Consider the following 113,718-nt stretch of genomic DNA (forward strand, 5'->3'; position numbering starts at 1 on the left):
CCCCCAGCCTATCGCGCCGCGCCGTGCTGATGACCGGCGGCGCATTGTTCGCCTGGGCCCACCTGCCGCGCTTTGCCCGCGCGGCCGACAATCGCGACCCGCGCCTGATCGTCATCGTCCTGCGCGGCGCGCTCGACGGGCTGTCCACGGTCGGGCCGGTCGGCGATCCGGACTATGCCGGACTGCATGGCGACATCGCGCTTTCGCTCTCGGGCGCCAACCCGGCATTTCCGCTCGACGGTTTCTTCGCCGTCAACCCGGCAATGCCGGTGTTTGCCCGCCTGTTCAAGGCGGGCCAGGCTGCGGTCGTGCATGCGGCGGCCACCGGCTATCGCGACCGCTCGCATTTCGACGGCCAGGACGTGCTGGAAAGCGGCCTGCCGGGACCCGGCAACGCCACCACCGGCTGGCTGAACCGGGCGCTTGCAAGCTTGCCGGCAGGCGACAGGATTGCCAAGGCGGGCGGCCTGGCGGTCGGGCCGTCGACGCCGCTGGTGATCCGAGGTGCTGCCCCCGTGCTCGGCTGGGCGCCGCAATTCCTGCCGACACCTGGCGACGTTTTGGCCGAGCGCGTGCTCGATCTCTACAACCATCGCGACCCGGTGCTGGCGGCGGCGCTTCAAAAAGGCCTCGATGCCGACCGGATGGCAATGAGCGACCAGATCGGCGGCAAGACGATGAAGCCGAAAGGCGGCCTCGACGCCGGCATGCGCCAGTCGGCGCAAGGTGCTGCCAAGCTGATGGCGGCGGACGACGGACCGCGCATCGCCGCGCTTGCCTTCGACGGCTGGGACACGCATGTCAATGAAGGCGGCGCCACAGGGCGGCTCGCCAATCTGCTCGGCGGCCTCGACGGCGCCTTCGAGGCGTTCGAGACGGGTCTCGGCGCGCGTTGGAAAGACACCGCGATCGTCGCCATTACCGAATTCGGACGCACCGCCCGCATCAACGGCACGGTCGGCACCGACCACGGCACCGGCACTGTGGTGCTGCTTGCCGGCGGCGCGATCAAGGGCGGCCGCGTCATCGCCGACTGGCCGGGGCTGAAGCCCGCGCAACTCTACGAACAGCGTGACCTCGCGCCAACAAGCGATGTGCGCGCCGTGCTGAAGGGATTGCTCGCCAACCAGTTCGGTTTGTCGGCCGCTGTGCTCGGCGACAAGGTGTTTCCGGAGTCGGCGGCGGTCAGGCCGATGCGGGATTTGGTGGTGTGAAATGAAAACGCCCGCGCCGTTTCCGGGGCGGGCGTCGGCGGCGATCCGAAAGCGATCACCAGCTCCAAAAACCGGCATGCCAGCGGCCGTGATACCAGAAGCCGGGATGCCAATGACGTGCATGGATCGGGCGGATGATCACCCGACCATTCGGCACGCATCGGCGCCAGCGGTTCATGTGCCAGCCGGGACCGCAGCGCCAGCCGACGGTTTCGATGGGCGAGGTCGCGCTGGGCTTGGCCATCGGCATGGCCTGCGAGCCGGCGCCGGACAGCACCAATGTGCCGGCGGCCAAAGCGAAAGGCAGCAAGTATTTTGCAAACATGCGTTGTCTCCGAGATTTATCCCTACCCGATTGAAACGGAGGAGAGGGGCGAATTCCGTCGGAGCGGAACGGATCACATGTTCGTTATCGCGTGACGTCGTCGAGCGTCGCCACGGTCTTCAGCGCCCCATCCAGCATGTCGCCCTTTTCGTCCTTCAGCGCTGCTTCGCGCAGCCGGCGGATCCAGTCGGCGGCGTCTTCTCGGCCCTTAAGCATCGGCAGCGCCGAGAGCACGCGGTCGAATTTCGACTGGGCGCGGACATGGGTGTCGCTGTAGCCCTTGATCAGGCGGCGGCAGTTGAGAATTTCGGTGGCCAGAGCGTAGTCTTCGCGCGCATGGCCGAGCGCCAGGTCGTACCAGCGCTCCAGATGTGCGACCTCGACCTTGTGGCGCAGCAGGCCACGGCGCCAGCGGCGCAGGCCGCCGATGAACCACAGCATGGCGAAGCCGGTGAAACTGTCGGTGCGGATGTGACGGCCGCGATTGATGCGGCGGTCTAGGAAGGCGGCAAGCTTGGGGCGGCTCTCGATGTAGCTGCCGAGGCCGGCCGGCAGCGTGCCGCAGAATTCCTCGATGCGCGGATGGAAATATTCGGTGACCTGCAGGACCGAGCCTTGCTTGACGCCGACCTCCTTGCGTACGCGCCTGTCGCGGGTCGAACGCGCCTTCAGGTCCGCGACGCGGATCATGTCGTCATAGCACATGGCGTTGGCGAGATGTTTCGCCGCCGCGATCGACAGCGTATGGCCGCGCTCCGAACTGTCCAGCGCGACCGCCTTGTCCAGCCGGTCGAGATAGTCGCCGCCATAGGCGATGTCCTGGTAGTCGACGACTTTTTTCAGCCCGCGTTCGGCCATGTCGCGCAGCGGTTCGGGCAGTGACGCGACGCGCGCCGCGAGACCTTGCCAGCCCTTCAACAGTGTCTCCGGTCCGCTGACCGTCGGGCGGGGTTCAGGAGCCGTTGGCTTCGTCGCAACAGCCTCAGCCGACGGAGCCGCCGCGATGCCCCGCGTCCGATCAAAGGCGGCGCCGAAGGCGGCAAGGCTGGCCTTGACGCCGCGACCGCCGGCGCTGATCGCCTGCTCGTAGTTTTCGCGCGCGAACGGCAGCGCGTCGGAGCCGGCCAGCGCGCCAAGCAGGCTGGCCGAAATCATGGTGCCGTTGTCGGCGGCGATCTTTTCCATATCGAAAGCGATGAAGCGCTTGGCCGCGGCCTGTGCCGTCGCATGCACCTTCTCGGACGAGGCGCGACCGTCGCCCGGCTCGATCTTTTCCGAGACGGCGGCGATGCGGTGCGAGGAGGTGATCAGCGTCGTGCGCTCGGGCGTGACGAAACCACGGATGATGGCGCGACCGGCTTCCATCAGTTCGGCGGCGATCAATACGTCGACATCACCCTGCGAGGGCGACAGCGCAAAGACCGGCAGCCGGCCGGTGTCGCGCGCCATCTCGATATAGTAGATCGTGGCGCCGGTGCGCTGGGCGACGCCGGCGACCGACGTCGACTGGGCGATGTAGCCGCTGCGCTCGGCGACGTCGGTGATCCAGTCGGCAAGCACACCGCCGCCCTGGCCGCCGACGGCAAGCACGGCGAGTTTGATCACCTGCTCATCGTCATGGGCGCCCGCCTTCGGGCGCAGCGCTGAATTGTGGTCAAGCATCGGCGAACATCAAGCGGCGGCTTTCGCGGCGGCGCTGCAAGAGGCTGATTGTGGCGCGGCGCGCCGATTCCAGGAAACGGTCCCAGCGGCTCGGATTGTGCACCACGTCGGCGCGGTAGAAGGATGGGCAGAGCACGGCGGCGTCCGCCACCTCGCCGCAATTGCCGCAGCCGACACAGCTCTGGTCGATCGATGCCACCGGATCGTCGCGCAGCGGATCGTCGAGCGACTTCACCGACAGCGACGGACAACCCGACAGCCGCATGCAGGCATGGTCGCCGGTGCAGATGTCCTCATCGACGCCGAATTTCGGCTTGACGACACGCGTCCCGCCCTTGATCGCCTTGTCGACCAGCGGTTTCTCGCGACGCTGTCGGTTGAGCATGCATTCCGACGAGGCGACGATGACTTTCGGACCCTTCTCCTCCGTCGTCAGCGCCTCGCGCAGCGTGTCCTGCATCTTGCCGACGTCATAGGTGCGGTCGATATGGCGCAGCCATTTGACGCCCATGCCCTTCACCGCCTCGGTGATCGGATGCTTGGTCGACTTGGTGCGGTTCGACGCGCGCGAGGACAGGATGTCCTGGCCGCCGGTGGCGGCCGAATAGAAATTGTCGACGATGACGATGACGCCATCGTTCTTGTTGAACACCGCGTTGCCGATCGAGGAGGTCAGGCCGTTGTGCCAAAAACCGCCATCGCCGACGAAGGAGATGGAACGGCGCTTGGCATCGGGCGAATTGAACGCCGAGGCCGAGGCCGGCCCCAGCCCATAGCCCATGGTGGTGGCGCCGAGTTCGAAGGGCGGCATGATCGAGAACAGATGGCAGCCGATGTCGGAGGCGATGTGGTGCTTGCCAAGTTCCTGCTCGACAAGCTTGGTCGCGGCGAAGATCGGTCGCTCCGGGCAGCCGATGCAGAAGCCCGGCGGACGTCCAGGAACGACGTTGATGAGATCGGCCGTATCGACGCCCTCGCCCAGCTTGTTCGGCGCGCGCACCTCGCCCGGCAGGAGATGCGGGGCATGGGCGCGCAGGAAGGAGCCGATGCCGTCGAGCATTACCTGCCCGGTGTATTCGCCGGCCATCGGCAGATGCTCCTTGCCGACCAGCTTGGTGCCGCGACTGGCCTTGTGCAGCATGGCGGCAAAAGCCTGCTCGATGTAGTTGGGCTGGCCTTCCTCGACGACCAGCACCGCCTGCTTGCCTTCGCAGAAGGCGAGGAACTCGTCGTCGACCAGCGGATAGACGGCGTTCAACACATAAAGCGGCACATCGGTGTCGCCATAGGTATCGGCGAGGCCAAGCCGCTGCAGCGCGCGAATGACGGAATTGTACATGCCGCCCTGCATGACGACGCCGACAGAGCCGTGGTCCGGCCCGAACATCTCGTTGATCTTGCGGCTCCGGATGAAGTCCACCGCCGCCGGCCAGCGTTTGGCGACCTTCTCCTTCTCATGCAGGAAGGAGGCCGGTGGCAGCACGATGCGGCCGGTGTCGCGGCGTGGCGCCGACAGCGCGTCGGCCACCGTCATCGGCGGCCGCTTGTTGTCCTTGGCGATGAAATGGCCGTGGACATGGCAGCAGCGGATGCGCACCTGCAGCATGACCGGCGTGTTGGAGACCTCGGACAATTCGAAGCCGTCCTCGACCGCCTTGACGATCGAGGGCAGGTTCGGGCGCGGATCGAGCAGCCAGACCTGGCTCTTCATGGCAAAGGCATGGCTGCGCTCCTGCATGATGGAAGAGCCTTCGCCATAGTCCTCGCCGACGATGATCAGCGCACCGCCGGTGACACCACCCGAGGCAAGGTTGGCGAGCGCGTCGGACGCGACATTGGTGCCGACCGTCGACTTGAAGGTGGCGGCACCCCGGATCGGATAATGCACGGAAGCGGCGAGCATGGCGGTGGCGGTCGCTTCCGAGGCGCTGGCCTCGAAATGCACGCCGAGCTCGCCCAGAATGTCCTGCGCGTCGGCCAGCACGTCCATCAGATGGCTGATCGGCGCACCTTGGTAGCCGCCGACATAGCCGACACCGCATTGCAGAAGCGCCTTGGTGATGGCGAGGATGCCCTCGCCGGCGAATTCCTCGCCGGCACCCAGTCTCAGCTTTTCGACTTCCTTGGCAAAAGACCGTTCGGCCATGTCTGCCTCCTTCCGTTGCCGCCAAGAAGCGGCGCGTACATCTAGATCTCGTGCTTGCGGATGTTCTTCAGCATCTTCTGCAACGTTGCGATGAGCGCCGCGTATTCGGCATCGTCGACATCATCGAACATCGCCTCGAAAGCATCATGCATGGCCGGCCAGGCGCGGGTGAACAGCGCGCGGCCATCATCGGTCAGGAAGACGTGGCGGATGCGACTGTCGGTAACGCCCTGCTCGCGCCGCACCAGGCCTTGGCCCTCTAGCGTGTCGAGGGTGCGGCTCAAGGTCGACTGTTCTATGACGGTGTAGACCGAAAGGTCGTTGACGGTGACGCCGTCGGTGACCGACAGCACCGCCAGCGTGCGCACCTGCGGGATGGTCAAACCCTGCTTGCGGAAATCCTCGCGCAGCGTGGCGTTGTAGCGGCCCATGATGCGGTTCATCAGATAGGGCGCGAATTGCTGCAGGCCGATCTGGCCGAGGGTCGAGATGCGGTGGCGTTTTTCGGGGGCCTTCTGATCCATCAGAGCCTCTCCGCCAGCAGGAAGCCGGAGCCGCCGCCAAGGCCGGCGCCCGGATGGGTGGAAGCGCCGATATGGTAGAGGCCCTTGATGCCGGTCTGGTGGTTGCGGCTCGTCTTGAACGGCCGCCACAGGAAGGACTGATCGATTGTCGAGGAGCCGCCGTAGGGGTCGCCGCCGACCAGGTTTATGTTCATCGCTTCGAGATCGGCCGGCGAATAGGCGCGGCGCGCGATCACGGTGTCGCGGAAGCCGTCGATGTGCTGGGCCAGGATCGCTTCCGCGCGATCGGCATAGGCTTCGCGCAGCGGCTCGCTCCAGCGCCCGTCGGCCGGGGCTTCCAGCTTGCCGGCGGCATCGCCTTTGATATGGCGTGGCGCTTCCGGCAGTTGCAGCCACAGGATCGCCTTGCCGTCCGGACAGCGCGACGGGTCGAGCGCATGCGGCTGGCCGACGCAGATGGTCGGCACCTCAGGCAGCAGGCCGCGCGCCGCCTCGTTGCAGGCCTTCGAGACACCGTCGAGGCCCGGCGTCAGATGCAACAGTGCGACCTTGTCCAGCCCCTCGCCGCGCCATGCCGGCGGCTTGTCGAGGGCGTAGTGGATCTGGAAATTGCCCTTGCCATAGCGATAGGCCTTTGTGGCTTTCTCGGCCGCTTCCGGTGCGTCCTTGCCGAGTAATCGGCCGTAAAGCTGCGTCGGCGTGACCGAACAGATGACGCTCTTCGTCGGGTTCAACGTCTCGCCCGACGCCAGCCGAACGCCGGTGGCGCGGCCGCCGCTCTGGACGATCGAGGCGACATCGGTATTGACGCGGATTTCGCCGCCGCGTTCCTTGATCAGCGCCTCGAAAGCGGCGAGCAGGTTCTTCGCGCCGCCCTTGACGATCGGCGCGCCGGCCGCCTCGAGCGCAAAGGCGATGACCTTGGCGATCTGGCCGGAGAAGGCGTCTTCGGGTCCGAGCCCGGCATGAAGGACCCAGGGCGCCCAGAGCGCGCGGACAACGTCCGAGCTGTAAGTGGTTTCCAGCCAACCCCGCGCCGGCACCAGCGCTTCGCCGAGAAAGGCGGCAAGGCCGCGCGGACCACGCCGCCAGGCATCGCCGGCCAACAGTTTCGCCGTTGGATAGGACCACAGGCTGCCACCGAGCAGGCCGAACAGCAGGCCGGCATTGCGCTCGATGCCGCCGACATCGTCCGCATGCCGGTCGCCGTCGCCAGCGGCGATCGCGTTGATTGCCGCGACATTGGCGGCGCGATCGGTGCTGAGCACGGCATGGCTGCCGTCCGGGCGCAGCACGCCGGTCGGCGTGCCGGTGTGGCAGAACTCGAGCCCGTGCCGGGCGAGGTCGCCGCCCAATGCCGCAAAGGCCGGTGAGGTGATGAACAGCACGAAGGTCGTCGCCATCACGTCATGGATGAAACCAGGCGCGGTGATTTCCTCGGTGCGCATGCAGCCGCCGATGCGATCGTTGCGCTCGAGCACGAGCACTTTTGCGCCCTTGGCGCCAAGCATCGCCGCGCAGACCAGCGCGTTGATGCCGCTGCCGACGATGATGTGATCCGGCTGGCTCACTTCAGCGTGCTTTCGCTCAGCCTTTCGCCACCAGCGCCAGAGCGCGAATCGGGCTGCCGGTGCCGTGCTCGATCTTGAGCGGGGCGGCGATCAGGATGGCGCCTTTCGGCGGCAGCTGGTCGAGGTTGCAGAGGCTGGCCAGGCCATAGCGGTTGGCCTTGTGCATCAGCGTGTGCGCCGGGAACGGCGGCTCCATGCCGCCGGCCTTGCCGGCATCGGTGCCGATCGTCTCGGAACCCCAGCCTTTGATGTCCTTGGCGATCAGGAACTGGATGGCTTCGGCCGTCGGTCCAGGCGTATGCGGGCCGGTCTCGTTGGCGTTGAGGAACTCGGCCTCGGAGCCGTTGCGCTTGTACCAGTCGGTGCGCATCACCACCCACTCGCCCGCGTTGATCGCGCCATGCTTGGCTTCCCAGGCCTTGATGTGGTCGACGGTGAGCAGGAAATCGTGGTCGGCGGCTGCCTCTTTCGAGCAGTCGATGACATTGACCGGACCGACGAAATTCTGCGCCGGAATGGTGTCGGTGGCGCCGTCCGGATAGTCCTTGCCGGTGATCCAATGCTGCGGCGCGTCGAAATGCGTGCCCGAATGCTCGCCGAGCTTCAGCCAGTTCCAGGCCCACCACGGACCGTTCTTGTCGTATTTGGAGATCTGATGGATCTCGACCTTCGGCGTGTCGACGGCAAGCTCCGGCGGCAGCTTGATCAGCGGGGTGTCCGGCCCGAGCGGCGCCGACAGGTCGACCACCTTGATGCCGCCCGAGAGCAGCTGGCCGGCGACCTCGCCGAGGAGTTTTTGCGTGTCCATGGTCTCAGTTCCCTCTTTTCGCGTGATGATCAAGGCTCGTTGCGGCCCTTAATATCCTACTAGACGAAAACATATGCATCTGCAATTATCTTTAAGCATAAAGGAAATGGGTTGGGGCGGCGTGAGCGAGTTTGACGCCATATTCGTCGGGGCGGGCCACAACAGTCTGGCATGCGCCGCGCATCTGGCGCTCAAGGGTTGGAAAACCGGGATTTTCGAACGCAGCGCGACAATCGGCGGCGCCGTCCAGACCCGCGAGTTCACGCTTCCCGGCTTCCGGCACGATTTCGGCGCGATGAATCTGAGCCTGTTTGCCGGCTCGGCCTTCCACCGGAAATATGCAAATGAATTGAAAACCCACGGACTGGAGTTCGCTCCGGTGGCGGACTGTTTCGCCAGCGCCTTCCCGGACGGGAAATGGTTCGGCGTCAGCAGTGATATCGAAAGGACGGCAGCGCGGCTGGCCGCCTTCTCATCCGCGGATGCCGCGGCATGGCGGCGGCTGGTCGCCGGCTTCCTGCCCGAGGCCGACCATCTGTTCCGGTTGCTCGGATCGCCGATGAGCGCAAAAGCGCTTGCCGGCACGGCCTGGAACCTCTGGCGCATGAAAGGCCTGTCCGGCGCGCTCGACACTGGACGGCTGCTTTTGTCCTCGCCGCGCGCGTGGCTGGAAGAGACTTTCGAGACGCCGCATGTGCGCACGACGCTCGCCGCCTGGGGCATGCATCTCGACTTCGCGCCCGACATCGCCGGGGGCGCCGTGTTCCCCTATCTGGAATCAATGGCCAACCAGAGCTTCGGCATGGTGCTCGGCAAGGGCGGCGCCGACACCGTCATCCGCGCGCTGGCCGGCATGGTGACCGCTGCCGGCGGCAAGATCACCACCGGGGCGGATGTCGCGGAGATTCTGATTTCAGGCGGCAGGGCCTCGGGCGTTCGCCTGGCATCGGGCGAAACCCATGTCGCGCGCAAGGCCGTCATCGCCGGCGTCGCGCCCAAGGCACTTGCCGGCAAGCTTCTGCCGAACGGCTCCGGCGATGTGGGCTTCGACACGGCGATGAAGAAATTCCGCTATGCGCCGGGCACGATGATGATCCATCTGGCGCTGGACGATTTGCCGGACTGGAGCGCCGGGGCTGAGCTACGGAATTTCGCTTACGTGCATCTGGCGCCTTCGCTCGACGTGATGTCGCGCACCTACCAGCAAGCGATGGCCGGCATGCTGCCCGACCAGCCCGTGCTGGTCGTCGGCCAGCCGACCGCCGTCGACCCCTCGCGTGCGCCTTCGGGCAAGCATGTGCTGTGGGTGCAGGTGCGCATGCTGCCGGCGCAAATCCTCGGCGACGCCGCCGGCAAGATCGCGCCGGCACATTGGGATCAAGTCAAGGACGCCTATGCCGAACGCGTGCTCGACGTCATCGAAACTTACGCGCCCGGCTTGCGGGGGAAGATCCTGGGACGCGCCGTGTTTTCGCCACTCGACCTCGAGCGCGAGGATCCAAACCTCGTCGGTGGCGACCAGATCTGCGGCAGCCACCATTTGGCGCAGAATTTTTTGTTCCGCCCGGCGCGCGGCTATGCCGGCTGGAACACACCGGTCGCCAATCTGCATCTTACGGGTGCCGCGACCTGGCCCGGAGCCGGCACCGGTGCGGCCTCGGGCTTCATGCTCGCGCAACAGCTTGGCGGGAGGTAGGCTCCGACGATTTTATCGAGGCGACGAGAAGGCAAGGCGCTGCTGCCCACGAAGCCTGAACCAATGAACGGATAGTGCCGCGCAAAGACAATAACCAACAAGGGGAACGACCATGACAATCAACAGACGCGAATTGCTCGGATACAGTGCCGCGGCACTCGGTGTGGCCGCCATTGGCCTGCCGCAGATCGCCAAGGCTGCCGACGAACTCACCATCGCCTACAACGTCAATTTGCCATCCTGGGACCCGACCACCGGACCCTCGGCGGTGAACCCGACCATCCAGGGGCTCTACCAGTCGGTGTTCGACCAGATCATCGGCCAGAAGCCGGACCTTTCCTTCACGCCCGGACTGCTCACCGAATGGGGCTGGAACGACGACCGCACCAAGGTGACGATGACCGTGCGCGACGGCGTGAAATGGCATGACGGCTCGCCCTTCACCGCGGAGGACGTGGTGTGGTCGCTGACCCGCGCCGGCGACGAAAAGACCGGCAACCCGATCCAGTTCGTGTGGAAGAATGTCAACAACTTCAAGATCGACGGCAACAAGATCACCGGCGACGTCGTCCAGTTCGACCCGGTCTATTTCAAGTGGATGTCGTTCCTGACCGGCTACTTCCTGCCCAAGGCCTACTACGAGAAGGTCGGCGCCGAAGGCTTCGAGAAAGCGCCGATCGGCACCGGCCCCTATATGGTCGACAAGTTCGAACGCAACGCCTTCCTGCGGCTCAAGGCCAATCCGCACTATTGGGGCACGAAGCCGGCCTTCGAGAATGTGACGATCAAGTTCGTCACCGACGCGGCCAGCCGTGTCGCCGAGATCGAGTCCGGCTCCTCGCAGGTGACGCTTGAAATCCCCTATGAGGAATACGACCGCCTCATCAAGAAGGACGGGCTCGCCGGTTCGGTCAAGAACGTCTCCGACATCGGCATGATCTTCTTCAACGACATCGAGGCGATGCTGGACAAGAACGTCCGGCTGGCGGCCGTGATGGCGGTGGACAAGGAGCTCTTGGTCAAGCGGCTGCTGCGCGGCTACGGCCAGCCGATCGCAACGCTGGAGACGCCGGAATACGCGGCCTTCGATCCGTCGATCAAGGTCGAGCACAATCCGGACAAGGCCAAGGAACTGCTCGCCGCTTCCGGCTATTCGACCAAGAAGCCGGTGAAATTCACTATACAGACCACCAAGGGCTTCAAGCCCAAGGACTATGAGATGATTCAGGCGATCGTCGGCATGTGGCGCAAGGTCGGCATCGAGGCCAATATCGAGGTCTACGAGATCGCCAAGCATTACGAGCTGCGAGCCGCCGACAAGCTGGCGCCGGCCGCCTTCTACAACTGGGGCAACTCCATCGGCGACCCGACTACCTCGACAGGCTTCGCCATGTACGGCCCGAGCCCGCATTCGGTGTGGGACAGCCAGGACCTGATCGACATGATCAACCCGCTATGGGGCGAAAAGGACGAGGCCAAGCGCATCGCCGGCTGGAAGGCCGTCGACAAGTACATCGCCGAGCAGGCCTATGTGCTGCCGCTGATGCAATATGCGCAGCCGATCGTGCACTCGAAGAAGGTCAATGTCGTCCAGCACGTGTCCGGCGCGCTGTTGCCGGCGCTGATGACTCCGGCCGCCTGATCGTCGGCCTTGGGCCTGCCGGTCTTCGCCCGGCAGGCCCCCTCATCCGGCCGCTTCCGGCCACCTTCTCCCCGGTGGGAGAAGAGACCGGCTCAGCCGTCCGCGACCTCTTCTCCCCTCGGGGAGAAGGTGGCCCGAAGGGCCGGATGAGGGGGAGTCCATTCAGAGTGATTAGGCGCTCATGCTGCTGCAGAGATTCTTCGTTCGGCTGTTGACGATGCTGGTGACGCTGTTCGGCGTCGCCATCGTCGTCTTCGTCGTCATCCGCGTCGCGCCCGGCGACCCGATCGCCATGATGCTGCCGCCGGGCGCGACCCAGGAGGACATCGACCGGCTGCGCGCGCTCTACGGACTGGACCGGACCATCGTGCAGCAATTCTTCATATGGCTCGGCGGCGTGCTGCACGGCGATTTCGGCACATCGATCTCGCTGCGCCAGGACGTATTGGGCCTTGTCTTCAATCGGCTGCCGGCGACGCTGGAGTTGGCGACGTTCGCGCTGCTGATGGCGATCGGGATTGGCGTGCCCGCCGCAATCCTCGGCGCCCGCAATCGCGGCACGGCGGTCGAGGCCGGCATCGATATCGCCAGCGGCGCGACGCTCTCCATCCCGGATTTCCTTTGGGGTCTGGTGCTGATCCTGTTGTTCGGCGTGCTGGTGCCGGTCTTCGACATTTCCGGCCGCGTGTCGCCACAGCTCGACCTGCCCTTCGTCACCCAGTTCTATCTCGTCGAGAGCATCCTTCGCCTGCGCTTCGATCTCACCTGGGATCTGCTGAAACACATGCTGATGCCGGCCGTGGCCTTGGCGCTGCCGCTAGCGGCGATCGTCGCGCAATTGCTCAAACAGTCGCTGAGGGAAGTGCTCGACCTCGACTATGTCGTGCTGGCGCGGGTCAAGGGATTTTCCGAAACGCAGGTGATCCTGCGCGAAGCACTGAAGAACGCGGCGCTGCCGACGCTGACGCTGGTCGGCGTGCAGTTCACCTTCCTCATCGGCGGCACGGTCATCGTCGAGCGGCTGTTTTCCTACGAAGGCCTCGGCAACATGGCGATCGATGCCGTCATCAACCGCGACCTGCCGCTGATCCAGGGCATCGTGCTGGTCTTCGCGCTGCTCTTCGTGCTGATCAATCTCGTCGTCGACATGATGTATGCGCTGCTCAATCCGAGGCTGCGCCATGGATGACGCGCGGACCTCCCGCCGCGGCCTGAGCCCGCGGCTGTGGCTCGCCGGCGGCTGGCTGCTGATTGCGCTCGCCGCCGCCATCTTCGCGCCGCTGGTGGCGCCGCAAGATCCGCTGGCGCAGGATTTGATGCTGGAGCGCCTGCCGCCCTTCTGGCTCGACGGCACTGAGCCCGGCTATTGGCTGGGCACCGACAGCCTCGGACGGGACTTGCTGTCACGGCTGATCTTCGGTGGCCGCATCGCCTTTATCGTCGCCTTCGTGGCAGCAATATCCGCCTGCCTCATCGGGTCGACACTCGGCCTGATTGCCGGCTATTTCGGCGGCTGGGCCGACCGCATCATCTCGCGCATCGTCGACATCTGGATGGCGTTCCCGCCGGTGCTGTTCGCCATCCTTCTCGTCGCCGTGCTCGGCACGGGCTTGAGCTCCGTGATCCTGGCGATTGCGATCATCGACTGGACGCGTTTCTGCCGGGTGATCCGCGCCGAGGCGATGGGCCAGTCGCGCATGGACTATGTCGAGAATGCCCGCATCGCCGGCTATGGCCGCATTGGCATCATGTTGCGCGAGGTGCTGCCCAACGTGTTGCCTTCGGTGGTAGCGCTTCTGTCACTGGAAATGGGCATCGCCGTCATCGTCGAAGCCATCCTCTCCTTCGTCAATCTGTCGATCTCGACCGACGATCCGACCTGGGGAAGCATCATCGCCGAGGGCCGGCTGTCGGTCCATCAGGCCTGGTGGGTGCTGGTGTTCCCGCTGATCACGCTGATCCTCACCGTGCTCTCCTTCAGCCAGTTCGGCGAGGCGCTGAAGGCGCGCTTCGATCCGGTGCTGCGATGAGCGCCTGCCTCGACATTCGCTCCTTGAGCGCGGTGCTGGCCAACGGCCACCGCGTGCTGCGCTCGGTCTCGCTTACCGTTGAGCCCGGCGAAGTGCGCGCGCTGGTCGGCGAAAGCGGCGCCGGCAAGACGATGATCGGCAAGGCGGTGCTCGGCGTTTTGCCGAAGAGCGTGCGCATCGTCGAAGGCGAGATGCTGATCGAGGGCGAAGACCTTGGCCGGCTCGATGCCAAGGAGCGGCGGACCTTGATCGGCGCCCGCACGGCGCTGATCCCGCAGGATCCGCTGACCGCGCTCAACCCGTCGCGCCGCATCGGCCCGCAAATGACCGACCGGCTGGTGCGCATCCTTGGCTGGAGCAGCGAGAAGGCCGACAGGCGCATCCGGCAATTGCTCGACGAGGTGCAGATCCGCGACCCGGGGCGTGTGCTGAAATGCTATCCGCATGAGCTCAGCGGTGGCATGCGCCAGCGCGTGCTGATCGCCGCCGCTTTTGCCGCGGAGCCCAGGCTGATCGTCGCCGACGAGCCGACGACGGCACTCGATGTCACCGTGCAGAAGCAGATCCTGCGGCTTATCGCGCAGTTGCAGCGCGACCACGGCACGGCGATCCTGTTCGTCACCCACGACCTCGGCGTCGTCGCCAAGATCAGCCAGAAGGTGTCGGTGCTCTATGCCGGCAAGGTGGTCGAGGAAGCCGAGACCGCGGCGTTGTTTGCAGCACCGCAGCATCCTTATACGCGGGCGTTGATGGCGGCGACGCCGCGTTACACCGACCCATACGCCTCGCTGAAGCCGGTGGACGACACCGTGCTCGCCGGGCTTGCGGCGGAAATCGCGGCGACCGACCAGGCGTGGAGGCCCGGCCATGGCTGAACCGCTGTTTTCCGTGCGCGGGCTGAAGGTGGCGCTGCCCGACATGACGCGCAAGCCGCTGATAGGCCGCGCGCCGCTGGCCGAGATCCTGAAGGGATTGGACTTCGACCTGCCGAAAGGATCGGTGACCGGCATCGTCGGCGAATCCGGCTCGGGCAAGTCGACGCTTGGACGCACGCTGGTGCGATTGATCGAGCCAAGCGCCGGCGCGATCCATTTCGAGGGCCGCGACATCGGCCATCTTTCGGAAGCAGGGCTGCGGCCGCTGCGCCGCGACCTGCAGATGATCTTCCAGGATCCGATGTCGTCGCTCAATCCGCGGCATACGATCTTCACCATCATCGCTGCACCGCTCAAGCAGAACGGCCTCGGCGACCGGCTGAAGGAACGCGTCGCGGAGGCCTTGCAGCGCGTCGGCCTGCCGCAGAATTTCGCCAGCCGCTACCGGCATGAATTGTCGGGCGGCCAGCGCCAGCGCGTCGGCATAGCTCGCGCATTGGCGCTATCGCCGAAATTCGTGCTGGCCGACGAGATCGTCTCCGGCCTCGATGTCTCGACACAGGCGCAGATCCTGACGCTGCTTGAAAAGCTTGCGGCCGAGATGGGTCTGACGGTCGCCTTCATCAGCCACGATCTGTCGGTGATCCGAAGACTCTGCCAGCAGGTGATCGTCATGCGCGAAGGCCGGATCGTCGAGATGAGCGCGACCGATGCGCTCTTCGAAAACCCGAAGGAAGCCTACACGCGCGACCTGCTCGCAGCGATCCCGCTTCCGGAGATCGACGCGGACTGGCTGCGGCCGGCGGCCAGCGCGCCGGCGTGAGGAGAGCTTGACCATCCGCACGCCGAACAGCGGGCTTCGGACGTGCGCGATCGCAAATCAGCCTGCCAATGGAGGGTGACATGACATACGCAGTTCGGACCGCGATTCTCGCGGGCGCTTTGTTCGGCGCAATGGGAGCAGCTTCAGCGGACTCGATCCCCGGCATGCGCGGGCATGACCACACCGGCATCACGGTGCCCGACATGAAGCAGGCCATCGACTTCTTCATCAATGTCGTCGGCTGCAAGAAGGCGATGTCGTTCGGGCCGTTCGCCGACGACAAGGGCACCTTCATGCAGGACCTGCTCGGCGTCGATCCGAAAGCGGTGATCGAGGAGATCACCCTGGTCCGCTGCGGCTATGGATCGAACATCGAGCTGTTCAAATACACCGCGCCCGACCAGAAGGACCTGACGCCGAAGAACAGCGACATCGGCGGCTTTCACATCGCGCTTTATGTCGACGACGTTGCCGCCGCGAAAACCTATCTTGACGCCAAGGGCGTGAAGACCAGGATGGGGCCGCTGCCGGTCAAGGAAGGGCCAGCCGCGGGCCAAACGATCCTCTATTTCCAGGCGCCCTGGGGACTGCAGCTCGAAGCCATCAGCTACCCTCAAGGCATGGCATACGAAAAGGGCGCGGAGACCGTGCTGTGGAGCCCGAAGGATCCGGCCAAGTGAGCGGATCGATTGGGTTCAACCAACCGCGCCCAGCCAACATTCAATCCTAAAACTTTAAGCTTGAAATAATTGCCTTCAGGCGCAATACTGACGAATGGGATCGCCGGCCTTGCCGGCGACTCCTGACGCGAAGAGGAGATCGCAAGACATGAAGGTTGCGGTTCTCGGCGGCGGACCGGCCGGACTCTACTTTGCCATCTCGCTGAAGCTGCGCGACGCCGCGCATGAGGTGACGGTCTATGAGCGCAACCGCGCGGACGACACGTTCGGCTGGGGCGTCGTGCTGTCGGCCGAAACGCTTGAGAACCTGACCAAAAACGATCCAGTGAGCGCCGTCTGGATCAAGAAGCACTTTGCCTATTGGGACGATATCGCCGTGATCCATGACGGCGTGCGCACCGTCTCTTCCGGTCACGGCTTCTGCGGCATCGGCCGCAAGCGGCTACTGACCCTGTTGCAGCGCCGCGCCCGCGAGCTCGGCATCAAGCTGAGCTTCGAGACCGACATCGCCGATCCCCGGCCGTTCATGGAAACGCATGATCTGGTGGTGGCATCGGATGGATTGAACTCGAAATCCCGCGCCACCTTCGCCGATGTCTTCAAGCCCGACATCGACACGCGCAAATGCAAGTTCGTCTGGCTGGGCACGACGCAGAAATTCGACGACGCCTTCACCTTCGTCTTCGAAAAGACCGAACATGGCTGGGTGTGGGCGCATGCCTACCAGTTCGACAGCGAGACGGCGACCTTCATCGTCGAATGCAGCGAAGAGACCTGGGCCGCTTTCGGCTTCGGCGCCATGACGCAGCAGGAGTCCATCGCGGTCTGCGAGCGCATTTTCGCAAAGCATCTCGGCGGCCATGCGCTGATGACCAATGCCAACCACATCAGGGGTTCGGCGTGGATCAACTTCCCGCGCGTGCTATGCGAGCGTTGGTCGTACAAGAATTTGGCGCTGATGGGCGATGCGGCGGCATCGGCGCATTTCTCGATCGGCTCCGGCACCAAGCTGGCGCTCGAAAGCGCCGTGGCGCTGGCCGAGTATGTCGAAACCGAGCCGGATCTCGACGCCGCCTTCCGCAAATATGAGGATGCGCGGCGCACCGAGGTGCTGAAGCTGCAATCGGCGGCGCGCAATTCGCTCGAATGGTTCGAAGAAGTTGAACGATATCTCGGTTTAGATCCAGTTCAGTTCAACTATTCGCTGCTCACCCGCTCGCAGCGCATCAGCCATGAGAACCTTCGCCTGCGCGATGCCGAATGGCTCGCAGGCGCCGAGGAATGGTTCCAGCGCAAGGCCGGCGCCGGCGGCAACAGCTTGCGCCGCGCACCGATGTTCGCGCCGTTCAAGCTGCGCGACATGGCGCTCAGCAACCGCATCGTCGTTTCGCCGATGGCGCAATACAAAGCCGTCGACGGCTGCCCGACCGATTGGCATTTTTCCCACTATGCCGAGCGCGCCAAGGGCGGCGCGGGGCTCCTCTATATCGAGATGACCTGCGTCAGCCCGGAAGGGCGCATCACACCCGGGTGCCCCGGCTTCTACAAGGCCGAACACGAGGTGGCGTGGAAGCGGCTGGTCGATTTCGTCCATGCCGAGACGGAAGCGAAAATCTGCGCGCAAATCGGCCATTCCGGCGCCAAGGGTTCGACCCGTGTCGGCTGGGAAGGAACGGACGTTCCGCTGTCGGACGGCAACTGGCCGGTGATGGCGCCTTCAGCTGTCGCGTGGTCGCCGAAGAACCAGGTGCCGAAGGCGATGGACCGCGCCGACATGGACGCTGTACGCGATCAGTTCGTCGCCTCGGCCGAAATGGCCGAGCGCTGCGGCTTCGACATGCTGGAGATCCATGCAGCACACGGCTATCTGCTGTCGGCCTTCATCACGCCGCTGACCAACCGGCGCACCGACGACTATGGCGGCTCGCTGGAAAACCGCATGCGCTATCCGTTGGAGATCTTCCGCGCGGTGCGCGCCGTGTGGCCGGCGCACAAGCCGATCTCGATGCGCATCTCGGCCAATGACTGGGTCGGCATCGAAGGCGTCACACCTTCGGATGCCGTCGAGATCGCCAGGATGCTACATGCCGCGGGCATCGATCTTTGCGATGTCTCGGCAGGCCAGACGTCGATTGCCGCCAAGCCGGTTTATGGGCGCATGTTCCAGACGCCGTTTTCCGACCGCATCCGCAACGAGGTCGGCATGGCGACGATGGCGGTCGGCAACATCTATGAACCCGACCATGCCAATTCGATCCTGATGGCCGGACGCGCCGATCTGGTGGCGTTGGCGCGACCGCATCTTTCCGATCCCTACTGGACGCTGCATGCCGCGGTGACGCTCGGCGATCGCGGCGTCAGATGGCCCGATCCCTATCTGCCCGGACGCGACCAGCTCTATCGCCTGGCCGAGCGCGATGCAGCGGCGGGGCTCAAAGTATGAGCGCCACACAAGCAATTGCCGGCAAGCATGCGCTGGTGACCGGCGGTGGCTCCGGTGTCGGCCGGGCGATCGCGCTGGCGCTGGCAGAGGCCGGCGTCGACGTCACCATCTGCGGGCGGCGTGAGGCGGAACTCGCCAAGGTGGCCGGCGAAAGCGATCGCGTCTTCGGCATCGTCGCGGACGTCACCGATGAAGCCTCGATGGCGGCTCTCTATCAGAAAGCAGAGACAGCGCGTGGGCCGTTCGACATCGTCATTGCCAATGCCGGCATGGCCGGCAGCGCCCCGACGCACAAGACGACGCTCGCCGACTGGCAGAAGACGCTCGACGTCAACCTGACCGGCGCCTTCCTGACGGTGCAGCCGGCGCTGGCGGGCATGCTCGAGCGGAAGACAGGCCGCATCATATTTGTCGCCTCGACCGCCGGACTGAAAGGCTATGCCTATGTCGCGCCCTATGTGGCGGCCAAGCACGGCGTCGTCGGGCTGATGCGGGCGCTGGCCGCGGAGACGGCAAAGTCGGGCGTCACGGTCAATGCTGTCTGCCCGGGCTTCGTCGAGACCGACATGCTGGAAGCGTCCATCCAGCGCATCGTCGAGAAGACCGGCCGCTCCGTGACGGACGCCCGACAGAGCCTGTCGGCGACAAATCCGCAAGGACGTTTCATCCAGCCGGGAGAAGTCGCCGATGCAGTGTTGTGGCTGTGCGGCGATGCCGCGCGATCGATTACCGGGCAAGCAATCTCTATCTCCGGAGGCGAGACATGGTAGCGGGACCGACATCCGCCGGACCGGGCAAGGACAGGCTGCGGCTTTGGATACGCCTGCTGCGCGCCTCGCGCACCATCGAGGCCGAACTGCGCGAGCGGTTGAAGAAGGAGTTCGACACGACGCTGCCGCGCTTCGATGTGATGGCCGCGCTCTACCGGTCGCCAGAAGGCATGCTGATGAGCGACCTGTCGCGCTTCCTGCTGGTGTCGAACGGCAACGTCACCGGCATCGTCGACCGGCTGGTTTCGGAAGGACTGGTCGCGCGCGCACGCCGCAATGGCGACCGTCGCACCTCGATGGTGCGGCTGACCGAGGAAGGCTCGACATCGTTCGCGGCCATCGCAGCCGCGCATGAAAGCTGGGTCGGCGAATTGCTCGGCAATGTCAGCGAGGACGAGGCGCGGCGGCTGACCGGCATGCTGAAATCGTTCCGCAGCAATTGGGAGGGACGCGAATGAGCGCGATGTCCAAGCTGAAGCCAAAACACTTTCTCTGGCAGGTCGAAGGCCGGGTCGCGAAAATCCGCCTCGACCGTCCCGAGCGCAAGAACCCGCTGACCTTCGACAGCTATACGGAGCTGCGCGACACATTTCGCGACCTCGTCTATGCCGACGATGTCGACGCTGTCGTGTTCCTGCCCAATGGCGGTAATTTCTGCTCGGGCGGCGATGTCCACGACATCATCGGGCCGCTGGTCAAGATGGACATGAAGCAGCTCTTGGCCTTCACCCGCATGACCGGCGATTTCGTCAAGGCGATGCTCAACTGCGGCAAGCCGATCATTGCCGCCGTCGACGGAGTCGCGGTCGGCGCCGGCGCGATCATCGCGATGAGCTCCGATATCCGCATCGCCACGCCGGAAGCCAAGACCGCCTTCCTGTTCACCCGCGTCGGCCTTGCCGGCTGCGACATGGGCGCCTGCGCGATCCTGCCGCGCATCATCGGCCAGGGCCGCGCCGCCGAATTGCTCTACACCGGCCGCACCATGACGGCGGCGGAGGGTGAGCGCTGGGGGTTCTACAACCGGCTGGTCGATGCGGCCGCGTTGGAAGCCGACGCGCTCGATCTGGCGGCGCGCATCGTTTCGGGACCGACCTTCGCGCACGGCATCACCAAGACGCAGCTCAACCAGGAATGGTCGATGGGGCTGGATCAGGCGATCGAGGCGGAGGCCCAGGCGCAGGCGATCTGCATGCAGACCGGCGATTTCGAGCGGGCGTACAAGGCGTTCGCGGCGAAGGAGAAGCCGGTGTTCGAGGGGAATTGAGGATGGGTGGATCGTTGGAGACGTTGGCTGGACAGCGCCCCCCTCTGTCCTGCCGGACATCTCCCCCACAAGGGGGGAGATCAGCCGTCATCTCTGCTTTCGCTAATCGCCAAAGTCGCAAAGACGAGCGGGGCGCGGAAACAGCCAATCTCCCCCCTCGTGGGGGAGATGTCCGGCAGGACAGAGGGGGGCGCCGTAGAGCGCAACGCCTCGAGAGCGGAGGTAGTCATGCCTGACCGTTCCTTCCTCAACTGGCCGTTCTTCGAAGACCGCCACCGCGAGCTGGCCGACCGCCTCGAAACCTGGTGCGCGAAAAACCTTCCCGTCGATCACCACGACGTCGATGCCGCCTGTCGCGAGCTCGTGCAAAAACTCGGCCGCGATGGCTGGCTGAAGCCAACGGCGCTCGATCCCGACAATCCCGCACCGCTCGACGTCCGCACTTTGTGCATCACGCGCGAGACGCTGGCGCGCCATGACGGGCTCGCTGATTTCGCCTTCGCCATGCAGGGGCTCGGCACCGGCGCGCTCAGCCTGTTCGGCACGCCGGAGCAGCAGCAATGGCTGGCGAAGACACGGGCCGGTCAGGCGATCTCGGCCTTCGCGCTGTCGGAGCCACGCTCGGGATCCGATGTCGCCAACATGGAAATGACGGCCACGCGCGACGGCGACGCCTATGTCTTGTCGGGCGAAAAAACCTGGATCTCCAATGGCGGCATCGCCGACCTCTACATCGTCTTTACCCGCACCGGCGAAGCGCCCGGCGCCAAAGGGCTATCCGCCTTCATCGTGCCGGCCGATGTAAAAGGCCTCGGCATCGCCGAACGGCTCGAAGTGATTGCCCCGCATCCGCTGGCGCGGCTTTCCTTCGACAAGGCGCGCGTTCCAGCCGCGTCCCTGATCGGCAAACCCGGGGACGGTTTTCGCATCGCCATGTCGGTGCTCGACGTGTTCCGCTCGACGGTGGGCGCGGCGGCGCTCGGCTTCGCGCGGCGCGCGCTGGATGAAAGCATCAAACGGGTGGCCGAGCGCAAACTGTTCGGCGCGCCGATGGGCGACCTGCAGATGGTGCAAGGTCACATCGCCGACATGGCGCTCGATGTCGACGCGGCCGCTCTCCTCGTCTATCGCGCCGCCTGGACCAAGGACATGGGTGCTGCCCGCGTCACCCGCGAGGCGGCGATGGCGAAGCTCTTCGCCACCGACAAGGCGCAGGAGGTGATCGACAAGGCGGTGCAGCTGCATGGCGGCGACGGCGTGCGCAAGGGCCACATCGTCGAAAGCCTTTACCGCGAGATTCGCGCGCTGCGCATCTATGAGGGCGCGTCCGACGTGCAGAAGGTGGTGATCGCCCGACAAATGATGGGGGCGGCGTGAGCCGGACGATCTCGTGAATTTTTCGAGCGGCGTTATTGCAGGCAGTATCTGATTTGGGGAGGCTAGACATGCACACCATTCTGCAGCCGGAGGGCTGGGCCAAACCCATCGGTTACGCCAACGGTGTCGCGGCGCGCGGACGGCTGGTGTTCGTTGGCGGGCAGGTCGGCTGGAACGGGCAGTGCCAGTTCGAGACCGACGATTTCGTCGGCCAAGTGCGGCAGACGCTCGCCAACATCGTCGCGGTGCTGGCCGAAGCCGGGGGCGAACCGCAGCACATCACCTCGATGACCTGGTACTTCACCGACAAGGCCGAATATCTCGGCAACCTCAAAGGCATCGGCGAGGCCTATCGCGACGTGATCGGCCGGCATTTCCCGGCGATGGCGGCGATGCAGGTGGTGGCGCTGGTCGAGGACCGCGCCAAGATCGAGATCCAGGCGACCGCCGTCATTCCGGAGTGATTACTGGCGAAGCCCGGCCTGCCTGAGCAGCGGCAGAACATGGTCGCAGAAATAGGGCAGTTCCTGCGTGTAGTTGACGAAGGACAGCGCGATGCCCTGGTAGCCATGCCCGGCAATCGCGGCCATGTCTGCGGCAATCGTTTCCGGCGTGCCGATCAACGGGTAGGTGCCGGCGCCGCCGGCGAAGCGCTGCCGGTAGCGGTCATAGGCATGCGGGTCGTGCGACTGCGAGAATTCCTTCTTGCCGGCCATATGCGCGTCGACCGCTTCGTGGTCGGCCAGATCGACGGCATAGCGCGCGTAGTAGGCCTGCGCCTCTTCCATGGTCGGACGGCAGACGACATGCGCGACGGTATAGACGCCGACATCGCGGCCGACCTTCGCGGCCCGCTCGCCGATGTCGGCGACATGCTTGCCGGCGTCGCTCATTTCCGAGAATGTCGTGAACAGGTAATCGCATCGGGAGGCGGCGAAATCACGGCCGGGGCCGCCAAAGGCCGCGTTCATGGTCACCGGTCGCGGAACCTGCAGGCTGGCCGGCCGGCTCACCGCCTCCTTCAGCCGATAATAGGCGCCCTCATAGTCCAGCGGCTCGCTCGAGGCATAAAGCCGCTCGAGTATCTCGATCCACTCGGCTGCCTGGTCATAGCCCTTCTCGACCAGCGGCGTGCCGAACATGCCGAATTCCTTCGGGTTCCAGCCGCAGACGATGTTGAGCCCCGCCCTGCCCTGGCTGATGTGGTCGACCGTCGCCAGCGCCTTGGCGGCGTAGAGCGGGTGCACCAGCGGCACATGCACCGTCATGAACAGGCCGATCTGCTCGGTGGCCGCGGCAAGTGCCGCCGCCCATGTGAAGGTCTCGAACGACCATTCGCGCACCTTGTTGCGGCCGCCGAAGCCGCGCCAGCGGGCGATCGGCAGCATGAATTCGAGACCGGCGCGGTCGGCGATCTGCGCCGCCGTCAGATTGTCCCGCCAGCTCGCCATCCAGCGCTCCGGCACATCGGTGATGGCAAGCCCGCCATCGGCGTTGGTCGAAAAGACGCCTAGCTTCAATCTGTTCGGGCCGTGCAGGGGATGGGCGTTGATCATGCTGGAAACTCGCGGCGAAAGAGCCACACGCTAGGCCCGCGCAAAAATATTTCAAGCCTGAAATAGCTTCGCCTCGCCGCCGTTTGCGGGTATGAAATGAGCAGCCTGAAAAAGGGGATGCAGATGAACGAATTCCGCAAGAAATGCATCGGCAAGGCCGGACTCATCGGTTCCTTTGCCGCCATCCCGCATCCCGTCGCGGTCGAGGTGATGGCGTCGTCCGGTCTCGATTTCCTCTGCATCGACTGGGAGCACGCGCAGATCGCGCGCGACATGATCGAGACCATGATACGCGCTGCCGACGTGCATCGCGTGCCGGCCATGGTGCGCGTTCCGGGCCATGCTCCCGAAGCGATCCAGGCAGCACTGGACAGCGGCGCGGAAGGCGTGCTGATCCCGCGTGTTTCGACCGCCGCCCAGGCTGAGGCAGCGGTGAAGGCCTCGCGCTATCCGCCGCTCGGCGAACGCGGCGTCGGCCCCGGGCGGGCCGCCGGCTATGGCTATCGCATCCCCGAATATCTGGCCTCCGCCAATGAGCGGATCGTCGTCGCGGTCCAGGTCGAGACGGCGGAGGGGCTGGCCAATATCGGCGCGATCGCCGCCGTCGACGGTGTCGACGTGATCTTTGTCGGCCCTGGCGATCTTTCAGTGTCGATCGATGCGATCGGACCGAAAGGCGCCGACAGGCTCAACGACGCGATCCGGACCATCATTATGGCTACGATCAAACACAACAAAACCGCCGGCATATTTTGCGCCAGCCCGCAGGCCATCAGCCGCTGGGCGATGATGGGCGCGAGCTTCTTCGTGCTGGCCAGCGACACGATGTTTCTCGGCGCCGGCGCCGCCGCCAATTGCGCCGCCGCGCGGGACGAATTGGCCTAGGCGGGTGCGGCTGAAAAGGCGTACCGGCTGAGCAACAGGCCGACCAAACTTTTTAAGCTTAAAACTTTTGCCTTGAAAAGCGCGGCACTTTGGATAGCATCCGAAGTCGATAGCGACTGCCGTGCCGGAGGGGGCTTTTCGGGCAGTCCACCATTGTGCTCCGGGTGGGAGGGGTTCAGTCCTTGTCGTTCATACCGTCCCAGTCATCGTCCAGCGCGCGCTATGCCTTCGATGGCGTGCGCGCCCAGATCCGCGATCTGCATACAGAAAACATCGCCAACCTCGCCGTTCGCGCGCGCGAATTGGGCGACGTCATCGCGCTCTGGTACGGCGAGGGCGATATGGTGACGCCCGCCTTCATCCGCGACGCGGCAAAGGCCGCCTTCGATGAAGGCCAGACTTTCTACGTTCCCAACATGCGCGGGCTCGGGGCGCTCAACGAAGCGCTGTCGGACTACCAGACGCGCATCCATGGCCGTTCCATCCCCATCGCGCGCACCACGGTCACGCCGGGCGGCATGCAGGCGTTGTACCTGGCGCTGGAGCTGCTGGTCGATACCGGCACCAATGTCGTCTATGTCGCGCCGCAATGGCCGAACATCCACAATGCCATCCATCTGATCGGTGGCGAGCCGCGGCCGTTTTCGCTCGACTTCAAGGGCGACTGGCAGCTCGATCTCGACCGGCTGTTTGGGACCTGCGACGCGCGCACCCGTGCCATCTTCCTGTCGACGCCGTCCAACCCGACCGGCTGGACCGCGTCGCGCGCGGAAATGCAGGCGCTGCTCGACTTCAGCCGCCGCACCGGCATCTGGATCATCTCCGACGAGGTCTATGGTCGGCTCTATTTCGACGGCGATGTCGCCCCTTCCATCCTGCAGATCGCCGAGGACGGCGACCGGGTGCTGTCGGTCAACAGTTTCTCCAAAGCCTGGGCGATGACCGGATGGCGCATCGGCTGGCTGACGCATCCGTCAGGCGTGGCCGACCAGCTCGGCGCGATGACGCAATATGTCAACAGTGGCACCGCGGCCCCGATCCAGGCCGGCGCGGTCGCCGCGATCCGCCAGGGCGAGCCCCTGGTGGCAGAAATCAGGCAACGGATCAGGACCGGCCTCGACCTTGCCTATGACCGGCTGGCGCGGATTCCGGGCGTGATCCTGCCGACCAAACCGCGCGGCGGCATGTACGCCTTCTTCGCCCTGGAGGGCGAGGACGACGCCAGGAAGGCCTGCGCCCGAATCCTGGAGACGGCGCGAGTGGGACTTGCGCCAGGCCATCTGTTTGGACATTCGGCGGCGGCATTCCTGCGCATGTGCGTGTGCCGCGACAGCAGCCAGATTGAAACGGCGCTCGAGCGCATGAGCGCCGCCATGAATTGACGCCTTGCCGGAAGCGAGGCGGCAAAAACCGTGGCGGGCCAACCCGCCCGTTCAACAACAGAGGGAACAAAAATGAGCTTTACGCGTCGCAACCTGCTTCTCCTGGCCGCTGCCATCGGCATCGCCGCCGGTCCTGCCACCGCCTATGCCGCCGATGTGCTCAATGTCGGCGCCTACCCGACCAATCCGCCCTTCGAATACAAGAACGAGAGCGGCACCTTCGAGGGCTTTGAGGTCGATATCATCAACGAGGCGGCCAAGCGCATCGGCATGACCACCGATATCGCGGACCTCGGCTTCCAGGCGCTGTTCGCGGCTGTCAGTTCGAACCGCATCGATGTCGCGATCTCCTCGATCACCATCACACCGGAGCGGCTGAAAACGCTGTCGTTCACCCAGCCCTACTACGATTCCGACATGGGCATCGCGACCAAGACCGACAGCGCCGTCAACACCGAGGCCGATCTCAAGGGCAAGATCGTCGGCGTGCTCTCAGGCTCGACCGGCGAGACCTGGGTCAAGGCGCACCAGGAAGCCGACGGATACAGCGACGTGAAGGGCTACGACACGCAGCAGAACCTGCTGCTCGACCTCAGCGCCGGCCGTGTCGACGCCGCCGTCAGCGACATTCCCGGCATGCAGTATTCCTTTACCAAGATGAAGGATCTGGTCGTCAAGCAGCGCATCAAGACCGGCGAACAGTACGGCCTGATGATGAGCAAGGACCACCCGCTGCTCGGCAAGCTGAACGACGCGCTGACGGCGATGAAGAAGGACGGCACGCTGGCCGCGATCCACAAGAAGTGGTTCGGCTCCGATGCGCCGGCCGACTCCTCGACGGTCAAGGAAATGCCGCTGCCGAAGGGCTGAGCAAACTGACCAGAAGCGAGCCGTGCCGGCTTTCCAGGCCTGCACGGCTCTTTTCCTTTCTCCCGGAACCGCACGCAGACCTGAGTTGATGTTTCGGGCCTCTATCCTTGGTCTTACGCAATTGCGGACGGAAAACCGCTTCACACTTTTCCTGGAATTGCTCTAGCACGGTTCGGGAACGCTCCCATGTCGCTGATCGACACCTTCTTCAATCCCGACGTCATCATGTCCAGCCTGCCGGCGCTGCTGCGCGGCTTCCTGAACACGCTGCTGCTCGGCGTGATGAGCATCGCCATCGGCGTCGCCGCGGGGCTGGCGATCAGCCTGGTCCGGCTCTATGCGCCCAAGCCGTTGCGCTGGCTGGCCATCGGCTACACCGACATCTTCCGCGCCCTGCCCGTGCTGGTGGTGCTGATCCTGATCTACTACGCGCTGCCTTTCCTCGGCATACGGCTTTCGTCCTGGGCTTCGGCCGTGACGGCGTTCGCCATCATCATGTCTGCCTATTCGGCCGAGGTTTTCCGCTCCGGTATCGAGAGCATACCGAAGGGCCAGTTCGAGGCGGCGCAGGCGCTCGGCCTGCCGTTCATGCTCACCCTGCGCAAGGTCGTGCTGCCGCAGGCGATCCGCGTGGTGATCCCACCGATGACCAGCAACTGCGTCTCGATGTTCAAGGACACCTCGCTTGCCTCGACGGTGGCGCTGCCGGAACTCTTGAAGGAAGCGACCAACGCGCAGTCGCTCTACGCCAACCCCTCACCGCTGATCGGCGCAGCGCTGGTCTATCTCATCTTCCTCTGGCCGATGGTCCGCCTGGTCAGCCTGCTCGAGCGCCGCTTCCAGACCGAAAAGACGCGTTGAGCTCACCAACCGATCCCAACTCCCCGCAGGAGCGTACCCCGTGAACAAGCATCAAACCGACAATACGAACGCCGCCGCGTTCCCGGTCGAAAAAATCCGCGCCATGTTTCCCGCGCTACAGCGCGCCGGGGATTTCATCTTCCTGGACAACGCCGCCGGCGCGCAGATCCCGCAGAGTGTGCTCGACGCGGTGACCAACCATCTGGTCAGCCACAATGTGCAGCGCGGCGGCCGCTATGGGCGCAGCGTCACCGTCGACCAGTCGGTTGCCGAAGCACGCGAGAGTGTGGCGCTGCTGATCAACGCCTACAGCCCGTCAGAAATCTGCTTCGGCATGAACGCTACGTCGTTCATCCGTCTGGTCAGCCTCGGCATCGGCCAGATGCTTCAGGAGCGCGACGAGATCGTCATCACCGACATGGACCACGACGCCAACATCGCCACCTGGCTGGCTCTGGAATCAGCCGGCGCCAAGTTCAAATGGTGGCGCATGCGCGAGGACGGCAACCTCCATGTCGACGACCTAAAGCCGCTCGTCTCGGGACGCACCCGGCTCGTCGCCTGCACGGTGACGGCGCATTCGATCGGCTCGATCGTCGATGTCGCTTCGGTGGCAAAGATCGCGCATGCCGCCGGCGCCGAAGTGTTCCTCGACTGCGTGCATTACGGCCCGCACGGGCTGATCGACGTGCAGGCCTGGAGCTGCGATTACCTGGTCTGCTCCGGCTACAAGAATTTCTCGCCGCATATGGGCTTCCTCTGGGGCCGCTTCGACACGCTGAAGCGGTTGCCGACCTTCCGCGAGGACTTCATTCCCGACGAACCGCCCTACAAGGTCGAGGCCGGCACGTTCATCTACGAGAACGTCTCCGGCATGGACGCGGCGGTGCGCTATCTGGAATCGATCGGCCGCAATTTTCTCCCAGAAAACAACCGCTCGCGCCGCGACAACATCGTCGCCGGCATGAACGCCATCCGCGACTACGAGCTGCTGCTGGCGCGCGAAATGATGAAGGTGCTGAAAGATTGCGGCGCGACGATCTACGGCGTTGCTGACGAAGGGCGCATCATTGAGCGCGTGCCGACCTTCTGCTTCAACATCGGCAAGCTCTCGCCGCAACGGATCGTCGAGGAAATGGCCGCCCTGCAGATCGGCATCCGCGACGGCCACATGTACGCGCCGCGGCTGATGAAGCGGCTCAACCTGTCTATGGACAGCGGCGCCATCCGCGCTTCGCTGGTGCACTACAACACGGTGGCGGAAGTGCATCGCTTCGGCGAAGCGCTGCGGGCGATTATCGCCAAGCTGTCGTGAGCTGCTAGTCTAGGAACGCGCCAGTCTGGCCGGCCTCAGCGATCGAGCGGCGCGACTGTCAGATCGATCAGCCGGCCAAGGCCTTTGCTGTCCAGGCTATCGAAGGACAGGGCCATCGCCTCCATCTCGTTGGCCCGGTCCTTGCTGATCAGCCCGTCGGTGAACGCCGCATATTTCTGGTGGAACTCTTCGTCGCTCATCGGGTTGTCGCGATCGCCTTTCGGCGTGCGCGGCTCGGACATGATTTCGCGTCCGTCCTGCAAGTAGAGCGTCACATCGGCCCAGCGCTTGCCGACGCTGATGCGGGTGTAGTGCTCGGTCTCGACCAATTCGGTGGCGTTGGAAATCCGACGGATCTCCTCGTCCTGCAGAACCTGCGGCAGCAGCTCCTGCGGTCCGATCTTGCCCCGCACGATCATCGTCGCGACCGGGAAGGCGATCGAATAACTCATTTCGTCCAGCGTCTTCGGATTGTGGCCGGCAAGCCGCACCGCATAGTGAAAGGTCTGGATGCGCAGGCGCGCGATATCCTTGCTGGAAAGCTTGTTGTCGCGCATCAGGTCGCGTGCTGCATCGATCGATGGATGGGCCCAGCGGCACACGGGATAGGGTTTGTATGACGTGTCTTCGACGACACGCCAGGCCTTTCCAAGATCGCTCCACCACGGCGCGGCGAGTTCGCCTTCGGCGGTGATCGCGGGTGCCCCGGTGAAGCCGAGTTGCGCCATATAGGCGGCCATGACGCCCGACGGCGCGCCCCAGCCGACGCCGTCGCGCAACATGGTCGGAAAATCGATGCAGCGCATCATCTGGCTGCGCGGACCGTGATATTCGGCGATGCCGGCAGCATGACGCGTCTGCTCCTGGCTGAGCCCGAGGAGTCGGGAAACACCGGCCGCCACGCCGACCGCGGTCCACGCCCCGGAGGTGTGATAGTCGGAAACGGTGCCGTGCAGGGTCAGCCCGGCGCGATAGGAAACCTCATAAGCGATGGCCAGCGCGACCATTAGTTCTTCGCCGGAAATGGCGGTCCCCGAGGCCCGAAGCGAATCCGCAACGGCGAGCAGGGCTGGAAACACCGCTGAGCCTGCGTGGCCTTTGCAAGGGCTGGTGGAGTCGTGACCGTCGATCGAGTCGATGGTGAAGGCGCCGGCAAAGGCTGCTCCGGCCGGGGGCTTACGGGACGCCCGTCGAAAATCATCCGCGCTGCGATTTCGGGCGAGGAGCGCCATAGCCGATCGGCAATTGTCCTGGTGATCGACGAGAGCTCCGTTGTCGAGCCCACCGCCGCCACGCCAAGCGTATCGGCAAAACTGCGCCTGAGGATGGCGCGCATCTCTTCGGGAATGGCGTCCATGGTCAGGCTGCCGGCAAACTCGGAAAAGCTGGTCACGTCAAATCCTCCACGCATTCAAGTCGACAGGCACAGCCTCACGGTGCGCCGGCTGTTCAAGACCGACACGCCAAGGTGATCAGGGCTTAAATAGATGACCGCGCCGCCCCGGTGACAATCGAAGTTTGCTAGTAAGTCGCGAGGGTCGCCTCGGCAGATGCAGGCCGCCCTTAATAAAACTCGGTCCTTTAGGGTACCCGGGTTTTCACTCTAGGCCGCTTTCTTCTTCGCCAGCCTCGCCTTGATCGAGGCCACGTCGGCGCGCGGCGTCGCGGCGAACAGCGTCTTGGTGTAGGCGTGCTTGGGGTCGGAAAAGACCGCCTCGCGCGAGCCGTATTCGACCGCTTCGCCGAAATACATCACCATCACGTCGTCGGCAATGTAGCGCACCACTGACAGGTCGTGGCTGATGAAAACGTAGGTCAGCTGGAACTCGTCCTGCAGGTCGGCGAGCAGGTTGAGCACCTGCGCCTGCACCGAGAGATCGAGCGCCGAGACCGGCTCGTCGAGCACCAGCAGGCTCGGGTTCAACATCAGCGCGCGGGCAATGGCGATGCGCTGCCGCTGGCCGCCCGAGAACATGTGCGGATAACGGTTGTAGTGCTCCGGTCCGAGGCCGACCTTCTTCAACATCTTCATCGCCAGGTCGCGCCGCTCCTCGGCCGACTTGTCGGTGTTGATCAGAAGCGGCTCGCCGAGAACGTCGCCGATCTTCTGGCGCGGGTTCAGCGATCCATAAGGGTTCTGGAAGACGATCTGCACCTTGCGGCGCATCTCCTTGGAGAGCCCGTGTTTGGCGATGTCGACCTTGTTGCCGTCGATGAAGAGTTCACCGGAGGTCGCCGGATCGATCAGCGTGATGATGCGGGCGAGCGTGGACTTGCCGCAGCCCGATTCGCCGACGATGGCGAGCGTCTTGCCCTTCTCGACACTGAAGGATACGCCCTTCACCGCATGCACGGTGCGCGCGCCGCGGAACAGCCCGCCGCCGACATGGTAGTCGCGCTTGATGTTCTTGCCTTCGACAACAATGGTCATGCGCTGGCTCCGGAGGGCGCCGGCTCGAACAGCATGTCGGAGACGGTCGGCAGACGGTCGCCGACGGCATTTTCCGGCAGCGCCGAGAGCAGTGCGCGCGTATAATTGCTTTTCGGCGATTCGAACAGCGACAGCACGTCGGCCTCTTCCATCTTGCGGCCCTTGTACTGGACGATGACGCGGTCAGCGGTTTCAGCCACCACGCCCATATTGTGGGTGATCATGATCAGGCCCATGCCGTATTTGGCCTGCAGCGACACAAGCAGATCGAGGATCTGCTTCTGGATGGTGACATCCAATGCCGTTGTCGGCTCGTCGGCGATCAGGAGCTTTGGATTGCAGGCGATGGCGATGGCGATCATGACGCGCTGGCACTGGCCGCCCGACATCTGATGCGGGAAAGAGTTCAGCCGCTCGGCCGGCTCAGGAATGCCGACCTGCTGCAACAACTCGATGGCGCGAGCCCGGCGCTGGGTCTTGTCCATGCCCATGTGGAAGCGCAGCACTTCCTCGATCTGGAAGCCGACCGCGAAGCACGGATTGAGGCTGGCCATCGGCTCCTGGAAGATCATCGACATGTCCTTGCCGACGATCTTGCGCCGCTCGGCAGGGCCTAGCTTCAGGAGATCGCGTCCGCCAAAGCTCATCTTGTCGGCGGTGACCTTGGCTGTCCACGGCAACAGGCCCATCACGGCCAGCATCGACACCGACTTGCCGGAGCCGGACTCGCCAACGATTGCCAGCACCTCGCGTTCGTCGACATGCAGCGAGACGCCATCGACGGCGCGGAACGGACCGGACGCGGTCTGGAATTCGACGACGAGGTTCTGGATGTCGAGCAACGCCATCACGACCTCCTGAGCTTGGGATCGAGCGCATCGCGCAGGCCGTCGCCGACCAGGTTGATGGCAAGCACGGTGATCAGGATGGCGAGACCCGGGAACGTCACGACCCACCAGGCGCGCAGGATGAATTCGCGCGCCGTAGCAAGCATGGTGCCCCATTCGGGTGTGGGCGGCTGGGCGCCCAGGCCGAGGAAGCCGAGCGCTGCCGCTTCGAGAATGGCGTTGGAGAACGACAAGGTCGCCTGGACGATGAGCGGTGCCAGGCAATTGGGCAGGATGGTGCGCAGCATCAACCTGGTGTGGCCGGCGCCGGCGACCTTGGCGGCGACGACATATTCACGGCTTTTCTCCGCCATGACGGCGGCGCGCACCAGCCGGGCGAAATGCGGCTGCAGGACGAGCGCGATGGCCAGCATCGCATTGAACAGGCCAGGGCCGAGGATAGTGACCATGACCAGCGCCAGCAACAGTGACGGGAAGGCCAGGATGAGGTCCATGACGCGCATGATCGCCACGTCGACCCAGCCGCGGAAATAGCCAGCCAGCAGGCCGAGCGTGATGCCGCCGGTGAGTGCCAGCGTGACCACGACCGCGCCGATCAGCAGCGAGAAGCGCGCGCCATAGAGCAGACGCGAGAGGATGTCGCGGCCGACTGGATCGGTGCCGAGCAGATATTGCGCCGAGCCGCCGTCCTGCCAGGCCGGGGGCCTTAAGAAGGCGGTCTTATCCTGGACGTCGGGTGCATAGGGCGCCAGCAGCGGCGCAAACAGCGCCGCCAGCACCAGCAGGATGAAGACGAACAGGCCGATGACGGCGCCGCGGTTCACCGAGAAATAATACCAGAAGGTCTTGAGACCGGTGAGGCGATCCGGGCTGCCGGCGGCCATCGGGGCGATTTCGGTCGACTGGCTCATCACGCCGCCCTTATGCGTGGGTTGATAACGGCATAGAGCACGTCGACGATCAGGTTCACGGCCATGACGATAAGGGCGATCAACAGCAGGCCGGACTGCACGACGACATAGTCGCGCTTGGATATGGATTCGACCATCCACCTGCCGATGCCCGGCCAGGAGAAGATCGTTTCGGTAAGAATGGCGCCGGCGAGCAGCGTGCTGACCTGCAGGCCGATGGTGGTGACCACCGGAATGAGCGCATTGCGCAGAGCATGCACGCCGATGACTCGCGCCGACGAAAGCCCTTTGGCCCGGGCAGTCCGCACATAGTCTTCGCCCAGCACCTCGAGCATGGCGGAGCGCGTCTGGCGCGCTATCACCGCCAGCGGAATGGTGCCGAGCACGATTGTCGGCAGCACCAGATGGCGCAATACCGAGCGAAAAGCATCCCATTTGCCGTAGAGCAAAGTGTCGATGGTCATGAAGCCGGTGATCGGCTTGAAGAAGTACTGCAGGTCGATGCGGCCGTTGACCGGTGTCCAGCCGAGATAGCCGGAGAAAAAGATGATCAGCAGCAGGCCCCACCAGAAGATCGGCATGGAGTAGCCGACAAGCGCCGTGCCCATCAGCGACTGGTCGAACCATGAGCCGCGCTTGATGGCCGCGAAGATGCCGGCCGGAATGCCGAGCAGCATGGCGAAAATCATGGCGAAGAATGATAGCTCCAGCGTCGCCGGGAACAGCGTCTTGAACTCTTCGAGCACCGGGCGCTTGGACGAAATCGAAACGCCGAAATCGCCGGTCACGACCTCGCCGACATAGCGCGTATATTGCTGCCAGATCGGCAGATTATAGCCGAACTGCTCCTTGAGCTCCTCGTAGCGCGCCGGCGCCACGCCGTGTTCGCCGGCCATGGCCAGGATAGGATCGCCGGGCAGCAGCCTGACAAACGCAAAGGCGCAGATCGTGATGCCGACAAGCGTCGGGATCAAAAGTGCAATTCGGTGGAGGATATATTTTAGCATGATGTAGGGGGGCGGCGCTTCATTGCGCCGCCCCGCTCTATAGTCTTATTCGGCCTTGTCAACGCCGTCGAAGCGGTGAATGCCGAGCGGATCCATCTTGAAACCGCTGACATTGTTGCGCACGACCGCATAGACCTGGCTATGGACCAGCAGGAAGGCGGGCGCTTCCTTGGCGAAGATCACCTGCGCCTGCTCATAGAGCTTGGAACGCTCGGCCTGGTCGCTGGTCTTCTTGGCTTTCTGGATCAGATCCTCGAAGTCCTTGTCGCACCAGCTCGAGTAGTTCGACACGCCGATCGCCGAGCAGGCGAACAGGGTGGCGAAGAAGTTGTCCGGATCGCCATTGTCGCCGGTCCAACCGATCTGGAAGGCGCCGGGACGGTCCTTCTTCTTGCCTTCCGAGCGATACTTGGTCCACTCGTAGTTGACGATCTCCGCCTTGACGCCGACCTTGGCCCAGTCGGCCTGGATCAGTTCGGCGGCGCGCTGGAAGTTCGGATTGTACGGGCGAACGCGGTCGGATGCCCAGAGCTGGATGTCCTTCAGCCCGGCAGCCTCGAGCACCTTCTTGGCCTCGTCCGGATTGTAGGCGTCGGTTTTCACATCCTTGTTCCACGACCACATGGTCGGCGGGATCAGGTTTTCCGCCGGCGTTGCGCCCGCATCCTGGAACAGCGACTTGATCAGCGCCTGCCGGTCGATCGCCTGGTTGAGCGCATGGCGCACCTCAGGCTTGTCGAGCGGCGGGATGGTGGTGTTGTAGCTCATATAGCCGATGTTCAGGCCGGCCTGATCCATCAGGGTCACGTCCTTGTTGGCCTTGATGGTGGCGATGTCGGCCGGGTTCGGATAGGGCGCGATGTCGCATTCGCCGGCAAGCACCTTCTGGATGCGGGCGGTGGCGTCAGGCGTGATGGCGAAGACGAGATCGTCGATCTTCTCCTTGCCCTTGAAGTAGTCGGGGTTGGCCGCATAGCGAATGACCGAATCCAGCTGGTAGTCGACGAACTGGAACGGGCCGGTGCCGATCGGCTTGGTCGAGAAGTCGGCCATCTTGCCGTCCTTCTGGAGCTGGTCGGCATATTCCTTCGACACGATCGAGGCAAAGTCCATGCCGAGGTTAGCCAGCATCGGCGAGTTCGGCTCGGTCAGCGTCAGCTTGACGGTCAGGTCGTCGACCTTCTCCCACTTGGCGACGTATTTCGGCATGTCCATGCCGGTGTAATAGTCCCAGGTCAGGTTCGGCAGATACTTGTCGCCGTTCCACGGATTCTCTTTGTTGAACTGACGATCGAAGGAAAAGACGACGTCATCGGCATTGAGGTCGCGCGTCGGCTTGAAATAATCGGTGGTCTGGAACTTCACGCCCGGATGCAGATGGAAAGTATAGACCAGGCCGTCGTCGGAGATTTCCCACTTGTCGGCGAGGCCGGGCTCGACCTCGGTGCCGCCGTGCTTGAACTCGACCAGACGCGAATAGACGGTACGCGACGAGGCGTCGAAGTCGTTGCCGCCTGTCGTGGTGCCCGGGTCGAAATTGGCCGGCGAGGCCTCCGAGCAATAAACCAGCGTCTTGGCATTGGCCATGCCGCCGAGGACGCTTGCAGCCAGCAACGCGGCTGCAAAAGTCAGTTTCTTTTTCATTGAGCACTCCCTGATTTTTCTCCCAAGCCCCTCTATCAGGCTCGCGAAGGGCGCATATAAGCACCGTTTCTTCGCCTTTGGAACACCCCGTTTGCGTACCCCACGGGAAGCAGGAAAAGAATCTACGTTTTACTCTCGATGCAGAAAAAATTAGCAGTTTTTTCTGCTCACGACATTGTTAACGACTGCATTTTTTTATTGATCGGCCTTCTTTCGAAATGAGCGTTTGAGACGCCAATAGCCGAGCTCCGCCTATGCCCGCGCACGCGCCGCAGGCGGTCGAACAGTGGGATTTCGACGGCAAATCTTTCCCCGCCCTTGCCGCAGGGGCAAGGCTTGCACCGCCGCCGATAGAGGCAATACATAGATGCCGGGCCGGATTTCCTCACGCAATCCGGGACCGGCGTGGAGGACGCTTCTTGGAAGCGAGCGCCCATATCGAAGGCGACAGGGAGAGACAGGTGGCAAAAGCAGCAAAGACGACAGCCTCGGCGAAAGCAAAGGCCAAGCCTGCCGCCGGGAGCGATGCGCCGAAGCCTGCCAAGACCGCCGCGCCGAAGGCGAAAGCTGCCGCCAAGTCAGCCCCGGCAAAGCCGGCTGCCGCCAAACCCGCGGCGCCAAAGGCCAAGGTTGCGGCCGCGAAGGCGGACAAGCCGGCAGTCGGGAAAGCACCTGTCAAATCGGCCAAGGCGGCGCCGGCGAAGGACGCGGCGAAACCGGCCGCCAAACACCTGCCAAAGGCGATCACCGAGCTCACCGCCGGTCTACCGGAAAAGCCGTGGCTGAAAAGCTATCCGAAGAACATGCCGGCCGAGATCGGCGCCCTGCCCTACAATTCGATCGGCGACTTCCTCGTCGGCGCCTGCAAGCAGTTCGCCGGCCAGCCGGCCTTCGTGTGCATGGGCAAGTCGATCACCTATGCCGAGGTCGAACGGCTGTCGGCTGCCTTCGGCGCTTACCTGCAGTCGAAGGGATTGCAGAAAGGCGCGCGCGTGGCGCTGATGATGCCCAACGTGCTGCAATATCCGGTGGCGATGATGGCTGTGCTGCGCGCCGGCTACACAGTGGTCAACATCAACCCGCTGTATACGCCGCGCGAGCTCGAACACCAGCTCAAGGATTGCGGTGCGCAAGCCATCGTCATCCTGGAAAACTTCGCCGGCACGCTACAGGCGGTGATCGCCAGGACACAGGTCAAGCACGTCGTGGTCGCGGCGATGGGCGACATGCTGGGCGGGCTGAAAGGCACGATCGTCAACCTCGTCGTGCGGCGGGTGAAGAAGATGGTGCCGGCCTGGTCGCTGCCCGGTCATGTCAAGTTCAACGCGGCGCTGAAAACCGGCGCCACGATCGCTTTCAAGCCGGCAGCGGTTTCGGGTGACGACATCGCCTTCCTGCAATATACCGGCGGCACGACCGGCATCTCGAAGGGTGCGACGCTGCTGCATCGCAACGTGCTGTCGAACGTCGCGCAGAATTCGCTGTGGGTGGAAGACGCCTACACGATCAAGCCGAAGCCGGCGCATCTCAATTTCATCTGCGCGCTGCCGCTCTATCATATCTTCGCGCTGACGGTGAACGCGCTGATGGGCATGCAGCAGGGCGCGCAGAACGTGCTCATCCCGAACCCGCGCGACATTCCAGGCTTCGTCAAGGAGCTTGCGAAATATCCAGCCCACATCTTCCCCGGCCTCAACACGCTGTTCAATGCGCTGCTCAACAATGAGGAGTTCCGCAAGCTGGACTTCAAGCCGCTGATCCTGACGCTGGGCGGCGGCATGGCGGTGCAGAAGGGCGTGGCCGAACGCTGGAAAGCGCTGACCGGCTGCCCGGTCTCAGAAGGCTACGGGCTGTCGGAAACCTCGCCGGTGGCGACCGCCAACAAATTCAGCTCGCCCGATTTCACCGGCACGATCGGCCTGCCGCTGCCTTCGACCGAGATCGCCATTCGCGATGACGACGGCAACAACGTGCCGCTCGGCGAAGTCGGCGAGATCTGCATCCGCGGCCCGCAGGTGATGGCGGGCTATTGGAACCGGCCGGACGAAACCGCCAAGGTGATGACCAAGGACGGCTTCTTCAAGTCCGGCGACATGGGCTTCATGGACGAACGCGGCTACACCAAGATCGTCGACCGCAAGAAGGACATGATCCTGGTCTCGGGCTTCAACGTCTATCCGAACGAACTGGAAGAAGTGGTGGCGCATCACCCAGGCGTGCTCGAAGTGGCGGCGATCGGCGTGCCGGACGAGCATTCCGGCGAAGTGCCTAAATTGTTCGTGGTGAAGAAGGATCCGGCACTCACCGTCGAGACATTGATGGCGTATTGCCGCGAGAACCTGACCGGCTACAAGCGGCCGAGATACATCGAGTTCCGCACCGAACTGCCGAAAACGCCGGTCGGCAAGATCCTGCGGCGCGCGCTGCGGGACCAGGTTTGAGCGAAGCACGCGAGGCCGCGACGCGGGAGCTGCCCAAAAAACTCGACCCAGCGGCATTCATCCAGGCAAACATGCGGCTTGCGCCCGTGCCCTCGCTGCCGGAAATCCGCCTTTACCTCGCCCATCCCGGGACCGGCCTGAGGCGGTTGCTCGAACGGGATAACGACGGCCCGGATGACAACGGGCCTGAGCCGCAGCCGCCTTACTGGGCCTATGCCTGGGCCGGCGGCGCGGTGCTGGCGCGCTACATTCTCGACAATCCCTCGATCGTTGCCGGAAAGCGGGTACTCGATCTCGGCGCCGGGTCAGGGCTGGTCGGCATCGCCGCGGCGAAAGCCGGCGCGCGGGACGTTTTGGCGGCTGAGATCGATCGCAACGGGGTTGTGGCGCTTCGCCTCAACGCGGCAGCCAACGGCGTGGCCATCGCGATTGTGGGCGATGACATCACCGGCAGTCCGCCGCCGGAGGTCGATCTGGTGCTGGCCGGCGATGTGTTCTACGGGCAAGAGGTGGGGCAGCGAATTATGCCCTTCCTCGACCGCTGCCTGGCAGCCGGCATTGAGGTGCTGGTAGGCGATCCCGGGCGCGCCTGGCTGCCCAGGTCGCGGCTTCGCCAGCTTGCCGAATATCAGGTGCCCGATTTCGGCGGAAACGGCGCCTGCGAACCGAAGCCGAGCGCGGTCTTCGCGTTCATCGCGGATCGCGTGGGTTAACCCGCAGGCACGCTCACCCTTGCCGCGAGAAAATCCGGCAGATCGGCAACCGAATCCAGCACCACATCGGCCATCGGTGCCAGCGAGTCGCGCGTGCCGGTGCCCGACAGCACGCCCACCGCCAGGCCACAGCCGCCGGCGCGCGCCATTTCGAGATCGTGGCGGTTGTCGCCGACCATGGCGATCTCGCTCGGCTTCAGCCCGGTCAGATCGCAGAAAGCCACCACAGTGTCGGGCGCCGGCTTGGAATTGGCCACGGCGTCGTAGCCGAAGGCGGCATCGAAGAGCTGCGCGATGCCGAGCGTGGCAAGTGTCCTTTCGGCGCCGCTGGTCGAATCGTTGGTGGCAACGCCCATGCGAATGGAGCGCTTGTGCAAGGTCCGCAGCGCCGCGATGACGCCCGGCAGTGCTACCGCCATCGCCGAGCCCTGCACCGAGGTGATCTCGTTGAAGCGCGATACGGCATGCATCTGGTCCTCGTCGGACAGGCGCGGGAACCAGAGCTCGACAACGTCCATGTTCGAGCCGGAGGCAAAGATCGAATCCGGCTTGAAGCGTTTGGTGACGAAATCGAAACCGGCGGCGGCAAGCAGGCGATCGGCCTTCCAGCGATCACCTTCGGCGGCGTCCATCGCCATAAAGTCGGCAACGCCGAGCCAGGTTGTATTGAAGTCGACAAGCGTGCCGTCCTTGTCGAACAGAATTCCCTTGATATCCGCCAACCGTTTTACTCCGCGCTGCGCAATTGGTGGATGTGTCCCACCAGTCCGGCAGTCGAGGCGTCGCGTTTTGCGGCAGTCTCCTTGCCCTCAACGACAGGCAGCAGGCCTGTCGCCAATTCCTTGCCGAGTTCGACGCCCCATTGGTCGAACGAATTGATGTTGAACAGCGTGCCTTCGACGAAGACGCGGTGCTCGTAAAGCGCGATCAGCCGGCCGAGCGTGCGCGGATCGAGCTTTCTGTAAAGAATGGTCAGCGAGGGACGGTTGCCCGAAAAGACGCGGTGCGGCGCTATCTTGTCGACCTCGGCCGGCTTCATGCCCTTGGCCAGCATCTGCGCGCGCGCCTCCTCCAGCGTGCGGCCCTTCATAAAAGCCTCCGACTGCGCCAGGCAGTTTGCGAGCAAGAGATCGTGCTGGTGCTTCAGTTCAGGCTCGTGGCCGACAGCGGCGGCGAGAAATTCGACCGGGATGAAATCGGTGCCCTGGTGCAAAAGCTGGAAGAAAGCGTGCTGGCCGTTGGTGCCGGGCTCGCCCCAGACCAGCGGTCCGGTCGGCGTGGTGACGGCGGTGCCGTCGAGCGTCACGCTCTTGCCGTTCGATTCCATGTCGAGCTGCTGCAGATAGGCCGGCAGGCGCGACAGGCGCTGGTCGTAAGGGATGACGGCGCGGGCCGGATATTTGCAGACGACGCGGTGCCACCAGCCGATCAGCCCGAGCAGCACCGGCAGGTTCTTCTGCATCGGCGCCGAGCGGAAATGCTCGTCCATCTCATGGGCGCCGTCGAGGAAAGCGCGGAAGTTGCGCGGGCCGATGGAAATCATCACCGGCAGGCCGATGGCGCTCCAGACCGAATAGCGGCCGCCGACCCAGTCCCAGAAGCCGAAGACGCGGTCCTGTTCGATGCCGAACTTCGCCACCAGATCGAGTGCCGTCGAGACCGCGGCGAAGTGCTTGCCGACCGCCTCCTTGCCGAGCGCCTTCTGCACCCAGTCGCGCGCCGTTTGCGCGTTGGTCATCGTCTCGACCGTGGTGAAGGTTTTCGAGGCGATGATGAAGAGCGTCGTCTCCGGGGAGAGCCCCTTCAGCGTGTCATGGATGTGGGCGCCATCGACATTGGAAACGTAATGTGCGCGCGGCCCGTCGTGATAAGGCGCGAGCGCCAGCGTCACCATCGCTGGGCCGAGGTCAGAACCGCCGATGCCGATGTTGACGATGTCGGTGATCTTCTTGCCGGTGGCGCCTGCCGCCTTGCCCGAGCGGACGGCGTCGGCGAAGGCGCCCATGGCGTCGAGAACGGCAATCACGTCGGCCTTGGTGTCCTGGCCGTCGACCACGACGCTCTTCCCGGTCAGGTTGCGAAGTGCTGTGTGCAGCACGGCGCGGTTTTCGGTGATGTTGATCTTCTTGCCTTCGAACATGGCGGCGCGGCGACCCGCCAGGTCAGCGGCGGCGGCGAGCTTCTCCAGCATCGCCATGGTGTCGGCGTCGACGGCGCATTTTGACCAGTCGAGCAACAGGTCACCATCGGTGGCGGAGAATTTCTCAAAGCGCTTGGGATCGGCGGCGAAAACCTCGCGCATTGTGCCCTTGGCGACCGCGCGGTGCTCGCGCAGGACGGCAAGTTGCTTGTCGAAAGATGACTGGTCCACTGGCGAGCTCCTGGCGGGTTTTTAGACCATTTTAACAGGCCGGATGTTTCCGGCGCGTGTCGGCGCGTCATTCTATTGAGCCGATTTGCATTTCATTCAAGCGCGGCTTTGCCGCACCGCATCACGCTTTGATGAGGCATGGTATTGGGCGGTGAGGATGAGAGAATTCGCCGCGACGATGTTGCGCGGCGTGGTGGACGATGCTGGTGCATCGCGCTTGGAGGGATGCCGCGACGATGCTGCGCATCGCGCTTAAAGCGCTGCGACGATGCTGCGCATCGCGCTTGGGTGGTGCCGCGACGATGCTGCGCATCGCGCCTGATAGATCACTGGCATAAATCCCAGCGATCAGAAAAATTGATTGGCGCAACCCCTTATGCCACCCATACACTCCACTGGTCCAGCCAAGCAAAAAAGGCTGACCATCCGAGGATGATTCCCATGCCACAGCGCAATGACACGGCCATATGGTCCGGCCTGTTCCGTATTTCGGCCGAATCCGGCCAGACCCTCCAGGCGCAGATCCGCCAGGCGATCGTCGCGGCCATTCTCGACCGACAAATCGCCGCTTCGATGCCGTTGCCGTCCTGCCGAATTCTGGCCGAAAAACTTGGCGTTGCCCGCGGCACGGTGGTGCTGGCGTTCCAACAGCTTGTCGACCAGGGGTTCCTGGTGGCGCGCGAGCGGCGCGGCCATTTCGTCAATCCCGACGTTTTGGCCACCCCCGCCAAGCCGCATCAGAAGGCGCCGGACCAGCAGAATGAGATCGACTGGAAGGCACGCCGGCAGATCGCGGCCAGCGATATGCCGCCGCCGGCCAAGCACGACAACTGGATCAAGTCGTCCTACCCGTTCGTCTACGGCCAGTTCGACCCGGCGCTGTTCCCGACCGCCGAATGGCGCGAATGCAACCGCATGGCGCTGGCGGTGCTGGAGATCCGCAACTGGGCGTCGGACATGGTCGACCGCGACGATCCGCTGCTGATCGAACAGATCCAGGCCAGGCTTTTGCCGCGCCGCGGCATCTTCGCCAACCCGGATGAGATCATCGTGACGCTGGGCGCGCAGAACGCGCTTTATATGCTCGCCACGCTCTTGATGACCAAGGGTTCGAAGGTGGCGATGGAGGATCCGGGCTACCCGGATGCCCGCTCGATCTTCCGGTTGGCCGGCGCCGATATCCAGCCGGTTCCGGTGGACCAGTCGGGTATCGTCACCTCCGCAATTCCCAGCGATTCCGGCTTTGTCTTTGTCACGCCGAGTCACCATTGCCCGACAATGGTGCCGCTGTCGGCGGAGCGCAGGCAGGATCTTCTGGCGCGGGCCAACCGCAACAACCAGATCATCATCGAGGACGGCTATGACAGCCAGCTCCTCGACGAGGCGCCGCAACAGGCGCTGAAGAGCCTCGATCGCTCCGGCCGCGTCGTCTATGTCGGCTCGATGTCGAAGACACTGGCTCCCGGCTTGCGGCTCGGCTACATCGTGGCCTCAGCTGGACTGATCGCAGAACTGCGCGCGCTGCGCCGCTTCATGCTGCGGCATCCGCCGGCAAACAACCAGCGTGCGGTGGCGCTGTTCTTGTCGCTCGGCCATCACGAGGCGCTGGTGCGCAGGCTTTCCGCCGCCTTCGATGAACGGCGCAAGCGTCTGGTCCATGCGATTTCCGCGTTCCTGCCAGAATGGCGCTCGACCGACTCGGCCGGCGGCACTTCGCTCTGGCTGGAAGGACCGCGCGGCACTGACTCGCGTGGCCTTGCCGAAGCCGCTGCCTCGCGCAGCGTCATCATCGAACCCGGCGACCGCTTCTTTGATCGCAGCGAAAAGCCCTCGCGTTTCATGCGCTTGGGCATCTCCTCGATCTCGCTGCAGCATATCGAGCCCGGCATCCGCGAACTGGCGACAGCGGCAGGACGCAGACCGGCCGCGGCCTGATCACCAATCGAACTGCCTGAAGGAGCCGGCACGCGCCGGCTCCTTTTGTTTTGGCGTCGCGCTCTCTTTAGCGCTCTGGCATATTCGACGGGAATCCCTGGCCCATAGGCTGTGCCAATGCCGGCGGCATAGTCGAGCCATAAAGGGGATGCGGCAGGCCGATGGTGGACCAATCATCACGCGCCCTGCCCATGAAAAAACCAAAGGTGGAGTGTCTTCCATGTCAGTGGCTCTTGAGAAGCAGGAAGCAGCGGCGGACCAGCGTTCGCGGCGGTCCGGCGGGCGCGAAGCGCGTCGCGCGATGCGGGCGGCGCCTTTAGCCGACGATGTCCGTCCGATCCGGGCAGGCCTCGAGGGCGGCAGCTATGGTCCATTGAGCCAGAACGATCGCGAGCGCATCCACGAAGCTGTGCTGACACTCTTGGAAACGGTCGGCTTCGCCAACGCCATCCCATCCTGCATCGAGGCCATGACGAGAGCCGGCGCCACTTATGGCGATGACGGCCGCATCCGCCTGCCGCAGGCGCTGGTGCTGGACACGATCAAGAAGGCTGCGCGCAATTTCACGCTGCACGGCCAGGACCCCAAGCACGATATGCTGATCCAGGGCAAACGCGTGCATTACGGCACGGCGGGCGCCGCCGTGCATCTGGTCGATGTCGAGAAGCGCGAATATCGCGAATCGCTGCTGCAGGATCTTTATGACGCCGCCCGTCTCGTCGAGGGGCTGGACAACATCCACTTCTTCCAGCGCACCATGGTGCCGCGCGACATCCCCGATCCGCTCGATATGGATTTCAACACGCTCTACGCCTGCGTGATGGGGACGTCCAAGCATGTCGGCACCTCGTTTACCGTGCGCGAGAACGTCAAGCCGGCCCTGGAGATGCTTTACGCAATCGCCGGCGGCGAGGAGAATTTCCGCGCCCGTCCCTTCGTCTCCAACTCGAACTGCTTCGTCGTGCCGCCGATGAAGTTCGCCGAGGATGCCTGCGGCGTGCTCGAGGCCTGCGTCGAAGGCGGCATCCCGATCCTGCTTCTGTCGGCCGGCCAGGCCGGCGCCACGGCGCCCGCGGCAATCGCCGGCGCCGTCGTGCAAGCGGTGGCCGAAGTGCTGATGGGCCTGGTCTATGTCAACGCCATCAAGCCCGGACATCCTGCGATCTTCGGCACCTGGCCGTTCGTCTCCGATCTGAGGACCGGCGCCATGTCCGGCGGCTCTGCCGAGCAGGCTGTGCTGACCGCGGCCTGCGCGCAGATGGCGCAGTATTACGACCTGCCGGGCGGCTCTGCCGCCGGCATGACGGATTCGAAACTGCCCGACATCCAGTCCGGCTATGAAAAGGGCATCACCGACGTGATGGCCGGTCTTGCCGGCCTCAACCTCGTCTATGAATCGGCCGGCATGCATGCCTCGCTGCTCGGCTTCTGCCTGGAAAGCCTGATCATCGACAACGACATGCTCGGACATTGCCTGCGCTGCGTGCGCGGCATCGAGGTGACCGACGAGGCGCTGTCGATCGACACCATCGCCGAAGTCTGCATCAAAGGTCCGGGGCACTACCTCGGCAACGAGCAGACGCTGAGGCTGATGCAGACCGAGTATTTCTACCCGGCCGTCGGCGATCGTTTCTCGCCCAAGGAATGGAACGAGAAAGGCCGGCCCGATATCCTGTCGCGGGCGATCGCGGAGAAGAAGCGCGTGCTGGCCGAGCGCTTCCCGCGCCATGTGCCACGCACGCTCGACGACAAACTGCGAGCCCGCTTCGGCGAGATGATCAAGTTGCCGCGCTCTGGCATGGGCGGCTAGGAGGCGCTGATATTTCGGTGAGGCCGGCCTGCAAATGGCGGCTTCCTGCGCTTCCGGTGCTCACGTACTTAAGTACGCTCCGCTCCGGTTCTCGGAAGTCACCATTTTCGGCTCGGCCTGACCGAAATCTCAACACCTCCTACCCAAGTCACTCTGCGATCAATCCATAGCGCTCGACAACTTCGGTGTTGATAAGCTTGGCATGCAGCGTCATCAGCACGATCTGCGCGTCGAGGCTGTCGCCGGCCTCGAGCGCTGCCTCGACGCGGCGTTCCACGTCCAGCGTCCGCTCCTTGCCATTGGCCTGCTCGAACACTTCCGACCCGGCGACGCAATAGCCGCAAAGCTGCGCCACCGATGAATAGGCGTCGGCCGGCGGCTCGTCCGGCCAGCGGTCGTTCATCAGATTGACGATGGTGAGCTTGACGCCTTCAGGCACCAGCGCCGGATGCAGGTCCGCCTGGCGTAAAGCGTCATCGAGCTGACGCAAATCGCCGGAGCGGCCGAACATGCCGAGGAAGCCTAAGGAAGAGCGCCGTTTCGCCAAGATCATCTCTCTCCTTCGCAACCTGCCGGATCGAGCATATCTGTGGGTTATGCGGGGCCGAAACAAGGGCATGCGAAAGGGCGGCCCGCTCTTCGCAAGCCGCCCTTTTTGATTTAGCCGGGTTCAGTGATTGTCGCGCGGCACGCCGCTCTTATGCGCCACGTCGAGATATTTCACCGCGGGCTTGAGCACCATGCCCTCCGAGAACTGGTCGACCATGGAGCGCTGGATCTCCTGCCACGGCGTCTGGTGCTTCGGGTAGTGGTAGCCGCCATTGGCTTCGAGCTCGGCCCGCCTCTTGGCGATCTCCTCATCGCCGACCAGGATGTTGGCCGTGCCCTTCTTCAAATCGATGCGGACGCGATCGCCGGTCTTGAGCAGCGCCAGCCCGCCGCCGATCGCGGCTTCCGGCGAGGCGTTGAGGATCGAAGGCGAGCCCGATGTGCCGGACTGGCGACCGTCGCCGATACAGGCCAGCGCATGGATGCCCTTCTTGATAAGGTAGGCCGGCGGCTGCATGTTGACGACCTCGGCGCCGCCCGGATAGCCGATCGGGCCGGCGCCGCGCATGAACAGGATGGTGTGCTCGTCGATGCCTTGCGCCGGATCGTCGATACGAGCGTGGTAGTCCTCCGGTCCGTCAAAGACGATGGCCTTGCCTTCGAAGGCGTCGGGATCCTTCGGATTGGACAGATAGCGCTCGCGGAACTCCGGCGAGATGCCGCTCATCTTCATGATGGCGGAATCGAACAGATTGCCCTTGAAGTTGATGAAGCCGGCATTGGCCTTCAGCGGTTCGGCAACGGTGCGGATAACATCGGTGTTCTCGTTGGCGACCCCCTTGCAATTGTCGCCGATCGACTTGCCATTGACGGTCATGGCTTCGGGATAAGGCAGCAGTCCCGCCTTCATGAGCTCGGCGACCACCGCCGGCACGCCGCCGGCATGGTGGTAATCCTCGCCGAGATATTCGCCTGACGGCTGCAAATTGACAATGAGCGGCACGTTGAGGCCAACCGACTGCCAGTCGTCATTGTTGAGCGGCACGCCGAGATGGCGGGCAATCGCATTGAGGTGGATGGGCGCATTGGTCGAGCCGCCGATGGCGGAGTTGACGACGATGGCATTCTCGAAGGCCTGGCGCGTCATGATGTCGGACGGTTTTAGATCCTCATGCACCATGTCGACGATGCGCTTGCCCGTCTCGTAGGCGATCTGGCCGCGCTCGCGGTAGGGCGCGGGAATGGCCGCCGAGCCCGGCAATTGCATGCCGAGCGCCTCGGCCAGCGAATTCATCGTGGTGGCGGTGCCCATGGTGTTGCAGTAGCCGGTCGACGGCGCCGACGAGGCGACGATGTCCATGAACTCGTCATAGTCGATCTCGCCGGCCGACAGGCGCTGGCGCGATTCCCACACGATGGTGCCGGAGCCGGTGCGCTTGCCCTTGTGCCAGCCATTGAGCATCGGCCCGACCGACAGCGCGATGGCCGGAATGTTGACGGTGGCCGCCGCCATCAGCAGCGCCGGCGTGGTCTTGTCGCAGCCGATGGTCAGCACCACGCCGTCGAGCGGATAGCCGTAGAGCACCTCGACGAGGCTGAGATAGGCAAGGTTGCGGTCGAGCGCGGCGGTCGGCCGCTTGCCGGTCTCCTGGATCGGGTGGCAGGGGAACTCGAAGGGAATGCCGCCCATCGAGACGATGCCTTCGCGAACGCGCTTGGCGAGCTCGATGTGATGGCGATTGCAGGGCGAGAGGTCGGAGCCGGTCTGGGCGATGCCGATCAGCGGCTTGCCCGACATCAGCTCGGCGCGGGTCAGGCCGTAGTTCAGGTAGCGTTCGAGATAGAGCGCGGTCATGCCCGGATTGTCGGGATTGTCGAACCACTCCTGCGAGCGAAATTTCTTCTTGCTGGTGGGGGCGCCTGCCATCGTGGTCTCCGTATTTGTATGACAAATCCCTATGACAACGCGCGAATGCAGGCAAGAGGAGGTGCTGCCCAAATCAGGACTTTGGTGCGGATGGACATGCGTGCGACCCCGCGTTACCCCTTTTTCGAATAACGCCTGGGAGGTCTCGATGGCACTGGTGATGGAAGGCGAGGAACGCATCGCGGCCCCTATCCAGAAGGTCTGGGAAGCCCTCAATGATCCGGAGATCCTGAAACAGGCCATTCCAGGATGCCAAGGCCTGGAGATGAAATCGCCGACCGAGATGGCGGCAATAGTCGTGCTCAAAATCGGGCCGATCAAGGCGACCTTCAACGGCGCGGTGACGCTGAAGAACCTCAAGCCGCCGCACGCCTACACGATCCAGGGCGAAGGCAAGGGCGGCATCGCCGGCTTCGCCAAGGGCGGCGCCGACGTGACGCTGACCGCCGACGGCGCGGACGCAACGGTGCTGAAATACGCCGCCAAAGCGGAAGTCGGCGGCAAGATCGCGCAGCTTGGCAGCCGTTTGATCGAATCGACGTCGAAGAAACTCGCCGGGCAGTTTTTCTCGACGTTCGGCGAGAAGGTGGGTGGCTGAGCGGTCCTCAGCCGTCAAGCGGGAGGGATATCCGCGCTATTCGAACACGATGCTCGGCACCGCGGCTTCGGCGGCGCCGCGTTCTTCGTTGACCCGGTCCCAGACTTTTGTCGCGATATCGCGATAGATCTTCGCCTCGGCACTATCGGGCTTCGACACGACCACCGGCGCGCCGGCGTCGGAGCTTTCGCGGATGCCCATTTCCAGCGGCACCTCGCCGAGGAACGTGACGCCGAGACGCTCAGCCTCGCGGCGCGCGCCGCCATGGCCGAAAATGTCGTAGCGCTTGCCGGTGTCGGGCGCCAGGAAGTAGCTCATGTTCTCGATGATGCCGAGCAGCGGCACGTCGACCTTCTTGAACATGTTGAGGCCCTTGCGGGCATCGATCAGCGCCAGGTCCTGGGGTGTCGAGACGATGACCGCGCCGGCGAGCGGCACCTGCTGCGCCATGGTGAGCTGGGCGTCGCCGGTGCCGGGCGGCATGTCGACCACCAGCACGTCGAGCGAACCCCACTCGACCTCGCGCAGCATCTGCGTCAGCGCCGACATGACCATCGGGCCGCGCCAGATCATCGGTGTCTCCTCATCGACGAGGAAGCCCATCGACATCACCTTGAGGCCGTAATTTTCCATCGGCTTCAGGATCTTGCCGTCGACCGTCTGCGGCCGGCCATGAATATCGAGCAGCCTCGGCATCGACGGCCCGTAGATGTCGGCGTCGAGCACGCCGACCTTCAAACCGTTGGCGGCCAGGCCGAGCGCAAGGTTGACGGCGGTGGTGGACTTGCCGACGCCGCCCTTGCCGGAAGCGACCGCGATGATGGCGTCGATGCCGGGCACACCGCGCTTGCCATGGCTTTGCGAGGCCGGCGCCTGCGGTGCGGCGCGCTGCGGCGCCGGCTGCGGTGCAGCGGCGGGCCTGGGCGCGGCCGGGCGCGGTGGCACGGGCGCTTCCATGCCGCCGCCTTTCTTCTCGGCCGTCAGCGCGACCATCGCGCTCGCAACGCCCGGAATGGCCTTGACCACCCGCTCGGCGGCCGCGCGCAGCGGCTCCATCTCCTGTGCCCGCGCCGCGGGGACGGTGATGGAGAAAAACACTTTGGAATCGGCGATGAAGATATCGGAGACCATGCCGAGGTCGACGATGTTGCCGGTGAAATCCGGCCCATTGACCGTCTTCAGCCGCTCGATGACATTTTCCTTGCTGACGGACATGATCTTCTCCTTGGCGTTCGGCGTCTCAGATAGTGCAGTTTCCGGACGGAACCAAGCCGTGGCGCAATCGCTTGACCGATGTGCTCCCGAAAGCGACGGATGGCGTCGGACTTGCCGGAGAAAGACGTCCCAGGGTCCCACGGTCCCCGATGCCATGGCCAAACGGTCCACACGCCCTATTTTCGGATGCCTGAGCGAGGACAATGACAATCCGGGAAGGAAACGGTCATGCTCGAAAACAGCAACGCAACAGCCAATCTCGCGGTCAAGGACCTGGCGAAGGCCAGGACCTTCTATGAAGGCACGCTGGGTCTCAAGCAGGTAGACGAGATGGGCGGCGAACTGGTCGTCTATAAAAGCGGCGACACGGTCATCAACGTCTATCATTCGCAATTCGCCGGCACCAACAAGGCAACGGCAGTGACTTGGATGGTCGGCGATGAGATCGAACCCATCGTCAAGTCGCTGAAGTCGAAGGGCGTCGCCTTCGAGCACTATGAGATGCCGGGCCTGTCGCTCAACGGCGACATCCATGTCGGCGACGGTATGAAAATTGCCTGGTTCAAAGATCCCGACGGCAATATTCTGAGCCTGGTTGGATAGGCCGGCATCCTAGAGCAATTCCAGGAAAAGTGTGAGCGGTTTTCCGTCCGGAATTGCCTAAAAACAAAGAGTTAGAGCGGTTCGCCGTTTCCGTGAAACGGTGAAACGCTCTGGGTTGCCTTCGAGAAAGCTCTGTCGCAACGGCCCCATCTGGCGCAGGCGTGTTGCGCCCGATAGTTTGCGCCGATGATCGACAAGCTCGAATTCTTCATCGCTCTCGCCAAGGAGGAGCATTTCGGCCGCGCGGCGGAAGCCTGCGGGGTCACCCAACCGACCTTGTCGGCCGGCATCAAGCAGCTCGAGGGCCAGCTCGGCGTCATGCTGGTCAATCGCGGCTCACGCTTCCAGGGGCTGACGCCGGAAGGCGTGCAGGTGCTGGGCTGGGCGCGCCGCATCGTCGGCGATACACGCACGATGCGCGAGGAGATGCGCGCGGCGCGCCATGGCCTGTCCGGCCGCATCCGCATTGCCGCCATCCCCACCGCCTTGGCCATGGTGGCGCGGCTGACGACGCCGTTCCGCGAAAAGCACCCGGGCGTGACCTTCTCGATCCTGTCGCGCACCTCGATCGAAGTGCTGACGCTCCTCGGCAATCTCGATGTCGATGCCGGCATCACCTATCTCGACAACGAGCCGCTTGGACGCGTGACCAGCGTGCCGCTTTATGATGAGCGCTACCAGTTGATCACCGCGATCGGGACCCCCTTTTCCGACCGCGACAAAGTGACGTGGGCCGAGATCAGCCAGCTGCCGCTCTGCCTGCTGACGCCGGACATGCAGAACCGGCGCATCATCGACCAGCATCTGTCCGAGGCTGGCGTGCAGGTGCGGCCGACGCTGGAATCCAATTCCATGATCGTCCTGTTCTCGCATATACGGACCGGCAAATGGTCGTCGATCATGCCGCTCAACCTTGCGGAAACATTCGGCTTTTCCGAGCCGATCCGCGCCATTCCGATCGTCGAGCCGGACGCCAGCCACACCGTCGGGCTGGTCGCCGCGCCGCGCGAACCGCATACGCCTCTGGTGCAGGCGCTGCTGGACGAGGCAATGGCGCTGGCGGACGATTTTCGCGCCCACCGCTAGGCTAGACAATGCAGGTCGGTCGAGTTCGATAGAAATTTTCTATCGAACAACGGGACAGCTTTATTGATTTCCGAGGTTTCCTCTGGTTTCGTAAGGACTTAGCGATAATGCGTCCTATGCATGTCGTTGTCCCAAAACCGCTTTTATTTTGGGGTGACATAGATGGGTCGCCACGACAAGGGAGGGCGCTGCTTGACGATGCAGCCCGCAAGTACCGAGATCGCGTCGCGCACGGCGGCGATCATTGACGAGATGAAGGGCCTCGAAGGCCCGCTGCTGCCGATCCTGCACAGCATCCAGGAAGAGTTCGGGCACGTTCCGAAGGACGCGCTGCCGGTCATCGCCGATGGGCTGAACCTCTCGCGGGCCGAGGTGCACGGCGTGGTCAGCTTCTATCACGATTTCCGGGCCAAGCCGGCCGGACGGCACGTGCTGAAGCTCTGCCAGGCGGAAGCCTGCCAGTCGATGGGCTCGGACGCCGTCGCGGCCAAGGTCAAGCAACTGCTCGGCATCGATTTCCATGAGACCACGCGCGACGGATCGGTTACGCTGGAGCCGGTCTACTGCCTCGGGCTTTGCGCCTGCTCGCCATCGGCGATGCTCGACGGCGAAGTGATCGGCCGGCTCGATGACGAGAAGATCGAAGAGATCGTCGTGGAGGTGCGTTCATGATCCCGCGCATCTATGTCCCCTGCGATTCCGGCGCCATAGCGCTGGGCGCCGAAAAGGTCGCCAAGGCAATCGAGGCTGAGCTCAAGGAGCGTGGCGTCGAGGCCAAGATCGTGCGCAACGGATCGCGCGGCGCCTATTTCCTGGAACCGTTGGTGGAAGTCGCGACCGACAAGGGCCGCGTTGCTTACGGGTCGGTCAAGCCGTCCGACGTCAAGAGCCTGTTTGACTCGGGCTTCCTGACCGGCGGCCATCACAAGCGCTGGCTCGGCGCGCCTGATAAAATTCCGTTCTTCGCAAAGCAGACACGGCTGACCTTCGCGCGCTGCGGCATCAACGATCCGCTGTCGCTCGATGCCTACAAGTCGCTGGGCGGCTTGCGCGGCCTGCAGAACGCGGTTGCGATGGCGCCGGCCGACATCGTCAAGCAGGTCACCGAATCCGGCCTGCGCGGCCGCGGCGGCGCCGGCTTCCCGACCGGCATCAAGTGGAAGACGGTGCTCGACACGGCGGACGAGCGCAAATACATCGTCTGCAACGCCGACGAGGGCGACAGCGCTACTTTCGCCGACCGCATGATCATGGAGGGTGACCCCTTCGTGCTGATCGAAGGCATGGCGATCGCCGGCATCGCCACCGGCGCGAGCAAGGGTTTCGTCTATATCCGCTCGGAATATCCGCATGCGGTTGCGACGATGAACAAGGCCGTCGCGATCGCCCGCAAGGCCGGCGTGCTCGGCGTCAATGTGCTTGGATCAGCCAATGGTTTCGACATGGAAATCCGTGTCGGCGCCGGCGCCTATGTCTGCGGCGAGGAGACCTCGCTGTTGAACAGCCTGGAAGGCAAGCGCGGCGTGGTGCGCGCCAAGCCGCCGCTGCCGGCAATCCAGGGCCTGTTCGGCAAGCCGACGGTGATCAACAATGTGATCAGCCTGGCCTCGGTGCCTGTCATCATGGACAAGGGGGCGGCCTTCTACAAGGATTTCGGCATGGGCCGCTCGCGCGGCACGATCCCGATCCAGATCGCCGGCAACGTCAAGCATGGCGGCCTGTTCGAGACGGCCTTCGGCCTGACGCTGGGCGAGATCGTCGACGAGATCGGCGGCGGCACCGCCACTGGACGTCCGGTGAAAGCGGTGCAGGTCGGCGGGCCGCTCGGCGCATATTTCCCTCGCGCGCTGTTCGATACGCCGTTCGACTACGAGGAATTCGCCAAGCGTGACGGCCTGATCGGCCATGCCGGCATCACCGTTTTCGACGACACCGCCGACATGCTGAAGCAGGCACGCTTTGCCATGGAATTCTGCGCCATCGAAAGCTGCGGCAAGTGCACGCCATGCCGCATCGGCTCGACGCGCGGTGTCGAGACGCTCGACAAGCTTGCCGCCGGCATCGAGCCGGAAAAGAGCCTCGCGCTGGTAACCGACCTCTGCAACACGATGAAGTTCGGCTCGCTCTGCGCGCTGGGCGGCTTCACGCCCTATCCGGTGATGAGCTCGATCACGCATTTCCCTGACGATTTCAAGCCCGCGCCGCAGCGCGTGGCGGCTGAATAGGAGCTGGCAGATGAACATCAAGGCCGACTTCCCGGCACTCATCGAAGAGATCGACTTCGGCACGCCGGAGTCGAGGTCTCAGAAGCAGATCACGCTGACCGTCGACGGCCGCAGCATCAGCGTGCCGGAAGGCACCTCGATCATGCGCGCGGCGATGGAAGGCGGGGTCGAGATCCCTAAACTCTGCGCCACCGACATGCTGGACTCGTTCGGTTCCTGCCGCGTCTGCCTGGTCGAGATCGAGGGGCGCGGCGGCACGCCGGCCTCGTGCACGACGCCGGTCGGCGAAGGCATGGTGGTGCGCACGCAGTCCGACCGGCTCGACGCCATCCGCCGCGGTGTCATGGAACTTTATGTTTCCGATCACCCGACCGGCTGGAACGAGAAGGCCGGAACCGGCGCCTCCGAGTTCGACGTTGTGGCGAAGTCGGTCGGCCTGACGGAGAATCGCTACGGTGTCGAAGGACGTAACCACGTCAAGGAAGAGAATGGAGTCGCGCCGGGCCATGGCTCGCTGGCGGTCGACTACATCGCCCGTGACGAATCCAACCCCTATTTCACCTACGATCCGGCGCAGTGCATCGTCTGCTCGCGCTGCGTGCGAGCCTGCGAAGAGGTGCAAGGCACTTTCGCGCTGACCATCGAAGGCCGCGGTTTCGAATCGCGCATGGTCGCCGGCATGCATGAGGACTTCATCGCTTCCGAATGCGTCTCCTGCGGCGCCTGCGTGCAGGCCTGCCCGACCGACGCGCTGCGCGAGAAGACCGTTCTTGAAAAGGGCATGCCGGAGCGCTCGGCCGTCACCACCTGCGCCTATTGCGGCGTCGGCTGCTCGTTCAAGGCCGAGGTCAAGGACGACGAAGTCATCCGCATGATGCCTTACAAGGACGGCAAGGCGAACCACGGCCATTCCTGCGTCAAGGGCCGTTTCGCCTATGGCTACGCCACCCACACGGATCGCATCCTGTCGCCGATGATCCGCGAGAAGATTTCCGATCCGTGGCGCGAAGTGAGCTGGGAAGAGGCGATCGCCCATACGGCGAAGGAATTCCGCCGCATCCAGTATCAGTATGGACGCACCGCGATCGGCGGCATTACCTCGTCCCGCTGCACCAACGAGGAGACCTACCTCGTGCAGAAGCTGGTGCGGCAGGGCTTCCGCAACAACAATGTCGACACCTGCGCCCGCGTCTGCCATTCGCCGACCGGCTACGGGCTCGGCCAGACCTACGGCACCTCGGCCGGCACGCAGGATTTCGATTCGGTCGAATTCACCGACGTTGCCGTCATCATCGGCGCCAATCCGGCTTCCGCTCACCCCGTCTTTGCCTCGCGGCTGAAGAAGCGGCTGCGCCAGGGCGCCAAGCTGATCGTGCTCGATCCGCGCCGCACCGAGATGGTCAAGTCGGCGCATGTCGAGGCCGACTATCACCTGCCGCTGAAGCCCGGCACCAATGTGGCGGTGCTGACGGCGCTGGCGCATGTCATCGTCACCGAGGGCCTGTTCGACGAAGCCTTCATCCGTGAGCGCTGCGACTGGGCCGAGTTCCAGGACTGGGCGTCCTTCGTCGCCCTGCCGGAGAACAGCCCCGAGGTGGTCGGCGAACTGTCCGGCGTCGACCCCGAGCTGATCCGGGGCGCCGCGCGCATGTATGCCAAGGGCGGCAACGGCGCGATCTATTACGGCCTCGGCGTGACCGAGCACAGCCAGGGCTCGACGACGGTGATCGCGATCGCCAACCTCGCCATGGCCACCGGCAATATCGGCCGCCCAGGCGTCGGCGTGAACCCGCTGCGCGGCCAGAACAATGTGCAGGGCTCCTGCGACATGGGCTCGTTCCCGCATGAGCTGCCGGGGTACCGCCACATCTCGGGCGAGGCGGTGCGCGACATCTATGAGAGCCTGTGGGGCGTGAAGCTGGACGACGAGCCGGGTCTGCGCATCCCCAACATGCTCGACGCCGCCGTCGACGGCACCTTCAAGGGCATCTACATCCAGGGCGAGGATATCCTGCAGTCCGATCCCGACACCAAGCATGTCGCCGGCGGCCTCGCCGCGATGGAATGCGTGGTCGTGCACGATCTCTTCCTCAACGAGACGGCGAACTACGCGCATGTCTTCCTGCCGGGCTCGACCTTCCTCGAGAAGGACGGCACCTTCACCAATGCCGAACGCCGCATCAACATGGTGCGCAAGGTAATCGAGCCAAAGGCGCGCTACGCCGACTGGGAAGCGACGCAGGAGCTTGCCCGCGCCATCGGGCTCGACTGGAATTATACGCACCCGTCGCAGATCATGGACGAGATCGCCCAGACGACGCCAAGCTTCGCCAATGTCTCGTTCGAGCTGCTCGACCGTGTCGGCTCGGTGCAGTGGCCCTGCAACGACAAGGCGCCAATGGGCACGCCGATCATGCATGTCGACGGCTTCGTGCGCGGCAAGGGCAAGTTCATCCGTACCGAATATGTGGCGACGGACGAACGGACCGGCCCGCGTTATCCGCTGCTGCTCACCACCGGCCGGATCCTGTCGCAATACAATGTCGGCGCGCAGACCAGGCGCACCGAGAACGTCATGTGGCATGCCGAGGACCGGCTTGAGATCCATCCGCACGACGCCGAAGTACGCGGCGTCCGCGATGGCGACTGGGTGCGGCTGGCAAGCCGCTCCGGCGAAACCACGCTGCGCTCGCTGATCACCGACCGGGTTTCGCCGGGCGTCGTCTATACGACCTTCCACCATCCAGACACCCAGGCCAACGTCATCACCACCGACTTCTCGGACTGGGCGACGAACTGTCCGGAATACAAGGTCACGGCCGTGCAGGTGGCGCCGTCCAACGGCCCGACCGACTGGCAGAAGGACTATAACGAGCAGGCTGAGCGGAGCCGCCGCATCGCCCCGCTGCAGGCGGCAGAGTAGTCTTGGCCGCGCGCCGCAAAGCGACGACGCAGATATCGCGGCTGGCGCATCGCGCCAGCGGCACCGCCGCCGCGAACCGCATGGTGCCGGAAGAGACGCCGGTGGCATTCTCCTTTGCCGGCACCACGCATGCGGTGATGATGGCGAGCCCCGCCGATTTCGAGGATTTCGCGCTCGGCTTCTCGCTGACCGAAGGCATCATTGCCAAGCCCGACGAAATCGAAGCCATCGAGGTCGAAGATCATGGCGCGGGTATCGACATACAAATAAGGCTGAAGGATCAGGCCAATACACGCTTCGAGGCGCGGCGCAGGCGTTTGGCCGGTCCGGTCGGCTGCGGCCTGTGCGGCATCGAATCCATCGAGGAAGCGATGCGCTCGGTCGACGCCGTCGGTGCGTCAAAGCTTACGCTTGGCGCCGACGACATTGCAAGTGCGGTCCGGCTGTTGTCGAAAGTGCAGCCGCTGCATGCCGAAACCGGTGCGGTGCATGCCGCTGGCTTTTACGTTCCCGGCAAGGGTATCGTCATGGCGCGTGAGGATGTCGGCCGCCACAACGCGCTGGACAAGCTGGCAGGCGCGCTGGCCAAGGCCGGCATCGATGGAGCGACCGGCGCGGTGGTCGTGACCTCGCGCGTGTCGGTCGAGATGGTGCAGAAGACGGCCGCCATCGGCGCTGCGATGATCATGGCGGTTTCCGCCCCCACGGCCCTCGCCATCCGTACCGCCGACGCTGCCGGCATGACGCTTGTCGCGCTGGTGCGCGGCGACGATTTCGATGTTTTCACCCACCCGGAGCGGGTGGCTTCCGGAGTTGCCAAGCATGTCGCATGACGAGGACCACATCACCAGCACCAGGGAAAAGCTGGTGCGCATGGCCAACCAGATCGCCACCTTCTTCCATTCGAAGCCACGCGAGGAAGGCATTGCCGGCGTTGCCGAGCACATCAACAAGTTCTGGGAACCTAGGATGCGGCACCAGTTGTTCGAGATGCTGGACGCCGGCACCGAGAATTTCGACGAGCTTCTGGTGGCCGCCTCGGCCAAGATCAAGCGGCCGCCGACGCCGGAGCAGGCTGACAAGAACCTCGGCTACGCCAAATCGGCATAGGACGCGCGTTTCGCAAGGGTAGCGGCCGCCTCTACCCGCCTCAAAGGTCGTATATTTCAACTCTCTAAAGTTTCGCTGCCGCAAGCGGCATGATTCTGCTATGGTCGGACGATAGAAATCGTCTGGCCGGCAGGGTGTTTGCGTGAGGCCGATCGAGACCAGATACGCGCGCAGCGGAGAGGTGCGGATCGCCTATCAGGTGGTCGGCCAGGGTGCGTTCGATCTCGTCTTCGTGCCGGGCTTCATCTCCAATCTCGACCTGCACTGGGAAGACGAAGGCTACAGTCGCCTGTTGAAACGGCTCTCGGCCTTCTCGCGGCTGATCCTGTTCGACAAGCGCGGCACCGGGCTTTCCGACCGCGTCGACAGCCACAATCTGCCGAGCCTGGAAACGCGCATGGACGACGTGCGCGCGGTGATGGACGCCGCCGGAAGCGGCCGCGCGGCGATCCTCGGCGCCTCGGAAGGCGCGCCGATGGCGATGCTGTTCGCCGCCACCTATCCGGAGCGGACGCGGGCGCTGGCGCTTTATGGCGCCTATGCGCATTTCCACAAATGGGTGATGCCGCCCGAACGGCTGGAGGCCTTTATCGAGACGGCGGAGACGTCCTGGGGCACAGGCGCCACTTTGCCCAATTTCGCGCCGGGCCGCGTGGACGACCCGCACTTTGCGCAATGGTGGGCGCGGTTCGAGCGGTTGTCCGCCAGCCCGACGGCAGCGACCGCACTCGCCCGCATGAATGCCGGAATAGACGTGCGCGGCATCCTGGCGATGATCAGCGCGCCGGCTCTGCTCATCCATCGACGCAACGACGCCCGGGTCGATCCCGACGCCAGCCGCTTCCTGGCCAAGAAAATCCCAAATGCGCGGTTGGTGGAGATTCCGGGCCGCGACCATCCGATCTGGACCGGCGATGTCGACCGTGTGGCAGACCTGATCGAGGAGTTCCTGACCGGCGAGCGAGCGTTGGCGGAAGCGGATCGCGTGCTGGCGGCGCTTCTGGTGACGCGTATCTACGATACGACGCGTATGGGCGACCGGATGTGGAGCGAACGCAGCGAGCGTTTCCAAGAAACCTGGCGGTCGCTGGTCGGGCGCCATGGCGGCCGCGCGTTGAGCACCCAGGGCGAAATGATGATTTCGCGCTTCGACGGGCCGGCGCGCGCCATACGTTGTGCGGCGGCGCTGCGCGAGGCGGCGCAAGGGATCGGCGTGGCCAGCGCGCAGGGCGCGCATGTCGGCGAGATCGAACTGCGCGGGCCGCCCGTGGGGCTGACGGCGCGGGTGACAATGCAGCTCGCCGCGCACGCCAGCCGAGGCGATATCCTCGCGTCGCGGCTGGTCGCGGATCTGGCAATCGGCTCGGGCCTGCATTTCGAAGACGCCAGCCGGGTCACGTTGGACGATCTGGACGAGCCGGTGGCGCTGGTGCGGGCAATGTCGGAACAGCATCTGGAGCCCGACTGCCGCGCCAGGACCAAAACAACCGAACAGGCCGCCCTGACGGCAAGGGAAAGCGAGGTGGTGACCCTGATCGCCGACGGCAAGAGCAACGCCGCGATCGCTGCCGAACTCAAGCTGAGCGAGCATACGGTCAAGCGCCACGTCGCCAACATATTGCTCAAGCTCGACCTGCCGTCGCGGGCGGCGGCGGCAGCGTTTTCGGCCAGGCACCCTGGCCCGGACGGGCCATGAGAGCCATGGCGCTTTCGGGCGAAGCGGGCCCGCCGATGTAAGCGCTATCAATTCCCCATGCAGGCCAGGCGGATATTGCCTTTGAAGGCGCTGCGAACGGAGGATGAAATGCTTAAGTCAAAGCGGAATGTCAGATCACTGGTGATCGCGGCAAGCATTGGCGCGCTGTTCACGATCACTCCCGCAAAAGCCGAGGATGCGTCGGCAACGGCCGCCTACAAGGACATCCAGGCAACGCTCGGCTCGGTGCCGGACATGTTCAAGACCTTGCCTGATGTCGCGGTGGCCGGCGCCTGGGCTGAAATCAAGGGCGTCCAGCTCAACCCCAAGACCGCGCTCGACGGCAAGACCAAGGAGCTGATGGGGCTGGCGGTCGCCTCGCAGATCCCCTGCCAGTATTGCATCTATTTCCACACCGAGGCGGCCAAGCTCAACGGCGCATCGGACGAGGAGATCAAGGAGACGATCGCGATGGCGGCGATCGTGCGCCACTGGTCGACGATGCTCAATGGCAGCCAGGTCGATCTCGCCACTTTCAAGAAGCAGACCGACGACGTGTTCGCCGCCGTCAAGGCGAAGTCGCAGTGAACGATACTGCCCGTCGATAGGCGCCGGGCAGACTTTCCGAACGTCAACCGCCCGAAGACGGGCACATGGAGGATAAAATGCTGACCAAGACTCAAGTTGTGGATGGCGCGGCGATCAAGAAGGCGATTGAGAGCCGTGACGGCAAGATGCTGTCGAGCTTCTATGCCGACGACGCGCTGGTGCGGGTGATCGACCGCAACAACCCACCGAGCAAGCCGCGCGAAGTCCGTGGGCGCGCGGCGATTGCCACCTTCTGGGACGACATCTGCAGCCGGGCGATGACCCACAAGGTCGACACCACGATTGCCGATGGCGAGAGCCTCGCCTTCACCCAGGCCTGCGCCTATCCGGACGGCACGAAAGTGTTCGCCGCGGCGATGCTGGAGCTGAAGAACGGGCGCATCGCACGGCAGACCGTGGTGCAGGCCTGGGACGAGTAGGTGACCAGCCGGCCAACTCAACCTTGGGAGGGAATGACATGTTCAGCGCCAGATGGCAGATCGACGCCAAGTTCGGTCACAAGCAGACCGTGCTCGACCTGCTCAAGAAATGGGAGCGCGATATCGGTTCTCAGGTCGGTCTTGCCGAGCTGAAGTTCCAGATCATGACCGGATCGATCGGCGCCCGGGAAGCGACGGTCGAATCGCATCATCAGGTCGAAAGCCTGGCCCAGCTGGAGGCGATGTTCGCCAAGATCGGCAAGATCGACGCGCATGCCAAATGGGGCAAGGAGATGGAGCCCTATGTGGTGTCGGGCTCCAGCCTGTGGAACATCTATCGCATTGTGGAATAGCGCCTGCGCAAGGTCTTACCTCTCCCCTTGTGGGAGAGGTCGGATTGCCCCGATTTGTCCTCACAAATCGGTTGGCAATCCGGGTGAGGGGTAAGCTGGCGTCAAGCTGGAACACCCCTCATCCGGCTCGGCGCTGCGCGCCGATCCACCTTCTCCCACAAGGGGCCTGTTGCGCAGTTGCTGACGAGGTGGCGGCGAGCCTTGAAAGCAGCGATTGCTGTTTCTCCCTTTGGGATTGGCGCCTGGTTTTCTGATTTTGGTGGCGGTTTGGCCCTGAGCGGCCGGATTGCAGGCACACCTATCCCGTGATGGCAGCCCATCGGCGCATGTTGAAGGCGATCGCCGCCATCGTCACCTGGGCAGTTGCCTTTGCCAGTCCGACATAGCGGATCACGGTCAGTCTCATGCGGTTCTTGAGGGTAGCGAAGGTGGTCTCCACTGCCGCCCGCCGTCTGGCGATCAGCTGTTGTAGTGCTTGAGCCTTGGCGATAGCGCATGGTGCTTGTTGGGGCGGCGCGCGATGCGAGGCTTTTTGCCCTCGGCCTTGAGCCGGGCGCGGCGGGCATGGGTGTCATAGGCCGCATCCGCCCATACCGTCTTCTCGTCGCCTCGGATCAAGTCATCGGCCATCACCGTGTCGTTGACGTTGGCCGGTGTGGTGATCACCGTGCGGATCAGGCCAGAACCCTCATCCACGCCGACATGAGCCTTGTAGCCAAAGGTGATGCCCTTCTTGCCCTTGCGTGCGGTGACGCGGGCATCTGTATCTTGCGACGGCCGCTCCGGCGTCGGCGGCGTCGAGACCGCATCTATCAGCGTCGCGTCCAGCATCGTGCCGCGCTTCAGGATCACGCCGGCCTTCTCCAACTGCCGGTCCAACTCACCAAACAGCTTCTCCATCAATCCTTCGCCCACAAGCAGGTTGCGAAAGCGTGACAGCACCGTGTGATCGGGAATGCTCTCTTCAAGGCCAAGCCCGACAAAGCGCCGGAACGACAGCCGGTCGCCCAGCGCTTCCTCCAACTCGCGATCCGACAGCCCGTAGAGCGATTGCAGAAGCAGTGCTTTGAACAGAACCAGCGGCGGCCAGGCCGCGCGTCCCGGCCCGCCATCGCGCAGCGGGTTGAGCAGCTTCTCGAAGCGGTACCATTTCACCAGGCCGGACAGCCGGTCGAGCGGCGAGGATCCGCCAGAAAGCTTCTGGCCCAGAAATGCCTCCGCCAGGCTCAACTGACCCGTCTGCTTCACCGCCATTGCGATTCCCTCCGAGCTTCCGTCTCAGAGAATCACAACCAGCCAATTACGCAACAGTCCCACAAGGGGAGAAGGACAGGCGGCGTCCCGGCCCTTCGCTATGGCTCCGGGCGTTCGTCGCTCGAAAAGCCCATTTGGGGGCTTTTCGTCCGCTACGCGGACCGCTTCTCACCCGTGCGCCACCATCACATGCCGCACGGCGGTATAGTCCTCGAGCGCGTAGAGAGACATGTCCTTGCCGTAGCCGGACTGCTTCAGGCCGCCATGCGGCATCTCGTTGGTCAGCATGAAGTGGGTGTTGATCCAGGTGCAGCCATATTGCAGGCGCGCGGCTGTGGCCATGGCGCGCGAGACGTCTTTCGTCCACACCGATGAGGCCAGACCGTAATCGCTGTCGTTGGCCCAGTTCACCGCTTCGTCGACATCCGAGAAACGCGTGATCGAGACGACCGGGCCGAACACTTCGCGGCGCACGATCTCGTCCTCCTGCAGGGCGCCGGCGACGACGGTGGGCTGGTAGTAGAAGCCGGAGCCCTCGCCCGGCTTGCCGCCGGTGGTGATCTCGATGTGCTTCAGTTCCGAGGCACGCTCGACGAAGCTCGACACGCGGTCGCGCTGGCGGCGCGAGATCAGCGGGCCGATCTCGTTTTCGGTGTCGTCCGGCTGGTTGTACTTGATGGTCGAGACCGCCGAGGAGAGATCGGCGACGAGCTTGTCGTAGATCTTCTTGCCGGCATAGATGCGGCAGGCGGCGGTGCAATCCTGGCCGGCATTGTAATAGCCGAAGGCGCGCAACCCGTTGACGACGGCGGCGAGGTCGGCGTCGTCGAAGACGATGACCGGCGCCTTGCCGCCAAGCTCCAGATGCGTGCGCTTGACCGATTTGGCGGCGGCCTGCAGCACCTTCTTGCCGGTGGCGACGTCACCGGTGATCGAGATCATGTTGACCTTGGGGTGGTTGATCAGCGTGTTGCCGACGCTGTCGCCGCGGCCGAGCACGACATTGACGACGCCCTCGGGCAGCACATCGGCCAGGATCGTCGCCAGCTTGAGCGTCGTCAGCGGCGTCTGTTCGGATGGCTTGAAGACCACGGTGTTGCCGCCGGCAATCCCCGGCGCCAGCTTCCAGGCCATCATCATCAGCGGATAGTTCCAGGGTGCGATCGAGGCGACGATGCCGATCGGGTCGCGCCGCACCATCGAGGTGTGGCCGGGCAGATATTCGCCGGCGACGACGCCTGGCATCGAACGCACCGCGCCGGCGAAGAACCGGTAGCAATCGACGATCGCCGGGATCTCGTCATTGAGCACAGCATTGATCGGCTTGCCGCAGTTCAACGCTTCGAGTGTGGCGAACTCCTTGGCTTCGGCCTCGATGCGGTCGGCAATCTTGAGCAAATAGCCGGAGCGCTGCGCCGGCGTGGTGCGCGACCAACCGACGAACGCCTGTTCGGCGGCAATGACCGCTGCCTCGATCTGTGCTTGGCTGGCCTCGGGCAGGTTGAGAATGGTCGCCCCGGTTTTCGGATTGAGGATCGGCTCCTCGGTTTCGGTGCCGTTCTCGAATTTCGAGCCGATCAGCATCTGGGTGTCCATGGAAATTCTCCTTCGTGAGGAGCGAGTAGCGAATAGCGAGTAGCGAATAGGGTTCGCGGTCAAATTTTCCCTATTTGCTATTCGCTACTCCCTATTCGCTGCTTTCATTTTCCACTGCCGGCGATCTGGTCGCCGTCGCGCGTCAGGTAATAGGCAAACAGGATGGGCAGCAGCGTCACCAGCACGACCACCATGGCCACGACATTGGTGACTGGGCGCTGGCGCGGGCGGATCAGTTCTTCCAGCATCCAGATCGGCACCGTCTGCTGCTGGCCGGCGGTGAAGGTGGTGACGATGACCTCATCGAAGGACAGCGCGAAGGCGAGCATGCCGCCGGCAAGCAGCGCTGTGGCGATGTTGGGCAGCACGACATGGCGGAAGGTCTGAAAGCCGTCGGCGCCGAGGTCCATCGAGGCCTCGATCATCGAACCGGAGGTACGTCGGAAACGGGCGACGGCGTTGTTGTAGACGACGACCACGCAGAAGGTCGCGTGGCCGAGCACGATCGTCCAGAACGAGAACGGGATGTCGGCCAGCGCGAAGGCCGAGCGCAACGCGATGCCGGTGATGATGCCGGGCAGCGCGATCGGCAGGATGACCAGCAGCGAGATAGTCTCGCGGCCGAAGAAGCGCGTTTGCGAGACGGCGGCGGCGCACAGCGTACCGAGCACCAGCGCGATCGTCGTCGAGATGGCGGCGACACGCACCGACAGCGACAGCGCCTGCCAGACATCCGGCCGGTTCCAGGTGACGGCGAACCATTGCAAGGTGAGCCCCGGCGGCGGCCAGACGAAGCTCTTCTCTTCGGTGGTGAAGGCGTAGACGAAGATCAAGAGGATCGGCAGATGCAGGAAGAGCAGGCCGCAGGCAGCGGCAATCTTCAGGCCGAGCGGCGCGGATTGGCCACGGTCAGAGCGCATCGAAAGCTCCCATGCGCTTGGCGCCCCAGAGGTAGAAGCCCATGATGACGATGGGCACCACGGTGAAGGCGGCGGCCAAAGGAATGTTGCCGGCCGTGCCCTGCTGCGAATAGACGGCCTGACCGATGAACAGGCGCGAGGTGCCGATGATCTGCGGGATGATGTAGTCGCCCAATGTCAACGAAAAGGTGAAGATCGAGCCGGCGACGATGCCTGGCAGCGCCAGCGGAAACAGCACGTTGCGAAAGGTCTGACCGGGCGAGGCGCCGAGGTCGGACGAGGCCTCGACCAGATTGCCCGGCACGCGTTCCAGCGCTGCCTGCACCGGCAGTATCATGAAGGGCAGCCAGACATAGACGAAGACGATGAAGGTGCCGGTGAACGACACCGACAGCGAATTGCCGCCGACGACCGGCAACGACAGCCAGGCATCGAGCAGCCAGAGCAAATGCAGCTTGGCGAGCAGCCAGGTGAGGATGCCTTCCTTGGCCAGGATCAGCTTCCAGGCATAGATCTTGACCAGATAGCTCGACCACAGCGGCAGCATGATGCCGAGATAGAACAGCGCCTTCCAGCGGCCGCGCGCATAGCGTGCCGCGTAATAGGCGATGGGGAAGGCGACGACCGCAGAGGCCAGCGTGACAAGTGCTGCCACCGTCACCGTGCGCAGGATGATGTCGAGATTGGCGGCCTGGAAGAGATCGCCATAGGTCTTCAGCGTGAACTCGCGATTGATAAGGCCGGAGAACTCGTCGATGGAGAAAAAGCTTTGCGCGAGCAGCGCGAAAAGCGAGCCGATATAGACGATGCCGAGCCAGAGAACCGGCGGCGCCAGCATAAGGAGCAGAAGCAGCTTTGGCCGACGCCAGAACAGGTCGGAGAGCGCGCCACGCATGCCGCCGCTGCCGGGCAGGATGGCAGGAGCTGTGGCGCTTGGCATGGTGGCGTCGACGCTCATACCGCCTCGTCCATCAGATGCAGGCTGTCGCGGTTGAAGGTGAGCATCACCGCCTCGCCTTCCGCCGGCAGCGCGGTGCCCGCCGGCACCATGGCGTGGAGCCGCAACCCATCGGCGTCGAGCGCCAGCCTTGTCGTGGCGCCGAGATAATTGGTTCCAACGAGCGTCGCCGCAACGCCGTCGCCGCTCGTTGCGTTTGAAACGCGAATGGATTCAGGGCGCAAACTCCCCCAGCGATGCTGGCCCGAATAGCGTTGGACGAAATCCGGCGGCAGCACGTTGGACGAGCCGACGAAATCGGCGACGAAGCGCGTCTTCGGCCGCTGGTAGATATCCTCCGGCGTGCCGATCTGCATGATCCTGCCGTCATTGAAGACGGCGACGCGGTCGGCCATCGACAGCGCTTCGCCCTGGTCGTGGGTGACGAACACGAAGGTGATGCCGAGCGCCTTCTGCAGCGACTTCAATTCTTCCTGCATGTTCTCGCGCAGCTTGAGATCGAGCGCGCCGAGCGGCTCGTCGAGCAACAGCACCTTGGGCTGGTTGACCAGAGCACGGGCAAGCGCGACGCGCTGGCGCTGACCGCCCGAAAGCTGGCCCGGACGGCGCGCGCCGTAGCCAGGCAGGCGCACCAGCGACAACGCTTCTTCCGCTGCCTTCAGGCGCTCGGCCTTGCCGACGCCCTTGACCATCAGGCCGTAAGCGACGTTGTCGAGCACATTGAGATGCGGAAACAGCGCGTAGTCCTGGAACACGGTGTTGACGTTGCGGCGATAGGGCGGAACGCCTTCGGCGCGCTCGCCGAAGATCGAGATCGATCCGGCCGTCGGCTGCTCGAAACCGGCGATCAGGCGCAGGCATGTCGTCTTGCCGGAGCCGGACGGTCCGAGCATGGCGAAAAACTCACCGGGCGCGATGTCGAGATCGACCGCGTCGACGGCGCGCACGCTGCCGAAATGGCGCGAGACTTCTTTGAAGGAGACGGCAGAGGTCATGAGCCTGTCAGTCAGTTGCCGGTTGATGTGTTGATGTCGCGCGAGGCCCTACCTTCCTCGCTGTTGGAAGGTTGCGGCAAAGCATCGAGTGGGTATCCCCACCCGATGCCGCGCGTCGACCCTCCCCGCAAAGAGGAGGGTAATGGCGTTACCGTCCGCCGATGACGCCGATATAGTCCGACACCCAGCGGTAATAGGGCACACACTGGTTGTTCTGGCTGACGCATTTCGACACCGGCGTCTTCCAGAACTTGATCTTGTCGAAATTGTCGTAGCCGTTCGTCTTGCAGCCTTCCTCGCCGAGCAGGTCGTTGCCCTTACAGGCGGCGGGCACGACAGGCAGCGAGCCGAACCAGGCCGAGACATCGCCCTGGACCTTCGACGACAGCGAATGTTCGAGCCACATATAGGCGCAATTCGGATGCGCGGCGTCGGCTTCCATCATGGTGGTGTCGGCCCAGCCGGTGACGCCTTCTTCCGGAACGGTCGAGGCGACCGGCTTCTTGGCGGCGACCAGCGTGTTCACCTGATAGGGCCACGAGCCGGAAGCGACGACGCCTTCGTTCTGGAAATCGTCGACCTGGATGGCGGCATCGTGCCAGTAGCGGCCGACCAGCGTGCGCTGCGTGCGCAGCAATTCAAGCGCGGCCTTGTACTGGTCTTCGTTGAGTTCGTAAGGATCCTTGATGCCGAGTTCCGGCTTGTGGAACATCAGATAGTTGGCGGCATCGGCAATGTGGATCGGGCCGTCATAGGCCTGGACGCGGCCCTTGTTCGACTTGCCGTCAGGCAGTTTCATTTCCTCGAAGACGACGTTCCAGCTCTTGGGCGCCTCCTTGAAGACATCGGTGTTGTACATCAGGATGTTCGGGCCCCACTGATAGGGAACGCCGTAATGCACCTTGTCGACGGTGAACCAAGGCGCATCCTTCAGACGGTCGTCCACGGACTTCCAGCTCGGGATGAGATCGGTGTTGATCGGCTGCACCCGCTTGCCGGCGACGAGGCGCAGCGAAGCATCGCCTGAAGCGGTGACCAGGTCGAAACCGCCCTCATTCATCAGCGAGACCATCTCGTCCGAGGTGTTGGCGGTCTTCACATTGACTTTGCAGCCGCTGTCCTTCTCGAAGGCGGTCACCCAGTCATAACCCTTGTCGGTCTCACCGCGCTCGATATAGCCCGGCCAGGCGACGATATCGACCTCGCCCTCGCTCTTGCCGAGTTCCTTGACCTGGGCCATCGCCTGACAAGAAAAAGTCAGCGCGACCGTCAACGCCGTGCACGACTTCAGGAATGAATTCATCGTCGATCTCTCCCATTTTGGCGAATGACCCCGAAACCGCATCGGTTTCGCCAGGTCACGCGCGGACTGAAAAACGTTCCTTCGATGGACACGATGCCGCTCTGATGGCGGTTTTGGTCCCTGAAACGGAAGGTGCTTTGAAAATCCCGGTTTCGCAAATTCATTTATCAGAAAGCCGATATCGTTTTTTCCGATAACTCGACCCCCGCGGTTAAGCGCGTTGACGGACCGTCCGTTGCGACTGGGCAAGCCCGATGAAATCGCGCGCCGCCTGCGGCAGGCCGGAGCCGCGGCGCCACACCGTGCCGACCTGGACGACGGGAAGCGAGCCGGAGATGTCGCGGGATTCGATGCGGTCGCCTTCCAGCGACCAGGGCCGATAGACCAGATCCGGCAGCAGCGCCACGCCGGCGCCGGTGGCAACCAGGCTGCGCACCGCTTCGACCGAGCGGGTGCGGAAGGCGACGTGCGGCTTCGCGCCGAGCGCAGCCAAAAGCTTGCCGGTGTTCTCCTCGATCTCGTCGACGGTGAGCATGATCAACGGTTCGGACGCGATGTCGCCGATCGAGATGATATCGGCGCTGGCAAGCTTGTGGCTGAGCGGGATCCAGAGCCGGTAGGCAGAGACTTCGAGGATTTCGGACTGCAGCGCGGTGCGATCGCGCAGGTTGGAGGTGACCATCACCGCGATGTCGAGCTTGCCGCCGACCAAGAGGTGCTCGAGATAGTCGCCATTGTCCTCGATGGCCGAGACCTCGACGCCAGGATAGGCGCGACGATAGCGGGCAAGCAGGTCGGACAACACATAGCCCGCGACCAGCGAGGTGACGCCGAGCTGCAGCCGGCCGCCGGTCACGGCCTGCTCGCCGAAGAAGGCACGGCGCGCGTCGGAGACATCGGCCAGGATCTTGGTCGCGTGGCGCAGAAACTGGTGGCCCTTGTGCGTGATGTTGAGGCCGCGCGGATGACGCTCGAACAATTCGACGCCGAGATCGCTTTCGAGCTCCTTGATCGCCTCGGTGACCGAGGATTGCGAGATCGAGAGGTTCTGCGCGGCGCCCGACACCGTGCCCTGCTCGGCGACGGCGACGAAGAACTGCAGTTGGCGGATGGTGAAGGCCATGGCCGGACTAAACACCGGCGCGACCGGGAAAGGAAGCCGTCTGCTCCGGCGCGCCTCTAGCTCTTTGCCGTACCGGCGCGCGGCCACCATAGCCGGCGATAGCGCAGCGCGACGAAGAACGAGATTTCGACAGCCAGCACGATGGCCATGATGCGGAAGGCGACGGACGGCAGATCGTGAACGCCGTCGTGCATCGCATAGCCGGCGACGAGAAAGCCGCCGTTCCACAGCATGGCGCCAAACAGGGTAGCGACAGCAAAGGGCACGACCGGAAGGCGCAAGGCGCCGGCGGCAATCGGCAGATAATTGCGCACGGTGGGCACGAATTGCGCCAGCAGCGAGGCCCGCATGTGGTTGCGGCGATAAGCGCCGGCGAAGCGGAGATAGGTGTCGTGGCGCAGGAAAATATAGCGGCCAAAACGCCGGATCACCGCATCGGCGCGCTCCGGCCCCAGCCGGCCACCCATCGCGTACCAGAACAGGCAGCCGGCGGTCGACGCCAGCGTCGTCACCAACAGCAACATGCCGAGCGTCGCCAGGTCAGGCGCTCTCGCCATGCCGAGGAACAGGAGCACGGCGTGCGAGGGCGGCACGGGCAGGATCTTTTCGGTGAAGGCCAGGCAAGCGGCGCCGAACAGTCCCAATCCCAATATTGCCGAGAGGAAATCGGTCATGAAAAGCGCCAGTCATAAGTTGTGAGCTTCTTTATCCTGGAAACGCGGTAGACGGTAGCCGGCGGGAAATTGCGGAATGTCCGCCCGATTCGCGTCACCTCGAGGTCCAGCCTGTCCAACAAGGTCTGGTCGAACGGGCAGCGATGGCCAAGCGTGAACTGGTAAAGGGGCGCGCCCGGACGCAAATTGTCGAACACGCCTTCCAGAATGGCGAAAGTCTTGCGCGGCGATATCAGCCGGAACGGCAGGCCGGAGACGGCGGCGCCGACGACAGGACCGTCGAACAACGGCAGATGGCGCAGGCTCACCGCATCCATCTCGAAGATGCGCGCGGCCGGAAAGCGGCGGGTGAGCAGAAGCGCGAAGTCGGGATCGGCCTCGATCAACGTCAGGTCCTTCTCGCGCACGCCGCGTTCCAGCAAGGCGCGGGTAAAGGGACCAGTGCCCGGCCCGAGCTCCAGCACAGGCCCCGTCTCGGGACCGATCTCGCGCGTCATCAGTGTCGCAAGACTTGAACTGGAAGGCGTCACGGAGCCGATCCGCAAGGGCGACAGCGTCCAGGCCATGAGGAAAGACAAAGCGTCATTGGCAGGCATAGTGACCTCATTTCTTGCGCGGACGATTCGCGCGTCCGGCATTCGACGAGGCGCTGTTTGCGGGCGCGGCATTGCATGGACATTGCGTGGTTCGGGGCACGCAAAGAAAAACGGCGGCGGCCCGGCGAAATTGGCGCCATGTTTGCGCAATCTTGGCGCGATAGTCGGCCGGCAAAGGACTGTTAAAGGATTGTGGATGCGTATCCTGCTGGTCGAGGACGAACCGGAAATGGTGTCGGCGCTGCGCGCGGCGCTGAAGCGGCACGATATGGTGGTCGACCATGCCGGCTCGCTGCTGGAGGCCGAAGGGTTCGTCGCCGTCGACAGCTATGACGCCATATTGCTCGACCGGCAGTTGCCGGATGGCGACGGGCTGTCGCTGGTGCCGAAGCTTCGCGCCGCCAGGAACACGACACCGGTTATGATGCTGACCGCCAGGGGCGATATCGCCGACAAAGTCGATGGCCTCAACCTCGGCGCCGACGACTATCTGGCGAAGCCCTTTGCCTTCGAGGAGCTGCTGGCGCGGCTCAGGGCCCTCTTGAGACGGCCGGCGCCGATCGAGACGCAGACGATCCGCGCCGGCCATCTTGCGCTCGATGTCGGGCATCGCGAGGCCTCGATCCGCGGCGAGCCGCTCGCCTTGCCGCGCCGTGAGCTGCTGGTGTTGGAAGCCCTGATGCGGCGCACCGGCCGCATGGTGCAGCGCGAGGCCCTGATGGAGGCGGTGTTCGGGCTCGACGACGAGATCCAATCCAACGCGCTCGACACCCATGTCTCGCGCCTGCGCCGCAAGCTGACCGAGGCGGAGAGCGGCGTGGTCATCAACGGCATACGCGGCGTCGGCTACCTTTTGCGCGAGACCACATGAGCCTTCGTCAGCCGCGCTCGCTGAAATGGAGCCTGGTGCTGCGCATCGCGGTGCTGCAATGCGTGATGCTGACGCTGATCATCGCCGGCATCATCGGCGCGCTGATCGCCAGCGGACTGATCCCGCACGACTATGAGGACGGCACGATGGACGTGCTGCTCGAGGCGATCTCGCGCGATGCGAAGGGCGGGCTGGCGCTCAAGAATACGTCCGAGCTTGCCAGGCTACGGTCGGATGTTCCGGATCTGTGGTTCATCATCCGCGACAAGGACGGACACCGGTTGCAGGAGGGCACGGTACCGGCCGTCTACCAGCCGTTTGTCGGCCTCCTGGACACCATCAGCGACGCGCGTATCGATTCCGCCATCGGCGAGGCAGCACCGCCCGGTGGCAAGATCCGCTGGACCGATACGGCGGTGGGCAGCGTGCAGATCATGAGCGGCACCAAGGGCGGGCTCTCCATGTTGCGCCTGCTCGGCCAGTTCCCGCAATTCTTTCTGTGGGGGATATTGCCGCTGGCCGGCCTGATGGGATTGGCGACGCTGTTTGCTACGCCTTGGGTGGTGCGTGGCGCGCTGTCGGGCCTCGGGCGCGCGGCGACAGCCGCCGGCCAGATCGACATCGACAAACGCGGCATGCGATTGCCGCTGGACGGCGTACCGAAGGAAGTGACGCCGCTGGTCACCGCGGTCAACGCGGCAGTGGCGCGGCTCGACACCGGCTATGAACGCCACAAGCGCTTCCTGAGCGATGCCGCCCATGAGCTCCGGACACCGGTTGCGATCCTCAACACGCGGCTCGCCGCGCTGCCGGCGACGCCCGAGCGCGCCCGGCTGCTGCAGGACGCGGCCCGGCTCTCGACGCTTGCCGATCAGTTGCTCGACCTGCAGCGGCTCGACCGTCTGGCCGAACAGTTCGGATCGGTCGATCTGGTGGCCGTGGCGCGCAATGTCGTGGTCGACCTGGCGCCGATCGCCTTCGCGGCCGGTTACGAAATGTCCTTCGAGCCGGCCCGCGAAAAACTTACCGTGCGCGGCGACCGCATGGCGATCGAGCGCGCCCTGATGAATCTCATCCAGAATGCCATCGATCATGGCGGCAAGGCCGGGCGGATCACCATCAGCGTGCGCCCGCCCGCCACGATCGAGGTGCTGGACGAGGGCGACGGCGTGCCGACCCCCGAAAGGGAGCGGATCTTCGAGCCGTTCTATCGCCTGCATCCGCAGGACCATGGCGCCGGGCTCGGCCTCAATCTTGTGCGCGACCTGATGCATCTGCATGGCGGCAAGGTCGAGGTCTCCGACGGCAAGGTCGGCGGCGCCTGCTTCAGGATGACCTTCCCGACCGCATAAGGCACTGGGCCCTTTGCAGTCTCCGTTGCTGCGTGAGGATTTGACATCGCCTGAAATCGTAACTAACTAAGTTACATGAAACGCAACAGCCGACTGTCCTCCACCTTGCACATCCTGGTCCACATGGCCGAGAAGCCCGAACGGGCGCTGACCTCCGAGCAACTCGCCACTTTCATCCACACCAATCCGGTGGTGGTGCGCCGCACCATCGCCGGCCTGCGCGAGGCGGGCATCGTCACCTCTTCACGCGGCCATGGCGGTGGACTGCTGCTCGGCCGGGCGCCGGACAGGATTTCACTAGCCGAGATCAGCACCGCGCTCGGCGAGACATTGCTGCCGTTCAGCACTGAGCCGGAAAGTCCCGGATGCCTTGTCGAGCAAGCGGTGATCGCCGTGCTCGACGATTTCCGCATCGAGGCGGAAAGGCTGCTCACCGAGAAGCTCAGCCATATCACGCTGGCCGACCTGACAGCCGATTTCCGCCGCCGTTATGACCTGATTGGAGTATCCAGCCATGCAGTATGATGTCATCGTCATCGGCGGCAGTTTCGCCGGCCTGTCCGCAGCCATGTATGCGGCGCGAGCGCGGCGCAAGGTGCTGGTGATCGATGCCGGCGAACCGCGCAACCGCTTTGCCGAACATTCGCATGGTTTCTTCGGCCAGGACGGGCGCGAGCCAGCGGCTATACTGGCAGAAGGCAGGCGGCAGCTGCTTGCCTATCCGACCGCCAAGGTGATTGCCGGACGCGCGGATCAGGCCATGGTCGCCAAGGGTGGTTTCGAGATCAGGACGGCCGATGGCGAAGGCTTCGACGCTGCGCGACTGGTGCTCGCAACAGGCGTCCGCGATATCCTGCCTGACGTTCCCGGACTGGCGGCGCAATGGGGCAGAACGGTGCTGCACTGCCCTTACTGCCACGGCTACGAGGTCGCCGGCGGGCCGCTCGGTGTGCTGGCGACCGGGCCGATGTCGCTGCATCAGGCCGAGCTGATTTCCGACTGGGGCGATGTCACGCTGTTCGCCAACGGGTTGTTCGAGCCGGACGCCGAGCAGGCGCAGGCACTGGAGAAGCGCAAGATCCGCTTCGAGCCTGCCGAAGTGGCCGAACTGAAGGATGACGGCGACGGCGGCCTGGTCGTCAGGCTCGATGGCAATCGTAGCGACGGCGTGAGGCCGCTGTTCACCGCGCCGCGCAACGAAATGGTCAGCCCGCTGGCCGAGCAATTGGGCTGCGCTTTCAACGAAGGCCCGCTCGGCCGCGCGATCGTGGTGGACGACAAGCAGCAGACATCGGTGCCGGGCGTCTTTGCGGCCGGGGACGCGGCGCGCATGATGCACAACATCGCCTTTGCGGTGTCCGGCGGCGCCATGGCCGGCGTCGCCGCCCACCAGTCGCTGGTGTTCGGCTAGAGCTAACCTGAGAAGCACTAGAGCGTTTCACCGTTTCACGGAAACGGCGAACCGCTCTATCTCTTTGTTTTGAAGCAATTCCGGGCGGAAAACCGATCACACTTTTCCTGGAATTGCTCTAGGCTGTCGCGATAGTGAGCCGCGCGCCTGCCTGGCTCAGCGCGGCGGCAATGTCGCGCGGCGGCGCCTGGTCGGTAGCAAGTTCGGAAAAACCGTCGAAGCCGCAGACCCGGACCAGCCCCTGGCGGCCGAATTTGGTGTGGTCAGTGATGACCAGCGAGCGCTGGCCACGCGACAGCACCATGCGAGCGAACTCCGCTTCCTCAAGGTCATAGTCGGTAAGGCCGGCGACAACATCGACCGCGCCGATCGAGATCACCGCGTGGCTGACGGAAAAGTGGCTGATGAAATCGATCGCCGAGACGCCGACGGCGGCGCCCAGATCGCTGCGCAATTCGCCGCCGGCCATGTAAACTTTGTTGCCGTTGACCGTCGCCAGGGTGCGGGCGATGTCGGAGGAGTTGGTCACCACCGTCAGCCGGCGGTGGCCAAGCAACTCGCGCGCCAGGAAGGACGTCGTCGTGCCGCTGTCGAGCATGATCGACTCGCCGTCGCGGATGGTGGCGGCAACCATGCGGGCGACCAGGCGCTTGCCCTCGGCATTCTCGCGCATGCGGCGCTCGAACGGCGCCTCGCCGCCCAGCACCGCTAGGCCGACGGCGCCGTGCATCTTGAGCACCGACCCGTCATCGGTAAGCGGCTTGACGTCGCGCCGCACCGTTTCCAGCGACACGCCGAGACGTTCGGCGAGGCTGGCGATGGTGATCGTGCCCTCCTCGTTGAGGAGCCGCAGGATCTCGCCATGCCGTTTCGAATGGATCATCTGAATGTCCGAAGATTTTGACCGAATCTAAGGTATTCCTAACGCTTTTAAAGAAATTGCTTATACATTCGGGCAAAACACCCAAAAAAGGTCACAGCTTTTGATTGACAGTCCTGCCACCCTGGCGCGAAATGGCTGCAGTGATTGGTTTCGGAACCGCCACGGGAGGGTGATGGCAGAGCCGGAACCTAGCGACCAGAGCGTCTGGAATTTGTCAGGCGCACGCTTTTTTCAGATCCGCGGGGGCGGATGCCGGGATTACAAACCTGGCCAAGGGGCTCGTCGGTGCGGTGCGGGATACCGATCCTGGCGTCTCGCACCGACGAGGCTTTTTTGTTTTCTCCCATCGTCATTTTGCCGGGGGGCGGCTGAGGCCGGAGCGAAATCGTGAGCGCCGAAGACCGCATCCGCGCCTTGCCGTGCTGGAACGGCGGCATCGAGATCGAGCCGCTGCCGGGCGGCTTGAGCAACGCCAATTTTGTCGTCACGGACGCCGCCGGGCGGCACGTGGTGCGCTTTGGCCAGGATTTCCCATTCCATCACGTCTTCCGCGAGCGCGAGGTGATGACCGCCCGGGCGGCACAGGCCGCGGGTTTTGCGCCGGCCGTGCATTATTCCGAGCCGGGCATCCTGGTGACGCAATTTCTCGGCGCGAGAACCTTTCTCGCCGAGGACGTGCGCGCCAATTTCGGCCGCGTCGCCGGACTGCTGCGCTCCTTCCATCGCGAGATGCCCAACCACGTCTCCGGCGCCGGTTTCATGTTCTGGGTGTTCCACGTCATCCGCGATTACGCGCGAACGCTCGACGATGGCGGCAGTCGCAAGAAGGCCGAGCTGCCGCGTTATCTTTCTTTGGCCGACGAGCTCGAAAGGGCGCAGAAACTGTTGCCGATCGTCTTTGGCCACAACGATCTTTTGCCGGCCAATATCCTCGACGACGGCAGGCGGTTGTGGCTGATCGATTTCGAATATGCCGGTTTCAACACCGCCATGTTCGACCTTGCGGGCGTGACCTCCAACGCCGGCATGAGCGACGATGAATCCAACGCCTTCCTGACCGCCTATTTCATGAGGGAGCCGGATAGCGAGGTGCGGCGCTCGCATGCCGCCATGCAATGTGCCTCGCTCCTGCGCGAGGCGATGTGGAGCATGGTCTCCGAGCTCTATCTCGACGCGCCCGGCATCGACTACGTCGCCTATACCGAGGAGAACCTCAAGCGGCTCGACGCGGCGCTGGACAACTACCGGACCAAGTACGGAACAAAGCCATGACCCTGCCCAGCCATGCCGCAATCGTCGTCATCGGCGGCGGCATCATCGGCTGCTCGACGGCCTATCATCTGGCGCGCGACCACAAGGCCGACGTGGTGCTGCTCGAACAGGGCAAACTGACGTCAGGCTCGACATGGCACGCGGCCGGACTGGTCGGACAGTTGCGCTCCTCGGCCTCGATCACGCGTGTGCTCAAATATTCGGTCGAGCTCTATAAGGGGCTGGAAGCGGAAACCGGGCTGGCGACCGGCTGGAAGATGACGGGATGCCTGCGACTGGCGACCAATGCCGACCGCTGGACCGAGTTCCAGCGCCTGGCGACGACGGCGAAAAGCTTCGGCATGGACATGCAGCTGCTGTCGCCGGCCGAGGTCAAGCGTATGTGGCCGCTGATGGAAACCGGCGATCTGGTCGGCGCCTCATGGCTGCCGACCGACGGACAGGCCAGCCCCTCCGACATCACGCAGTCGCTCGCCAAGGGCGCGCGAATGCATGGCGCAAAGCTCTACGAGGATGTGCGCGTCACCGGGTTCGAGATGAAGGAAGGCCGCATCACGGCGGTAAAGACCAGCAAGGGCGATATCGCCTGCGACAAGGTGGTGAACTGCGCCGGGCAATGGGCGCGCCAGGTCGGCGCGATGGCCGGCATCAACGTGCCGCTGCAGCCGGTCAAGCATCAGTACATCATCACCGAAAAGATCGACGGTCTGGCGACCGACGCGCCGACGATCCGGGACCCGGACCGCCGCACCTATTTCAAGGAAGAGGTCGGCGGGCTGGTGATGGGCGGCTATGAGCCCAACCCGCAGGCCTGGACGACGGGCGATGTTCCCAACGACTGGGAGTTCCGCCTGTTCGACGACGACTACGACCATTTCGAACAGCATATGACCCAGGCGATCGAGCGTGTGCCGGCGCTCGCGCATGTCGGCGTCAAGCAGATGATCAACGGGCCGGAAAGCTTCACGCCGGACGGCAATTTCATTCTCGGCGTGGCGCCGGAATGTTCTAACTTGTTCGTCGGCGCCGGCTTCAACGCCTTCGGCATCGCATCGGGCGGCGGCGCCGGCTGGGTGCTGGCGCAATGGGTGGTGGACGGCGAGGCGCCGCTCGATCTCTGGGTCGTCGACATCAGGCGCTTTTCCAACCTGCACCGCGACCGCGACTGGGTCCGTGACCGCACGCTCGAAGCCTATGGCAAACACTACACGGTCGGCTTCCCGCATGAGGAATATCTGTCGGGACGGCCGCGCATCGTCTCGCCACTCTACGAGCGGCTGAAGGCCCGGCGTGCCGTGTTCGGTTCCAAGCTCGGCTGGGAGCGTCCGAACTGGTTCGCGCCGGACGGCACCAAGCCCGAGGATGTCTATTCGATGGGCCGCCAGAACTGGTTCGGCCCGGTCGGCGACGAGCATCGCCATGTGCGCGAGAAGGTCGGCATCTTCGACCAGTCCTCCTTCGCCAAATACGAATTGACCGGCGCCGACGCGCTGAAGGCGCTCGACTGGATCTGCGCCAACGACGTCAACAAGCCGGTCGGTCGGCTGACCTACACGCAGCTTCTCAACACGCGCGGCGGCATCGAGGCGGACTTGACGGTCTCACGATTGGGCGAAGACTGGTTCTATATCGTCACCGGCACCGGCTTCCGCATGCATGATCTGTCCTGGATCGGCGACCATATCGGCGCCGGCCTCGACGCCAGGCTGGAGGACGTCACCGAAGCGTTCGGCACGCTGTCGCTGATGGGACCGCGCGCGCGCGACGTGCTGTCGGCGGTGACTGACGCCGACGTTTCCAATGCCGTCTTCCCCTTCGGCCATGTCCGCGAGATCGGGATCGCCGGCCATACGGTGCGGGCGCTGCGTGTCACCTATGTCGGCGAGCTCGGATGGGAACTGCATGTGCCGATCGCCGCCACGGGCGAGGTCTTCGACGCGCTGATGGCGACGGGCAAGCCGCATGACATCCGCCCGGTCGGCTACCGGGCGCTGGAATCGCTCAGGCTGGAGAAGGGCTACCGCGCCTGGGGATCGGACATCACGCCGAACGACACGCCGCTGGAGGCCGGCCTCGGCTGGGCAGTGAAGCTTCGCAAGAACACCGACTTCGTCGGCCGCCGGGCGCTGGAGAAAGCGCCCGGCAAGGCGCTGACAAAACGTTTTGCCGGCTTCACGGTCGACGATCCGGAAATCGTCCTCGTCGGCCGCGAGACGATCTTGCGCAATGGCGAGCCGGTCGGCTATCTCACCAGCGGCGGCTACGGCTACACGCTTGGCAAGAACATCGGCTACGGCTACGTGCGCGACACCGAGGGCGTCAGCGACGATTTCCTCACCTCGGGTGCCTATGAACTGGTCGTGGCGATGCAACGCACGCCGGCAAAAATCCATCTCGAGCCGATGTATGATCCGGCAAACACCAAGACAAAAGCCTGAGATGGCCGTCAGCTGACGCGCAGCACGAGGCCCCGGCTTGGCACGGTGTCGGACTCGCCCGGCATCGAGGCGTAGGGCGGCGTTTCCTCGATCCGCGCCAGCGTGCCTTCGGCTTCTAACGCCGCAACGCGTTCGGCAAAGCCCGCCAGCCACAGCGTGTTCTTGACCGTCAGCACGATGACACCGCCCGGGCGGCAGATGCGGATCAGCTCGTCCAGGCCCTCGACGCCGACATGGCCCGAGGTGAAGACGCCGGCCGAAATGATCCCGGCATAGGCATTGTCGGCGAAGGGCAATGGCCCTCCCATGGCCAGGCGATGCAACGCCTTGTAAACGCCCTTGGCCGCTGCCTTGTCCAGCATGCCTTGCGAGATGTCGAGCGCCTCGACATTCGGATAGCCGGTGATGATGAGCCACTCGCCGATGAGGCCTGTGCCGGCGCCGGCATCGAGCAAGGGTTCGGCGCCACGCGGCAGGTGGCGGGCAAGCAGCGCTAGGCAGATCGTCGGGTGGCGATACCCGGCGGCCGACATGTCGGAATCATAGGTCTCGGACCAGTTGTCATAGATCGCGGCGACGTCTTCGGGCCGCTTCGCGGCATAGGCCGCGCTCAAGGCGCCGCTGTGCTTGTCGTCCGCCATTGCCGCTCCCAAACCCGATTCATGTCCAACCAATCATAGCCAAGCAATAAAAACTGTGGAACCGTCAGAGGCACAATAATGGCGAAAGGGGACACGGGAGTGATCGAGGAGTTACGCACGGCGCTGGCCGCCATTCCGACGCTCGCCGGCTATGACGGACCGCTGGAGCGGCTCGGCGGCCTCACCAACATGGTCTACCGGGCTGGCGAGGTTTGTCTGCGCATTCCCGGAAAGGGCACCGAGGAATACATCAGCCGGGCCAACGAGGTGGTGGCGGCACGCGAAGCGGCCAGGGCCGGCGTCAGCCCCGACGTGCTGTATGCCGATCCAGCATCGGGCTTGATGGCGACGCGTTTTATCGCCGGCGCCGAGACGATGACGCCGGAAAAATTCAAGACACGACCGGGCAGCCCCGCGCGCGCCGGCCAAGCCTTCCGCAAGCTGCATTCGTCGGGTGCTGTCTTCCCCTTCCGTTTCGAATTGTTCGCCATGATCGACGACTATCTCAAGGTGCTGTCGACCAAGGATGTAGCGCTGCCCGCCGGCTACCATGACGTGGTGCGCGAAGCTGGCAGCGTGCGTGGCGCCCTCGCCGCCCACCCTGCCCCGCTCACTGCCTGCCATTGCGACCCGCTATGCGAGAATTTCCTCGATACGGGCGACAAGATGTGGATCGTCGACTGGGAATATTCCGGCATGAACGATCCGCTGTGGGATCTCGGCGACCTTTCCGTCGAGGGCCGGTTCAATGCTGCCCAGGACGAGGAGATGATGCGCGCCTATTTCGGCGGCGAGGCAAAGCCGGCCGACCGCGGCCGCGTCGTCATCTACAAGGCGATGTGCGACCTGCTCTGGACGCTGTGGGGGCTGATCCAGCTTGCCAACAACAATCCGGTCGACGATTTCCGCGCCTATGCTGATGGCCGCTTTGCCCGCTGCAAGGCGCTAATGGAGACGGCCGATTTTTCAAGGCATCTTGCGGCGGTACGCGCTGGTTAGGCACCGGAAATCCCGGGCCCTAATTGACGCCTTTCGGCACGTTCTCCGGCGGCACCACGGTTTCCACTACCTTCTGGCGATGGAAGATGAAGATGCCGGCGAGCACGACGATGGCCGAGCCGATGAGGATGCGCGGGCTCGGCACGTCGCCGAAGAAGACTAGGCCGAAGACAATGCCCCACAAAAGCAGCGTGTAGTGTAGTGGCGCCAGCGTCGAGGCCGGCGCCAGCTTCAAGGCCCTGGTGATCATCAGATGGGCGGCGCAGGAGACGACGCCAAGCAGCAGCATGGCGCCGAAATCGAGCGCCGACGGGGTGCGCCAGGCGCCAATGGTCAGCACGCCGCCGACCAGCAGTGTGCCGATCGTCTGCCAGGTCACCAAAGTCGTGTCGCTCGTGCCGCGCAGGCGACGACCGAGGATGATGGCGAAACCAAAGGCGATGCTACCGATCAGGGCATAGGCCGACGAAAGCGAGAAAGCGGCCGAGGAGGGCTTTAGGATGATCAAGACACCACCAAAGCCGATCAGGATTGCCAGCCAGCGGCGCCAGCCGACTTTCTCGCCGAGCAGCAGATGGGAGAGCGCCGCGACATAGATCGGGCCAGCCATGTAGAAGCTCATAACGTCGGCAAGAGGCAGATAGACAACCGCGGCGTAAAAGAAGCCGGTATCCAAAGTGGTCGCCACCACGCGCAGGACCTGCAGCAGCGGCCGCTCGACGTGGAACAGCTTGGATGTGCCTTGGTTGGCGATCATCGGACCAAGCACGATGAAGGCGCCGATCGAGCGGATCAACACCACCTGACCGACGGAAAAACTGGCGACGAGCCATTTGCCCATGGCGTCGTTGAGCGCAAACATGAAGTCGCCGGCCAGCATCAGGAGGATGCCGGCCAGAAGCACGTTTTTGATCGTAAAGCCGCGGGCGAGGGACTGAGCCATTGCGGGTCCCTAGCCGCAAGCAACCGGTTTGACGAGTGAGATTCAGCCGTTCGGTGGGACCAGTGGCGGGAATCGGCTGGTTCTAGCCTGCTTTATGCCGCCGGTTCACCTGCGCCGGACGGCCCGAGATCGAAAGCCTGGTTTCCTGCTTCGTCCGTTCTGCCACCACCTTACCCCGGGCGATGACGCAAAGGCGCTCGGGGCGCAGGCGGATGGCCTCGACCGGGTCGCCGGCATCGAGCACGACCAGGCTCGCCCGCTTGCCGACGGCGAGACCCAGATGATCGAGGCCCATGATGGCGGCGTTGACGTTGGTGACCATGTCGAAGCAGCGCGCCATGTCGGCCGGGCTCGACATCTGCGCCACATGCAGGCCCATGAAGGCGACGTCGAGCATGTCGGCGGTGCCGAGCGAATACCACGGGTCGAGCACGCAATCCTGGCCCCAGCCGACGCGGATGCCGAGCGCCAGCATCTCCTTGACCCGGGTCAGGCCGCGCCGCTTCGGGAAGGTGTCGTGCCGGCCCTGCAGCATGATGTTGATCAGCGGATTGGGGATCGCCGAGACGCCGGCTTCGGCGATCAGCGGCAGCAACTTGGAGACGTAGTAATTATCCATCGAATGCATCGAGGTGAGGTGCGACCCGGCCACCCTGCCCTGCAGGCCGAGGCGGCGCGTTTCATAAGCGAGCTGCTCGATGTGGCGCGACAACGGATCGTCGGTCTCGTCGCAATGCATGTCGACCATCAGGCCGCGTTTTGCGGCGATCTCGCAAAGCTCGGTCACCGAGCGCGTGCCGTCTGCCATGGTGCGTTCGAAATGCGGAATGCCACCGACGATGTCGACGCCCATGTCGAGCGCGCGGATGGTATTTTCGCGCGCTGTCGGCGAGCGGTAGAACCCGTCCTGCGGAAAGGCGACCAGCTGCAGGTCGAGATAGGGGGCGACGGTCTTCTTCACGTCGAGCAAGGCTTCGACCGCGAGCAGCCGGTCGTCGCAGACATCGACATGGCTGCGGATGGCGAGCAGACCCATCGACACTGCCCAGTCGCAATAGGCGAGCGCGCGGTCGCGCACGGCCTCATGCGTCAGAATCGGCTTCAATTCCCCCCACAGCGCTATGCCCTCGAGCAATGTGCCGGAGGCGTTGATGCGCGGAATGCCGTAGGACAGCGTGGCATCCATATGGAAATGCGGGTCGACGAAGGGCGGCGAGATCAGATTGCCGCTCGCGTCGATAGCCGTGCCGGCTGTGACGGCAAGCTCGGGCTCGATGGCGACAATCGTCTCCCCGACAATGCCGATATCGGCAATCCTGCCGTCGGGCAGCGTGCCGCCGCGCACGATGAGGTCGAAATCCATCTGTCGTCATCCCCTCTGAAGGAAACAATCACAAAGCGCGGCCCAAGGACACCCCGCCACAGCCGTCTTATCGCGCCGGAGCGGCACAGGTTCCATCCGGGGGCAACTCGCTCTATAAGCCGCCTCTCGCCTCCCTGGCGAATCCGAAATTAGCAGGCATGGGATCAGCCGTTGTTTCGCTTCTTCCGCTCAACGGAAAACCAGCAGCTCATCGCGAGATTGGTGAGGGAATCCTTCCGGGAGCACAAGGTCGGATATGCCTTCGCCATATTGTCGATGCTGGTGGTGGCCGGCACGACGGCCGCCAGCGCCTACATGCTGCGCGAAATCACCAACGAATTCGTCGTCTACAAGCGGGTGGACCAGGTCAACTTCATAGCGCTGGCGACCGCGGCGATCTTCATCCTCAAGGGCTTTGCCGGCTTCATCCAGGCTTATTTCATGAGCCGGGTCGGCAATGCCATCATCGCCGACCGGCAGCGCAAGATCTATGACCGGATCCTGGCGCAAGGCATCGAATTCTACCATTCGACATCGTCGTCCGAGCTGATCACGCGCATGACCAACAACGCGCAGGCGGCGCGCAACGTGCTCGACCTCGTCGTCACGTCCTATGTGCGGGACCTGGTGACCCTGGTTTCCCTGCTGGCGCTGATGGTCTGGCAGCAGCCGGGACTGTCCATCATCTGCTTCGCCGTCGGGCCGATCGCGGTCTATGGCGTCAACCGCATCCTGAAGCGCGTGCGCAAGATCGCCAAGCAGGAATTCCGGTCGCTCGGCCAGATCGTGCATGTCATGCAGGAAACGGCGATCGGCGTGCGCGTCGTCAAATCCTTCAATCTCGAAGGCGCGATGCGCAAGCGCATGTACAAGGCGGTCTCCGACGTCGAGAGCCGCGCCAACAACATCGCCACGCTGGAAGCAGCCACCAGTCCGGTGATGGAGACGCTTGCCGGCCTGGCAATCGCCGGCGCCGTCTTCGTCAGCGGTTTCCTGGTCCTGCAGGGCGGCCAGATGCCCGGCAACATCATGGCCTTCATCGCGGCGCTGCTGCTTGCCTATGAGCCGGCCAAGCGTCTGGCGCGGGTGCGCATCTCGCTCGAAACCGGCATTGTCGGCGTGCGCATGATGTTCCAGCTCGCCGACCGGCCACTGACGCTGGCCGAAAAGCCCGATGCCAAGCCGCTGCGGCCGGGACCCGGCGAAATCCGTTTCGAGGATGTGACCTTTGCCTATCCGGAGAGTGCGCCGGTGTTCGAAGGCTTCAACCTGACGCTTCAGGCCGGCAAGATGACGGCGCTGGTCGGGCCCTCCGGCAGCGGCAAGTCGACGATCCTCAACCTGATCATGCGCATGTACGATCCGCAGAGCGGCAAAGTGCTCTTCGACGGCCAGGACATTTCCTTCGCGACGCTCGACTCGGTCCGCAAGAAGATCGCCTATGTCAGCCAGGACACGTTCCTGTTTGCCGGCACCATCATGCACAACATCCGGCTCGGCCGCGAGGACGCGACCGACGCAGAGGTGATCGCCGCCGCCAAGGCCGCCAACGCGCATGACTTCATCAGCGCCACGGCCAAGGGCTACGAGACCGAAGTCGGCGAGAACGGTTCGCTGCTCTCGGGCGGCCAGCGCCAGCGCATCTCGATCGCGCGCGCCATGCTGCGCGACGCCGAGATCCTGCTTCTGGACGAGGCGACCAGCGCGCTCGACGCCGAATCGGAAGCGCTGTTCCGCGACGCGCTGCAGCAGCTCACTGTCGGACGCACGACGATCGTGATCGCGCACCGGCTGTCGACCGTGCACCAGGCCGACACGATCGTTGTGCTGGAAAAAGGCCGGATGGTGGAAAGCGGCGCGCACAGAACGCTGCTCAAGCAGGGCGGGCTTTATCAGAAGCTTTATGAGTACCAGCTGATGCCGTGAGGGCCCTTTCCTTCTCCCCTTGTGGGAGAAGGTGGCCGAGCGAAGCTCGGCCGGATGAGGGGTGCTCCAGCTTGGCGCCGACGGCGTTCCGTCACCCACTCCTCAACCGTCTCGGCGCTGCGCGCCGATCCACCTTCTCCCACAGGGGGAGAAGGTAAGGTCGCGCCTCACTCCGGCACATTCCTAACAGCACCCTTGTCGGCGCTGGTGGCGAAGGCGGCATAAGCGCGCAGCGCCGTCGTCACCTTGCGCTTGCGCTTTTCCTCGGGCTTCCAGGCCAGCGCGCCCTTGGCGTTCATCGCCGCGCGGCGCGCCTCCAGCTCGGCGTCGCTGATGGCGAGGCGGATGGTGCGGTTGGGGATATCGATCTCGATCGTATCGCCTTCCTGGACCAGGCCGATGGCGCCGCCTTCGGCGGCTTCCGGCGAGACGTGGCCGATCGACAGGCCGGACGTGCCGCCGGAGAAGCGGCCGTCGGTGATCAAAGCGCAGGCTTTGCCCAAGCCTTTCGACTTCAGGTAGCTGGTCGGATAGAGCATTTCCTGCATGCCGGGGCCGCCGCGCGGTCCCTCATAGCGGATGACGACGATGTCGCCGGCCTTGACCTCGTTGGCGAGGATCGCCTTGACGGAGGCGTCCTGGCTTTCGAAGACGCGGGCCGGGCCGGTGAACTTCAGGATCGACTCGTCGACGCCGGCGGTCTTCACGATACAGCCATCGAGCGCCAGATTGCCCTTCAGCACGGCCAGGCCGCCATCCTTGGAGAACGGCGTCTTGGCTGAGCGGATGACACCCGTCTCGCGGTTGGTGTCGAGATCGTCCCAACGGCGATCCTGGCTGAAGGCGATCTGCGTCGGCACGCCGCCTGGTGCCGCCAGGAAGAAGTCGCGGACATTCTGGCTGGAGGTGCGCGAAATATCCCAATGATCGAGCGCTTCACCGAGGCTGGCGGTGTGCACCGTCGGCAGGTCGCGGTTGATCAGCCCGGCGTTGTCGAGCTGGCCGAGGATGGCCATGATGCCGCCGGCGCGGTGGACGTCTTCCATATGCACATCGGACTTGGCCGGCGCCACCTTGCACAGCACCGGCACCTTGCGCGACAGCCGGTCGATGTCTTCCATGGTGAAATCGACCTCGCCTTCATGCGCGGCGGCCAGGATGTGGAGCACCGTGTTGGTCGAGCCGCCCATGGCGATGTCGAGCGTCATGGCGTTCTCGAAGGCGCCCTTGGAGGCGATGCTGCGTGGCAGAGCGCTTTCGTCATCCTGCTCATAGTAGCGCTGGGCCAAATCGACGACGAGATGGCCGGCCTCGACGAACAGCCGCTTGCGATCGGCGTGGGTGGCGAGCGTCGAACCGTTGCCCGGCAGAGACAGGCCGAGCGCCTCGGTCAAACAATTCATCGAATTGGCGGTGAACATGCCCGAGCAGGAGCCGCAGGTCGGGCAGGCCGAGCGCTCGATGACCTTGACGTCCTCGTCGGAGATCTTGTCGTCGGCGGCCGCGACCATGGCGTCGACTAGGTCGAGCGCCTGCGTCTTGCCGGCCAGCACCACCTTGCCGGCCTCCATCGGCCCGCCTGAAACGAACACAGTCGGGATGTTGAGGCGCAGCGAGGCCATCAGCATGCCGGGGGTGATCTTGTCGCAATTGGAGATGCAGACCATGGCGTCGGCGCAATGCGCATTGACCATGTATTCGACGGAATCGGCGATCAGCTCGCGCGACGGCAGCGAATAGAGCATGCCGTCATGACCCATGGCGATGCCGTCGTCGACGGCGATGGTGTTGAACTCTTTCGCCACGCCGCCGGCTTTCTCGATCTCGCGCGCGACGAGCTGGCCGAGGTCCTTCAGATGCACGTGACCGGGCACGAACTGGGTGAAGGAGTTGACCACCGCGATGATCGGCTTGCCGAAATCCGAATCCTTCATGCCTGTGGCGCGCCACAGGCCGCGGGCGCCGGCCATGTTGCGGCCATGGGTGGTGGTGCGGGAACGATAGGCAGGCATTGCTATTTCCTTAGCTGGCTGGCTGCGCCCGATGCGGAGCGCAGCAGCGCTGAATTCGGACCGCAGGCGTTATAGACGCGCAAATATGGTCTGGCCACATTTTTGCAATGCGCCAGAGTCTCGCGAAAAACGAGCGTTTTCGAAAAAATAGCATGCGCTGTCGGATCGCGCGGCGCTCGACCGTCCTTAGGCAGACGGCAAGGACCATGGCACCATTCTCGGAGTCAGCCGTTTCATTGTAACCCGTGACAAAGCAACCCGAGGAGCACGACATGCAAAAGATCACCACCTGCCTGTGGTTCGACGGCCAGGCCGAAGAGGCGATGAACCACTATGTCTCCATCTTCAAGAATTCGAAGGTGTTGAGCGTTCTGCGCTGGCCCGAAGGCCACGCCAATGCGGGCACCGTGCTGATGACCACTTTCGAGCTCGACGGCGTGCCGTTCCAGGCGCTCAATGGCGGACCGCAATTCAAATTCAACGAGGCGATGTCGCAGTCGATCGACTGCAAGACGCAGGAAGAGGTCGACTATTTCTGGGAGAAGCTCACCGAGGGCGGCGAGCCTGGCGTGTGCAGCTGGCTGAAAGACAAGTTCGGCGTCTCCTGGCAGGTCGTGCCGGAGCAATTGCCGAGGCTGCTTCTGGATCCGGACCGGGCCAAGGCAGGCCGGGTGATGTCGGCGATGATGCAGATGACCAAGATCGACATCGCCAAGATCGAGGCAGCGGCAAGGGGGTAAACTTAGTGAGTAGTGAGTAGTGAGTAGTGAGTAGTGAGTAGTGAGTAGTGAGTAGTGAGTAGTGAATGGTGAATGGTGAATGGTGAATGGTGAATGGTGAAGATTAGTATCCACCCTTCTCCCGATTGCTACTTACTATTCACTACTTACTACTTACTACTTACTACTTACTACTCACCAGAATCACGCCGCCTTGTCGCGGACCTGGTAGTCCTTGACGGTGGCGAAGCGGATCGCTTTCCAGCGCTCGGCCTCGTAGTTGAGCGAAAACGCGTGCTGGGCGAGGAAGACCGGATCGTTGTCGAGGTCGCGGGCGATGTCGCCGCGATGCGCCTCGATGAAACGCTGCACTTCGGCCTTGTCGTCGGCCGAAATCCAGCGGCAGACGGAGAAGCGCGACATTTCGAAATCCACCGGTAGCGTGTATTCGAAATTCAGCCGCTCCTTCAAAACGTCGAGCTGCAGCGCGCCGACGACGCCGACGATGGCCGGCGAGCCGTCCTCGGGCGAGAACAGCTGCACGACGCCCTCCTCGGCCATCTGGTGCAAGGCTTCCTTGAGCTTCTTTGCCTTCATGGCATCGCCGAGACGCACGCGGCGCAGGATTTCCGGCGCGAAATTCGGCACGCCACGAAACAGGATCTCTTCACCTTCGGTCAGCGTGTCGCCGATGCGCAGCGTGCCGTGATTGGGAATGCCGACGACGTCGCCGGCAAAGGCTTCGTCGGCGGTGACACGGGTGCGGGCAAAGAAGAATTGCGGCGCCGAGAGCGACATCGGCTTGCCGGTGCGCACCAGCTTGGCCTTCATGCCGCGCGCCAGCGTGCCCGAGCAGACGCGCACGAAAGCGATGCGGTCGCGGTGGTTGGGGTCCATGTTGGCCTGTATCTTGAAGACGAAGGAGGTCATCTTCTCCTCCGTCGCCTCCACCGTGCGGGTATCGGCTTCCTGCGCGCGCGGTGGCGGGCCGTAGGCGCCGAGCGCCTCGATCAGGTCGCGCACGCCGTAATTGCGCAGCGCCGAGCCGAAATAGACCGGCGTCAAATGGCCTTCGCGGAAGGCTTCGATATCGAGGGGGCGGCAGGCTTCCCTCGCGAGTTCCAGTTCCTCGATGAAGGCCTCGCGCTCGTTTTCAGGCAAAAGCCCCGCGACGCGGTTGGAATCGGGGCCATTGACCGGCGTGCGTTCCTTCTCAGCGTCGCCCTTGCGCACGGCGTTGAGCGCCAGGTGATAGGTGCCGGCAAAATTCTTGCCGCGGCCGATCGGCCAGGTGATGGGGGCGGTGTCGAGCGCCAGCTTCTGCTCGATCTCATCCAAAATCTCGAATGGATCGCGGCTTTCGCGGTCCATCTTGTTGACGAAGGTGATGATCGGGATGTCACGCAGACGGCAGACCTCGAACAGCTTCAGCGTGCGCGGCTCGATGCCCTTGGCGGCATCTATGACCATGACGGCCGAGTCCACCGCCGACAAAGTGCGGTAGGTGTCGTCGGCGAAGTCCTCGTGTCCGGGCGTGTCGAGCAGATTGAAGACATTGCCTTCATACTCGAAGGTCATCACCGATGTGACGACCGAGATGCCGCGCTCGCGCTCGATCTTCATCCAGTCCGACCGCGTCTGGATGCGGTCCTTCTTGGCCTTGACCTCGCCGGCAAGCTGGATGGCGCCACCGAACAGCAGCAGCTTTTCGGTCAGCGTCGTCTTGCCGGCGTCGGGGTGGGCGATGATCGCGAAGGTGCGGCGGCGCGCAACCTCTTCCGGTATGGTTTCGGGCATATCTCTTAAGGCGTTCCGTGTGACAGGCGGCGCTTCTATCAGTGCGACGCCGGCCTGTCGACATGGGCGGCCAAGCCGCTAACCCACGACTCCCCGGTTCAGGCCGGTTCGGCCAGGCTTTCGGCCCGCGCAATCTCCGGTAGCCAGTCAGCAATCGCCGTTCCGATCGCATCGGGGTGGTCTTCCTGCAGATAATGCGCGCCCGGCCCCAGATTGATGAACCGGCAGTTCTTCAGCTCGGCCGCGAATTCCTTTGCCGCCTGCGCTGAAATCAGGGCGCCTGGATCGCCGGCGAAGAGCAGCTTCGGATAAATGGAGAGCCGCAACGCGCGATGGTCGTGCTCGCTGATCGCGGCGACATCGGCCGGCTGGCCCTCGATCGGCAATTCACGTGGCAAGCGGAGCGCCGGCTTGCGCGATTGCGGCGTCGGGAACGGCGCGCGGTAGGCGGCCATTTCCTCCTCTTTCATCGGCCGCAAGACCGATGCAGGCAGGATTTTCTCGACGAAGACATTGTCCTCCAGCACCAGCTTTTCGCCGGCGCCGGGCGTGCGCAATGCCTTGAAGAGCTCGCGCACCTGCGGGCGCTGGTGGAAGTCGTCCCAGCGCGCGAAGGGCCGGATGAACTCCATAAAGGCAAGGCCGAGGATGCGCCGTGGCCGTCTGGCCGCCAGGTGAAAGGCCAGCGCCGTACCCCAGTCCTGGGCAACGATCACCAGGTCCTTGACGTCGAGCACGTCCAGGAAGGCGTCGAGATAGCGGACGTGGTCGAAGAAGCGGTAGTCGATGTCGGGCTTGCCCGACTGGCCGTAGCCGATGAGGTCTGGCGCGATGCAGCGACTGAGCGGCGCGACATGCGGAATGATGTTGCGCCAGATGTAGGACGAGGTCGGATTGCCATGCAAAAACAGGATCGTGGGACCGGCCTCGCCGGCCTGTAGATAGGACATGGTGGAATCGAGCACAGGCACCTCTGATCGCCGCAACGCGGTGGCGCTTGTTGGTTGTCCGTCGGTTTTCATCGTACTGTCTCCTTCCCAAATACCGTGCTGAAGATGATTTTCTTGAACCGCTCGAGCGGTTCGGGGCTGCGCTCGACCTTCATGCGCAGCATGGCGCCCTGCCAGGACGACAGCAGGAAATCGGCGAGGTCCTCGGCATCGAAAGCCTTGGTGATCTCGCCTGCCGCCTGGCCTTCGGCGATGCAGGCGGCGAAGGGCTGGCGCCAGCGTTCGAAAATGGCGACCAGCCGCAGCCTGAGCGGCTCGCTGTGCACAGCCGTTTCCAAGCTGAGATTGCCGATCATGCAACCGCGCGCCCAGTCATGCGCCTCGAGCTTCGAGGTGATGATTTCGAGATAGCGGCGAAGCCTGCCGATGGGCGGCGTACCGTCATGCAGCAGCGCATTTTCGACCAGCCCGCTGACATAGGCGAAGTAGCGTTCCAGCACCTCGCCGGCGAAGTCTTCCTTGGAAGCAAAGTGATTGGTGAAGGAGCCTGGCCGGGCGCCGGCCGCGGCGACGATGTCGCGGACGCCGGCGGCTGTGTAGCCGGAGTTCCAGATCGTCTGGAAACCGGCTTCGAGAAGGTTTTCGCGGAGTGATTGTCTAGCCATAGCCGTATAATACGTACGTACGTATTAATGTCAAGTTCAATAAATCGAACTCAAATTTGCCTCTCGGTTCATCCCTAAACAAAGGGATTTCGGTTGCAGGACAGACGGCTTGTCGACGGGCCAGCAGTCTGTAAGGTCGGGAGGACAACAGACGAACGGAGTTGCTTAGTCGAATGCGAAACGAAACGGTGGAGATCTATTCGGACCAAACCAACGCGGCCATCATGCGGCACCCGGGCCGTCATTTTCCTGGGCTCCTCATCCAGGGAGACACGCTCTATACCCTCTGCCGAAAAGCCGATGACGCCTGCGGGGCGATCGGAAGAGGACATCCAGGTTTTGAAGAAGCCAATGAATTGCGAAACACTTTGTGGGCCTATTTGAACCACTACAAGATCGTGCTGACGGAACACGATCTTCCCCTCCCTTTCAGTCACTAGGCAAGCTATGAGCAGCGCAAAAAAAGTCATCGTCATCGGCGCCGGCATCATCGGCGCCTCGATCGCTTGGCACCTCGTCAAAGCAGGCGCGAAGGTGACGGTCATCTCCGAGAGTGGCGCGGGTGGCGTCGCTACGCCCAATTCCTTCGCCTGGATCAATGCCAGCTGGGGCAACCCGGAAGTCTATTTCCGGCTGCGCACACGCGCCATGGCCGAATGGAAAAGGCTGGCGAAGGACGTCCCCTCCCTGCCGCTCGCCTGGTGTGGCGGCCTGTGCTTCGACCTGCCGCCGGACAAGCTGGAAGCCTATGCGGCCGAGCACTCGTCGTGGGGCTACGGCATTGAGCGGGTCGACGCCAAGCGGGCGGCGCAGATCGAGCCCAATCTCGTCGCGCCTCCTGACTTTGCCGTCTATGTCGCGGAGGAGGGCGTGGCCGAACCGGTGGCAACCGCCAAGGCGCTGCTGGCCGACACCGAACGGCTTGGCGCGCGGGTGGTGGGCGGGGCCGTGGAGAGGCTGGCGCTTGCCGGCGACAACGTCACGGGCGTTGTCGTTTCGGGCGAGACCATCGACGCCGATGAAATCGTTGTCGCGGCGGGTGCTGGCGGTCCTGCGCTCATCGCCACCGCAGGAATCTCGCTGCCGATGGAGACGCCGCCGGGGCTTATCGTGCACTCGCGCCCCTACAGGAAACTGCTGAACGGCCTGGTCCATGCCGAGAAGCTGCATATGCGCCAGACGGCCGAGGGCCGCATCATCGCCGGTTCCGATTTCGCCGGCGGCGATCCGGGTGAGAACCCTGAAGCCACCGCGCGGAAGCTGTTCGACGTCACCCGGGCAGCGCTGCGCGGCGCCGAGGGATTGGAACTCGACTTCCACACTGTTGGCTACAGGCCGACGCCGGTAGACGGTTTTCCGGTGATCGGTCGCGCAGAGGGTGTCAGCGGCCTCTACATTGCCGTCATGCATTCGGGCATCACGCTGGCGCCCGCGGTTGGGTTGTTTGCTTCCCGTGAGATCCTGAAGGGCGAGCGCGACCCGCTGCTGGCGCCCTATGGATTGGGTCGCTTCGCTCAATAACCGGGTGGACGGCTGAAGCCGCCCGTTAAGGGCGTCATCGCCTCGGCGATGCCGAGCAGCCGCGATTCCGACCAGCGCGAGCCGACCAGTTGCAGGCCGATGGGCAAACCGTCGCCATCCTGTCCGTACGGCATCGAAAGCGCCGGGTGGCCGCTGTAATTGAAGACGGCGCCATAGGCCGGCAGCATCCAGTAGCTCTGGTCCTTGCGGTCGACCTTGAGCGGCGTGCCCGGCTCGCAATGCGCAAAGGCCGTGGTCATGGCGACCGGGCATAGCAGCGCGTCATAGTTTTCAAAGAACTGATCCCAGGCGAGGATGGATCTGTCCCGGCGCGCGAGCGCCTCGAACCAGCGCGAGACGGGGGTCGGCTCTTCCGGCGGTTCGGGTTGCGCGGCCTCCATCATCATGCCGATCAGCGCGCCGCCTTGCGCGAGATCGTCATGCAGATCGAGCTTGGGCAGCTTGACTTCCTCGACGACGGCGCCGGCGGACTGAAGCTGCCTTGCGAGATTCTCGGCCGCGGCGCTGATATCGCCGGCCACCGGAAAGCCCGGGAAGGACGGCGCAAAGGCGATGCGAACCGTCTTGAGGTCAAGCTTCGGCATGGCCTCGACCGGCACCGGCGCAAGATCGGTGTCCGCTCCATCCGGTCCGGCAATGATGCGATAGATCAAGGCCAAATCGTCCACGCTGCGCGCCAGCGGGCCAAGGCAGGACATCAGCCGCACGCTGCGCGCAGTGCCGCCCGGATCCGGGAAGGCGCCGGCCAGCGAGATACGATGCTCGGTCGGCTTCAATCCGTAGACGCCGCAGAAAGCAGCCGGTAGCCGGATCGAATCCTGCAAGTCGGTGCCGACATCGAATGGCGTCATGCCGGCCGCGACCGCCGCTGCCGCGCCGCCGCTCGAGCCGCCCGATGTGCGCGAGAGATCCCACGGATTGCTGGTACGGCCGAACAGCGGATTGTTCGACTGCCAGTCGCCCAGCATGGTCGCCACATTGGTTTTGCCGATCAGAATGGCGCCGGCTGCCTTCAGCCTGGCGACGAGCGGACTGTCGGCTTTCGCAACGTAGTCGGCGAACGGTGGGAAGCCGACCGTGGTCCTCAAGCCTGCCGTCTCGTGCATATCCTTCAGCGTGAAGGGCACGCCATGCAGCGGGCCGCGCGCCTGCGCCGCGTCGGCCTTTGTTGCACGTTCGCGGGCGCCTTCGCGGTCGAGATTGACGACCGCGTTGACGGCTTCGTTGTGCCGGTCGATCTGCGCCAGATGCGCGTCCAACGCTTCAACGGCGGAGATCTTTCGCGCCGCGATTGCGGCGGCGAGATCGACGGTCGAGGAGAAGACGGGGTCCATGGTCAATGCTCCGGCTTGGCGGCGCGCATTCGATCAAGATGGCGGAATGCGGCGCTGCTTCAAGCGGAGTTGAGCATTCGGAGCCTGGTAGTGCTTGATCGAAATTGCGCCGACCGCTGTTGGGGTTGGCGCTCTACGGCGCCCCCTCTGTCCCGCGACGCCAGCAGTTGGCCAAACCTAGCCGACCAGCGCCAGCTTTGTCACGGCCGGAGCAAACGGCCGGATCGTCATGCCATTCCTTGTCATGGTGACAAAGCTGGCGGGCGGGATTGCCTGCCAGTCGCCGCCTTCGCGGTCGAAGGGTTCCGACACGATGCATCGGCCGCCGCCATTGCGGAACACCGCGGTGTAAAGCGTCGGGGCATGCTCGTCGGTGGTGTAGCGCACCGCGCAGAGCGCCTGCCCGTCCGAAAAGGCCGCCGTCAGTTTCAAAGCCGGCTCAATGCCCGCTCGGCGCGAGGCCTCGATGACGCGGGCCGTGGCGCGAGCAACCGCGCCCTGCGGGTCACCGGAAAGACCCTCGTCGATCATGAGGAGAAAAAAGAGTTCGGAATCGGTGGTGCCCTCGCGCTGGTCGAAGACCTCGTCGGAGAGCGAATTTTCCAGCGCGCGGCGAATTTTCTCGAAGCCGCCGATCTGGCCGTTATGCATGAACGACCAGCGGCCGGAGATGAAGGGATGGCAGTTCATGCGGCTGGTGGCGCCACCGGTCGAGGCGCGCACATGGGCCAGGAACAGACCTGATTTGATCTGCCGGCAGAGACTTTTCAGATTGGGATCCGACCAGGCCGGCAGGATGTCGCGATAAAGGCCGGGCTCGGGCCGGTCGCCATACCAGGCAAGGCCGAAGCCGTCGCCATTGGTCGGCGACTTGGCTTCCTGGGCGCAGTGGCTCTGGGCAATCAGCGAGTGGCAGGGCGCGGTGATGATGTCTTCAAGGAAGACCGCTTCACCAAGATAGGCCGCCCACCGGCACATCGCTTTCCACCATCTATCAGGCGCGATCCATCAGAGCCGAGGGCTCCTTGGCCGCGTGTGAGCCTCTGTTGTGCGTGCGCTCATAGAGTTCGCGAACGATTCGGCTGGCCGTAGTCTCAAACAGAAACGGCAAGAAAGCGTGAACGAGCGCGGCGCCGGCGGCCATCGACAGGCGCGAGCAGAACCAGGCGGCAAAAGCCATGTGGCCGAAATAGGTCTCGCCGACCTTCTCCGGGTGCGACGTGAAGAGTGCGCTAAACCTGGTCGTCATGGTGATCCCTCCTGCCGGGATAAGCCCCGATAGTGAGTATCGTGCCACGGCGTTTGGGTTCATTGGTCCCAATTTGTCCTTGCATTTGGCACTTCCATGGGACATTTATCCCAATATGCCGCTTGAGATCGATGGAATCGACCGAAGATTGCTGGCCGAATTGCAACGCGACGGCACACTCTCCGTCGACCAGCTGTCGGAACGGGTGGCGCTGTCGCGCAATGCGTGCTGGCGCCGCGTCAAGCGGCTGGAAGAGGATGGCGTGATCACCGGCCGCGTCGCACTGGTCGATGCCGACAAGCTTGGACTCGGTCTCTCCGTCTTCATCCTGATCCGCACCTCCAACCACGATCCGGACTGGCTGCAGAAATTCCGCGCGGCGGTGACCGGATTTGCCGAGATCACCGGCGTCTATCGGATGTCGGGCGATCTCGACTATGTGCTCCGCGCACGTGTTGCCGACGTCAAAGCCTATGACCGGCTTTACCAGCGGCTGATCGCCAAGGTCGCGCTATCGGATGTCTCGGCCTCCTTCGTTATGGAGGAGATCAAGGAGACGACGGTGGTGCCGGTGGAACTGCGCTGAGGTATGGTGATATTCAGGTGATGCCGGCCTGCAAACGCCGGGTTTCTGCGCTTCCGGTGCTCACGTACGTTAAGTACGCTCCGCTCCGGTTCTCGAAACCCGTCGTTTTCGACTCGGCCTGACCTGAATCTCACCATACCTCGGGTCGTGGTGACGCCACAAAGAAAGGCGTTGATAGCCTTACGCGCGAATTGACCGAATCGCCGTTTGCCCCGATAGGATCGATTTTATGCGCACGGCTGTCCATTCTTCCTCCGTCATCGCTCCCGCTGTCGGCTTTGTCAGGTTGCCGCATGGCGAGGGGTTACCGCTTCCGGCCTATGAGAGCCCCGGCGCCGCCGGCATGGATTTGCGGGCTGCGGTGCCGGAAGATCGGCCGCTGCTGATCCTGCCGGGAAAACGCGCGCTGGTGCCGACCGGGCTGGTCATGGAAATTCCAGAAGGCATGGAAGGCCAGGTCCGGCCGCGTTCCGGCCTCGCCTTCAAGCACGGCCTCACCGTGCTCAACGCCCCCGGCACCGTCGACAGCGACTATCGCGGCGAAGTGAAGGTGCTGCTCGTCAATCTCGGCGACGAGGATTTCGCGGTGACGCGCGGCATGCGCATCGCCCAGATCGTCTTCGCCGCGGTGGCGCAGGTGGCCAGCGAGGAACGCGCGCTCGCCGGCGGCACGACGCGCGGCGCCGGCGGTTTCGGGTCTACCGGCACTGCCTGATGCAAGTCCCAAAGCTGGTCATCTTCGATTGCGACGGGGTTCTGGTCGATACCGAGAACCTTGCCAACAGACGCCTCGCCGAATGGCTGAGCGCGGCCGGCCTCGCGACGACCTTCGAATATTGCCGTAAGCATTTTTCCGGCCGCAGCATGGTCTCGGTGCAGAAAGAAATCGAAGCGGCGACCGACGTCAGGCTGGGTGCCGACTTCGTCGAACGCTGGAACGCCGGATTGCCGGATCTGTTCGCGCATGGCGTCGAAGCGATCCCTTATGTCCGGGATTTCGTCGAAATTGTCCGACGCGCGGGCATCGCCTATTGCGTCGCCTCTTCGGCTCGGGTGTCGAAGATGCACATCACGCTTGGCCAGACCGGGCTGCTGCCGCTGTTCGAGCACGCGATGTTCTCCTCGACCATGGTTTCGCGCGGCAAGCCGTTTCCGGATCTGTTCCTTCACGCTGCAAAGACGATGGGCTTCGCACCGGACCAGTGCATCGTCATCGAGGACAGCGTCGCCGGCACCGAGGCCGGTATCGCCGCCGGCATGCGGGTGTTTTCCTACCATGCCGATCCGCTTTCGGATCGCGATGGCCTGGCGGCGGCCGGCGGCATCCTGTTCGACGATATGCGCGAACTGGCAGCGCTGGTGCCGATCCGCTGATTTTCCGCAACCTGATAGCAGGCTGGACCGCTTAAGGCGCTATGATAGGCTCCGCGAGCGCGTCAGATCGAGCCGCCTCATGCCAACGCCCATCTCTCGTTTCATCCTGGCCTTGATGCTGCTGCCGTTCCTGGCTGGCGTGGCCGGCGCACAAGCCTTGAGCTTTCCCGAAATCGACAGCGCGCTGCCCGGCCGTACCGATGTCACCTATCTCGACCTGGCCAGGATGGTCATCCCCGATCTGGCTGTCGGCAAGGATGGCCTGTACCAGGGCGGATCGCCGATCGAAATGCGCGACATAGGAGGGCCCGACAGCGGCGATGCGCCACCCGAAACGTCGAGCCTTTCCATCGTCGAGGCACTTCCCATAGAGGCCGGCGGCAAAGAGCGGCTGGCGCTCCTGTTCGACCTCGGCTCCTTCGCCGACGGCGCCCAAGGCTATGCGGTGCTAGCGCTCTATGACGTTACGGCAAGGCCCAAGCTGCTCGACGCGGCCAATGTTGCGGTCGACCGTGAGACCTACTTCCAGAAGCCGGGCAAACTTTCGGTCGGTGCCGGCGACGACATACTGATAACAACCAGCTCGCATTCCAATTCGAACCAGAACTATGTGATCGCGTCGCTGATCATGGTCGCCAAGGACAAGTTCAAGCTGATCGACGTGATCTACATGCTGGACGAGCATGTCTGCGCCTATAGCAGGACACAGGAAGTGACCTTGAAAGCCGTCGCCGATGGGCAACGCTACACTGCCATAAAGGCGACCGTAACGGACGCCACGGGGCCGACCGGCGATCCCTGCGACGAGCCGCCGCCAAAAGTCGCGTCGCGCCAGATCTCCGTCACCTATCGCTGGAACAAGACGCAGTCGCGCTACATCAAGGACTCCAAGGCATTCGAGAAATTGTCAGCAGACAACACCAAACGCTTCTGAACCAACCGCATTCGTTTGCCCGACCCGGACGGCCGCGATAGATTTCCCGCACGACCCGCTCATGATTGAGGACCCGCCATGGACAAGGGCAAGATCTTTCGCGACCTGCATCTCTCCACCTTCGTCATGCCGAATCCCTGGGATGTCGGCACGACCAAGCTTCTGGCCTCCTTCGGTTTCAAGGCGCTGGCGACGACCAGCGCCGGCTTCGCTTCCTCGCGCGGCCTGCCGGACGGCGCGGTGACCTTCGACGCCATGATCCATCATTGCCGCGAGGTGACGGCGGCAACCAGCCTGCCGGTCTCGGCCGACCTTGAAAAAGGTAAGGGAGACAGCGCCGAGCAAGCGGCGGAGACCATCTTCGCGGCGCAAGCGGCCGGCCTCGCGGGCTGCTCGATCGAGGACCATACGGGCGATCCTGACAACCCGATCTACGACTTCTCGCATGCGGTCGAGCGGGTCGCCGCGGCGGCTGAAGCGGCACGGGCGCTCAAGCACGATTTCGTCTTCACCGCGCGGGCCGAGAATTTCCTGTGGGGCAAGAAAGATCTCGACGACACGATCAAGCGGCTGCAGGCCTTCGAGAAGGCCGGCGCCGATGTGCTTTACGCGCCGGGGCTGAGCGATGTCGAGACCATCCGCACCGTGTGTTCGTCAGTCGGCAAGCCGGTCAATGTCATGGCGCTGCCCGGCTTCACCATCGCCGATCTCGCCATGGCCGGCATCAAGCGCATCTCGCTCGGGCCGTGGCTGACCAACTTCGCCTATGGCATGCTGGAGACGGCGGCGCGCGAAATCCAGCAGGACGGCACATTCGGCTTCACCCGCGCCGCGATGCCGTTCAGCAAGCTACAGGCGCTGTTTCGTGAATCCTAAGCTTGAGGACCGCGCATGACGAACAAGGTCATGCCCGCTCCCGCGCCGAGACCGCCTTGTGCAGATGCACCATCATGGCCGCGGCAAAGAGCGGCGTGAGCAGGTTGATGAGCGGCACGGCCAGGAAGACGGCGATGACAAGTCCGGCCAGAAAAACCGTGCCGGCATATTTGCGGCGCAGCGCCTTGGCCTCGGCCTCCGAGCGAAAACGCATGGCGGCGAATTCGAAGAACTCGCGCCCAAGCAGATAGCCGTTGACGACGAAGAAGGCGGCGATGTTGACACCGGGCACCAGAAGCAGCAGCAGCGCGACGATGTTGCCGAGGATGACGACGCCGAAGAACTTTATCGCCAGCGCCAGCGAGCGCAGCGCCGGCAAGGGCCGGCCTGGCGGGTCGTTGGGGTAGTCCGTGCGCTCGACGACGGCGGCGACATCGTCGAGAAACAGGCCGGCGATGATCGCGGTGACCGGCGCGACGAGCAAAGCCACGCCGATCGCCAGGATGATGCCGGCGACGATCGCGCCCAGCCATCCGGCCCAGGCGGGCAGTCCCGGCAACAATGCCTCGAGCCAAGGCCAGGCCAGCCATCCGAGCAGGCTCTCAATGCCAAACCAAAGCGCCACCAGGGCCAGCAGCGTCAGGCCCAGGGTCTTGACGAAGACCGAGCGGAACTCAGGCGAAAACAACTGGCTGGCGGCGGCGCGGGCAGCGTCTGGGATCACGTCAGGTCCAAGCTTTCATCGAGAAAAGACGCTTCCGAGATAGGCGCCGTCAGAGACCAGCGCAACTGTTACGCCAGCCTGGAATGGTTCACCGTTCCGACGAAACGGTCAACCATTCCATCTCATCTCTTGACGCAATTCCGGACGGACAACCGTTTCACACTTTTCCTGGAATTGCTCTTGCGCGCCGGGCCGGGATGGTCATCGCCGCCACACCGGCGACGACAAAGCCCATGCCGACCCACACCGCCGGACCCAGGCTTTCGCCAAGCAAGACGGCGCCGATGCCGACGCCGATCGGCACGCGCAGATAGGCCTGCGAGGTTGTGCCGACCGAGCCCAAAGTGTGGATCAGGCGGAAATAGATGACGAACGCCAGCGCGGTGGAGAAGATCGACAGCCCGAGCAGCGCGACGATCGACGCGGTCGAGGGCGCCAGTGTCCAGGGCCGGTCGACGGCCAGGCTGAGCGGAACCAGCGTGACCGCGCCGCACAGCATCGAGCCGGCAGCGGGGATCATCGGGTCGAGACCCTTGAAACCGCGGCCGAAGATCGCCGCGCCGGCGTAGGAGACCGTCGCGATGATGATGGCAAGCTGCGCCCACACTTGCTGACCCAGGCCGCCCAGGGCCTCCATGCCGACGATGAGGCCGATCCCGACGATGCCGGCGCCGACGCCGACGAGCTTGCGCGCGGTGACCGGCTCATGCCGGGTGATCAAAGCCGTCAGCAGGAAGGTGAAGATCGGCGACGTCGAATTGAGGATGGTGGCAAGGCCGGCATCGACCGAGCGCTCGGCGGCGGCAATCAGCGTGAACGGCACGACGCTGTTGAGGCAGGCCTGGAAGGCGAAGCGGCGCCACGTCGCCGCATCCCTGGGCATGGCAAGGCCGCGCCAGCAGATGATGGCGAAGAGGATGCCGCCGGCAATCAAGGTGCGGGCGGCAATGAAGGTCACCGGCGGGATCGTTTCGACACCGATCTTGATGAAGGTGTAGGAGGCGCCCCACAACACCGCCAGCACGCCCAGCAGCGCGAGATCGGTGGTCATTTCGGTCTTTTCGGACATTGGTTGTTGGCGCCTTCAGCCTGTTGCCGGATCGGTCCGCTTCTAGCCCACGATGGGGCGGAAACGTTTCGACCGCGGTGAAACCATAGCCACCGGGCGCGCACCTGATATGGGCCAGTTGGATGCGAACACTGCCGCAGCCGGCGAACAATCGGCACATGAAGTCGGCGTCGTGGAAGACAATGGCGATTTTCGGGGTAGGCAAAGCAACGGCAACTCGCTAGACCGCGCCCGGCCGGCATGCCAGAACACCGGCCAGACAGCCGGATTGGCTCTTGGCGGAGATTTTGATGCCGGAATATGACGTGCTTTGCATCGGCAATGCCATTGTCGACATCATCGCGCAATGCGACGAGGCCTTCCTCGAAACCAACGGCATCATCAAGGGCGCGATGAACCTCATCGACACCCGGCGCGCCGAATTGCTCTACAGCCGCATGGGTCCGGCGATCGAGGCTTCAGGCGGCAGCGCCGGCAACACGGCGGCGGGCGTCGCCAGCCTGGGCGGACGGGCCGCGTTCTTCGGCAAGGTGTCGAACGATGCGCTGGGCGACATCTACGCACACGACATCCATGCCCAAGGCGTTGCCTTCGACACCAAACCGCTCCAGGGCCAGCCGCCGACGGCGCGCTCGATGATCTTCGTCACACCCGACGGCGAGCGGTCGATGAACACTTATCTGGGCGCCTGCGTGGAACTCGGCCCCGAGGACGTCGAGGCCGACAAGGCGGCCGGCGCCAAGGTCACCTATTTCGAAGGCTATCTGTGGGATCCGCCGCGCGCCAAGGAGGCGATACGCCAGACGGCGCGGCTGGCGCATGCGGCCGGACGCGAAGTGTCGATGACGCTGTCGGATAGCTTCTGCGTCGACCGCTACCGCGACGAATTTCTCGATTTGATGCGCTCGGGCACCGTCGACATCGTCTTCGCCAACAGCCACGAGATCAAGTCGCTCTACCAGACCGCGTCGTTCGAGGACGCGCTGGCTGCAATCCGCAAGGACTGCAGAATAGCCGCGGTCACCCGTTCGGAAAAGGGTTCGGTGATCGTGCGCGGCGATGAGACCGTCACCATCAAGGCGACGACGATCAGGGAACTGGTCGACACGACCGGCGCCGGCGACCTCTATGCCGCCGGTTTCCTCTACGGCTACACGACCGGGCGCAGCCTTCGGGAATGCGGCGACCTCGGCTCGCTGGCCGCCGGGCTGGTGATCCAGCAGCTCGGCCCGCGCCCGCGGCAGAATCTGCGCCGGGAGGCCGAGCAGGCGGGACTGCTTTAGAGCAATTCCCGCGGCAAGCTGATAGCAACTGTCGTTACGTCATCATGGCTGGACTCCAAATCGGGGTCTCTGTCGCGCACGTGTCACAGAGCGCTCCTAGTTGGACGATGAGGCGTTCCGTGACTGACATTTCGGCGCGCCCAAAAACCAGGGGTGTGACGATGCAAGCCAGCAATTTGCCGGGCCGCGGTGCTTGTTGCCGCCGTAATTTTTGTTTTCCGCTGTAGAATTTCAACAACCGCCGGCACCTTGAGGAGGAGCGCGGGCCGCACGACGAACGCATGACCAGATTTCAGACCCCGCCCGAGGGGATTTCGCAAGAGACCCTGGCAGGCCTGGTGACCGAAGCGGTGCAACAGGCCCTGATGCAGCATGGCGTGTTGCTGGATGCCGAGGCCCTGGTTTCAGCCAGTGCGCTGGCCGGCAGCATGGCGGCCGCCCTTCCCTTCCTGCCGCAGGCGCAACGCCTTGCCATCGGCTCCTTCAAAGGCGATTGGACCGCGCTTGTCTCGGAATTCTTCGGCACGGTGCCGGCCAGAATCGGGATCGGCGCGCCCGGTCGGGGTTCTGGAAGCATGCCGGCGGAGCTTGGCAGGACCATTGCGCAGACTATCTCTGAGCAAGCCGCTGAGTTGCAGTCGATGCTGATCGAGGACTGGGCCGGCGAGGTCGCCGGCTCGACCTATCTGGAGGAAAAGCTGCGCATCCCCCGCTCGACGCTGCATCGCTGGCAAAGACGCAGCGAGGTCATCGCGTTGCGCAAGGGTGGCCGTAAGCACGTCTTCCCGCTGGCACAATTCATCGACGGCAGGCCGGTTCCGGGCATCAGTGCGGTGCTGTCGGCGATCCCCAATTCCAGGCTCGCCTGGTTCTGGTTGACCCGGCCATCACCCGCGCTCGACCGTCGCGTTCCTATCGAGATGTTGCGGGAGGACCAAGTCGAGGATGTGATCAACGCTGCCCATGCCCTTTCCTGACTCCGGAGTCGATTTTTCCAGAATTACCCGCCTTTTTAGAAAATTATTCGGCAAACTATCCGTCATAAAACTGTAATAATTGGCACATTCGGCACATTTTAGAGATTAACTGACATTTCGAATGCACTTATTGTCCATTATGTCCCATTCTTACAGATATGTGACGTGATATTTTGGCAACAAGACTTTCAGAAGATTCAGAAAGCCGCCTTTATGACACAATCTCTGTTGTGCGCGACCACCATTTAGGTCATGTCGAAGGCGAAGAAGCGGCGCCGGTGCGCGTGCTTTTTCAACGATGGGGACGGGGGATGGCAGGAGAGCCCAAGAGGCCTGCCGAAGCCTGTCTTGAACCTTTGACTGGAGATTCAAGAAAATGAACATCAAGAGCCTTCTTCTCGGCTCCGCTGCGGCCCTGGTCGCAGTTTCGGGCGCCCGCGCCGCCGACGCGGTCACCGTTGCCGAGCCGGAACCGGCCGAATACGTCAAGATCTGCGACGTCTATGGTTCGGGATACTTCTACATCCCCGGCACCGAGACCTGCCTGCGCATCGGCGGCTATCTGCGTTATGACATTGGCGTCGGCGACGCCGGCACGCTGGATGGCGTCAACAACGTTGGCGATCACATGAACGGCGGCGAGCACGACACCTACTACAAGAACATGCGCTTCACGCTGCGCACCTACACCGGTCAGGAAACCGAACTCGGCACGTTGAAGACCTTCACCGAGACCCGCTTCCAGTTCGGCAACAGCAGCGGGGACTATGACGGAAGCAGCTCCACTGGCTGGCAGGCTGCCAATACCAAGGCGGATGGAACCAGCAAGACCTCGCTCAACTTCGCGTGGATCCAGCTCGGCGGCCTGCGCGTCGGTAAGGATGAAACGGCCTATGACCAGTTCATCGGTTATGCTGGCAACGTCATTCAGGACACGATCATCCCGTACGGCATCAAGGACACCAACGTCGTCCAGTATAATTTCGATGCGGGCAACGGCATCACCGGCGTGGTCTCGCTCGAAGAAGGCACTGCTGCCAACACGATCGACAGCTATGTTCCGCATGTCGTCGGTGGCTTGAAGTACAAGGCCGGCTGGGGTGCGATCACCGGCGTCGTTGCCTATGACAGCAACTATGAGGAAGTGTCCGGCAAGGTCCGCCTGGACGTCAACGTGTCCAAGGAACTGTCGCTGTTCGTCATGGGCGGCTACGGCACCGACGACAATTCCAAGGACGACGCTCACAACGCCATCGACGTCCATGGCCGCACTCAGTACAAGCCGTGGGGTGGCAATTGGGCCGTCTGGGGCGGCGGCACCTACAAGTTCAATGAGAAGACCGCGTTCAACGTCCAGGCTTCGGCCGACGACGACAAGAACTACGCTCTCGCCGCGAACGTCGCCTACACGATCGTGCCTGGCTTCACGATCACGACCGAAGTCGATTGGGATCACTTTGGTCGCTTCAACGAAAAGACCATCTACGGCAACTTCACCCATGCCAACAAGAAAGACAGCGTCGGCGGCATCGTCCGCTTCCAGCGCAATTTCTGATCGAGCCTTCGAACCTAAAGAAAGGGCCCGCGGCGATGCCGCGGGCCTTTCTCATTGATCCGGGGCAGGCGGTCGAGCTGGGGCGTGCGCCTCAGTTCCCCGCGGTATAAGCGGCGATGGCCGCCATGTTGACGATGTCGCTATCCTTGGCGTTCAACGAGACGATCTGGACCGGCTTGTTGAGGCCGACCAGCAGCGGGCCGATGACGGTCGAGCCGCCGAGCTCCTGCAGCATCTTGGTCGAGATCGAGGCCGAGTGGAACGCCGGCATGATCAAGACATTGGCCGGGCCGGTGAGCCGGATGAACGGGTATTGCGCCATGGCGCGCGGGTTGAGCGCCACGTCGGCGGCCATCTCGCCGTCATATTCGAAATCGACGCGGCGCTTGTCGAGGATGCGCACCGCTTCCATCACACGCTCGGAGCGCTCGCCCTGCGGATGGCCGAAGGTCGAGTAGGCAAGCATGGCGAGCCTCGGCTCATAGCCCATGCGGCGGGCAAAGCCGGCCGCTTCCTCGGCGATGTCGGCGATCTGCTCGGCATTGGGCATATCGTGCACGGCGGTGTCGGCGACCAGGACTGTCTTGCCCCGCGCCAGCACGATCGAGACACCGATCACTCGGTGGCCGGGCTTGGCGTCGATGATGCGGCGCACATCGTCGAGCGCGGTCGAATAGTTGCGGGTGACGCCGGTGACGATGCCGTCGGCGTCGCCCAGCGCCACCATGCAGGCGGCGAAATGGTTGCGGTCGTTGTTGATCAGGCGCTGGCAGTCGCGGAACAGAAACCCCTTCCGCTGCATGCGCTCGTAGAGATAGTCGGTGTAGATGCCGTTGCGGCGCGACAGGCGGGCGTTGATGATCTCGATGCCCTGCTTGTTCAAGTCGATGCCGGCATTCCTGGCATTGTCCTTGATGACATCGTCGCGGCCGAGCAGGATCGCCGTGCCGAGCCTCTGGTTCACATAGGACACGGCGGCGCGCATCACCTGCTCCTCCTCGCCTTCGGCGAAGACGATGCGCTTGGGCTGGCGGCGCACGCGGTCGTAGATGCGCTGCAAGGTCGAGGCGATCGGGTCACGCCGGGCGGACAGTTCCTGCGCATAGCGGTCGAGGTCGAGGATCGGCTTGCGGGCAACGCCGGACTCCATCGCGGCCTTGGCGACCGCGAGCGGGATTGCCGAGATCAGGCGCGGGTCGAAAGGCACGGGAATGATGTAGTTGGGGCCGAATTTCGGCCGATTGCCCTGATAGGCGGCGGCGACGTCGTCGGGCACGTCCTGACGGGCAAGCTCGGCCAGCGCGCGGGCCGCGGCGATCTTCATGTCATCGTTGATGGTGGTGGCCCTGACATCCAGCGCACCGCGGAAAATGTAGGGGAAGCCGAGCACGTTGTTGACCTGGTTCGGATAGTCCGAGCGGCCGGTGGCCATGATCGCATCGGTGCGGATCTCGGCGACTTCCTCCGGCGTGATCTCCGGATCGGGGTTGGCCATGGCGAAGATGATCGGATTCTTGGCCATCGACTGCACCATGGCGGTGGTCAGCGCGCCCTTGGCGGAGAGGCCGAGGAAGACGTCGGCGCCGTCGAGTGCCTCGGCGAGACTGCGCGTGTCGGTCTTGACCGCATGCGCCGACTTCCACTGGTTCATGCCTTCGGTGCGGCCCTGATAGACCACGCCCTTGGTGTCGCACAAAATGATGTTTTCGGGCGCGAAGCCCATCGCCTTCATCAGTTCGATGCAAGCGATGCCGGCCGCACCGGCGCCGTTGCAGACCATCTTCGTGGTCTTCATGTCGCGGCCGGTAATCTCCAGCGCATTGATCAGACCGGCGGCCGAGATGATGGCGGTGCCGTGCTGGTCGTCATGGAAGACCGGAATGTCCATCAGCTCGCGCAGGCGCTGCTCGATGATGAAGCATTCCGGCGCCTTGATGTCCTCGAGGTTGATGCCGCCGAAGGAAGGCCCGAGGAAGCGCACGCAATTGATAAACTCGTCGGCATCCTCGGTGTCGACCTCGAGGTCGATGGAATCAACATCGGCGAAGCGCTTGAACAGCACCGCCTTGCCTTCCATCACCGGCTTGGACGCCAGCGCGCCGAGATTGCCGAGGCCGAGGATGGCGGTGCCGTTGGAGATGACCGCGACCATATTGCCGCGCGTCGTGTAGTCGAAAGCGCGGCTCGGATCCTCGGCGATGGCGCGCACCGGCACGGCAACGCCCGGCGAATAGGCAAGGCTGAGGTCGCGCTGCGTCGCCATCGGCTTGGTGGCGACAATCTCCAGCTTGCCGGGCCGTCCCATGGCGTGGAATTCCAGCGCCTCCTCTGGGCTGACGGAGGGGCCGCTGTTTTCGGTTTTCCTGGCCATGATGCTTTCCGATTTCCTCGCCTTCACGCGGCACCGCTTGAATGGGTGCTTCCTTATGGATTCCAGGACTAAGGCTACAGGCGGCGGCTGTAAACCGGCAAGCCCGGCAAAGCTGCTTCAACGCCGACAGGGTTGCTCGGCCGACACGTTGCGACTCCAACTGGCGGCATCACCAGCGCTTTCCCCTGCTTTTCGAGCACCCGGCATTAAACCGCGCTGGCCGATCTGCTAGCGTTGCGGCATGAACATGCATATGCCGACCGACCCCGAGGAGACAACGACGCCAGCGCCCGCCACGGGCGGGGTGACGCCGATGATGGAACAGTTCATCGAGATCAAGGCGGCAAACCCGGATTCGCTGCTGTTTTACCGCATGGGCGATTTCTACGAGCTGTTCTTCGACGACGCGGAGAAGGCAAGCCAGGCGCTCGGCATCGTCTTGACCAAGCGCGGCAAGCACCAGGGTCACGACATTCCGATGTGCGGCGTGCCGGTGCATGCGGCGGACGACTATCTGCAGAAACTGATCGCACAAGGCTTTCGCGTCGCCGTCTGCGAGCAGATCGAGGATCCGGCGGAAGCCAAGAAACGCGGTTCGAAATCGGTGGTGCGGCGCGACGTCGTGCGGCTCGTCACACCCGGCACCATCACCGAAGACAAGCTGCTGGCGCCGTCGGAATCGAGTTTTTTGATGGCGCTGGGCCGGGTAAAGGCAGGCAATGTTGCCCAAGGCAGCTTCGCGCTCGCCTGGATCGACATCTCGACAGGCGCGTTCCGGGTCGCCGAGACGACGGCCGACCGGCTGCTTGCCGATATCTTCCGCGTCGATCCACGCGAGCTGATCGTGGCCGAGCCGGTGTTCCACGACCCGGAGTTGCGGCCGGTCTTCGATGTGCTTGGTCGCGTCGCCAGCCCGCAGCCGCCGTCGCTGTTCGATTCGGCATCGGCGACGGGCCGCATCGCCCGCTTCTTCGAGGTGGCGACGCCGGACAGTTTCGGCACGTTCTCGCGCGCCGAATTGTCGGCGATCTCGGGCGCCATTGCCTATGTCGAGAAGACGCAGAAGGCCGAGCGGCCGCCGCTGTCGCGCCCGGAACGCGAAGAGGCCGGCTCGACGCTGTTCATCGACCCGGCGACGCGCGCCAATCTGGAGCTGCTGCGCACGCTGTCGGGCAGCCGCGAAGGCTCGCTGTTCAAGGCGATCGACCGAACGGTGACAGGCGGCGGCGCCAGGCTGCTGGCCGACCGGCTGATGGCGCCGCTCACCGATCCGGCGGCGATCGGAGCAAGGCTGGATTCGGTGTCGTTCTTCCGCGCCGAGACCAGGCTTTGCCAGGGCTTGCGGACCAGCCTCAAAAGCGTTGCCGACATGCCAAGGGCGTTATCGCGGCTGGCGCTCAACCGCGGTGGCCCGCGCGACCTCGGCGCGCTCAGCGCCGGCTTCGAGGCAGCCGGCGCGATCGCCGGTTTGCTGGCCGGGACCGCCCTGCCCGCTGAATTGGCGGCGGCGTTGTCGGCAATCAACACCTTGCCGGAAGCGCTTGCCCGGCACCTTGGCGACGCGCTCGACGACGAACTGCCGCTCATCAAGCGCGACGGCGGCTTCGTGCGCGGCGGCTATCACGCCGAACTCGACGAGATGCGGGCGCTGCGCGACGAGTCGCGAAAGGTCATCGCCGGGCTGGAACGCTCGCTTATCGAGGAGACCGGCATCCGCTCGCTGAAAATCCGGCACAACAATGTGCTGGGTTACTACATCGAGGTGACCGCAAACCATCATGCCATCATGACCGGCAGCGATGCGGTGAAGGCGCGCTTCATCCATCGCCAGACCATGGCCAACGCCATGCGCTTCACCACGACCGAGCTGGCGGAACTGGAATCGAAGATTGCCAACGCCGCCGACAAAGCGCTCGGCATCGAGCTCGCCACCTTCGACCGGCTCACCGCCGAAGTCGTGAGCGAGGCCGACAGCATCCGCGCCGGCGCCGAGGCGCTTGCCGTGCTCGACGTGTCCGCTGCGCTGGCGCTGCTTTCCGAAAGCGAGGGCTGGTGCCGGCCCGTCGTCGATGCCAGCCTCGCCTTCGAGATTGCCGGTGGGCGGCACCCGGTGGTCGAACAGGCGCTGCGGCGCTCGGGCGAAGGCCCGTTCGTCGCCAATGATTGCGACCTCTCGCCGGAGGGGAGTGCCAGGAACGGCGTGATCTGGCTGCTGACCGGGCCCAACATGGGCGGTAAGTCGACGTTCCTGCGGCAAAATGCGCTGATCGCCATTCTTGCCCAGACCGGCTCCTTCGTACCGGCAACATCGGCCCATATCGGCGTCGTCGACCGGCTGTTTTCGCGCGTCGGCGCCTCGGACGATTTGGCGCGCGGCCGCTCGACCTTCATGGTCGAGATGGTCGAGACGGCGGCGATCCTCAACCAGGCCGGCGAGCGGGCGCTGGTGATCCTCGATGAGATCGGCCGCGGCACCGCGACGTTCGACGGTCTGTCGATCGCCTGGGCGGCGGTCGAATACCTGCATGAGAAGAACCGCTGCCGGGCGATCTTTGCCACGCATTTCCACGAGATGACGGCGCTGGCCGGCAAACTGCCCCGTCTCTTCAACGTCACCATGCGGGTCAAGGAATGGGAAGGCGAGGTCGTCTTCCTGCACGAGGTCGGCAAGGGAGCCGCCGACCGCTCCTATGGCGTGCAGGTGGCGCGGCTCGCAGGCCTGCCCGAATCCGTGGTGGCTCGCGCCAAGGAAGTCCTCCACCAGCTGGAAGAAGGCGAAGTCTCCGGCAAGACGAACCGGTTGGTCGACGACCTGCCGCTGTTTTCGGTGGCGCTGAAGCGCGAGACGCCGAAGCCGGCGAAGAGCGACGTGCTGGGCGAGGCGCTCGTTGCGATCAATCCCGACGAGATGACGCCGCGCGAGGCGCTCGACGCGCTCTACCGGCTGAAGGGGCTGGCGGGACGATAATCAAAACAATTGAAACATCGGCGTCACCAATTTTGCCGATCTGAGCCAGTCGAGCAGCTCGACCGCCAACAGCGCCACAAGGAAATAAGAGCTGTCGATGGCGGTTCGTCTCAGCGTCGCCGGGTCGAACATGACGGGAGAGGGTTGCGGCGCCTCATCGTCATTGCGCCGCAGGCGCGGGAAGAAGGCCGGGACGCTTCGACAATAGCGCCAGTAGGCCTCCCCGAAAATGGTGTCCAGCACGATCGCTTCACGCGTCGCGACATAGGAAAAGACCAGATAGGTGAAAGCGAACAGAAACGCCGAAACGGTCAACGACCCGAATGTCAGCCCGACGCCGGCCAGCCCGAGGGCCGAGAAGAAGTAGAGAGGGTTGCGCGTATAGGCATAAGGGCCGGCAATGACGAGTTCGCGGTTCTTGCGCCCGCCTACATACAGGGATGCCCAGCAGCGCCCACCAATGCAGATGAGGATAAGCACGGTGCCCAGAAACTCCAGCGCCTCGCGGCCGTCTTGCGGCCAGGCGCTCTCCGCAAGCAGGACCGGCGCCAGGACGAAGGGAGCAGCCAACCAAAGCAGCCGCATCCTTCTGCCCTGTTGAAAAGCCGAGACGGAAACCGGCGGTAAGGACTTCTTCTGCATTTTGGCCATCGCCTCAGTCAGTGGCAAGTATCGCCGCTCCCTTATCGGTCCAGGAGGGAGGCGCCCCGACCCGGTCGCCGAGGAAGCCGACGAGACCGGGCGACTTTCCGAAGGACTTGCAGGCGGGATATTTGGGCCCGCCGCCGAACATGGCGCGCAGTTCGGCCTTGGTCGGCAGCGACGGCAGCTTGCTGAACGGCGTCTTGCCGGTGATCAGGAGCTTGCTGAAATCGCCGCCGAACTTCGCCGCCAGATCGTAGGCGTCGCCCTCGCGGGCAACCCGGCCGGAATCCAACAAGGCGTTGGCGCCGCGCCCCCAGATCATGGCCGCCGCCTGCTTGCCGTTGTCGCCGATCGCCTCGGCTTCGAGCGACAGGCTGCCCAGTCCGATCGGCAAGCGCGGAACAGGAACGTGCATCTCCGGCAGCGCGACGGAAACCGCCGTGGATGCCACTTTCGAAACGCCAACCGCCAGCGCGTTCGTCGGCGTCACATGCGTCACCATGGCGTGGACCGTCAGATCGGCCGGCTCGGTCAGGTCTACGACCCGGAAGCGCTGGCTCAAGCCCGAACAGAGCGTCCTGTCGACAGCGTTGGTGACAAGGCTCCGCTGGGCTTGGGTCAATGTCGATTTTCCGACAGCGGGCTGCGAAAAGCCCGTCGGAATGATCCGGACGGTTTTTGCCGCAAGCACATCGTCCTTGCTTACCCGCATCAGCGAGTGGGCCAACAAACTGTCGGACGGTTTCAGCTCGTCATAGGATTGCAGCGAGCCTACCTGGTCCAGAGGCGCGGACGCGCAGCCGACCGCAAGCATGCTCAAGACCAGCACAAATGGCCAGATAGCGCGGTGGTCCGCATGGCCTGCCCGCAACTTGACGAGACCACGATCAATGTAAGCCTCGCGACGGGAACGCAAGCAAGCTGCCATGGATGCCTCTGTCTGGGTGCGCCCGGTCAGGCGAGTTGGCGGGATATCAATAATTGCACTGAGTGCAATTAATTAATGGCGTCATTATGGCGAGACGCGATGACAGGGACTTGAACCTGCACCGAATTTCTTGTCGCATTCGAGGGTGTTTCATGACAGGAGCGCAGCATGGGTGATGCGCCAAAACCGGAAGGCCTGCGCGAGCGGAAGCGGCGGGAGACATCCCACCGCATCGCCGTGGCTGGCCTGAACGCTTTCTTGGCCAATGGCTACGACGCGACCACGCTTGACGAGATAGCCGCGGCCGCCGGCATCTCGCGGCGAACGTTCTTCCACTATTTCAAGAGCAAGGACGAAGTTCTGCTGGCGTCTCTGGGCAACTACGCGAGCATGGTCAAAGCCATGATCCTTGCCGAGCCACCGAGCGGATCGGCGATGGACATTGCCCGCGGTGCGTTGCTCAATCTTGCCGGCAGCTTCCAGGCATCAGAAATGATGGCCACGGCCAAGCTCATGCGGGAAAGCAAAACGCTGCGCTCGCGCACGCATGCGGGCTACCTGCAGCTCGAGCAAGCTATCTTCGACGGCTTATCCGAGTTGCGGCCGGACGAGGCACGCAACAGTCTGCGGCTGGTTTCCCTGGTGGCGGTCGTGGCATTGCGCCTGGCTGTCGAAACATGGCAGCAGCAAAACGCCAGGCATCCGCTGGCAGAACATGTCCGCGATGCCTTCGAAAGGCTGAAAGCCGAGATTCGATAAGTCAGCCGCCTAAAGCAATTCCAGGAAAGTGCGCAGCGGTTTTCCGTCCGGAATTGCGCAAAAACAAAGAGTTGGAGCAGGGCAGCGATCCTATCAAACGCTGAACAGCTTTAAGGTGTCGCAAAGAACACAAGCGGTGTTGACTCATTGTACCGATCAGTACAATATCGGCTCTCGACGATCGAAATCGACAGGAGATCTCATGAGCCGTCCGCCCTTGCCGCCGTTCACGGCCGAGACCGCCGCGCAAAAGGCGCGGCTCGCCGAAGACGCCTGGAACAGCCGCGACCCGGAGCGGGTTTCGCTTGCCTATACCGAGAACAGCGTCTGGCGGAACCGGGCTGAATTTGTTTCCGGCAGAAGCGAGATCGTCGGCTTCCTCACCCGCAAATGGGCGCGCGAGCTCGACTATCGCCTGATCAAGGAAGTCTGGACCTGGAACGAAAACCGCATCGCGGTGCGCTTTGCCTATGAGTGGCGCGACGACAGCGGCCACTGGTTCCGCTCCTACGGCAATGAGAACTGGGAATTCGACGAAGCCGGGCTGATGCGCCGTCGCGTCGCCAGCATCAACGATCTGCCTATCGCCGAGAGCGAGCGCAAGTATCACTGGCCGCTCGGCCGTCGGCCGGACGATCATCCGGGCCTGACCGAACTTGGGCTCTAGGGCGGATGCGGCGCATCGCGCCTGACCGCGACCAATTGCTGGCGACAGTGGCCGAGGTGTTTCGCGAGCACGGCTATGAAGGCGCCAGCCTGGCCCTGATCGGTCAGGCAACCGGACTGGGCAAGGGAAGCCTCTACCACTTCTTTCCCGGCGGCAAGGAAGAGATGGCAGGGGCCGTCATTGCCCATGTCGATGGCTGGTTCGAGGAGAATATCTTCGCACCGCTGCTCGACGGCGCCGACCCACGTGCAGGAATCGAGCATATGCTCGAGGCGACCGACCGGTATTTCCATTCCGGTCGCCGTGTCTGCCTGATCGGCGCCTTCGCGCTCGATGAATCGCGGGACCTCTTCGCCAGCCCGATCCGCGACTATTTCGGCCGCTGGGTCACACGTCTCGCCGATGCGCTGGCGCGGGCCGGACATGGAAAAGCCGAGGCGGCGGAACTTGCCGAAGAGGCCGTGGCAGCCATCCAGGGCGCGCTCACGCTTGCCCGCGCCGCTGACGACGCGGCAGTGTTTTCGCGCTCCCTGCGCAGGGTGCGGATGCGTCTGGAGATACCGGCAGGGAGGTAGCTCCGAGCGGCCTACAAGGGTTCGAAGCGGAAGCCTTTTTCGGTTCGGAAAACCCGGCCCACCCCTGGTGAATCCAGATGCGCTCCCGCAACGAAACAGGCGTTGTCGGCGGCAAGGGCCAGCAGTCGCAATCGACTTGCGCGCGCCTGCTCCTGGTCGGCGTCGAATTCCCACGCCACCTCCGGGCGATCGAACTGAAGCGACGGCACGTGCACGGTGTCGCCCCAGATCAACAGCGTTTCGCCCCCGCTCGCAACGCGAAAGCAGGTGTGGCCGACTTCATGGCCGTGAGCGGCCATCGTCTCGATATTCGTGCTCAGGCGCTGTCCTGCTTCGAAAGGCTGCGCGCGATCATGGAAACGCTTCAGCCGCGCCTCTGCCCGGAACATGTCGAGCTCCGGTCGAGGCACAAGCAGGCGGGAAAGCAGTGGGAAGCCGTCTCGACCATCGGCGAGGATGAGCCCGTGGATATGGTCGAGATGGGTGTGGGTGAAGGCAACCGTGCGTATTCGCTCGACGGCGATCTTCGCCTCGCTCAGCGCCTGCGGCAGAAACCCCATGCTCGGATGCCAGGCGTTCGAAGAGCCGGTGTCGATCAGCGAGATGTCCTGGCCGTCATCGATGGCAAAGGCGTTGACGGACAGTCTGAGCATACCTTCGACCAGTTGCACCTGCGCCGGGAGATCGTCGCCGTAAGGCTTGTCTCCCGGCTGGCGCAGCCGCTTGATAGGCATGTCGACATAACCGTCGCGCAACGACGTGACGGTTATATCTCCGATCTTGTAGGTCGTGTGAAAAGGCCCGGCTGAAATTCGTTCCAATGCTTGCTCTCTGTTTGCCGTCAATTCCGGATTTAGCTCCGAGGAGCCTCAGATCATTTCCAGGCCACGCTTGCGCGTCGGCGGCGGGAAGGCGCGGTCGAGGTCGGCGAAGTCTTGCGCCGTCAGGCTGATATCGAGCGCGGCGGCGTTCTGGCGGACATGCTCCTGCCGGCTGGCCTTCGGGATAGCGATAACACCCGGTTGCGCCATCACCCAGGCGAGCGCCACCTGCGCGGCCGTGGCGTTGTGGCGCGAAGCCACGGCTTCCAGCCTGGCATTGCGGGCAAGCGCGCCCTGCTCGACGGGCGAATACGCCATCAACGGGATGCCGCGCTTCAGGCTCCAGGGCGCGAGGTCGAATTCAGGGCCGCGCCGCGAGAGATTGTAGAGCACCTGGTTGGTCTGGACATTGCCGCCATCGGCCAAGCCGACCAGATCCTCCATCTCGTCTGTGTCGAAGTTGCTGACGCCCCAATGACGGATCTTGCCGGCCTTCTTCAAAGTCTCGAAGGCTTCGACCGTTTCGGACAGCGGCACGCTGCCCGGCCAATGCAGCAGATAAAGATCGATGCGGTCGGTGCCGAGACGTTTCAGGCTGTTCTCGCAAGACCGTTTGACGCCGGCCCGCGAGGCGTTGGAGGGCAGCACCTTGGAGACCAGGAAGATCTCGTCGC

Annotated in this window: 105 protein-coding genes (2 of these 105 only partly in view); 59 read left to right on the plus strand and 46 right to left on the minus strand. The window is 63.9% G+C overall.

The window, feature by feature from the left end:
- Positions 1 to 1,214: the 3' portion of a DUF1501 domain-containing protein gene (locus AB6802_RS00800; protein WP_371008090.1), read on the plus strand. It extends 19 nt beyond the left edge of the window; 1,214 of the gene's 1,233 nt are visible here — the last part of the coding sequence; its start codon lies off the left edge, out of view; it ends in the stop codon at positions 1,212 to 1,214.
- Between the two features lie 55 nt (positions 1,215 to 1,269).
- On the opposite strand, the gene AB6802_RS00805 is transcribed toward AB6802_RS00800, so the two are convergent.
- The 6 genes from AB6802_RS00805 to AB6802_RS00830 all read right to left on the minus strand — a co-directional run bounded on the left by AB6802_RS00805 (position 1,270) and on the right by AB6802_RS00830 (position 8,250).
- The gene (locus tag AB6802_RS00805) at positions 1,270 to 1,539 is read right to left on the minus strand and encodes a GCG_CRPN prefix-to-repeats domain-containing protein (RefSeq protein ID WP_371008091.1); all 270 of its coding nucleotides are present in this window, start codon (positions 1,537 to 1,539) and stop codon (positions 1,270 to 1,272) included.
- Between the two features lie 84 nt (positions 1,540 to 1,623).
- Complete coding sequence (locus AB6802_RS00810) at positions 1,624 to 3,201, minus strand: indolepyruvate oxidoreductase subunit beta family protein (RefSeq protein WP_371008092.1); 1,578 nt, start codon at positions 3,199 to 3,201, stop codon at positions 1,624 to 1,626.
- Positions 3,194 to 5,347, minus strand: a complete 2,154-nt coding sequence (locus AB6802_RS00815; protein ID WP_371008093.1) for a thiamine pyrophosphate-dependent enzyme — start codon at positions 5,345 to 5,347, stop codon at positions 3,194 to 3,196. Before AB6802_RS00815 ends, AB6802_RS00810 begins: the two co-directional genes overlap by 8 nt.
- A 41-nt stretch (positions 5,348 to 5,388) precedes the next feature.
- Entirely contained in the window at positions 5,389 to 5,871 is a 483-nt protein-coding gene (locus AB6802_RS00820; RefSeq protein ID WP_371008094.1) for a MarR family winged helix-turn-helix transcriptional regulator, read from the minus strand.
- Entirely contained in the window at positions 5,871 to 7,442 is a 1,572-nt protein-coding gene (locus AB6802_RS00825) for a phytoene desaturase family protein (protein ID WP_371008095.1), read from the minus strand. The genes AB6802_RS00820 and AB6802_RS00825 overlap by 1 nt, the downstream gene beginning before the upstream one ends.
- A gap of 16 nt (positions 7,443 to 7,458) precedes the next feature.
- Positions 7,459 to 8,250 carry a cyclase family protein gene (locus AB6802_RS00830; RefSeq protein WP_371008096.1) on the minus strand — a complete coding sequence of 264 codons (792 nt, stop codon included), beginning with the start codon at positions 8,248 to 8,250 and terminating at the stop codon, positions 7,459 to 7,461.
- A 121-nt stretch (positions 8,251 to 8,371) separates the two neighbouring features.
- On the opposite strand from AB6802_RS00830, the gene AB6802_RS00835 reads away from it, so the two are divergent.
- The 13 genes from AB6802_RS00835 to AB6802_RS00895 all read left to right on the plus strand — a co-directional run bounded on the left by AB6802_RS00835 (position 8,372) and on the right by AB6802_RS00895 (position 22,317).
- Positions 8,372 to 9,946: a phytoene desaturase family protein gene (locus AB6802_RS00835; RefSeq protein ID WP_371008097.1), complete on the plus strand. Its 1,575-nt coding sequence runs from the start codon at positions 8,372 to 8,374 to the stop codon at positions 9,944 to 9,946.
- Between the two features lie 112 nt (positions 9,947 to 10,058).
- Complete coding sequence (locus AB6802_RS00840; RefSeq protein ID WP_371008098.1) at positions 10,059 to 11,588, plus strand: ABC transporter substrate-binding protein; 1,530 nt, start codon at positions 10,059 to 10,061, stop codon at positions 11,586 to 11,588.
- Between the two features lie 181 nt (positions 11,589 to 11,769).
- Positions 11,770 to 12,777, plus strand: a complete 1,008-nt coding sequence (locus tag AB6802_RS00845; protein ID WP_371008099.1) for an ABC transporter permease — start codon at positions 11,770 to 11,772, stop codon at positions 12,775 to 12,777.
- Positions 12,770 to 13,618 carry an ABC transporter permease gene (locus AB6802_RS00850; protein WP_371008100.1) on the plus strand — a complete coding sequence of 283 codons (849 nt, stop codon included), beginning with the start codon at positions 12,770 to 12,772 and terminating at the stop codon, positions 13,616 to 13,618. Before AB6802_RS00845 ends, AB6802_RS00850 begins: the two co-directional genes overlap by 8 nt.
- Positions 13,615 to 14,493 (plus strand): ABC transporter ATP-binding protein, encoded by an 879-nt coding sequence (locus tag AB6802_RS00855; RefSeq protein WP_371008101.1) that lies wholly within the window; start codon positions 13,615 to 13,617, stop codon positions 14,491 to 14,493. The genes AB6802_RS00850 and AB6802_RS00855 overlap by 4 nt, the downstream gene beginning before the upstream one ends.
- Complete coding sequence (locus AB6802_RS00860) at positions 14,486 to 15,316, plus strand: ATP-binding cassette domain-containing protein (RefSeq protein WP_371008102.1); 831 nt, start codon at positions 14,486 to 14,488, stop codon at positions 15,314 to 15,316. The genes AB6802_RS00855 and AB6802_RS00860 overlap by 8 nt, the downstream gene beginning before the upstream one ends.
- An 80-nt stretch (positions 15,317 to 15,396) precedes the next feature.
- On the plus strand, positions 15,397 to 15,996 hold the full coding sequence (locus AB6802_RS00865) for a VOC family protein (protein WP_371008103.1): 600 nt from the start codon (positions 15,397 to 15,399) through the stop codon (positions 15,994 to 15,996).
- 148 nt (positions 15,997 to 16,144) lie between these two features.
- A complete protein-coding gene (locus AB6802_RS00870) occupies positions 16,145 to 18,439 on the plus strand; it encodes a bifunctional salicylyl-CoA 5-hydroxylase/oxidoreductase (RefSeq protein WP_371008104.1) in 2,295 nt (764 codons plus the stop codon).
- On the plus strand, positions 18,436 to 19,209 hold the full coding sequence (locus AB6802_RS00875) for an SDR family NAD(P)-dependent oxidoreductase (protein ID WP_371008105.1): 774 nt from the start codon (positions 18,436 to 18,438) through the stop codon (positions 19,207 to 19,209). The genes AB6802_RS00870 and AB6802_RS00875 overlap by 4 nt, the downstream gene beginning before the upstream one ends.
- A complete protein-coding gene (locus tag AB6802_RS00880) occupies positions 19,203 to 19,667 on the plus strand; it encodes a MarR family winged helix-turn-helix transcriptional regulator (RefSeq protein ID WP_371008106.1) in 465 nt (154 codons plus the stop codon). Before AB6802_RS00875 ends, AB6802_RS00880 begins: the two co-directional genes overlap by 7 nt.
- Positions 19,664 to 20,476, plus strand: a complete 813-nt coding sequence (locus AB6802_RS00885; RefSeq protein ID WP_371008107.1) for an enoyl-CoA hydratase family protein — start codon at positions 19,664 to 19,666, stop codon at positions 20,474 to 20,476. The genes AB6802_RS00880 and AB6802_RS00885 overlap by 4 nt, the downstream gene beginning before the upstream one ends.
- A gap of 228 nt (positions 20,477 to 20,704) precedes the next feature.
- Positions 20,705 to 21,853, plus strand: a complete 1,149-nt coding sequence (locus AB6802_RS00890; RefSeq protein ID WP_371008108.1) for an acyl-CoA dehydrogenase family protein — start codon at positions 20,705 to 20,707, stop codon at positions 21,851 to 21,853.
- Between the two features lie 68 nt (positions 21,854 to 21,921).
- Positions 21,922 to 22,317 carry a RidA family protein gene (locus tag AB6802_RS00895; RefSeq protein WP_371008109.1) on the plus strand — a complete coding sequence of 132 codons (396 nt, stop codon included), beginning with the start codon at positions 21,922 to 21,924 and terminating at the stop codon, positions 22,315 to 22,317.
- Here AB6802_RS00895 and AB6802_RS00900 read toward each other — a convergent pair whose 3' ends face one another.
- Positions 22,318 to 23,409, minus strand: a complete 1,092-nt coding sequence (locus AB6802_RS00900) for an LLM class flavin-dependent oxidoreductase (RefSeq protein ID WP_371008110.1) — start codon at positions 23,407 to 23,409, stop codon at positions 22,318 to 22,320.
- A 123-nt stretch (positions 23,410 to 23,532) separates the two neighbouring features.
- Between AB6802_RS00900 and AB6802_RS00905 the strand changes: the two genes are divergently transcribed.
- From AB6802_RS00905 to AB6802_RS00925, 5 genes are all read left to right on the plus strand, one after another.
- The gene (locus tag AB6802_RS00905) at positions 23,533 to 24,294 is read left to right on the plus strand and encodes an HpcH/HpaI aldolase/citrate lyase family protein (protein WP_371008111.1); all 762 of its coding nucleotides are present in this window, start codon (positions 23,533 to 23,535) and stop codon (positions 24,292 to 24,294) included.
- 182 nt (positions 24,295 to 24,476) lie between these two features.
- Complete coding sequence (locus AB6802_RS00910) at positions 24,477 to 25,676, plus strand: pyridoxal phosphate-dependent aminotransferase (protein WP_371008112.1); 1,200 nt, start codon at positions 24,477 to 24,479, stop codon at positions 25,674 to 25,676.
- 72 nt (positions 25,677 to 25,748) lie between these two features.
- Entirely contained in the window at positions 25,749 to 26,546 is a 798-nt protein-coding gene (locus AB6802_RS00915; protein WP_371008113.1) for an ABC transporter substrate-binding protein, read from the plus strand.
- Positions 26,547 to 26,732: 186 nt separating this feature from the next.
- A complete protein-coding gene (locus tag AB6802_RS00920; protein ID WP_371008114.1) occupies positions 26,733 to 27,407 on the plus strand; it encodes an amino acid ABC transporter permease in 675 nt (224 codons plus the stop codon).
- Positions 27,408 to 27,447: 40 nt separating this feature from the next.
- On the plus strand, positions 27,448 to 28,722 hold the full coding sequence (locus tag AB6802_RS00925) for a cysteine desulfurase-like protein (RefSeq protein ID WP_371008115.1): 1,275 nt from the start codon (positions 27,448 to 27,450) through the stop codon (positions 28,720 to 28,722).
- Between the two features lie 35 nt (positions 28,723 to 28,757).
- Here the strand turns inward: AB6802_RS00925 and AB6802_RS00930 are convergent, their stop codons facing one another.
- Positions 28,758 to 29,954, minus strand: a complete 1,197-nt coding sequence (locus tag AB6802_RS00930) for an MmgE/PrpD family protein (protein ID WP_371008116.1) — start codon at positions 29,952 to 29,954, stop codon at positions 28,758 to 28,760.
- Between AB6802_RS00930 and AB6802_RS00935 the strand changes: the two genes are divergently transcribed.
- On the plus strand, positions 29,841 to 30,194 hold the full coding sequence (locus AB6802_RS00935) for a hypothetical protein (RefSeq protein ID WP_371008787.1): 354 nt from the start codon (positions 29,841 to 29,843) through the stop codon (positions 30,192 to 30,194). The two genes, AB6802_RS00930 and AB6802_RS00935, sit on opposite strands and share 114 nt — an antisense overlap.
- Positions 30,195 to 30,325: 131 nt before the next feature.
- Here the strand turns inward: AB6802_RS00935 and AB6802_RS00940 are convergent, their stop codons facing one another.
- From AB6802_RS00940 to AB6802_RS00960, 5 genes are read right to left on the minus strand one after another with little or no spacing between them, the layout of a single operon-like run.
- A complete protein-coding gene (locus AB6802_RS00940) occupies positions 30,326 to 31,153 on the minus strand; it encodes a dipeptide ABC transporter ATP-binding protein (protein WP_371008117.1) in 828 nt (275 codons plus the stop codon).
- Entirely contained in the window at positions 31,150 to 32,001 is an 852-nt protein-coding gene (locus AB6802_RS00945; RefSeq protein ID WP_371008118.1) for an ABC transporter ATP-binding protein, read from the minus strand. The genes AB6802_RS00940 and AB6802_RS00945 overlap by 4 nt, the downstream gene beginning before the upstream one ends.
- The gene (locus AB6802_RS00950; protein WP_371008119.1) at positions 32,001 to 32,912 is read right to left on the minus strand and encodes an ABC transporter permease subunit; all 912 of its coding nucleotides are present in this window, start codon (positions 32,910 to 32,912) and stop codon (positions 32,001 to 32,003) included. The genes AB6802_RS00945 and AB6802_RS00950 overlap by 1 nt, the downstream gene beginning before the upstream one ends.
- Positions 32,912 to 33,919 carry an ABC transporter permease subunit gene (locus AB6802_RS00955; protein WP_371008120.1) on the minus strand — a complete coding sequence of 336 codons (1,008 nt, stop codon included), beginning with the start codon at positions 33,917 to 33,919 and terminating at the stop codon, positions 32,912 to 32,914. Before AB6802_RS00955 ends, AB6802_RS00950 begins: the two co-directional genes overlap by 1 nt.
- A gap of 45 nt (positions 33,920 to 33,964) precedes the next feature.
- On the minus strand, positions 33,965 to 35,563 hold the full coding sequence (locus AB6802_RS00960; protein ID WP_371008121.1) for an ABC transporter substrate-binding protein: 1,599 nt from the start codon (positions 35,561 to 35,563) through the stop codon (positions 33,965 to 33,967).
- Between the two features lie 461 nt (positions 35,564 to 36,024).
- Between AB6802_RS00960 and AB6802_RS00965 the strand changes: the two genes are divergently transcribed.
- Both AB6802_RS00965 and AB6802_RS00970 read left to right on the plus strand, forming a co-directional pair.
- Positions 36,025 to 38,004: a long-chain fatty acid--CoA ligase gene (locus tag AB6802_RS00965; protein ID WP_371008122.1), complete on the plus strand. Its 1,980-nt coding sequence runs from the start codon at positions 36,025 to 36,027 to the stop codon at positions 38,002 to 38,004.
- Positions 38,001 to 38,717: a methyltransferase gene (locus AB6802_RS00970; protein WP_371008123.1), complete on the plus strand. Its 717-nt coding sequence runs from the start codon at positions 38,001 to 38,003 to the stop codon at positions 38,715 to 38,717. The genes AB6802_RS00965 and AB6802_RS00970 overlap by 4 nt, the downstream gene beginning before the upstream one ends.
- Here AB6802_RS00970 and AB6802_RS00975 read toward each other — a convergent pair.
- The gene (locus AB6802_RS00975; protein ID WP_371008124.1) at positions 38,714 to 39,439 is read right to left on the minus strand and encodes an HAD family hydrolase; all 726 of its coding nucleotides are present in this window, start codon (positions 39,437 to 39,439) and stop codon (positions 38,714 to 38,716) included. The genes AB6802_RS00970 and AB6802_RS00975 overlap by 4 nt on opposite strands.
- Positions 39,440 to 39,444: 5 nt before the next feature.
- Positions 39,445 to 41,088, minus strand: a complete 1,644-nt coding sequence (gene pgi / locus AB6802_RS00980) for a glucose-6-phosphate isomerase (protein WP_371008125.1) — start codon at positions 41,086 to 41,088, stop codon at positions 39,445 to 39,447.
- Between the two features lie 441 nt (positions 41,089 to 41,529).
- On the opposite strand from pgi, the gene AB6802_RS00985 reads away from it, so the two are divergent.
- Positions 41,530 to 43,023: a PLP-dependent aminotransferase family protein gene (locus AB6802_RS00985; protein WP_371008126.1), complete on the plus strand. Its 1,494-nt coding sequence runs from the start codon at positions 41,530 to 41,532 to the stop codon at positions 43,021 to 43,023.
- A 220-nt stretch (positions 43,024 to 43,243) separates the two neighbouring features.
- Positions 43,244 to 44,833 (plus strand): trimethylamine methyltransferase family protein, encoded by a 1,590-nt coding sequence (locus AB6802_RS00990; protein WP_371008127.1) that lies wholly within the window; start codon positions 43,244 to 43,246, stop codon positions 44,831 to 44,833.
- Between the two features lie 148 nt (positions 44,834 to 44,981).
- Here the strand turns inward: AB6802_RS00990 and AB6802_RS00995 are convergent, their stop codons facing one another.
- Both AB6802_RS00995 and AB6802_RS01000 read right to left on the minus strand, forming a co-directional pair.
- Positions 44,982 to 45,380: a hypothetical protein gene (locus AB6802_RS00995; protein ID WP_371008762.1), complete on the minus strand. Its 399-nt coding sequence runs from the start codon at positions 45,378 to 45,380 to the stop codon at positions 44,982 to 44,984.
- Between the two features lie 123 nt (positions 45,381 to 45,503).
- Entirely contained in the window at positions 45,504 to 47,309 is a 1,806-nt protein-coding gene (locus AB6802_RS01000) for an IlvD/Edd family dehydratase (protein ID WP_371008128.1), read from the minus strand.
- A gap of 148 nt (positions 47,310 to 47,457) precedes the next feature.
- Between AB6802_RS01000 and AB6802_RS01005 the strand changes: the two genes are divergently transcribed.
- On the plus strand, positions 47,458 to 47,907 hold the full coding sequence (locus tag AB6802_RS01005; RefSeq protein WP_371008129.1) for a carbon monoxide dehydrogenase subunit G: 450 nt from the start codon (positions 47,458 to 47,460) through the stop codon (positions 47,905 to 47,907).
- A gap of 36 nt (positions 47,908 to 47,943) precedes the next feature.
- On the opposite strand, the gene AB6802_RS01010 is transcribed toward AB6802_RS01005, so the two are convergent.
- A complete protein-coding gene (locus tag AB6802_RS01010) occupies positions 47,944 to 49,122 on the minus strand; it encodes an Mrp/NBP35 family ATP-binding protein (RefSeq protein WP_371008130.1) in 1,179 nt (392 codons plus the stop codon).
- A gap of 228 nt (positions 49,123 to 49,350) precedes the next feature.
- On the opposite strand from AB6802_RS01010, the gene AB6802_RS01015 reads away from it, so the two are divergent.
- From AB6802_RS01015 to AB6802_RS01065, 11 genes are all read left to right on the plus strand, one after another.
- On the plus strand, positions 49,351 to 49,725 hold the full coding sequence (locus AB6802_RS01015) for a VOC family protein (RefSeq protein WP_371008131.1): 375 nt from the start codon (positions 49,351 to 49,353) through the stop codon (positions 49,723 to 49,725).
- A 186-nt stretch (positions 49,726 to 49,911) separates the two neighbouring features.
- Complete coding sequence (locus AB6802_RS01020; RefSeq protein ID WP_371008132.1) at positions 49,912 to 50,811, plus strand: LysR family transcriptional regulator; 900 nt, start codon at positions 49,912 to 49,914, stop codon at positions 50,809 to 50,811.
- A 192-nt stretch (positions 50,812 to 51,003) separates the two neighbouring features.
- On the plus strand, positions 51,004 to 51,483 hold the full coding sequence (locus AB6802_RS01025; RefSeq protein WP_371008133.1) for a formate dehydrogenase subunit gamma: 480 nt from the start codon (positions 51,004 to 51,006) through the stop codon (positions 51,481 to 51,483).
- Positions 51,480 to 53,036 carry a formate dehydrogenase beta subunit gene (locus tag AB6802_RS01030; RefSeq protein ID WP_371008134.1) on the plus strand — a complete coding sequence of 519 codons (1,557 nt, stop codon included), beginning with the start codon at positions 51,480 to 51,482 and terminating at the stop codon, positions 53,034 to 53,036. Before AB6802_RS01025 ends, AB6802_RS01030 begins: the two co-directional genes overlap by 4 nt.
- A gap of 10 nt (positions 53,037 to 53,046) precedes the next feature.
- Positions 53,047 to 55,959: a formate dehydrogenase subunit alpha gene (gene fdhF, locus AB6802_RS01035; protein WP_371008135.1), complete on the plus strand. Its 2,913-nt coding sequence runs from the start codon at positions 53,047 to 53,049 to the stop codon at positions 55,957 to 55,959.
- Between the two features lie 2 nt (positions 55,960 to 55,961).
- Positions 55,962 to 56,792, plus strand: coding sequence for a formate dehydrogenase accessory sulfurtransferase FdhD (gene fdhD, locus AB6802_RS01040; protein ID WP_371008136.1), 831 nt, complete (start codon positions 55,962 to 55,964; stop codon positions 56,790 to 56,792).
- A complete protein-coding gene (locus AB6802_RS01045; RefSeq protein ID WP_371008137.1) occupies positions 56,782 to 57,069 on the plus strand; it encodes a formate dehydrogenase subunit delta in 288 nt (95 codons plus the stop codon). Before fdhD ends, AB6802_RS01045 begins: the two co-directional genes overlap by 11 nt.
- Positions 57,070 to 57,211: 142 nt before the next feature.
- Positions 57,212 to 58,765: an alpha/beta fold hydrolase gene (locus AB6802_RS01050; protein ID WP_371008138.1), complete on the plus strand. Its 1,554-nt coding sequence runs from the start codon at positions 57,212 to 57,214 to the stop codon at positions 58,763 to 58,765.
- A gap of 108 nt (positions 58,766 to 58,873) precedes the next feature.
- Entirely contained in the window at positions 58,874 to 59,353 is a 480-nt protein-coding gene (locus AB6802_RS01055) for a carboxymuconolactone decarboxylase family protein (RefSeq protein ID WP_371008139.1), read from the plus strand.
- A gap of 77 nt (positions 59,354 to 59,430) precedes the next feature.
- Positions 59,431 to 59,793 (plus strand): nuclear transport factor 2 family protein, encoded by a 363-nt coding sequence (locus AB6802_RS01060; RefSeq protein ID WP_371008140.1) that lies wholly within the window; start codon positions 59,431 to 59,433, stop codon positions 59,791 to 59,793.
- A gap of 38 nt (positions 59,794 to 59,831) precedes the next feature.
- Positions 59,832 to 60,146, plus strand: coding sequence for a hypothetical protein (locus tag AB6802_RS01065; RefSeq protein ID WP_371008141.1), 315 nt, complete (start codon positions 59,832 to 59,834; stop codon positions 60,144 to 60,146).
- A 298-nt stretch (positions 60,147 to 60,444) separates the two neighbouring features.
- Here the strand turns inward: AB6802_RS01065 and AB6802_RS01070 are convergent, their stop codons facing one another.
- The 10 genes from AB6802_RS01070 to AB6802_RS01115 form a co-directional block, all read right to left on the minus strand.
- Positions 60,445 to 60,636: a transposase gene (locus AB6802_RS01070; protein ID WP_371008763.1), complete on the minus strand. Its 192-nt coding sequence runs from the start codon at positions 60,634 to 60,636 to the stop codon at positions 60,445 to 60,447.
- A complete protein-coding gene (locus AB6802_RS01075; protein ID WP_371008142.1) occupies positions 60,606 to 61,400 on the minus strand; it encodes an IS5 family transposase in 795 nt (264 codons plus the stop codon). Before AB6802_RS01075 ends, AB6802_RS01070 begins: the two co-directional genes overlap by 31 nt.
- Before the next feature lie 168 nt (positions 61,401 to 61,568).
- Positions 61,569 to 62,996 (minus strand): gamma-aminobutyraldehyde dehydrogenase, encoded by a 1,428-nt coding sequence (locus AB6802_RS01080; protein ID WP_371008143.1) that lies wholly within the window; start codon positions 62,994 to 62,996, stop codon positions 61,569 to 61,571.
- Positions 62,997 to 63,100: 104 nt separating this feature from the next.
- Positions 63,101 to 63,916, minus strand: a complete 816-nt coding sequence (locus AB6802_RS01085) for an ABC transporter permease (RefSeq protein WP_371008144.1) — start codon at positions 63,914 to 63,916, stop codon at positions 63,101 to 63,103.
- Positions 63,906 to 64,874 carry an ABC transporter permease gene (locus AB6802_RS01090; protein WP_371008145.1) on the minus strand — a complete coding sequence of 323 codons (969 nt, stop codon included), beginning with the start codon at positions 64,872 to 64,874 and terminating at the stop codon, positions 63,906 to 63,908. The genes AB6802_RS01085 and AB6802_RS01090 overlap by 11 nt, the downstream gene beginning before the upstream one ends.
- Entirely contained in the window at positions 64,871 to 65,869 is a 999-nt protein-coding gene (locus AB6802_RS01095) for an ABC transporter ATP-binding protein (RefSeq protein ID WP_371008146.1), read from the minus strand. Before AB6802_RS01095 ends, AB6802_RS01090 begins: the two co-directional genes overlap by 4 nt.
- 148 nt (positions 65,870 to 66,017) lie before the next feature.
- Entirely contained in the window at positions 66,018 to 67,172 is a 1,155-nt protein-coding gene (locus AB6802_RS01100) for an ABC transporter substrate-binding protein (RefSeq protein WP_371008147.1), read from the minus strand.
- 211 nt (positions 67,173 to 67,383) lie between these two features.
- The gene (locus AB6802_RS01105; protein WP_371008148.1) at positions 67,384 to 68,295 is read right to left on the minus strand and encodes a LysR substrate-binding domain-containing protein; all 912 of its coding nucleotides are present in this window, start codon (positions 68,293 to 68,295) and stop codon (positions 67,384 to 67,386) included.
- 56 nt (positions 68,296 to 68,351) lie between these two features.
- The gene (locus AB6802_RS01110) at positions 68,352 to 68,969 is read right to left on the minus strand and encodes a DedA family protein (protein ID WP_371008149.1); all 618 of its coding nucleotides are present in this window, start codon (positions 68,967 to 68,969) and stop codon (positions 68,352 to 68,354) included.
- Positions 68,966 to 69,565: a class I SAM-dependent methyltransferase gene (locus AB6802_RS01115; RefSeq protein WP_371008150.1), complete on the minus strand. Its 600-nt coding sequence runs from the start codon at positions 69,563 to 69,565 to the stop codon at positions 68,966 to 68,968. Before AB6802_RS01115 ends, AB6802_RS01110 begins: the two co-directional genes overlap by 4 nt.
- A gap of 196 nt (positions 69,566 to 69,761) precedes the next feature.
- Between AB6802_RS01115 and AB6802_RS01120 the strand changes: the two genes are divergently transcribed.
- The 4 genes from AB6802_RS01120 (at position 69,762) to AB6802_RS01135 (ending at position 73,199) form a co-directional block, all read left to right on the plus strand.
- Entirely contained in the window at positions 69,762 to 70,436 is a 675-nt protein-coding gene (locus AB6802_RS01120) for a response regulator transcription factor (RefSeq protein ID WP_371008151.1), read from the plus strand.
- Positions 70,433 to 71,788 carry a sensor histidine kinase gene (locus AB6802_RS01125; protein ID WP_371008152.1) on the plus strand — a complete coding sequence of 452 codons (1,356 nt, stop codon included), beginning with the start codon at positions 70,433 to 70,435 and terminating at the stop codon, positions 71,786 to 71,788. The genes AB6802_RS01120 and AB6802_RS01125 overlap by 4 nt, the downstream gene beginning before the upstream one ends.
- 75 nt (positions 71,789 to 71,863) lie before the next feature.
- On the plus strand, positions 71,864 to 72,313 hold the full coding sequence (locus AB6802_RS01130; protein ID WP_371008153.1) for an Rrf2 family transcriptional regulator: 450 nt from the start codon (positions 71,864 to 71,866) through the stop codon (positions 72,311 to 72,313).
- Positions 72,303 to 73,199 carry an NAD(P)/FAD-dependent oxidoreductase gene (locus AB6802_RS01135; RefSeq protein WP_371008154.1) on the plus strand — a complete coding sequence of 299 codons (897 nt, stop codon included), beginning with the start codon at positions 72,303 to 72,305 and terminating at the stop codon, positions 73,197 to 73,199. The genes AB6802_RS01130 and AB6802_RS01135 overlap by 11 nt, the downstream gene beginning before the upstream one ends.
- A gap of 118 nt (positions 73,200 to 73,317) precedes the next feature.
- On the opposite strand, the gene AB6802_RS01140 is transcribed toward AB6802_RS01135, so the two are convergent.
- The gene (locus tag AB6802_RS01140; RefSeq protein WP_371008155.1) at positions 73,318 to 74,082 is read right to left on the minus strand and encodes a DeoR/GlpR family DNA-binding transcription regulator; all 765 of its coding nucleotides are present in this window, start codon (positions 74,080 to 74,082) and stop codon (positions 73,318 to 73,320) included.
- A 387-nt stretch (positions 74,083 to 74,469) separates the two neighbouring features.
- Between AB6802_RS01140 and AB6802_RS01145 the strand changes: the two genes are divergently transcribed.
- The gene (locus tag AB6802_RS01145) at positions 74,470 to 75,354 is read left to right on the plus strand and encodes a phosphotransferase (RefSeq protein WP_371008156.1); all 885 of its coding nucleotides are present in this window, start codon (positions 74,470 to 74,472) and stop codon (positions 75,352 to 75,354) included.
- A complete protein-coding gene (locus AB6802_RS01150; RefSeq protein ID WP_371008157.1) occupies positions 75,351 to 77,792 on the plus strand; it encodes an FAD-dependent oxidoreductase in 2,442 nt (813 codons plus the stop codon). Before AB6802_RS01145 ends, AB6802_RS01150 begins: the two co-directional genes overlap by 4 nt.
- 8 nt (positions 77,793 to 77,800) lie before the next feature.
- Here AB6802_RS01150 and AB6802_RS01155 read toward each other — a convergent pair whose 3' ends face one another.
- Positions 77,801 to 78,433, minus strand: coding sequence for a class I SAM-dependent methyltransferase (locus AB6802_RS01155; RefSeq protein ID WP_371008158.1), 633 nt, complete (start codon positions 78,431 to 78,433; stop codon positions 77,801 to 77,803).
- A gap of 78 nt (positions 78,434 to 78,511) precedes the next feature.
- Here AB6802_RS01155 and AB6802_RS01160 point away from each other — a divergent pair, with 78 nt between their 5' ends.
- Positions 78,512 to 79,432: a phosphotransferase gene (locus tag AB6802_RS01160; RefSeq protein WP_371008159.1), complete on the plus strand. Its 921-nt coding sequence runs from the start codon at positions 78,512 to 78,514 to the stop codon at positions 79,430 to 79,432.
- Positions 79,433 to 79,451: 19 nt separating this feature from the next.
- Here AB6802_RS01160 and AB6802_RS01165 read toward each other — a convergent pair whose 3' ends face one another.
- Positions 79,452 to 80,375, minus strand: a complete 924-nt coding sequence (locus AB6802_RS01165; protein ID WP_371008160.1) for a DMT family transporter — start codon at positions 80,373 to 80,375, stop codon at positions 79,452 to 79,454.
- 82 nt (positions 80,376 to 80,457) lie between these two features.
- Positions 80,458 to 81,738 (minus strand): amidohydrolase family protein, encoded by a 1,281-nt coding sequence (locus AB6802_RS01170; RefSeq protein WP_371008161.1) that lies wholly within the window; start codon positions 81,736 to 81,738, stop codon positions 80,458 to 80,460.
- A gap of 171 nt (positions 81,739 to 81,909) precedes the next feature.
- Here AB6802_RS01170 and AB6802_RS01175 point away from each other — a divergent pair, with 171 nt between their 5' ends.
- Positions 81,910 to 83,664: an ABC transporter ATP-binding protein gene (locus AB6802_RS01175; protein ID WP_371008162.1), complete on the plus strand. Its 1,755-nt coding sequence runs from the start codon at positions 81,910 to 81,912 to the stop codon at positions 83,662 to 83,664.
- A gap of 167 nt (positions 83,665 to 83,831) precedes the next feature.
- Here the strand turns inward: AB6802_RS01175 and ilvD are convergent, their stop codons facing one another.
- Positions 83,832 to 85,676, minus strand: a complete 1,845-nt coding sequence (ilvD, locus tag AB6802_RS01180) for a dihydroxy-acid dehydratase (protein ID WP_371008163.1) — start codon at positions 85,674 to 85,676, stop codon at positions 83,832 to 83,834.
- A 272-nt stretch (positions 85,677 to 85,948) separates the two neighbouring features.
- Here ilvD and AB6802_RS01185 point away from each other — a divergent pair, with 272 nt between their 5' ends.
- A complete protein-coding gene (locus AB6802_RS01185) occupies positions 85,949 to 86,416 on the plus strand; it encodes a VOC family protein (RefSeq protein WP_371008164.1) in 468 nt (155 codons plus the stop codon).
- A 183-nt stretch (positions 86,417 to 86,599) separates the two neighbouring features.
- Here the strand turns inward: AB6802_RS01185 and AB6802_RS01190 are convergent, their stop codons facing one another.
- The 3 genes from AB6802_RS01190 to AB6802_RS01200 all read right to left on the minus strand — a co-directional run bounded on the left by AB6802_RS01190 (position 86,600) and on the right by AB6802_RS01200 (position 89,807).
- Entirely contained in the window at positions 86,600 to 88,192 is a 1,593-nt protein-coding gene (locus AB6802_RS01190; protein WP_371008165.1) for a peptide chain release factor 3, read from the minus strand.
- 98 nt (positions 88,193 to 88,290) lie between these two features.
- The gene (locus AB6802_RS01195) at positions 88,291 to 89,214 is read right to left on the minus strand and encodes a haloalkane dehalogenase (RefSeq protein WP_371008166.1); all 924 of its coding nucleotides are present in this window, start codon (positions 89,212 to 89,214) and stop codon (positions 88,291 to 88,293) included.
- A complete protein-coding gene (locus AB6802_RS01200) occupies positions 89,211 to 89,807 on the minus strand; it encodes a TetR family transcriptional regulator C-terminal domain-containing protein (protein WP_371008167.1) in 597 nt (198 codons plus the stop codon). The genes AB6802_RS01195 and AB6802_RS01200 overlap by 4 nt, the downstream gene beginning before the upstream one ends.
- Before the next feature lie 173 nt (positions 89,808 to 89,980).
- Here AB6802_RS01200 and AB6802_RS01205 point away from each other — a divergent pair, with 173 nt between their 5' ends.
- Together AB6802_RS01205 and AB6802_RS01210 are read left to right on the plus strand one after the other, a co-directional pair.
- On the plus strand, positions 89,981 to 90,247 hold the full coding sequence (locus AB6802_RS01205; RefSeq protein ID WP_371008168.1) for a hypothetical protein: 267 nt from the start codon (positions 89,981 to 89,983) through the stop codon (positions 90,245 to 90,247).
- Between the two features lie 7 nt (positions 90,248 to 90,254).
- Positions 90,255 to 91,328, plus strand: coding sequence for an NAD(P)/FAD-dependent oxidoreductase (locus tag AB6802_RS01210; RefSeq protein WP_371008169.1), 1,074 nt, complete (start codon positions 90,255 to 90,257; stop codon positions 91,326 to 91,328).
- Here AB6802_RS01210 and AB6802_RS01215 read toward each other — a convergent pair.
- From AB6802_RS01215 to AB6802_RS01225, 3 genes are all read right to left on the minus strand, one after another.
- On the minus strand, positions 91,322 to 92,683 hold the full coding sequence (locus AB6802_RS01215; protein ID WP_371008170.1) for an amidase: 1,362 nt from the start codon (positions 92,681 to 92,683) through the stop codon (positions 91,322 to 91,324). The genes AB6802_RS01210 and AB6802_RS01215 overlap by 7 nt on opposite strands.
- 177 nt (positions 92,684 to 92,860) lie before the next feature.
- Positions 92,861 to 93,661 (minus strand): class II glutamine amidotransferase, encoded by an 801-nt coding sequence (locus AB6802_RS01220; RefSeq protein WP_371008171.1) that lies wholly within the window; start codon positions 93,659 to 93,661, stop codon positions 92,861 to 92,863.
- A 16-nt stretch (positions 93,662 to 93,677) separates the two neighbouring features.
- Positions 93,678 to 93,932, minus strand: coding sequence for a DUF6356 family protein (locus AB6802_RS01225; RefSeq protein WP_371008172.1), 255 nt, complete (start codon positions 93,930 to 93,932; stop codon positions 93,678 to 93,680).
- Between the two features lie 115 nt (positions 93,933 to 94,047).
- Between AB6802_RS01225 and AB6802_RS01230 the strand changes: the two genes are divergently transcribed.
- From AB6802_RS01230 to AB6802_RS01250, 5 genes are all read left to right on the plus strand, one after another.
- Complete coding sequence (locus tag AB6802_RS01230; protein ID WP_371008173.1) at positions 94,048 to 94,518, plus strand: Lrp/AsnC family transcriptional regulator; 471 nt, start codon at positions 94,048 to 94,050, stop codon at positions 94,516 to 94,518.
- Between the two features lie 229 nt (positions 94,519 to 94,747).
- Complete coding sequence (gene dut / locus AB6802_RS01235) at positions 94,748 to 95,233, plus strand: dUTP diphosphatase (protein ID WP_371008174.1); 486 nt, start codon at positions 94,748 to 94,750, stop codon at positions 95,231 to 95,233.
- A complete protein-coding gene (locus AB6802_RS01240) occupies positions 95,233 to 95,892 on the plus strand; it encodes an HAD family hydrolase (RefSeq protein WP_371008175.1) in 660 nt (219 codons plus the stop codon). The genes dut and AB6802_RS01240 overlap by 1 nt, the downstream gene beginning before the upstream one ends.
- Before the next feature lie 79 nt (positions 95,893 to 95,971).
- Positions 95,972 to 96,826 carry a hypothetical protein gene (locus AB6802_RS01245; protein WP_371008176.1) on the plus strand — a complete coding sequence of 285 codons (855 nt, stop codon included), beginning with the start codon at positions 95,972 to 95,974 and terminating at the stop codon, positions 96,824 to 96,826.
- Between the two features lie 78 nt (positions 96,827 to 96,904).
- The gene (locus AB6802_RS01250) at positions 96,905 to 97,702 is read left to right on the plus strand and encodes an isocitrate lyase/phosphoenolpyruvate mutase family protein (RefSeq protein WP_371008177.1); all 798 of its coding nucleotides are present in this window, start codon (positions 96,905 to 96,907) and stop codon (positions 97,700 to 97,702) included.
- Between the two features lie 28 nt (positions 97,703 to 97,730).
- On the opposite strand, the gene AB6802_RS01255 is transcribed toward AB6802_RS01250, so the two are convergent.
- Both AB6802_RS01255 and AB6802_RS01260 read right to left on the minus strand, forming a co-directional pair.
- Positions 97,731 to 98,426, minus strand: coding sequence for a sulfate transporter family protein (locus AB6802_RS01255; protein WP_371008178.1), 696 nt, complete (start codon positions 98,424 to 98,426; stop codon positions 97,731 to 97,733).
- Positions 98,427 to 98,583: 157 nt separating this feature from the next.
- Entirely contained in the window at positions 98,584 to 99,495 is a 912-nt protein-coding gene (locus AB6802_RS01260; RefSeq protein ID WP_371008179.1) for a DMT family transporter, read from the minus strand.
- Between the two features lie 290 nt (positions 99,496 to 99,785).
- Here AB6802_RS01260 and AB6802_RS01265 point away from each other — a divergent pair, with 290 nt between their 5' ends.
- The 3 genes from AB6802_RS01265 to AB6802_RS01275 all read left to right on the plus strand — a co-directional run bounded on the left by AB6802_RS01265 (position 99,786) and on the right by AB6802_RS01275 (position 103,310).
- Positions 99,786 to 100,778 (plus strand): adenosine kinase, encoded by a 993-nt coding sequence (locus AB6802_RS01265; protein ID WP_371008180.1) that lies wholly within the window; start codon positions 99,786 to 99,788, stop codon positions 100,776 to 100,778.
- Between the two features lie 281 nt (positions 100,779 to 101,059).
- On the plus strand, positions 101,060 to 101,755 hold the full coding sequence (locus AB6802_RS01270; RefSeq protein ID WP_371008181.1) for a hypothetical protein: 696 nt from the start codon (positions 101,060 to 101,062) through the stop codon (positions 101,753 to 101,755).
- Between the two features lie 376 nt (positions 101,756 to 102,131).
- Positions 102,132 to 103,310, plus strand: a complete 1,179-nt coding sequence (locus AB6802_RS01275; protein WP_371008182.1) for a porin — start codon at positions 102,132 to 102,134, stop codon at positions 103,308 to 103,310.
- 91 nt (positions 103,311 to 103,401) lie between these two features.
- On the opposite strand, the gene AB6802_RS01280 is transcribed toward AB6802_RS01275, so the two are convergent.
- Complete coding sequence (locus tag AB6802_RS01280) at positions 103,402 to 105,681, minus strand: NADP-dependent malic enzyme (protein ID WP_371008183.1); 2,280 nt, start codon at positions 105,679 to 105,681, stop codon at positions 103,402 to 103,404.
- A 241-nt stretch (positions 105,682 to 105,922) separates the two neighbouring features.
- Between AB6802_RS01280 and mutS the strand changes: the two genes are divergently transcribed.
- Positions 105,923 to 108,649, plus strand: a complete 2,727-nt coding sequence (gene mutS / locus AB6802_RS01285; protein WP_371008184.1) for a DNA mismatch repair protein MutS — start codon at positions 105,923 to 105,925, stop codon at positions 108,647 to 108,649.
- Here mutS and AB6802_RS01290 read toward each other — a convergent pair whose 3' ends face one another.
- Together AB6802_RS01290 and AB6802_RS01295 are read right to left on the minus strand one after the other, a co-directional pair.
- Positions 108,650 to 109,234, minus strand: a complete 585-nt coding sequence (locus tag AB6802_RS01290) for an isoprenylcysteine carboxylmethyltransferase family protein (protein WP_371008185.1) — start codon at positions 109,232 to 109,234, stop codon at positions 108,650 to 108,652.
- Between the two features lie 70 nt (positions 109,235 to 109,304).
- On the minus strand, positions 109,305 to 110,108 hold the full coding sequence (locus tag AB6802_RS01295; protein WP_371008764.1) for a DUF3313 domain-containing protein: 804 nt from the start codon (positions 110,106 to 110,108) through the stop codon (positions 109,305 to 109,307).
- 282 nt (positions 110,109 to 110,390) lie between these two features.
- Here AB6802_RS01295 and AB6802_RS01300 point away from each other — a divergent pair, with 282 nt between their 5' ends.
- From AB6802_RS01300 to AB6802_RS01310, 3 genes are all read left to right on the plus strand, one after another.
- Complete coding sequence (locus AB6802_RS01300) at positions 110,391 to 110,981, plus strand: TetR/AcrR family transcriptional regulator (RefSeq protein WP_371008186.1); 591 nt, start codon at positions 110,391 to 110,393, stop codon at positions 110,979 to 110,981.
- A 202-nt stretch (positions 110,982 to 111,183) separates the two neighbouring features.
- Positions 111,184 to 111,648, plus strand: a complete 465-nt coding sequence (locus tag AB6802_RS01305) for a DUF1348 family protein (protein WP_371008187.1) — start codon at positions 111,184 to 111,186, stop codon at positions 111,646 to 111,648.
- A 5-nt stretch (positions 111,649 to 111,653) separates the two neighbouring features.
- Positions 111,654 to 112,223 carry a TetR/AcrR family transcriptional regulator gene (locus tag AB6802_RS01310; RefSeq protein ID WP_371008188.1) on the plus strand — a complete coding sequence of 190 codons (570 nt, stop codon included), beginning with the start codon at positions 111,654 to 111,656 and terminating at the stop codon, positions 112,221 to 112,223.
- Positions 112,224 to 112,234: 11 nt separating this feature from the next.
- Here the strand turns inward: AB6802_RS01310 and AB6802_RS01315 are convergent, their stop codons facing one another.
- Complete coding sequence (locus tag AB6802_RS01315; RefSeq protein WP_371008189.1) at positions 112,235 to 113,068, minus strand: MBL fold metallo-hydrolase; 834 nt, start codon at positions 113,066 to 113,068, stop codon at positions 112,235 to 112,237.
- Positions 113,069 to 113,092: 24 nt separating this feature from the next.
- Positions 113,093 to 113,718, minus strand: partial view of an aldo/keto reductase gene (locus AB6802_RS01320; RefSeq protein WP_371008190.1) — the 3' portion only. The gene runs 235 nt beyond the window's last position; only the last 626 of its 861 coding nucleotides appear in the window; its start codon lies off the right edge, out of view — the gene reads right to left on this strand; its stop codon occupies positions 113,093 to 113,095.

Origin of the sequence: Mesorhizobium sp. RCC_202 (assembly GCF_041355295.1) — a bacterium.
In the GTDB taxonomy this organism is placed as follows: Bacteria; Pseudomonadota; Alphaproteobacteria; order Rhizobiales; family Rhizobiaceae; genus Mesorhizobium.

Coding starts and splice junctions, on each gene's coding strand:
- AB6802_RS01105 (WP_371008148.1), bottom strand. CDS start 68,295: ATGGCCTTCACCATCCGCCAACTGCAGTTCTTCGTCGCCGTCGCCGAG.
- AB6802_RS01275 (WP_371008182.1), top strand. CDS start 102,132: ATGAACATCAAGAGCCTTCTTCTCGGCTCCGCTGCGGCCCTGGTCGCA.
- AB6802_RS01010 (WP_371008130.1), bottom strand. CDS start 49,122: ATGTCCGTCAGCAAGGAAAATGTCATCGAGCGGCTGAAGACGGTCAAT.
- AB6802_RS01160 (WP_371008159.1), top strand. CDS start 78,512: ATGGCGAAAGGGGACACGGGAGTGATCGAGGAGTTACGCACGGCGCTG.
- AB6802_RS01065 (WP_371008141.1), top strand. CDS start 59,832: ATGTTCAGCGCCAGATGGCAGATCGACGCCAAGTTCGGTCACAAGCAG.
- AB6802_RS01300 (WP_371008186.1), top strand. CDS start 110,391: ATGGGTGATGCGCCAAAACCGGAAGGCCTGCGCGAGCGGAAGCGGCGG.
- fdhF (WP_371008135.1), top strand. CDS start 53,047: ATGAACATCAAGGCCGACTTCCCGGCACTCATCGAAGAGATCGACTTC.
- AB6802_RS01215 (WP_371008170.1), bottom strand. CDS start 92,683: ATGGACCCCGTCTTCTCCTCGACCGTCGATCTCGCCGCCGCAATCGCG.
- AB6802_RS01060 (WP_371008140.1), top strand. CDS start 59,431: ATGCTGACCAAGACTCAAGTTGTGGATGGCGCGGCGATCAAGAAGGCG.
- AB6802_RS00845 (WP_371008099.1), top strand. CDS start 11,770: ATGCTGCTGCAGAGATTCTTCGTTCGGCTGTTGACGATGCTGGTGACG.
- AB6802_RS00985 (WP_371008126.1), top strand. CDS start 41,530: ATGCCACAGCGCAATGACACGGCCATATGGTCCGGCCTGTTCCGTATT.
- AB6802_RS01125 (WP_371008152.1), top strand. CDS start 70,433: ATGAGCCTTCGTCAGCCGCGCTCGCTGAAATGGAGCCTGGTGCTGCGC.
- AB6802_RS00905 (WP_371008111.1), top strand. CDS start 23,533: ATGAACGAATTCCGCAAGAAATGCATCGGCAAGGCCGGACTCATCGGT.
- ilvD (WP_371008163.1), bottom strand. CDS start 85,676: ATGCCTGCCTATCGTTCCCGCACCACCACCCATGGCCGCAACATGGCC.
- AB6802_RS00840 (WP_371008098.1), top strand. CDS start 10,059: ATGACAATCAACAGACGCGAATTGCTCGGATACAGTGCCGCGGCACTC.
- AB6802_RS01140 (WP_371008155.1), bottom strand. CDS start 74,082: ATGATCCATTCGAAACGGCATGGCGAGATCCTGCGGCTCCTCAACGAG.
- AB6802_RS00855 (WP_371008101.1), top strand. CDS start 13,615: ATGAGCGCCTGCCTCGACATTCGCTCCTTGAGCGCGGTGCTGGCCAAC.
- AB6802_RS01290 (WP_371008185.1), bottom strand. CDS start 109,234: ATGCGGCTGCTTTGGTTGGCTGCTCCCTTCGTCCTGGCGCCGGTCCTG.
- AB6802_RS01080 (WP_371008143.1), bottom strand. CDS start 62,996: ATGGACACCCAGATGCTGATCGGCTCGAAATTCGAGAACGGCACCGAA.
- AB6802_RS00945 (WP_371008118.1), bottom strand. CDS start 32,001: ATGGCGTTGCTCGACATCCAGAACCTCGTCGTCGAATTCCAGACCGCG.
- AB6802_RS01190 (WP_371008165.1), bottom strand. CDS start 88,192: ATGCCCGAAACCATACCGGAAGAGGTTGCGCGCCGCCGCACCTTCGCG.
- AB6802_RS00805 (WP_371008091.1), bottom strand. CDS start 1,539: ATGTTTGCAAAATACTTGCTGCCTTTCGCTTTGGCCGCCGGCACATTG.
- AB6802_RS01185 (WP_371008164.1), top strand. CDS start 85,949: ATGCAAAAGATCACCACCTGCCTGTGGTTCGACGGCCAGGCCGAAGAG.
- AB6802_RS01155 (WP_371008158.1), bottom strand. CDS start 78,433: ATGGCGGACGACAAGCACAGCGGCGCCTTGAGCGCGGCCTATGCCGCG.
- AB6802_RS01165 (WP_371008160.1), bottom strand. CDS start 80,375: ATGGCTCAGTCCCTCGCCCGCGGCTTTACGATCAAAAACGTGCTTCTG.
- AB6802_RS00850 (WP_371008100.1), top strand. CDS start 12,770: ATGGATGACGCGCGGACCTCCCGCCGCGGCCTGAGCCCGCGGCTGTGG.
- AB6802_RS01305 (WP_371008187.1), top strand. CDS start 111,184: ATGAGCCGTCCGCCCTTGCCGCCGTTCACGGCCGAGACCGCCGCGCAA.
- AB6802_RS01120 (WP_371008151.1), top strand. CDS start 69,762: ATGCGTATCCTGCTGGTCGAGGACGAACCGGAAATGGTGTCGGCGCTG.
- AB6802_RS01230 (WP_371008173.1), top strand. CDS start 94,048: ATGCCGCTTGAGATCGATGGAATCGACCGAAGATTGCTGGCCGAATTG.
- AB6802_RS01005 (WP_371008129.1), top strand. CDS start 47,458: ATGGCACTGGTGATGGAAGGCGAGGAACGCATCGCGGCCCCTATCCAG.
- AB6802_RS01055 (WP_371008139.1), top strand. CDS start 58,874: ATGCTTAAGTCAAAGCGGAATGTCAGATCACTGGTGATCGCGGCAAGC.
- mutS (WP_371008184.1), top strand. CDS start 105,923: ATGAACATGCATATGCCGACCGACCCCGAGGAGACAACGACGCCAGCG.
- AB6802_RS01280 (WP_371008183.1), bottom strand. CDS start 105,681: ATGGCCAGGAAAACCGAAAACAGCGGCCCCTCCGTCAGCCCAGAGGAG.
- AB6802_RS01205 (WP_371008168.1), top strand. CDS start 89,981: ATGCGAAACGAAACGGTGGAGATCTATTCGGACCAAACCAACGCGGCC.
- AB6802_RS00915 (WP_371008113.1), top strand. CDS start 25,749: ATGAGCTTTACGCGTCGCAACCTGCTTCTCCTGGCCGCTGCCATCGGC.
- AB6802_RS00870 (WP_371008104.1), top strand. CDS start 16,145: ATGAAGGTTGCGGTTCTCGGCGGCGGACCGGCCGGACTCTACTTTGCC.
- AB6802_RS01240 (WP_371008175.1), top strand. CDS start 95,233: ATGCAAGTCCCAAAGCTGGTCATCTTCGATTGCGACGGGGTTCTGGTC.
- AB6802_RS01100 (WP_371008147.1), bottom strand. CDS start 67,172: ATGAATTCATTCCTGAAGTCGTGCACGGCGTTGACGGTCGCGCTGACT.
- AB6802_RS01220 (WP_371008171.1), bottom strand. CDS start 93,661: ATGTGCCGGTGGGCGGCCTATCTTGGTGAAGCGGTCTTCCTTGAAGAC.
- AB6802_RS01250 (WP_371008177.1), top strand. CDS start 96,905: ATGGACAAGGGCAAGATCTTTCGCGACCTGCATCTCTCCACCTTCGTC.
- AB6802_RS00890 (WP_371008108.1), top strand. CDS start 20,705: ATGCCTGACCGTTCCTTCCTCAACTGGCCGTTCTTCGAAGACCGCCAC.
- AB6802_RS01200 (WP_371008167.1), bottom strand. CDS start 89,807: ATGGCTAGACAATCACTCCGCGAAAACCTTCTCGAAGCCGGTTTCCAG.
- AB6802_RS01110 (WP_371008149.1), bottom strand. CDS start 68,969: ATGACCGATTTCCTCTCGGCAATATTGGGATTGGGACTGTTCGGCGCC.
- AB6802_RS01210 (WP_371008169.1), top strand. CDS start 90,255: ATGAGCAGCGCAAAAAAAGTCATCGTCATCGGCGCCGGCATCATCGGC.
- AB6802_RS01130 (WP_371008153.1), top strand. CDS start 71,864: ATGAAACGCAACAGCCGACTGTCCTCCACCTTGCACATCCTGGTCCAC.
- AB6802_RS01225 (WP_371008172.1), bottom strand. CDS start 93,932: ATGACGACCAGGTTTAGCGCACTCTTCACGTCGCACCCGGAGAAGGTC.
- AB6802_RS00820 (WP_371008094.1), bottom strand. CDS start 5,871: ATGGATCAGAAGGCCCCCGAAAAACGCCACCGCATCTCGACCCTCGGC.
- AB6802_RS00860 (WP_371008102.1), top strand. CDS start 14,486: ATGGCTGAACCGCTGTTTTCCGTGCGCGGGCTGAAGGTGGCGCTGCCC.
- AB6802_RS00815 (WP_371008093.1), bottom strand. CDS start 5,347: ATGGCCGAACGGTCTTTTGCCAAGGAAGTCGAAAAGCTGAGACTGGGT.
- AB6802_RS01000 (WP_371008128.1), bottom strand. CDS start 47,309: ATGGCAGGCGCCCCCACCAGCAAGAAGAAATTTCGCTCGCAGGAGTGG.
- AB6802_RS01195 (WP_371008166.1), bottom strand. CDS start 89,214: ATGAAAACCGACGGACAACCAACAAGCGCCACCGCGTTGCGGCGATCA.
- AB6802_RS00830 (WP_371008096.1), bottom strand. CDS start 8,250: ATGGACACGCAAAAACTCCTCGGCGAGGTCGCCGGCCAGCTGCTCTCG.
- AB6802_RS01265 (WP_371008180.1), top strand. CDS start 99,786: ATGCCGGAATATGACGTGCTTTGCATCGGCAATGCCATTGTCGACATC.
- AB6802_RS01245 (WP_371008176.1), top strand. CDS start 95,972: ATGCCAACGCCCATCTCTCGTTTCATCCTGGCCTTGATGCTGCTGCCG.
- AB6802_RS00950 (WP_371008119.1), bottom strand. CDS start 32,912: ATGAGCCAGTCGACCGAAATCGCCCCGATGGCCGCCGGCAGCCCGGAT.
- AB6802_RS00940 (WP_371008117.1), bottom strand. CDS start 31,153: ATGACCATTGTTGTCGAAGGCAAGAACATCAAGCGCGACTACCATGTC.
- AB6802_RS00930 (WP_371008116.1), bottom strand. CDS start 29,954: ATGGCGCTCCTCGCCCGAAATCGCAGCGCGGATGATTTTCGACGGGCG.
- AB6802_RS00895 (WP_371008109.1), top strand. CDS start 21,922: ATGCACACCATTCTGCAGCCGGAGGGCTGGGCCAAACCCATCGGTTAC.
- AB6802_RS01135 (WP_371008154.1), top strand. CDS start 72,303: ATGCAGTATGATGTCATCGTCATCGGCGGCAGTTTCGCCGGCCTGTCC.
- dut (WP_371008174.1), top strand. CDS start 94,748: ATGCGCACGGCTGTCCATTCTTCCTCCGTCATCGCTCCCGCTGTCGGC.
- AB6802_RS00920 (WP_371008114.1), top strand. CDS start 26,733: ATGTCGCTGATCGACACCTTCTTCAATCCCGACGTCATCATGTCCAGC.
- AB6802_RS01095 (WP_371008146.1), bottom strand. CDS start 65,869: ATGACCTCTGCCGTCTCCTTCAAAGAAGTCTCGCGCCATTTCGGCAGC.
- AB6802_RS01015 (WP_371008131.1), top strand. CDS start 49,351: ATGCTCGAAAACAGCAACGCAACAGCCAATCTCGCGGTCAAGGACCTG.
- AB6802_RS01020 (WP_371008132.1), top strand. CDS start 49,912: ATGATCGACAAGCTCGAATTCTTCATCGCTCTCGCCAAGGAGGAGCAT.
- AB6802_RS01115 (WP_371008150.1), bottom strand. CDS start 69,565: ATGCCTGCCAATGACGCTTTGTCTTTCCTCATGGCCTGGACGCTGTCG.
- AB6802_RS01170 (WP_371008161.1), bottom strand. CDS start 81,738: ATGGATTTCGACCTCATCGTGCGCGGCGGCACGCTGCCCGACGGCAGG.
- AB6802_RS00885 (WP_371008107.1), top strand. CDS start 19,664: ATGAGCGCGATGTCCAAGCTGAAGCCAAAACACTTTCTCTGGCAGGTC.
- AB6802_RS01295 (WP_371008764.1), bottom strand. CDS start 110,108: ATGCTTGCGGTCGGCTGCGCGTCCGCGCCTCTGGACCAGGTAGGCTCG.
- AB6802_RS00900 (WP_371008110.1), bottom strand. CDS start 23,409: ATGATCAACGCCCATCCCCTGCACGGCCCGAACAGATTGAAGCTAGGC.
- AB6802_RS01085 (WP_371008144.1), bottom strand. CDS start 63,916: ATGCGCTCTGACCGTGGCCAATCCGCGCCGCTCGGCCTGAAGATTGCC.
- AB6802_RS01045 (WP_371008137.1), top strand. CDS start 56,782: ATGTCGCATGACGAGGACCACATCACCAGCACCAGGGAAAAGCTGGTG.
- AB6802_RS00880 (WP_371008106.1), top strand. CDS start 19,203: ATGGTAGCGGGACCGACATCCGCCGGACCGGGCAAGGACAGGCTGCGG.
- AB6802_RS00875 (WP_371008105.1), top strand. CDS start 18,436: ATGAGCGCCACACAAGCAATTGCCGGCAAGCATGCGCTGGTGACCGGC.
- AB6802_RS00960 (WP_371008121.1), bottom strand. CDS start 35,563: ATGAAAAAGAAACTGACTTTTGCAGCCGCGTTGCTGGCTGCAAGCGTC.
- AB6802_RS01150 (WP_371008157.1), top strand. CDS start 75,351: ATGACCCTGCCCAGCCATGCCGCAATCGTCGTCATCGGCGGCGGCATC.
- AB6802_RS01075 (WP_371008142.1), bottom strand. CDS start 61,400: ATGGCGGTGAAGCAGACGGGTCAGTTGAGCCTGGCGGAGGCATTTCTG.
- AB6802_RS01030 (WP_371008134.1), top strand. CDS start 51,480: ATGATCCCGCGCATCTATGTCCCCTGCGATTCCGGCGCCATAGCGCTG.
- AB6802_RS00810 (WP_371008092.1), bottom strand. CDS start 3,201: ATGCTTGACCACAATTCAGCGCTGCGCCCGAAGGCGGGCGCCCATGAC.
- AB6802_RS01270 (WP_371008181.1), top strand. CDS start 101,060: ATGACCAGATTTCAGACCCCGCCCGAGGGGATTTCGCAAGAGACCCTG.
- AB6802_RS00990 (WP_371008127.1), top strand. CDS start 43,244: ATGTCAGTGGCTCTTGAGAAGCAGGAAGCAGCGGCGGACCAGCGTTCG.
- AB6802_RS01310 (WP_371008188.1), top strand. CDS start 111,654: ATGCGGCGCATCGCGCCTGACCGCGACCAATTGCTGGCGACAGTGGCC.
- AB6802_RS00865 (WP_371008103.1), top strand. CDS start 15,397: ATGACATACGCAGTTCGGACCGCGATTCTCGCGGGCGCTTTGTTCGGC.
- AB6802_RS01260 (WP_371008179.1), bottom strand. CDS start 99,495: ATGTCCGAAAAGACCGAAATGACCACCGATCTCGCGCTGCTGGGCGTG.
- AB6802_RS01090 (WP_371008145.1), bottom strand. CDS start 64,874: ATGAGCGTCGACGCCACCATGCCAAGCGCCACAGCTCCTGCCATCCTG.
- AB6802_RS00955 (WP_371008120.1), bottom strand. CDS start 33,919: ATGCTAAAATATATCCTCCACCGAATTGCACTTTTGATCCCGACGCTT.